Consider the following 114,582-nt stretch of genomic DNA (forward strand, 5'->3'; position numbering starts at 1 on the left):
CATCGGCTTGTGGTCGAGCCATTTCATCAGCAAAGAACCGGTGGTGGGACGCGCTACGCCATGGCACGAAGACTCCGCCTACTGGAAAGGACGCGTAAGCAGCTTCGATAAAATCGTCACGGTTTGGCTGGCGATTGATCGCAGCATTCAAGAAAACGGCTGCATGCGCGTCATCCCCGGCACTCACAACAACGGGTTTTCCGAATATGAGAAAGTGGATTCGAGCAAAAACTTGTTCCGGTCGCAGATCAAAAATATCGACGACTCGCAAGCGGTCTACTTTGAACTGGAGCGGGGCGAATGCTCGCTGCACGACAGCCGGATCATCCACGGCGCAAAGGCCAATACGAGCCCATACCGCAGATGCGGCTATACGATGCGTTATTTCTCTACGGAAACGCGCGTCATTCCGGAGCGCAATGAGAATCACAAGGTATGGCTTGCCCGAGGACGGGATGTAGCAGGAAGCCGTTTCGAGAACGTATAAAGATGTAAGCGGAAAGGAATTGAACCGATGAAGCGGGAGAACGGGACGTAGCCCAGAGGGCTGTTGAATGAGCAGTATATGGAGCTTAACTGGTCGTTCAACATCTTTGTCCAACAGCTGACGAAGTCGTCTCCCCTTCATTGGCACGAATTTTACGAAATGTGCGTCATCACGGAAGGAACAGGAACGAACGTTTTGAACGGCGTCTCCCATCCGCTGGAGAGAGGCAGTCTTTTCCTGCTAACCCCGGCGGATTTCCACGAAGTTTAACCCGATCCCGATTCCGTCCTGCATATCTTTAACCGAAGGGGCATGGTCCGCACCATCCTAACAGCTGACACTTGATCCATCTTGTATGCTCCAGTTAAAAATACTTTATTCGAGGTTCCTTATGAGGCTGAATATTACTTACGAGAACCATATTCCGATCAATGCCTTCCGCTGGACGCCGAGCCGAGAGCTGCAGCCGCTTCATTATCATTCTAGCTTGGAGATTGGCCTCTGTGTTTCCGGCAGCGGCATTTTTTATTTCGGCGAGAAGCGGTACCGGGTCGCAGTCGGCGATATTTTCATTGTAAATAATAGGGAACTTCATATTGCCCAATCGGATAAAAGTAATCCCAGCACTTATATTTTTATCAATTTCGATCCGCGTTTGTTACTCGATGAGGAAGAATCGTTGCTGCTTCCCTTCGCCTATAGCTCCGATCATTTCGACAATCGCATTACTTCTGCCTCTCCCCTATCCGCACCGATCGGGGCATTAATTGAGAAAATGTGGCGCGAACTCGACGCCAAACAGGACGGCTATTTAAGCATGGCCAAAAGCGCCTTGCTGGAGCTATGTGTGCTGCTGCTTCGCCATTATTCGACCCGTATGTCGAAGCTCGAATGGAAACGGATGAACGATACATTCCGTCGGCTGCGGCCGGCTTTGGCCATCCTTGAAGACCGTTTCCGGGAACCGCTCGAGTTGACGGACATTGCGAATGCTCTCCTGATCAGTCCCTCCAGAGCCAGCCATCTGTTTCAAGAGGAGCTTGGCCGCAGCTTTAAAGATTACTTGCTGCAACTGAGGATTAACGAAGCGAAGCGGCTGTTGATCAGTACGAACCTGAGCGCCGCAGACGTTTGTTTTGAAAGCGGCTTTCAGAGCATCCCTTCCTTCTATCGTCTTTTCAAATCCGCCGTGGGGATTTCTCCGCTGGATTATCGCAGCAAATATTCCGTGCACGCAATTATTGAGAATCCGATTCAATAGCTGAATAGATGACTCGCCCGTACCCAATCTATCATAAACCTACAGTAACTTATTTCAATGGCGTGTTGTACAATAGCGCGTGGGACATCACTTGGGCAGAGGTTTGGAAGAAAACATCGAGATTGTTACTAGTAATGGGAAGCGATCATTCTCTACAAAATGCCGCAGCGGACACTAAGGTTATAGCTTAGTGTCCGCTGCTCTAGTATCAGATTTTCCACTGGCGCACTCCTAACCCCATTGTTAGTGGTAGGTTCCTGTTAAATTGTCCTTAGCATCTATTAATAATTTGGTCAGAATTACAATTTGTCCAGCATGATAACTATAATGCTCGCATACTTGTACCAGCATCGTCTCCAGATCCCTTGAATAATTGGATTCCGTTTCGACATGGGGACGAACCACCATTTTATTCCAATCCTCAATCGAAAAATGTATGGTGATACTTGTATCCAGATCGCTTGCCGTCATGTTCTCCAGTATGCCGGAAGACTGTTGTCTCACATCTTTGAGCAATTTGATTAATTTTTCTCCGGATAATCCGTCGTTTATAGAAAACTCGGCTGATCGGGTTCGATGAAATGCCGCTTTCCCCACACCGCTTACAAAATGTTGATACTCGTTTCCCGCCAAATGCATACATAAGTTGCCGATGCTATTCATGTTCGGTTTCAATCTGTGCCATATTTGTTCCTCTGACAATAGGTTTAAACAGGCTTCTATTCGTGTTAATTGTTTGTTCATTTCATTCAAAACGATTTGGTTTATTTTCAAATAAAACAACCTCCTCCGGATTGAGCAGTTAATATCTACCTCCCAACATATTCCACCAAAAGGACCGGTTATCCTGCTCCAAAAAAAAGGCAAAGGCAGCCTGAATAAGAGCTGCCTTTGCCATACGGGATTACGGGGACTAGAGATTTGCAACACATCAAGGACCGTCTGGATGGTTTCTTTTGGATTTAAGTGCGCTTATCCCAGCTAATCGGGTGAACGTCATACTTGTTGTGCAATTCTAAACCGATGGCCATTAAGCTCGCGAATGGTAAATTCTTTTACTCCCCACGGCTTTTGTTCGATTTCCTGTACAATGTCTACACCCTTGCTTTTGTACACAGCATGAATTTCTTCTACATCCTCAACAAAGAGGTAGGAGTGTGCCCGATATGTCGTAATTGATTCTTGTACATCTAAATGAAATTCAACGCCGCCGCATTTGACAGCTGCATATCCATTGTCATTCCAAACCCATGCCACATCAAAACCGAGTATATCCCTGTAAAATGCAAGTGAATCATCCATACTTAATACTGGCAAAATCGGCACTTGGCATTGAAACCCCATACTAACGTCCAGCACCCCCTTCCGCTCACGATTCACTATGTAGAAACCAGGTTTGTTCTGCGGGCGGGTTCCTATCTATCCACACGGAGCTTTCGCGTGAAAGATAGCCTCGCTTATTGGGCGGCGATCATCCGCCCGGAAGTTTATTTCGACCGCTCGGCGACAAAATCGGCCAGAAGACGCGCTCCGTAGCCCGTCGGACCTTCTACGACGTAGCCGCTCGTGGAGCCGGCATCCATCGGTCCGGCCATGTCGATGTGCGCCCATTTTGTTCCGGCCTCAACAAACCGTTGGAGGAACAATGCAGCCGTAATCGCGCCGGCATATGCGACGCCGGTAATGTTGCAGAGATCCGCGTACTGGCTCTTCAGTAGATCGTCGTATTCGTCCTCCAGCGGCATCGGCCATACGCGTTCGCCGCTTCTCAAGCCGAGCTTCTGCAAAACTTCGGCCATATCGTCAGTCCCCCAAACGCCGGCCATTTTATTGCCGAGCGCGGAAACGCATGCTCCCGTCAACGTAGCGATATCGACGATTTGCTCGGCGCCGTGCTTGCATGCGCGAATCAAGGCATCCGCGAGCACGAGCCTCCCTTCCGCGTCCGTATTGCCTACTTGAACCGTCAGCCCGTTAGCGTAGCGTATCACCTCTCCTGGCAGCATGGACGCGCCATCCGGCATGTTCTCCGCAGTCGCTACGAAAACTACGACGTTCGCCTGCAGTTGGCTGCTCACAATAATGTCCAGCGCGCCGATCACTGCAGCCGATCCGCCCATGTCGATGCGCATGTCGCTAAGATTGCGGCCCGATTTTAGGCTAATCCCACCGGTATCGAACGTGATGCCCTTGCCGACGAGCGCGATAAGCGGCTTCGAAGGGTCGGTGCAATATCGCATCTCGATAAGCGCAGGCGGGTATTTGCTGCCTTTGCCTACGGCGATCAAACCGTTCATTTGATGCTCCTCAAGCTGCTCTCCCATAAATACTTCCACTTGCACCGGCGTATCCTTGAAACGCTCGATTACCCGTTCCACCACATCTCCGGGGCGAAGGAAGTTTGGGGGCTCGTTGCCGAGGTCTCGGGCAAGCTTCGTACCTTCAGCCCGTATCTTGCCAAGACGCAGCGCCTCTTCCAGCTCCTTCGAAACCGTCAGCAGAAGCTCGACGTTTTCGGTATGGCTCTGTTTTTTCTTCGACTTGTATTTATCGAACGCGTATGTCCCCAGCAGCCAGCCCTCTACCCAGGCGGATGCAGCTTCCGCCTCGCTGATCTTGCCGCCGATCACACCTGAAAGCATGCTGAAATCGACCGCCGCCGATGCCGCCTGCTCCTTCTCGACTGCGCGCCCCGCAACGCCTGCTGCTGCGCGGATTTGGTCGAGGCCGATCTTCGTTTCATCTCCTAGCCCAACCAGCAGTTTATGAGATTCGGACTCGCGCCCATACAGCCACGTCACTGCGCCTTTGTCACCCGCATACTCCTTCAGCTCGTAACCGCCCAATTGCTTAACCGGCAAATTTCCTTTGCTTACCACATATACCGTCAATTTCGCAGCCGATGTTGAAGTTAACGTAAATTTCATTTGGTCTCATTCCTTTTAGTCAAAATAAAGTCATATCAGTTCCCTTTAATCCTACCATATTGCGGTCTAAAATTTCATTCCATCTGTCTAGAGAAAATAAAGTACTAGACTGGATGTATTGCATCCGAACGGTTTTTCGACAAACCTTCACATTCCGACCCCTAATAACTGAAAGGCAGTAGCCCCTATTCTCTCTTTAATCGGCTAAACAGAGCAAGCCGTTATGATAGACCTGTGCGTCCTCCAGCCGGTCGAACTGAATCGCCTGCCAGTCGGCTATCCGTACGACGGAAGAGTTCGTCCCCGCAGAGAACGTCAGCACGATCTGGTTGCTACCCCTCGCCACCACTTGCGCCAGCGTCGATATACAGCGCCATCGCGCTTAAATATAGCTGGATAAAAAACAGTCCGTCTCTTTAGGAGAACGGACCACAGACGAGTCTCGGACTGGAATTGAACAATCAACCATTACTTTTCATCATACAGGTTTACTCCAACGAATACGGATTGGCCGGCCCAGGTTCACGACTGATCCATTTGCCCTTCGTAAAATCGGGGAAAGGAACCGGCTGCCCTCCCATTGAAACGGACTGTTCCGACAATATCGAAACTGCCGTCCACGCGGCCGTATCATAGACATCGATTGGCGTCGCAATTTGTTTCGCAATGCTGTCGATAAAAGCTCTCAGACATAAATAATCCATACCGCCATGACCGCCGCGAACACCCATATCGAGAAATTGTTTCCAGAGCGGATGTTCATATTCCTCCCGGTAAGAATCAAACGATTCCCAGGCATGCTCAGGACTTCTCCCTTCGATATGAATGGAATTGTTGTCCTCCATCCATATTCCTTTCGTCCCTTGCACTCTTCCCGCTCTTGAATACGGACGAGGAAGCGTCGTATCCAATGTCAATAAAATCGTTTCGCCGCCTGCGCACTTGATAATCGTGTTGACGATATCTCCTTGAGCGACATCAACGCGAGTCATCGGGTGATCTCCGCCAAGATTGTCCACGGCCCATTCGCGGAGCCCCCTTGCTTTGGACGACATGGAGGTGAGGGTCAAAAACTGATTACCACGGTTAATGTTCAAGCATTTCGCCGCCGGTCCTAGCCCGTGCGTCGGATAATTATCGCCATTTCGCTTTAAGTAGTGATGGACCCGATAATGCCGCTTGTCGATATCCATCGCGAGTCCCTTCCGCAGATCGTGTTCATAGCCGCACTGACAGTGAATGAGCTCGCCGAACAGCCCTTTCTTCACCATGTTCAATACAGCCAGTTCATCGCGGCCATAGTTGCAGTTTTCCAGAAGCATGCAAGGGACTCCGGTCTGCTCCGATGTGCGTACCAACTCCCAGCATTCTTCCAGAGAAGCGACTGCTCCAACTTCACTCCCGGCATATTTACCGGCTCTCATCGACGCAATCGCAATTTCAAAATGGCTGGTCCAGGAAGTCGAAATAATGACTCCTTCAATATCTTCCCGGCCAAGCAGTTCGTTGTAATCTTTATAACTTTCCGCTTTAGCTCGGCCAGCCGCTTCGACCTGATCAAGCCCCAACTGCAGCTTATCATCGTTCAGATCGCATAGTGCCGGTACATCCACATCTTCCATAGCCAGTAGTGTGTCGAGAAGCCCTCTTCCCCGAACGCCCAGACCGACTATACCTAATTTCACTCTCCGATTTCCGATTTCAGCCACTCTGCAGTCCCTCCCGATCGTTTCGCTTCTGCGCATTCTAATCGTCCATCATTTGCCTTTTTCCGTCTTAATGAGCAGTTTGATTTGATCCTCCGCATCCCGCAAAGCGGAGTTAATATCTTTGTTATTCGATACGACGTTCACAAATTCGTCAGAAACGAACTTGCTCGCCTTGTAATAATAAATGGAGTTGACCGGTGCAGGCGCGGAGTTACTTTTGAACACGCCAGCGATGTTTTTCCCCTTTAATTCGGGCAAATCTTGCGCAAACATTTGTTTAAACTTTGGATCTTTCATGACCGGCTGTTTAGCCGACTTCCGCGACATGATCATCTGTACTTCATCCGAAAACAGCACTTCCATTACACGCATCTGGTCTTCCCTTTTTTTACTATAAGCCATCGGAGCTACGATATGGAGGTCGTACTGTCCATACGTGTTCGGCCTCTCCTTGTAGCTAGGATATTGAGCGACATCCCAGTTCAAATCCGGCACTTCCCTTAATCGCAAAAACAGATTAATGGTAGCAAGCATTGCTATATTCCGGTCTTTCAAAAAACGAGTAATCGTGTCGCCCGCTTTGTTGTATTCGTTTCCGGGTATCGTATAGATTTGCCGGCCGATCTCCATCACCCTTTTGTATGGATCGCTGTTAACGATCACTTCATCTGTTTTCGCATTGATATGGTTAAGAGAGAGCGGAAACAAATAACGGCCGAGTCCATCCGTATCGAGACCACGGTACTGAATCGAATCCTCCATTCTAGTTACTTTTTTGGCCAGCTCAATCGCATCTTCCCAGAACATCCCGTCTTTCGGATAAGGAACGCCAAATTTATCGAATAAATCTTTATTGTAGTAAAGGGCGTTAAGGTTGTTGGCATACGGAAGGGCGATCAGCTCTTTATTGTCGGGTATTGCGGTTATTGCATCTAGTGCTCCCGGTTCGAAACGGCTCAAATCGAATTTGTACTGTTTAGCCAACGGGGCGATATCGAGATAAACGCCCATATCCAAATAACTAGTTAACTGACCGTGGTACGTAACGAGAAAATCAATCGTTGTATCTCCCTTGGCCAGATGCTCCGTCAAATCTACAGTCGATTTGTCCATTTCGGCGGTAATATGCGAGTATTTTTTCTTAACCGGTTGTACGATCAGCTCATCGAAATCTTGTTCCGTGAAGTAGCCTCCATGCTGGTGAAATCGAATGGTTACAGGAGTTAGAGGTTTTTCTTCAATTGTAAGGATTTCCGTTTCTCCGCCTTTGGTGCAGCCTGCGAAAGCGATTACAGTTGTTCCGAGAAGCAACGAAGATAATGCTCGATTCATGAGATAACCCCCAAGTTAATAATAGGTTAAGAAACTCATCTGTGCTTCAAAGCAGCTTTCGCTTGCATTGTACAGCTGAACAGCATTTCGTCAGGTATTCCCAGCTGGATTGGATCTGATCCGTGCTATATTTCTCGATTTAAATTGAAATAAATGAATTGTTATATAATATTTAATTTATTATATATAATAATTATTGCAAATATACGAATGCATGAATAATGCATTCGCAGAACTTGGTTTAAGCATCCGGATGCCGCTCAAAATCCAGCGTCATCAAATGCTCGCTGTATACAGTTATAAATCCCGCTTCATGCAAAGCCATCAGCGCTTCCCCATTGCTCTCCCGCAAATAGTGGAAGCTGCGAAAAGACAATTCCGTAAGCGGCGAGAAAATATCGGCAAGCATGAAACGAATAACATCCCGTCCGTCGCCGCGCTGCGGGTCCGCCTCGCATTGCGTCAACTGAATGCTATCCAGCCTGCCGGTACTGTCCAGACTCCTTCTGTATATAGCGTATCCTGCCGCCTCCCCGTAATGGTCCAGGGCGATGATCGCTTCGCTGTCCTCCGTCATAAACCATTCGACCGTCCATGAATTTTTCGCAAGCGGATAAAAGGGAAGCAGGCCCGCCCGGCACGGCGCAACCGGAACGGTCCGGTAATCGGAACTGCGGGATCGCGCGAAGGGAAGGTCTGCGAATCCCCCCTCCTTCCGCATAACATGTACCTGATCTCGAATCTCGAAGCCGCAGCTCAAATAGGAGCGGATCGCACGGTCATTCTCGATGCGCGTCTCTAACGACAGCGAATGTGCGCCCGCCGATTGTGTTCTGCGAATCGCCTCCCGCAACAGCAGCTTGCTCAGCGAATGTCCGCGGAATGACGGATTCACTCCCGTGCCGCCGTTCCAGGCGAGCTTCCGGCCGTTCGCCTCGGCCAGGCCGATCATGACGAATCCGGCCGGTACTCCTTCGACAAAGGCGGCTACCGACAAATCGGGATGTATATTCAGTCGTCCAAGTCTCCCGGTTGTCTGGACGATCGACATGCCGATAGAGTCGCTCCCTAAATATTGTTGGAAGCCGGTATTCCATTGTTCGGTAATCTCGCGAATTGTACAATCGCCAAGTGAGCGTATTTCCAACTTATTCAGCTTATCCTCCACCAATATACACTTCCTCCGTATGCTTGCGCCTTCCGTAACCGCTGCCATTAACGGTTTTGGTTAGGCCCGTATGGTTTGGATTTCCCGGATCAGGCTCGTACAGCCGGTTTCTTGCTGCCTATCCTCTAGCCGACAGGTTCAACGGCCTGACCGTCCCTGAGGGAAAACAAAACGGAAAAAGAATCCCTGACCTATCTACCGCCTCCTGCTTCAATCTCCCATAAGCCGTACAAGTTGTTCTGTAACGAGATCCGCGATAGCTTGACCTCCTTCCGAACCGATCGGGTTGCTCGCCGGAACAGAGCCGTATCCCCCGCCGGCAAGAGACCTCGGACTAGGCAAATATGTACCTGCTCCCGCCAATTGGACGATTATCGTCTGCTTAGCCTTGCTGCGAACTTTCATCTGACTACCAAAATCCATATATAACTCATAGGGAACGGTAACAAGAGCAACTTCCCCCAACTGCACTACGTTGATTTCGGCGGACAGCGTGAGGCTTCTCTTTTGGCGTTCGTAACGCCGCAACACGTTGATGTGCCATTCGGCAATCCGGTACGCTTTGCTCGCCGCTACATACCAGCGTTCCTTGGTACGCAGCTCAGGCCGCTCCTCCAGCTTGCGCCGTTCATCCCCGAGTACATCCATCCATCGATTCGCCTCTTGCTCGGCGTGTTGCGCATCCCGTTCAGTCAGTCGATTGACCGGCAGTTCCAACTGAAGCGATCGCAGCTTCACGGCCATATCGCTCCGGCGAGTGTCGTGTATATACGGTACGATATCGTCAATCGCGCTGACGAGCCGGGAGGCGATCTCTTCACGTGCCGTCCGATTTTTGAGTCGCAGCATCCGTTCGTATGGTTCACGGTCGAGCATCGGATGCGGTGATAAGTCACCCGCGGCGCTGCACTGGGGTAGAATAAACAGCCCAGGTCCATATTTTTGCCGCAGCAACTGCCGTGTTTCATGCCACCAATCCGCGCTGATGACAAATAAATGCTCGCTTTTTTGAGACGGGCACGGCACGTTTACAACTAAGCCGCGCAAATCCCCTTCTGGGCCGTACGCCGCGATCACGTTCAAGCTGTGATCTTCGCTGCCCTCCATATGGCGAAAACGACTTGTCGGAGAAAGCGGCAAGTCGTACATCGTCGCCTGACCCGAATCGTTCACCCAGCGCCGGTTATGACTTATAACCGAATTCCCCCATCCATAGGCGACAGCACCAGGCTGGAGGTTCGACCAAGCCTCGCAAACAGCATCGGCAATCCGTTCGACGGCAAAATCCAAATAGGCCTGAACCGGCATCGCTTCAAGAATCGGCATTCCGGCTACTTCGCTTGAAGCATGACCGTCAGGCGATGGTGACGGAACCCTCACCTCCGGCCCGGTATGCGTATGCGTGGCATTCAGAATAACGTTACGAGGGTTGAGACCGGCTGGCCGGCGCAGCTCAAGCAAGCGTCTTACCGCATCTCGCATGTCGTCGGGAATCGCGATCAGATCGCAGCTCGCGAAGACTACATGCTCTTCGCCGGTTTGCACCGCCCAGACGGTCGCGGTCAGCGGGTCCATGACGCCTTCGGACAGCCTCGCATGAAACTGCCCGGCAATGAAAACCGGCTGCAGAGGGGTAATATCGGTCTGTGCCCATCCATGCTTTAATGTCACATGTTCTCGATCGCTTTTGCTCGGATTCAAAACGTCGCCTCCTTTTTTCCAATCGCTGATCCTGACTCCATCTTAATACATTCTGCAGCGGAAACAATGGCGAAATCGTCTCATTTATTCCCATAAACGGCTATTTGATCTAAACGTATCGAATGGCGGTTTCCCCCAAAGATACCATTCGCTACACAAACTCAAAGTTGCGGAATGTGAGATATCCAGCGCTTTTTCCAGCAAAAAGCCAATTGTACTTTCCTCATGCCGACATATATGCCAATGAACTCTAAAAGGCCACCGATCTTCACCGGCAGCCTCCGTCTCTAACCTTGGCGTATTCCGCACCGCTTACTTGCTCAACTGCTGCTGGATCGCCTGACTCATTTTCTCGTCGGCTTCGCGCAGAGCCGTATTTACGTCTTTCCCTCCGTACAGCATCGCATCGAACGACTGGTTGATAATCGTCGCGGCCGGCAAATTTTTGAAGGTTTGCAAAATGGCCAGCTTCGGCTTCGTAAACGCCACGACGTTTTTCGACTGGTAACCGGGCACGTTGCCGCCGAAATCGTTCTGGATCGAGGTATTCTTCAACACCGACAACCGGCCGTCTCGCGACATAAGCCGCTGCACTTCATCCGACAAGATGACGGAGATGACCTGGAATGCGGCATCCTTTTGTTTGCTTTGGGCGGTTATCGCCAGCGTGAACGAATCGACCCGCTGCCCGACGCCCGGAGCTTTCGGATTTTGCGGATACGTGACGACGTCCCAGTTCAGATCTTTTACGGTCAGCATGTTTTTCAGCGTCGACGTCGAACCGCTCATCATCGCAAGCCGGCCTTCATTGAATTCCTTCGTATAGTTCGTGCCTTTCGGCGCGTAACCCGGAATTTTGTATAAGTCGTACCACATCGCGAACAAATCTTTCCATCCCTGCGTCTGGAACACGGGCTTATTGGCGGGAAAGTCGGCCCACGGCAAGCTCACCTGATACGCTCCCCGATATACGCCGTCCGGCCACAGCCCCCAATATTGGACACCGCCTTCGTTTCTCGTCATTTTGACGGCGATATCGCGCACCTGCTCCCAAGTCATGCCGTCCTTCGGAAACGGCGTTGCCATTCGCCCGAACAAATCCTTATTGTAAAACAAAGCAAAAGACTGGTTGAACATCGGCAAACCTGTCAAATAGTCGAGGCTGCTGCCAATTTTGATCGATTCGACGAACTCGGGCTGAATCCGGTTCAAATCGAACTTGTATTTCTTGATCATTTCATCCATATTGTAGGCGAGTCCGAGCTGGACGTAATCGTTCAGATTAAGCGGGAAATTGGCGTAGATGTCCGGGATGTCTTTCGCCGCCACAAGCTCCGGGAGCGTTTTCCCTTTTTCCGCAATGTCGACGAGCTGCACCGTAATATGCGGATACTGTTTGGCGACCGGATCGGTGATATATTTTTTAATTTCGTCCTGGGTCAATACCGAATTGTGCGCAGCCATCTTGATCGTGACCGGCTCCGGTTTGGCGATTTCCGGTTTTGCAGCATCCGGCTTCGCCTCCGAAGGGGAAGCCCCCTTGCCGCCGGAGCAGCCGGCCAGCGCGAGCCCCGCCGACAACAGCACGATGAATCCCTTCCATGAACGTTTTCGCATCTCGACACCCCTTTTCGTTAGGCCGGTTACGATTCCAGATTGCCTGGAGCGCACCGGTGCGCCGTCGCCCGCTTCCAGTAATCGTCGAGCGGAGTCAGGCCGAATTCGCGGATAATGTCCTTCACGGTAAACTCATCGGTTTCGCTCGAAAGGAGCACGGAGCCGAGCAGACCCGGATCGTGAATGGTCACTTTCGTACCGTATTTGTTTTTGATTTTGCGGAAATGGGCTTCATTATAATCGATATGAATCACTTCACAGTCGAGGTTGACCGTTCGCGTCACATAATGATAGTAGTTCGTACTCGTGGCGATGACCTCGCCGACCGGTGAAATGATCGAGCTCGTCGCGTGCGTATAAATCGATCCGGCGAAATGGGCGCGGCAGCTGTATGCCCAATATTGCTGCATCAGCCCGCCGTGGTATGCGGACGAGAACAAGATCAGATCGGGCTTACTGTGCACGTACTTCAAGCGCAGCTCGTCAAAATTCAGATCGAAGCATATCGCACAGGCGACTCGTCCGAATTCGGTTTCGAACACAGGGGCGTCTTTGCCGTACAGCATGCCGCCGTTCGTCCGCTCGCCTTCAACGAGATGGTTTTTGTTGTAGGTACCGGCGACGGTGCCGGTCCGGTCGAGGAGCTGCGTCGAATTGCGGAACGTGCCGTCCTCCAGCTCGCGTACTGCGGAATAAGCGATCCAGCAGTTCCGTTCCGCGGCGACGCGGGCGAAAAAATCGCGAATCCGGTTGCCGCGGTACCGGTAATATTCCTTCATCCGTTCGGGAGTATATCCGGCTTTCTCGGGCCGGTCACAGCATTCCGGGAGCACGATCAGATCGGGCCGGTCCGGGAGCACCTGCTCCAGCTGGCGTTCCCAATAAGCGATCATGCGGACCACCGTCTCCTCCAAGTCCGTTTCCGGCGGCACCCGCAGCTGCGGAGCCGATAAACAACTGATTTTCACATAACGCGCCAAAGTCTTTTCCTCCCCATTATCCATAAGTGAGCGGGTGTTACGTCATCTGGAGCCCGCCCATCGGTTCACTTCCGCAGTAATGTCGCCGCCGCCCAGCCTCTTCCAATCTTCCGCGAACGAATCGAACTCGTCGAGCGGCGCGCCGAGGATGATCCGCTTCATCACATCCTCCTCCAGTTTCATTAAGCTCGCCAGCTTCAGCACCATCGTTTTGGTCGGCAATCCGTAGAACCGGTCGGCCAGCAGCTGGCCGTTCTTGACGTAATCCAAAATGACGGTTCCGCCGCCATGCAAACCGTTGCGCGCGATGACGGACCAATCCGCGGATCTGCCGGTCAAGTACTCCTGAATCAGCACAAGCTTCTCCCGCTCCTCCGGTGTAAGACTGGACTTCTCAGCGAAGGTCGGCAGTTTGACGCCGGTCAGAAACGGTTCGAGATGAGCGGACATTTCGGCGTTTTTGTACGACTTGTACAGCTTGACGGGCGCTTGGTGCCAGATCGACATTTTTTGCTCGATATCGTAGTTGAATTGCCTGTATATGTTGTCGTCCGTGTTCAGGTAAAATTTTTTGACGAATTCGTCGGCCATGCGCAATACCGCTTCCGGATGCGGCGTTCCTTTCTTGACGACCCAGAAGCCCATGTGCAAATTAAGCCCGTGCTGCACCCGCGTCTTCCCGCCGTCCGCCGAAGGGGCCGGGTAGGCGAACCAGCGGCTGTCCGGCGTTTGCGTATACAGCGTACTCGCCGATATCGAACCGTACGCCATGCCGATTTTCCCTGCGCCGATCGAATCGTACACTTTCCCTCCTTCCTTCATCCCGAAATCGGGATCGATCAGACCGGACCGGTACATCTCCCGCAGCTTGCCGAGCGCCTGCTTCATTTCCGGCCGGATGCTGCCGTACGCGAGCCGACCGTCGGGCTCCTCGATCCAGATGCCTTTGTACGCGTGATAGCCGTTCAGCAGTCCGATTGCCATCGACAGCGATTTGTCCAGCGCCAGCCCGAATGTATCGTGCAGGCCGTTGCCGTCCGGGTCCCGGTTCGCAAACGCTTCGGCGATGGCGATCACATCGTCCATCGTTGCCGGCTGCGGCAAGTTCAGCTGGGTCCGCCAATCTTCCCTGATCCAAAGGACCGGCACCGACTCTTTGGCCACGCCTGTGAACGGAATGCCCATCAGTTTGCCTTCGATTTTCGCAGCCTCCAGCACTTCGGGACCGGCTTCCTCGATGACGCTGCGTACGTTCGCAGAAGCGTGCCGCGAGTATACTTGCGACAGATCCTCGATCAAGTCCGCCCGTTCCAGCTGGACGAGCTGCATCGGCGTGGCGATGAAGAAATTCGGGATGTTTCCGGAGGCAATCATCAGATTCGTCTTTTGCTCCAATTGCCCGGGGGACGTCTCCCACCATTTTTGGACGATAATGCCGAGATTGTCTCTCAGATGACGCGTCCAGGCGTTGTTGTTCATGTCGTCGCCCTGCGAATAAACCTGTACAGGCAGCGTCATCCCGACCGTCGACAGCTCGACCGGCGGATTGTAGAGAAAGATACTTTCTCCTGTCGTTCCGGCATACGCAGCGGGAGGCTCCGACCGCGTCACCCGGCTTCCCGGCGTTTCCATGCAGCCAGCCATCAGCATAACAACGGCCGCCGCCGCGATGCTCACACTTCCCCGCCTATAGCCGAGTCGCATGTGATCCCCCTTTCTCCCGAAACGCCTACCGTTTCCCTTTCGGCTTCGAATGCGGCGGAAACCGCTTTCAAGATTAACCATACATTCGCCGCCCCCTTCGCGCCAGTATCTATTTTTGCAATCGTATACGTACGTTGCGGCATATCAAAACATGCGAATTACTATAAAATATGTAAACCGTACGGCTATTGACTTGGAACGTTGTTCGTAATACCCTTATTTAGTCAAGGCGGCATTCTTATTCCCGATTGTGGCATCGCCGCGAATAGAAAGCGTTTCCATATGGAGGGGACGGCTTTGAAAACGAACTCGTTATTCGTCAAAATCCTTTCCGGGTTCATCGCGGTCATCGTTCTCTTGCTGACGTTCAACCTTGTCTCATACACCTTCTTTCACCGGAACATTCGCGAAGAGATTACGACGAGCAGCCAACAAAATTTGTCCCATATGGCCGACCGGTACGAGAATCATATCCAGTCCGTACAGCTTTCGCTCGTCGGGCTGTTCTTCAACAACCAGCTCTCCTACTTGTTCGACGCCGACCGTTCTGCCGCGATCGACGCCGTCAATCAGCTCGTCAAGCGAATCCGCGATATCCGCGAGAACGACATGTTGTTCCTGCAGGACGTTATCGTCCAATTCAAGATGAACTCGTTCGTCGTGCATCAAGGCGGTCCCGACCGGCTAGAATCGCTGTACGCGAGCACGTATCGAAGCGCCCCGTACGGAGTCGACTTCTGGCGGCATCAGTTCGACGCCGGATTCAAGCTGCGTCTGTACCCGCAGGCGGAATTTACGAATTCGCAGCAAATGAGTCACGGCGACTTATTCCCGCTCGTGCTGAAATCGACGACCGATCCAAATATGTATATCACTGCTCTGCTCGACGCCGAAAGTTTGTTCCGCACGTTCGACAGCCGGACCGCCGGCTATTTCTACATCCTGGACGAGAGCGGACGCACTTTGTTCAGCTCCGACCGGAGCCGTCCTTTCGCGCTCTCCTTCGATCGGCTCGACCAAACGAAGGACGATGTGAAGGCGGATAACAACTACTTTTTTTTCCGCAAAGGCGATGTCACCGGACTGACGTACACGCTCGTCATCCCGAATGAGAAAATCGCCAATCAGATGTCGCGCATCAATGTCGTGCTGCTCCTTCTGCTCGTCCTGGCGCTCGTCATCAGCGGGGCGTTGTCCGTCTTCGTCAGCATCCGTTTCTACACGCCGATTCAGAACATTATCGAGACGATTCAACGATACGGTCCGCAGGTACAGTCTCCCTCCCCGAAGCGAATCGACGAACTGGGGTTTATCGACGCGAATGTGAAGCAATTTTTGCAGACGAATACAGACATCAGCCGCGACCTGCGCAACCAGCAATCGCACCTGACGCACCTGGGCTACATCCGCAAGCTGAAAAACATCTACACCCGGCCTAACGAGCTGCCGATCGCGGAAAAGCCGTTTTATCTCATCGTGTTCCAGCTGTCGATGACCGGACGGTTCCGCGAGCTTCCGGCGGCGGAACAGGAACGCGCGATGTTTTTCATCAAAGAATTCATCGGCATTTCGCTTTCCGAGAAATATCCGGAATCGGTAACGCTGCAGACCGAGAAAAATCAGGTGCTGTCGCTGCTCTTCACAGACGGCGAGGCGAAAGGCGTATTCGAAGCGCTGGAACGATTCAAGTCGGTGTTCGACCGTGACAAGCAGTACGGCTATTTGACCGTAGCGTTTAAGCCCGAGCTCGTACAGCCGGGAAGCATAACGGAATCGTATGAGGATACGCTCGAAATGGTCGGGCGGCGCAAGCTGCTGTCGGAAACGCAACTGTTGAGCTCGCTCGAGCCGGAGCCGCTTTATGTCGGATTCTCCCCCGCGCAAGAGCAGGAACTGTATGCCAACCTGCAGACCGGTCAAGCGGAGAATGTCATGCTGCTCATCGAACGGGCCCTGCGCCGTATGATAAAGGACGGTGCGACCGAGGAGCAGTTCCGCTCATTCGCCAAAGAAATCGTCGCCAAAACGATTAAAGCGATGGTCGCTGCCAATGTGGACATCGATTCCGTGCTGGACCGGCAGTCCCCGTACCAGGAAATAAAGCTTTGCGCCTCCGTGGACGAATACCGGCAGCTGTTCGAACGGTTTCTCTCGCAGGCGTCAAGCCGGATCGCTGAACGGAAAGAGAAAAAAGACCCTGTCGTCGAATTCGTACTGGACAGTATTCACAGCAAATACCATGAAGATTTGTCGCTGGATCGCGTTGCGGGCGGCCTCGGACTGACGCCGAGCTACGTGTCGCGGTATGTGAAGGAAAAAACGGGCAGCAATTTTTCCGACTATTTGAACGAAGTGCGCATCGGCAAAGCGAAGGAGCTGCTCGCCAAGTCGAGCACCCCGATCCGCGACGTCTCGGCCCGGGTCGGTTACGTGAACGTCACATCGTTTATCCGTATGTTCAAAAAAGTGACCGGCATGACACCCAGCGACTATCGGCGTTCGGAAAACGGCCCTTAACACGGAAAAGCCCGGCTGAAACCGGGCTTTTTTCGGTATAAGAACCGGAAATGTCCCGGTTCCCGGCCGCTGCCTTACTGCCGGGAAACTCTGCGGATAAGACCGGATCTGCGGATCACGAGAACATTACTCCGTTGTTCCCTTTCTCACCCGGTACGGCCCTTCGTGCAAGGGCAAGATTAGACTTGCTCCCCGGACGTCTGCAGACGGACCAACAGCTTGGCCAGCAACGCGGCCCGAACGGGCAGATGAGCCAGCTCCACATGCTCGTATTCGGCATGAGGGCCTTCGCCGACTGCGCCCAGACCGTCCAGAGTCGGAATCCCGAGAGCCGCGGCAAAGTTTCCGTCGCTGCCGCCCCCGGCCGCGCTCTCCTGCAACGCCAGACCGAGCTCCGCACCGCACTCGGAAGCGAGCCGGAACAGCCTTTGCGTCTGATCGCTCCGCACCATCGGCGGGCGGGAGACGCCCCCCTCGACCGTCAGGGTAATCCCCGGCAAGAACGGCTGCAATCCGGTGATCCGTTGATGGATGCGCTCGGATTCTTCCAGATTGACGGTACGGACGTCAACCTGGAGCTCCGCGTATTCGGCCACCACATTGGCCCGATTTCCGCCGCCCGCAGCGCCGACATTCACCGTCGTTCCTTTGGCATAGTCGGTTAAGGCGTGCAGCTCGATGATCTGACGCGCCATTTCCTCCACCGCGCTGATTCCGTCCTCGTGATGATTGCCCGCATGAGCGGCTTTGCCCCGGATTTGAATCCGGTATTTGCCGACGCTTTTGCGCGACGTTTTGAGCGCTCCCGTCCGGGCGATCGGCGGTTCGAGAACGAGAACGGCTTTGCTTTTACCGGCCTCTTCCTCGATGAGGGCGCGCGAAGTGCCGCTGCCGATCTCCTCGTCGCTTGTGCACAGGAACACGATTTTATGCCGGGACTTCCAGCCGGATTCCTTTAGCGCTTTCACGGCCCATAGCGACTGCACGATCCCGCCCTTCATGTCCAGAATACCCGGGCCGTACGCTTTGCCGCCCTCTACCCGGTACGACAAGCGCCCGGCCTCCCACACAGTATCGAAATGCAGTAAAATCAAAATTTGCGACTCGCCTTCACCGTAAGTAAACCGCATATGATCGCCGACAGCCGTCTGAGGATAAAGCTCCGCATCGATGCCAAGATGATGCACGAACATCGTCCGGAGTTGTTCCCCGCACCGGTCTGTCAACGTTTTGTCCAGCGAGGGGGATTCCGCTTTTACGAGCCGTTCGAGATCCTCTGCGATTTCTCCTTGTCTGGCTATTAAGTACTCATAGATCCGCTCCATAGTTGAACTCCTGATTCATTCATTTTTAGAGGTTGTTCAAAAAGTCCACTTTTGATCACGAAGAAGATCAGGAAGCCTACTCGACATCGAATATGGCATTCAGCCGGAACTTCCGGTGCTCACGTAGCTCCACTACGCTCCGCTCCTCATTTCCTTGCTTCATCCCATCTTCTCGGTGCTGAAAACCGGACTTTTTGAACTCGCACTTTTAGAAAAGCAAAGACAGGATCTGCCATCCCCATGTATTCGCGTTCACCGGCCGGATTTCCTGCCGTCCCGATCATGCATACCGCTGATGCGGTTCCCCCCTCCTGCCGGCCGAAGCCGGTATCCTGAAAATCAAGACGGTCAGCCGCCCCCAGAGCTGGCCGGTAAAGCGCAAATAGAGGGGGCTATGCAGGCTGACTCCCCTGCACAACTCCCCCGTCAGTCAAACGCGTATTTTTGAACCTGCTCCTTCTCCCGCTAGGCCCCCCACTTTTGAAAATGTTATTAATGCTGCACGGAGTGCGGGGCTTTACCGGCTTGCTGATGGACCGGCTCCAACTCCTGCTCCGGCGAACGGCTGTCATAAACGTTGATACTGTCAAACGTAAAGGTATGCGCACCGTTCCAGCGTTTGGCCGGGTAATAGCTCATGCTCGACGTACCATCCGGACGAATATCGAAGCCCGGATCATATTCATCAAATACGATAACGGTGGAGCCCGAATCGCCGATCGTCTCTTTGATCCGGTATCCTCTCGTCGATTCGTCGGGATGAGTCACGACGACGTAGGCTCCACGCATTGCGTCCGCCGCGTCGGCGCCGATTGGCGTACGAGTGACGATGCCGTTGTACGGATCACCGTTCGCCTTCCGTTTCGTCGACGCAATCTCGCCCTGAATCGTGCCCGTCCCCGTAAACGTTACGCCGCCTGCCGACAGCAGCGTGCCGCCGATCAAATACATCGACCGAACGACGCCGTCTTCGGTCCGGACAAAACCCATTTTCCCGCGCATCGTCACCCCGTCCGCGACAATCGTCTGATCCGGATGCCCGGTCGAGCTGATCAGCAGATCCGTAATGCCGCCGTAAGTTACCCGGATCGCCAAAGCCCCCTCCGGCCCTTCGCTAAGCTGCAGCCGCTCGATCGTCTTGATGCGCGGCCCCGCCGCTCCCGCATAAGGCTCCATCACCGTAACAAACGTGCTTTGCAGCCGGGTGCCGTCGCGTCTGAGCACCAGCTTCGGCATATCGTACTTTGACGCTTCGTCGTTCGTATCTGCGCTCTTGCCTGACAGCCGCGTCGAACGGATCGACGGCGAGCGCGCCAAGTATAGCTCATTGCCGCCCGGCTCCAGCAAGCCGGTTATGTTCATTTTCGCTTTCTCCGCCCCGTTCTCGCTCGTTACCAGCGTAACCTCGTAGCGGTCGCCCGACAATCGCGCCCGCTTGACGTTCCGGATGGAGATGTAGCCGTAATAATGGCCTTCGGCGCTTCCCCGTTCGTTAAACTGCTCCGCCTCCTTCACCTTCGTACCCGGAGGCAGCAGATGCGGACCGTACCCGCCCAGCTCCAGAGCGGTTTCGAACCAGGCGTCGCGGTTCGCGTCTCCCTGCAGCGTATACTCGTGGCGGCTGCCGCCCGATACGCGGAACAGATCGACCAGGTAGCCTTCGCCCTCCTCCGCGCCCGGAAACAAGATGAGCCAGGGCTCCCGGCTGTACTGCTCCACGCCTTCGTAAGCTTCCTTCTGATCCGCCCGCATCGCTTGGACGTCTCCGATCGGCGCGAACAGACCGATGCGGCCGCCGTGCTTCGAGACATCGTCGATTTTCATATCTTTGCCGTCCACGACGACCGTGTTGTGCCCGATCGCCGACAACGTGAACGCCCGGTCCTTCGTATACGTGTAGCCGAGATCGGGAAGCAGCTCCTGCCCTGCCGCATACAGATTCAGCTGCAGCGGCCCGTAATGGTTATGACCGTATTTCGGCTCGAACTGCAGCCATACCTGCGTCTGATCGGCTCCCGTCCCCCCCGCAAGCCGTGCGATTCCCGCCGCAGGCATCAGCAGCGGGCCGGCATCCAGGAGCGGCGATCCGGCCATGTCGGATGCCCACGCATCCTGAAGCGGCAGCAGCTTCCCGTCGGGGTATACAAGCAGATTGTTGTTGCGGACCGACATTCCGATCGCCGGGTACACAGTCCTCATATCCAGATTGTCAAACCGTCTGCCGGTACGCGGCGATACGTAACCATCCGGGTCGCTGTAGCCGGACAACGCGTCCGCAGCCTGGGCCAGACCGTTCGTCGACTGCACGTGATACGACGGCGCGACTTCCCTCCAGTAGCCGTCGGACAGAAACTGAGTCTCCACATAATCCTCCATCCATTGGAAGGCGTTGTGGATATAATCCGGTTCGTTCAGCGTTTTGCCGGCTTCGATCAATCCGAGCCATTGCGTAAAATTCATATTTCCGAGCACGTACGGATAAGCGAGCGCATATTGGATCGACGGAATGAACATGTCCCGAACAATCTTCCGCTCCACATCTTCCCCGACTTCCTCGCTTAACACGTCGAAGGCGTTCGTCTGCTTGACCCGATCGTAAGCGCGCAGCAGCGGACGCAGGCTGTTCAGCTCGGCCACCGACCAGCGGCACCACATGCCGCCCCAATAATTAAACGGCGGGCCGGACGTTATGCTGATCGGGTAGTTGTGCCAGATGTAGTCGGTCGTCGGCACATAACCTTCGTATACTTCGGCGAACCGGTACAGCAGCCTCGCCGCGCCAAGCGCATCCGACCCGGCGATCGTTTCCGTTTCCGCAACGGTGTAGTGCCTTTGCAAATACCAGAGTCGGGCGGACAAAAAGTAACGTTTGCCTGTTTCGTCCTCGTAATACGGGTAGTCCACCGCTTCGCCCTTCCGGTTGATCGCCGTCACGACCTTCGTTTCCGGATATAGGGCGTTAGGATATACGCTTCCCGTCTTGATCGAGACGAGGCTTCTACGGTCGTCCGACAGCTTGAACAGCTGGTCCGGATGCAGCTCGGGCATTTCCGGCAGACCGGTAAAAATAAATCCGCTTTTGTCCGGAATCAGCTCCAGCGTAAGCAACACATGGCGGGACGCGGGCTTAGGCTGCACGCGTACCGGACTCTCGGCCGAATCAGCCTTGGCCGACACAGCAAGCCCCGCTTCGATCCATTCGTCCCGGTCGAACGAAAGGATCGCAAATAATCCGTCATCGGGACAATCCCCGCGATAAACATACACCTGAAGCTCGATCAGTCCGCGAGCGGAAACGGGAGGATGCTCGAACGTTAACACGCGGCGCGTTCCGTCCGCACCGCTGATTATCCGGGGCAGCGGCATCCAATCGCCTGCAGGAGATTTCCATTTCAGCGAAAACTCCGATTGCTGCGAACCTGTGATCCCGTCCTCCTTAAACGATACCTCCTTATGCGTGAAATCGACGTAACGGAGTCCCGCTTCTTGCGGGACCCATCTCCGACCGGCCGGCGTCTTGGCGAAAAACAGACTCCCCAGCCGGCCTTCATCGATTACATTGCCATTCACCATAACGATGCTGCTGCCCGTGTCCCAAAACCTGGAGGTTCGCACCGGAACCCAGCTGATCAACGGTTTCGAGCCCAGATGATGGACGTGTACGACATTCATACGCCAGTGCGTTCCGGGTGACGGCGGCACGGAGCCGAGCGAAGACCAGGAAACCTTGGCCTCCACAACCGTCCGGTCTCCGACATCCCTCAGGGAGCAATCCTTTACTTGCACGTTGATTGGCTGTAAATCCGCCTCCCCCCAGCCCGTCTTGATCGTTTTAGCAGCAGGCGTAACCGGGATGGAGACGATATAATGCGGTTCTCCGGGCTTCATCGTACTGACGATCAGCTCGATTTTGTCCAATACCGGCCGATCCACCGACGCAAACGTGCCCGCTATATACAAATGGGTTGAATCATAGGCCAGCTTGTAGCGGGGACCGTCTGCCACCCGTTCGTTGAGGTAAGCCGTCCGGAAGTCATCCAATAAGGCAGCTTCGCTCCATTCCTGCTCCGCTAGCCCGCCATCGGCGGCGGGGGTTAACGGCATTTCCGCCAATACCGCCCATTTGTTCGTATTCATCGTCCTTCACGCCCTCGCTTCTGTTTGGCGTTCTAAACCTATACCGTCATTTTCGGTTAGCCCGAAGCAGCTCCTGGATCTGGCTGACCTGCTGCTCCGTCCCGGTTTCGTGGGAACGGTACGCCGCCTCGACGACGGCGACGACGGACTGGCCGTAAGCGCCGGAGATGGAGAGCGGCTTTCCGTATTGCACCGTATCCAGCACGCTCTCCAACTGGGCGACGAACGCATCGGCCGACGGCGGAACGGTAACCGGCATATAGGTGCCGTCGGTTCCGATCGACAATCCTCTCCGGATGCCGATCCGCAAAGCGCCGCCGGTGAACAGCAGCTCCGTCTCGTTGGCGGGAACGCCTTTGTAGCCGGACAGCGAGACCGTAACCGGTACGCCGGACGTCGTCTCCATGAACAAGGCGGCGCTTCCCTCCACGTCGGTTGAGCTCCGATAAGTCATGCTCGCTCTTACTGCGGCGATCCAGCTATCGGTCAGCCATTGAATCCGGTCGATCGAATGACTGCCCAGATTGATGACCACGCCGCCGCCCGACTTCGCCTTTTCCAGAAACCATGCCGGACGGCTCGCCTGGAAATAGTTCCCCCACCGTTTATCGTTCACCATCACCAGCTCGCCGAGCTGCCCCGATGCGATAATCGACTTCGCCGCGATATGCTCGGCGAAAAATTGCTGCATATGACCGACGGCCACAACCACCTGGTTGCGCTCAGCGGCGGCGTTGATCTCCATACATTCGGCGACGTTTAACGCCATCGGTTTTTCGAGCAACATGTGGCACCCTTGTTCGGCGCACCAGACCGCGGCTTCTTTGTGCAAAAAATGCGGCAGCGTGATGATCACCAGATCCGGCTTTTGTTCCAGCACCATCTGTTTGTAGTCCGTATAAGCTGTCAAGCCATACTCCGAACCGAGCTGCTGCGCCCGTTCTTCGAGCACATCGGCGATCGCGACAGGGCGGGCTCTTTCCGAGCTTTGCAGCGCCCTCAGATGGGTATGCGCGATTTGACCGGCTCCGATTACAGCTATTGAATACGTTGTTGTCATGTTTGCCTCACCTTGAGTTCGCATCGATCACTTTCTGAGCTTCTTCCTCCGCCATGCGAAGCGCGGTATTCATATCGGTAGTGCCCTTGATGATCGACTCGATATATTTGGTATGAATCGCCGAGATGGCTGCATCGCTCTTATTCGTAATCGGGAACGGTGCGTACTTGTTGTAGATGACCGCTTTCCAGTTTTTCCCCGCCGGTTTTGCTTCGGACGCGAAGTTTTTGATGAACGGCTCGGTGATTTTGGGAACGAGGTACCCTTTCTTCGCGAGCGGCAGCAAGTTTTCGTCCGATACCAGATAGGAGAGCACTTCCATCGCCGCTTTTTTGTTGCGCGTCTGCTTCGTCAATCCCCAGATCGTCGAGTTCATCGGGCTCCCCGTATTCGGAGCTTCTTTGAACGACGGCAGCGACACCATATCCCAGTTGATCGTCTCCTCCTGCATTTCCTTCGTGACGAGGGCGATACCGGCATTAAACAGCAAAATCCCCGTTTTGCCTTCGATCAGTCTGGTCGTGCTGCCGGAAAACGCCCGGTTGTCTCTGCGGTACGCTTCATTCAGCGCCGGATTGCCGTAGACGGTCTGGAAATACGATTTCCAGCGTTCATCCGTATTGATCGTCGGTTTATTCGTTTTCGGATCGACGAGCGAGATGCCGAGCTGATTCCAGGACGTCATAACGCCGAGATGTCCGGTAAAGCCGTAGTAATTCACTCCGCTCTCGGTTCTTGTCAGCTTGGCGGCCACCTCCATCACTTCGGTCCACGTCATGCCGTCCTTCAAATAAGGCACCCCGAACTTGTCGAATATCGATTTGTTGTAAAACAGCAAGTGGTTGATCGCCGATCCGCCGGGAATCCCGTACATGCCGCCGTTCGAAATAGTCCGGATGTACTGGATCAGCTGCGGCTCGAATTCGTTCAAGTTGATGTTGTACTCTTTAATATAAGGGCTCATGTCCACTTCAAGCTTCATATTCACGACATCGCTGTAGAACCCGGTGCCTGCCCGGCCGACGATATCGATCGGGACGCCTGTCGTGATGAGATCTTCAATCGTCTTGCCTTTTTGCGATTGGTCGATGTGGTTGATCGTATAGTTCGGAAACTTCTTCCGCAATCCCTCCAAATATTCGGCGGTTATCGTAGCGTCAGGCGTGACCAAGTTGATTTCTGCCGGACCGCTCGGTTCCGGTTCCACCGGTTTTGCCGCTTCCCTCGGCTCCGGGTTATTCGAAGACGAGCAACCGGCCAGCATAGCCGCAATCGAAAGAGACGCAACTGCCAAATGCAATTTCCTGTTCATGTGAACACGACCTCCGCTTTTTGTTTTCAGTTCGAAAAATACCCGCTAATTGAAACGCTTTCAAAACTGCACCTCCAACCTCCGCCCCCGTTCTGGTTTCCATAATCGCAATCTTTTTTTGTTGTAATTTTTATAATCACTAATTTAAAAACTACACAAGATCGTTATATCACTGGATTTAAGACTGTGTCAACGATTATAAAAAAACTACGAACCCAATAATTTCGTTTAAATAAAAACCAGAGCATGCATGGCCGCTCCCGGCAAACCGGCATGGTCAGGGCTTCTTTCAAAATCTGATTCTGATGGTATGCGCACCTGGACGAATTCGCGGCAAAAAAAAGCCCAACCCCACCCGATGATGTGGAGTTGAGCCTTTTGATCCGTATAATACCGGAATCTGACCGCACCTTTTTCTATGGAGCCTCGTCCGGGAAAAGAAAACGTCATTCTCTCGACAATACGCGGGCGATCTCCTCGCATAATTCGTCCTCGTTGATCATGTTGGCGAAGTACTGCTTTAACTGCCGGAACACGAGCGCCAGCTCCCGGCTGTTCAAATTCAAATCCATATGCGTTCGGAGAGAGAACATCATCTCCCGGTATAACCCGTACCGGGCCGGACGCCGCACCGCGCTGCCCGCATCGGTCGGCGACAGCGAACGCAGCCCCGGTATGCTCGTCGTATGCTGCTGAATCGTCTTCTGCCCCAGCTCCCCCGTCAGAAAATCAACGAACAGCCCGGCTTCCTCCATATGCGGGGAAGCGGCGTTGATGCCGACCGCCGACGAGATGATCAGTGAACACGGCTCATGGATGTAAGGAACGGGAGCGATGTCCAGATCAACGTCCGATTGAACGAACAGATTCAGACCCATATAACTGACCAAAGTCATAGACAAGCGGCCTTCCAAAAACGGCTTGACGAAATCCTGGTTGCTTTCGGATAAAAAGGACGGGAACAGCTTCTTGTTTTGCATAAGCTGTTTCATCAGCTTGATGCTTTCGAGCAGCCCGGTTCCTTTAATCGATTTGAGCCGTGTACCTTCCCACTCGAACCGTTCTCCGCTTTGCAGCAAAAACATAGGCCAGCGGTTAATGTCCGGTACATGAAAGCAAAATCCGTAACGGCCTTCCACCTCGGATAATTTCTCGCCTGCGCGGATGAGATCGTCCCACGTCCAGCTTCCATCCGGCTCCGCCAATCCGGATTCGCGAAAATGAGCTTTGTTGTACATTAGGACAATTGGCGAGTAAACGACCGGCTTGAAAAAGAGCTGACCGTCATGCACAAATTGTTTCGTCAACAGCGGATGCACGTCTTCGTTAGGAGTCAGCGGCTTGAAATAACGGAGAAGTTCCTTCTCCACGATTTGTCTGAAATGCAGCTCGCCGATCACGAAGATATCGGTCTTGGGCAGAGCATTGCCTGCGGGATACTCCGTCACCTCTACGGTGATCCATGGATATTTCTGCTGGAACATGTCGAGCAGCCGCTGCAGGTCGCAATTTCGCCAGGTGACGTGAATGCACGCGAGCCGAAGCGTTACCCGCCGGGAATGAACCGACTTCACGCGATTGCCGACCTTCGGAATCTTTTCGATGAGCCCTTCCTCGACGAGCAGCTCCAGCCCTTTGCGCACCGAGATATTACCAAACTGAAACCGCGAAGCGAGCATTTTCTCGGAGGGCAAAAAGTCGCCGACCTGGTAGTGCCCTCCGGTAATTTCGCTTCGTAACGTCTGAACCATATTTTCCAGCTGTATGCGGAATTGTTCGTTGGATGTTCTGCCTCGCATCGTCCCACACCTCATTACGAATGACACTAGCTATGGGCATCATTGTAGCATAACGGCATCGGAATATCATCAAATACTAAACTAGTACCTATACAGCTCTAGTTTTTTCTGCTATTTTTAAGTAAATAAAAATCACTTAAACATTAGTTGACGCCCCAACCAGCTTTCTACAGTATCGACCCGTTTCTCCACAGCGCGCCGGACTTCCGGCGAAGCGCCCTGCCCCCTGTCTTCGGCTTGGTATATGGGCTTCTAATAAATTGCTGCCGCCTTCGGCCGGACGTTATGCCGCTTGAACCGGACCGTTCGAACTTGTTCCGGCTTTTTGTAAAAGCGCATACATTTTGTAATTTATTAGTAGTTTATATAAATCTTATACTAGCGAGGTGATCGCACAGCAAATCCGCAAATGAAGCAGCCGATCCAGCCGGATGTATCGACAGCAGCTTTATCTACGACTCTAATGAAGGAGGAACGCATGTGACACGCAAAGGCAGTTTGATCGCTCTGGCTTTCCTTATGCTCTGGCCGCTTGCCCTGTACAGCCCGTCGCCGGCATCCGCAGACGGCAGCGGCTCTGCGCCCATCTCGTCTTATTCGCACAAATGGCTCGTCGTGCCGTACGGCGGCGCTCCCGCGATAGACGGATCATTATCGCCGGGAGAATGGGACTCGTTTCCGATTAACGATTTTTCCACCGTATTCGAACAGAAGCCGTCGGCCTCGGACAGCTCGTTTGCCGTCTCCTACGACGCTAACTATCTGTACATCGGGGGATCGTTCGACAAAGTTGTGAAAGCGATTACAGAAAGGCTCGAAATTGTCCTTGCCAAAGGCTCGGACGGTGAAGCGCACTATGTGCTGCCTGTGCCGATTACACCGACCACCCCCATCACGGTAACCGACTGGAACATGGGACGCCAGCTGTCAAAGACGACTCCTCAGCGTTTTACGGTTGGCAATGCCACATCCTCGGTTAACGATACGGCTACGCGCACCGTAGTCGAGATTGCTGTGCCCTGGAGCTCGCTTGCCTCCTCCATGCCGGCCGGCGGCGAGGAGTGGCGCTTGAACATCGTCCATATCTACCACCTCGGAACGTCGCCGTTAGCCGCATGGGCGCCGCTCGAGACGTCCAATTTCATCGACCAGGGCGGCACGAAAACAGTCAAAGCCAACCTCGTCGACGAAGGACGCTTCGGCTCGCTGTACTTCGGTCAAGTGCCGGCCGGCACAGCGGAGCAAGGAAGCGGCGTCCAACTGGATTATGTATCGCCGACGCGCAAACGTCTTTCCTTCGACCGCATCGACTCGTCGCTCAGCGAGCTGCAGCTCGAATGGAAGGGCCCGGCCGGAAGCTGGAAGCCGCTGGCGATCGACTCGCACAGCTACGCCGGCGGACGCGATACACTCGTATTCGACCATCCCGACACCGACGCTTTCGGCCAGTACCAGTTGCGCCTGCACCGTTACGAACCGGGCCAGCCGGGCGGCGGCAAGCTCTCCCACATCGTCACCGACCGGGACAGCATCATTCGCGCCGGCATCCAAGCCCAGCTGGACTTGTATCCGACACCGACGGTGCAGTCTGTCACCTATGCCCCCCCTTCCCAACAAGTGCTCGATTTGATCGACCTCATCCCGCCGAGCAACGGCTTCCGCTTTACCGGATTGCCGGAAATGCCCGAACTGCACCCTGACGCGTTATACACCTTGTCTGCCGATAAAAAAAGCTTGATCTCGACCAAAACGTCGACCGTCTATCCGAACCCCTCCTATCCGGAAACCGGTTCGATTACCGTGTCCACCCGCAGCGGCGGTACCGTTACCTACCCGTATTATGAGGACAGCAGCGGCAAACGGTACTTCTTAACGGCTCACCTCTGGTATTTGCAGAAAGCGTACGTCCTCGGCCAGCTCCAGCAGCTGTCCAAAACCGACCCGATGGGCGCTGCGCACGTGCTGAACGCGCTCCTGCAAGCGTTCGATCAATATGTGCCGACGACCGACTATATATGGGAAAACTACCCGATCAACCTGACGTCGGGCCCTCCGTTCAACTACTGGGGCGGTTTGTGGGGCAGATGGTCCGTATCCGATCTGAGCAGCCTGAGCCCGGTCAGCGTCGCGTTCGGCAATGTCCGGAAAACGGATGCGCTGGCGCAGCTTAGCTCGATCCACGGCTATGATCTGGAGCAGCGTTTGCTGGACGAGCTGTTCATCCCGTCGATCGATTTCGTGCTCAGTTTTCCGAAGGCGCTTGGCAATATGAACTACACGCAATGGCTCGGTCTGATCGATGCGGGCAAAGCGCTGAACGAACCGGACTATTTGCATATGGCGTTCGAATGGATGCAGGCTTACACCGAGATGGAGTTTTTATCCGACGGCTTCTGGAAAGAGGTTACCGTGTCGTACCACAAGCAGTCGATCGACGGTCTGGACCGGGCGGTCGACGCCTTGAACGGCCACAGCGATCCGGACGGTTATTTGTCGCCGCGCACGGGACGCCGTTTCGATCAATTAAACATGGCCGACGATTACCCGATTATCGACAAGGCGCTGCGCAACAACGACCTGCTCGTCTATCCGAACGGCCACGTGCTGCCGGTAATGGATACGTGGGCCAACGAAAAATCGGCCAAGCCGATAACGGGCGAAGGCTCCTTCCTGATGCCAACGACCAAAATCGCCCGTACCGCGTCGGGAAGCGGCGCCGGCCAGACGCAAGCATGGCTGCAATTTGTGCCGAAGTACGGGCACAATCATTACGATCCGTTGAACCTAAACTATTATGCGCTCGGTCAGGAGTTATTGCCGGACTTGGGCTATACGTACACGAAAGACCGCTATTTTACGTTATCGACCATCGGACACAATACCGTCGTCGTCAACAGCTCGAATATGGCGATCAATAACAATTCGCGGAACGGGGGCAATATCGAGCTGTTCGCGCCGCTGGGCGACGCACAGGTTGTACGCGCCGAGCAAAGCGCGGGTTATAACGCCGCGTCCGAGTACCGCCGCGAGCCGTGGCATATTACGTTCCCCGGCGCGCCGAACGGCGAAGGCTACTTGCTCGACCTGTTCCGCGTAGAGGGCGGCACCCGCCACGAATATACGCTGAACGGCGATGCGAACCGCGATGCGTTGTTCGTCACCGATCTGGAGCTCGAACCTTACGGTGACTATCTGCTGCCGCCTGGCGTTACCGTAGTCGAGCCAACCGGCTTCAATGAGAGCGGCAGCGCTCAAGGCCATTACTACGGTTATATCTCGATAAACGATGTCGAAAAAGCCGTATTGCCGGAAAACGCCGACACGTTCCGGGTTACGCTGCAAACGTCGGAGAACGGTACGGATAAGGCGCGGATGAACATCATCGGCGTGCTCGACGACGGCAGCAACGAGCTGTATTTGGCCCGCTCCCCGTCGATTCGCTCCACCCGTCTGTCGGGCAAGGCGCTCGATACGAACGACGAAGCTGTCAAGTACGACATGCCGAAGCTCGTACTGCGCCGTGACGGCACTCAGCTGCAAAGCACCTTTATTACGGCGATGGAGCCTTATGCGGCTTCGGCGGCGCCGAAAATCCGGACCGTCGACCGGCTGCAGCTGGATTCCGCGCCGAACGGCGCCGTTGCCGTACAAGTGACCTACGACAACGTGACCGACATTATCATCAGCAACACCGGCTCTCCGGATACGCCAATCGTATTCGACGATATCGTGATGAAAGGGAAAACCAGCTTCATCCGGATGATCGATCAGCAGGTGACACAAATGGTTGTCGTCGGCGGCACTGCGCTGACGAAAGGCTCGATTACCGTAAATGGTGACGGAACCGTACAGGGCGCGATCACCGCGACGAAGCGCAAGGCGGCGGGCGACGGCTTCGACGGCCTCGTGACGTCAACCGTCATTCCGGCCGGCGTTGCCGCTTCCCTGTCCGGCAAGTACGTCGTGGTGAAGCATCCCGACCAATCGACCGAGTCGTTCCTGATTCGCGAAGTGACGACAGGCTCCGGCGGCTCGACGATCGTGTTCGAAGAGCACGATCCCGGCTTTACGATTGCGGGCGACGGCAGCTCGCGCCAGCTGTTCATCCCTCATGCAAGCTGGACGGGTACGCATACGTTCCAGATCGATACGGTTGCGGGTTATGAGGCTGATCCGGTATCGGCCGTTACGCTGACTTCGGACAAAACCTACTACTTGCCCGGCGAACCGGTGCAGCTTGCCATTGCCGGCACAACCCGCAGCGGCAGTCCGTTCGGCGGCGTCTTCCATGAGGTTCGTTACAAGAGCAGCGACGAATCGGTATTTGCCGTCGGCTCGGACGGAACGGTGTCCGCCGTCGGAAGCGGCATAGCGGATATTACCGCCGTCGTCGACTGGAACGGCCGCACGTATACCGACCGGATCACGCTCGTGTCCCAGTCGAGCGGTTCCGAAACGTTCTCGTTCAACAACTTGCCGATCACGTCGCAAACGGTGCCGACGCTGTATGTAGCCGGCTCGGATACGGTCCAGCTGGAGGCGAATACTCCTGGCGAATCGATTACGTTCGCCTTTGACGCGGCGAAAAGCGATACGTACGACATCCGATTCACCCCGTTCGTCGCGCGCAGCTACGGACAGTACGATGTGGCCGTAGACGGCAGCCCGCTCGGCTCGTACGAGTTTTACGCTTCCACCGGCGCGGCGATCAGCACGTTCGAACTGCTGGGCACCCGCTATCTTACCGAGGGCACGCATACGATTACGTTTACGAATACCGGCAAGCATGCCAGCTCGACCAATTACAAGATGGGCGTCCGCCAGCTTAAGCTGCAGGAAAGCAGACTGCAGCCGCCGGCATTAACGGCTCCCGGCACCCCGCTGCGGATCGGCGATGCCGTAACCTTTACGTTTGCGGATTCGCCCGCCTGGCGCAGCGAAGTGGACGGTGTATACGTTGGCGATACGCTGCTGACGCCGGGTCAGTACACGTTATCGGCAGGCAGCCTGACGCTTGCTCCGTCCGCTTTTGACGAGCCGGGATCGAAGCTTGTGCGCGTTATCGCTGGCGGCTATCGCGAGGCGCTTGGAATGGTCAAGCTGTACGACGGGACAGATTTGGCCGGATTGTCGCTGGACACCGCACCGCTCGTCCCGGCCTTCCGTCCGGACCGCTACCGGTATGAAGCGGGTGTCGGCAGCTCGTCCGCGAGCGCTTCCGTGACAGCGGCGGCGATCGACGGCAGCTCGACGATCACCTCGGGCAGCTTGTCCGCAACCAGCACGCTGACCGTGCCTCTGGCACTTGCAGCAGGCGCCAACGCCGTCACGCTGCAAAATGCGAAGGGCGGCTCGGCCAGCGCGTATGCCGTCGACGTCTTCCGCGCTTACGAGCCTGACGCTTTGCCGTTTACGGTGACGGGCGTCGTGTACGAGCAGCGGACGATTCCGGTCGCGGGCGCCATTGTCACGATTCCGGGCACGTCCTTGACGGCAACGACCGACGTGTACGGGCAATTCCAGCTGTATGGCGTCGGACCCGGTCAGCGCCGTCTGGCGGTCAGCCACCCGGCGAAAGGCTCCGCATTGTCTCCGCTTGCGCAGATCGAGAGCCAAACGAACACTGTGACGGCAAACGTGTATTATCCGTTTGTGGATATCGTCCCGCCGACCGTTAGCCTGACCGGCCCGGCGTTGCTTACCGTCGGTTCGTCGGTTTACGCCCAAGCGGATGAACCGGCCGCGCTGTACATCGTGCCGGAGACGACGCCCGCCACGGCAGAGGCGATCCGCGGGGCGGTTACAAGCGGTGCCGGCAAGCAGGCGAACGCCGCCGAGAACGTATCGACAGAACTGTCGACGCTCGGACTCGAATACGGCCGCTACCGGGTATATGCGATCGACGAAGGCCACAATGTAAGCACGAACAGCTATGCCGTCACGCTGCTTCCGGTCATGTCGGGTTATATCGACCATACCAACAGCCTGTTTACGTATCATGGAACTTGGACATCGTACTCCTCCTCCAGCTATCATGGAGGTACGATGGTGCTCAACCGTATCGCCGGCAGTTATGCGGAAATTCCGTTCTACGGCTCCCGGGCGACCTGGATCGGCTCGCGCAATGCGGCGTATGGACTTGCCGACGTGTATATGGACGATGTCTTTCAGGAGACGGTGAATTTGTACAATCCGACCTTGATCTCCAAACAAACACTGTACGACACCGGCGTTCTTACACCGGGCATTCACACGATGAAAATCGTCGTAAAAGGCCAGCGGATCAGTCCGGCCACCAACGACCACGTCTCTGTGGACGCACTGCACATGATTGATCCGGGTCATTCGGCGCCGGTCGTCAGCGGCGTATCCGCCGCCAGCCTGCAAGCGGGCACCGGCCTGACGGCGACGAGTTCGGACAACGGCACGCTTTATTTGGTTCCAAGTTCGACGCAAGCCACTTGGGCGAAAATCGATCAAGCGACGCAGCGGACCGGACTGAACAAGTACGGCGTCAAGGTAGCGGCGCAAGCCAACGTTCCGGCTACGCTGGACACGACGAATCTGGCGCAGGACCGCTATGTCGTCTATGCCGTCTCGGACATCGGCATCGTGTCCGCAGCTTCCGCGGCCATCGACATCGTGGCGACGACGTCCACGCTCATTGACGATACCAATCCGCTTATCACGTATTATGGCAACATAACGGCCAATTCCAGCTCCAGCTACTACGGAGGAACAGAGCGGATCGGGCGGGAAGCCGGCGCTTATTTCGAAACCGAATTTTACGGCAACCGGGCGATCGTGTACGGCACGCTCGCCTCGAACGGCGGCTTGGTCGACGTTTATTTGGATGATCAATATGTGATGACGTACGACTACTACCGAGCCGGCACCGGCGTGACCCAGTCGCAGATTTGGGATACTGGTACGCTGACGCCCGGACTTCATAAAGTGAAGTTCGTCGTCACCGGCAACAAGCATCCGTCGTCTCAGAACATCTGGCTGCGCTTTGACTATATGCGCACCTACACGCCGTAACTGCAATTGAATCAGGAAGGCAACGCAAAAACCTGCGAGACCGCTTAGGCGGAACCGCAGGTTTTTGGCATTCGATCACTCTTCTGCTGTCGACTTGCGAATAACATCAATTAATCGTGCTGCCAGTTCCTCCACGGTTCGTTCATCCGCGGCGACCGTGTAGTCCGCATACTTGCGGTACAACCGATCTCTCTCCTCGTACAGCTCCAGCAACTTTTTTTCGTTATGCATGACGACTCCGCGTTTCTGGATGTCCAGATGGGCAAGTCGTTTCGCAACAGCCGGGTAGGAAATTTCCATAAATACGATATCTGCTATCGATTTTAAAAATTCCATTGCCTTCTCGGAGTAAACGACGCTTCCTCCGGTCGCAATGACGGAGTTTGCACACGACAGGGAACAAACCGCGTCCGATTCTAACATCAAGAATTGTTCCCTGCCTTCGTCTTCAAGGAGCCGCCATAACGGCTTCCCGTTAATCTCTTGAATAATCGAATCCGTGTCGATAAAAGGCCTATTCAGCGCTTCTGCAACAATGACGCCAATTGTACTTTTCCCGCATGCCGGCATACCTATGAGGGCGATATTGCTTTTGTTGCGAATTCCACTCATTCGATCACCTTCCCAATGGTTGAAACGGTACATTCTCGATGAGTATCATTTCGCTACCCCCTTTTGAAACTCCTGTTTTTGGGAGAAGTCACTCGCCCGATATCAGCAGCTGTCCTTCAGCTTCAGCCATACATATGCAAATCCTGCAAGCGAATCAGCACTTTGCCGTAACGGCCGCTCTGACGCACGGTCACTTGGCCGGACGGATACGTGCGCTCCAAATAGTCGGCCGCCGTTTTCCGGTTCTGCTCGTCGGCAGGCACGCCGTGACTGCGAAGCAGATTCATTATTTCCTGCAGCGCCGCTTCTGCGGGGACTTCCGTCGTTTTCGTTTCCCGTGTAATCAGCGACTCATAGGCATAACCTTTGAGATAGAGCAGATGCAGCAAATACCCCAGCTCCGTATACTTCGCCCCAAAAGGCTTGCCGGTGATCAGCGGCCAGATTTCATTCACCAGACTATGCTCGGTGGAACCCGCCGGCATGCTGATGTAACAAAACTTTCGCGCGCATTGAAGCACCTTTTCCACGCTTTCCCAATCGTGGAGGACCGGACACATCGAGACAAAAACGAGATCGAATGCATCGCTCCAGCCTCTCGCCTGCACGTGAATCTCTTCGAACGGCTCGGGTACGATCCGCACCTGATCTTTGGGGAAACCGGCGATATTTTCTTTCAGCAGCTCGACCAGTGGAAGCGATGACTCGACGGCGGTTACCCGGGCCCCCCGCTCCGCAAACGGTACTGTAAACACGCCCGAAGCGGCGCCTATGTCCAGCACCGGGACATTTTCGAAACGAACCCCTTGCCCTTCAAGCCAGCCGATAATTCTGGCGGTCCGCTTTCTTCCCTCCGCGTCAAACGATTGCTCGTTGAAAGACTTCGCCTTCTGATCAAACGCCCGGGCCGGTTCGATCCCCGCCTTTTTCATCCTTGTTATGACAGTATCCCCGCGGTCCTTCCATGCTTTTTCCCATATCGCTTCCTGGTAGAAGTCGTTCATATCCGTCCCTCTCTCCTATGCCAAAATTAAAATCTGCGATGTGCAACCTATTCATCCGTTACGCCGCCAAGCCTCCGTGTTCAGCTCGTTGTTCATCGCCCCGGCGGCAGCTGCGCCCATAGCGGCGGCGGCTATCGCCTGATGCATGCGGGATACCGCATCTCCGGCGCCGTAGACACCCGGAACGCTCGTTCTCCCCATCTCGTCAACCGCAACTGTACCCGTTTCAGTCATGCGGCACCCGATCGCCCGCGGCAAGTCCGATCCAGCAACCAGATCCGGTTTAAAAAAGATTCCTCTGCACGGAATCGCCGTCCCGTCTTCAAGATTAACTTGTCGTACGATACCGTCGCTGGAATCGATATGCCGGATCGGCGAATCGAACAAGGGGACCTGGTGCCGCCGAAGCTCCTCGCACTGTTCATTCGTCAATTGATCGGGGCCGTTCGTGCAAATCGTAAACCGGTTCGTCCATCCGGATATCAACGGAGCGAAATGCATAAGCTCAGCTCCCTTGTTAATGACAACAAGCGGCTCGTCCCTTAACTCCCAGCCGTCGCAGTACGGGCAGACGAAAGCGCTTTTCCCGTAAATGTCCGCCAGCCCAGGGATATCCAGCGGACGATCCTTCATTCCGATTGCAAACAGCAGCTTTTTGCTTGTATAGGGGTTTCCTTCCGCAGTCGCAATTTGAAAATGGCCGTCCGTTCCCGTAACCGACACAACCATATCCGCCGCGAAAGATACGGAGGGATAGGCGCCGATCTCTTCCTTCGCCAATCGCCGAAATTCGCCCGGACTCACCCCGTCGCGGGTAAGAAACCCGTGAGTTTCGCGGGTCACGGCATTGCGGGGACGACTGTCGTCGAACACGGCCACCCGTTTTCTCGCTCTCCCCAGCACGAGGGACGCGCTCAACCCGGCTGGTCCTCCGCCAATAATCGCTACGTCAAGAAGTTCTGCTTTTTTCACCATTAGACACCTCCATGGATCTACAATATCCATAATTAAATTGCAAGAAGCGCATCACTTCTTGACCGTGATCACTTCTTGTTTCCTTCCAAGTTGAAATGTCTCTTGAACGCCTCATCCAATAGCGACTGAATCGTATGCTCCTGCAAGTATTGGTGCAGATGCTGCTGCGCTCCCAGCATGACCTTCTCCACCAAACATTCGCCGTTGCCCCGGCGTTCCCGAACCGGCTCGTCCGCCCCGTCATCGGCTAGCAACTGATGCTGCTGCGATTTCGAATTCGAACATTCGAACAGCTGCTCTCTGCCTTCCATCACTTGAATCACATCGAGAAACGTAATCCGGCCGGCCGGCCGCGCAAGCTCGTATCCGCCGTTCACTCCCGGTACTGCGCGTACGATGCCATCCTGTCTCAGCTTGGACATAATTTTGGATAGATAGCTTTCCGATACGCCGAGTGTCGCGGACAATTCCTTGATTCCGACATTGGCATGACGTTCCGGGTGACCCAGATGAAGCAGGGCGTGCAAGGCGTAATCGGTGCTTTTCGAGTACTGCATGTTTCGGACCTCCTTCCCCCTATCCATCCTATTGTGGACCTGTGATATCCATAATAAACAATCGGACTCGGAATTGCAACTGATTTCGATTCAGCGGACGCTCATGGGGGCAGACTAATCTTTAAATATTACACCCGGCACACGACCATAATGCGTTCCATTAGTAAAGCGGGTCCCGTTTAGAAACGGAACCCGCCTGAAAGACTGCTTCGAAGGCCAGCGTTTGAGCGGCTTAATTTCATCATTCGACTCGGAACTTATGACTTCGCGTTTACTCCATTCGAGAACGCGGACGGTCCATTCGTACAGGTATCAAAAGTTACGGGACTCTTCGAACCAAATGTCCGCACGTCTGACGAGGGTAATGATTTTTCTCCCTGCCGTCGAATCCCCTGTTACATTGACGCCTCCCTTTAAGCGGATTTTGCTGTCGTTGTTCACCAAGCTAGCCCCAACATACAAGCGAACCGAGATTCGCTGCCCGCTGCCGCCGTCCAGAAAATCCGTAATCGCAACCGCTTCCCCAATCGCCAAATTCGGACCGCGCAACACCGAAGGAGTCGGACCCATAATGACGACTTCGCCGGTTCCGTCCTCCAAACCTGCCGCATCCGCCACTCGCCCGAAGGCCGAGCGACCTATATTGGAATAATAGCCGCTGCCGGACGGTACAGAGCCTCCGATTCCGCTTATATCGATCGAGCGAGGAATAAGCGCTGCCGAATCGGCATACACGTACAGCACGTGTGACCTTGCCGTGCCCCTTACGGTTTCCCCGGATATCGTTATTTCTTTTAGTGTTTTGTCGCCAAAGGCTGCTATGGAGATTGCGGCTGCAGTCCCTCCATGAACATTACCGGTAATGGACCCGGCGTACGTTCCGCTGGCCGCGGCCACTGCGCTGCGGCTTTTGGAATAGATCGCCAAAGGCGGAGGTGCTACAGCAAAATCTGTTTCGATGCCGATATTGGCCAGCGAGCCTCCGTCAATAAAAGTGTTGCCCGTAATTGTGAAATGTTTAACCTGGGACAGGAAAACGCCGTATTTCCAGTCGCCGGAGATATTATTATTCGCAATCGTAATGCCTGTTCCGTCTTTGTAGGCTTGAATCGCGGCATCATCGGTATTTTCCGCTGAAGAAACGTAAGAGGAGATGACGTTCCCTTCTACAACAATGCGCTCGCATCCCCATGCGATATTGACGCCGCTGGATCGTGCGTCATGCAGTTGATTGCCGTAAATATTAATTTGCCTGCATGCCGGACTCAGGTTGATGTTGCGATGAGAGGAACCGATCACCGTATTGCCGCTGATTTCACCTCGCAGCAAGCCTCTGACGTGAATGCCGTGCGTTCCGTCATAAATCCGGTTGCCGCAGCAACGAATATCCGTCGTCGTAACAGTTGCGTAGACGGGCAAACCTCCGGCATCGATCCCGCCGTAATCAGATGCGATCTCCGCCGTTATTAGGATGCCGTTTAAGGTGACATAGGTGCCGACCGGAATATCCCGGCTCATCCGAATCGTATTGTCTTGGATGTCGATTCGGCTGCAGTCTGTCGCAACGCGTATTCCGTTTCCACCCGATACGGCAAGACCATAAATCGTGCACGCGGATATGGACGAATCCGATACGCCGTTGAGCAGGAGGCCCTGTCGGGCTTTACCGGCGCAATTTATGTTCAAATCGAAAAAGTCGCATCGAAAACCGGCCGTACCGCCAAATACCGGGCCTTTCGTATATAACAGTTGGTCGACGACCGATTCCGCCCGGATTTCCCCAGAACCGTACACTTTCCGGACACCTAGAGGGACGTACAGACTGGTCACTCGGTACACGAATCCGTCAGAAAACCGCAACGAGCGGCTGGCGGACACCGAGGCTGCCATCAGCGCCGCTTGACAAGCGGACTGACACAGTTCTCCATTACGGGCTCCGAACATTTCGGGCGTAAGGGGCTCCGTATTGTTCCGCTTCCAGCGCGTGCCATCCGAAGACACGATGACGGTACCGCCGTTATCGAGCGATACGGTATCGGACGGGTCCGACCGAAAAGCTCCGCCCCCGGTTCCGGGCGTATCTTCATAATAACCGGCTACCCACACGGTTTCGCCGCTGACAGAAGAGGTAACGGCGCGAAGCTGATCGATGGAGCTGATCATGCGCAGTCCACAGCACGCGGACGGTCCGTCTTGACCGTACACGGCGGACGTGACGGAACTTCGCTCTCCATTCGCGATCGTTCCCAGTAAGCTAAGCGAAGCTCCAGCCATTCCCATTGCGGCAAGCATTTTACGCCGACTCATTCGATTCCGGTTGTCCTTCATGCACGTCTCTTCCCTTCTATCCTGGATTGGTGCGCCGGTGCGGTCACTTCATTTTGCTTTTGTAATCGGCGATCGTCTTTTTGGCTTCCTCTTCGGCCGACCGCAATGCCGTATTCAAGTCCATTTTACCGATCTGTGCCTGCTGGGCATATTTCAGATAGACGGAAACCAATTGCGCATCATATAAAGCTTTGGGCGGAATTGGCGCGAACTTGTTAAAAAACATAGCTGAAAAGTTTTTGGCTTTAAAAGGGGATTCTTGGCCCAACTGCTTTTGCAGATCTGCATTTTGCAGAGCGGGCATGATTCCTTTTTTGGCGAGCTGGCTCTGAAACTCTTCGGATACCATATACTTCAGCACTTCCATCGCCGCATCTTTGTTTTTGGCCATATTGGTTATTCCGAAATAGCTCGGGTACGATTGCGAGCCGATTCCCGGCTGCAAACTCGGAAGCGAAACCATATCCCAATCCAGCCCTTTGAGCTGCTCCTGCCCTACATACACGTAGCTGGCCAGGTAAGGGAATAAGGCGACGTTCTGGTTGACGGCGAAGTCCTCCAGTCCGAGTATTTTGCCGGTTTTGTTCATATAATCCATGGTCAGAGCGTCCTGAGAAGGAGCGACCAGACTGTTCATAAACGTCTTCCAGCGCTCATCGGTATTGATCGTGGGCGTATCGGTGTTCAGATCGGCCATCGGGATCGACAGCGCATTCATCCGGATCAGATGGTCCGGAGAACGGGCATACCCGTAGAACGTTTTGCCTCCGTCGTTCCGGCTCATTTTTTTGGACAGCTCGGTCAATTGATCCCAGGTCATGCCGTCCTTCGGATATTCCACTCCGAATTTATCAAACAACGTTTTGTTATAATAAAGCACCAAGTTGTTCGTGAACACGGGAAGCCCGTACAGTTTTCCGCCGGAAGCTTGTCGGACGGATTCGATGATGGACGGCTCGAACTTGCCGAGATCGACCTTATGCCGGTTCAATAATTCGGTCATGTCGTACTGGATTCCGTTTGGAAACGCATTTCCTTCAAAATTGCCGATCGACTGGAAGAAGATATCGAACCGGGTTCCTGAAGCGATCATTTCCGGCAAGGTGAATCCTTTCTGGCTTTGAATGTACCTGATCGTATAATTCGGAAATTTTTTACGAAGCGCGTCCCCGAAACGATTGTCGAAGCTTTCCACCGTATCGTTGTTGTTGGAATAAAAGATAACCTCGGCCGGTTCTTTGCCGGCCTCAGAGACAGCCGGATTAACGGATTCCGGATTCGTGGCCGTTCCCGGATTCGACTCCGTGCCGCCGTTCGAGCAAGCACCGAGCATAATGGCGAGGCTGCACGCGGCAGCCGTTCGTTTGAACGTAAGGTTCATCGGTTTTACATCCCCTTTGGTCTCTCATCTTTTGCTAGCAGGCAGTAATCGCTTTCCCTATCGAGGGCGCCTCCCGATAGATTGAAAGCCTTTGCATGGAAAAGTATAAGGGATGGGAACAACCCGGGACAATTGGCGATGCAGACATCTAAATTGTCATTAGGGACGGAAGCTTTCGTCCTATCTATTTCCGGGCCGTTATTCTGTACTTGCCGGGAGGGCAGTTCACTTCGCGGGCAAACAGTCTGCTGAAAGAAGCCGGATCTTCGTAGCCGATCATTCTTGCCACAACGGCGACAATTTCGTCTGTTTCGACGAGCAGTTTTTTGGCATGTTCCATCCGAATCAAGTGCAAATATTCGATTACGGTTTTCCCGATATATTTTTTGAACTGTCTGTTTAACTGGCGTGTTCCGATGTGAAAAAGCTCCGACAAAAGCGGGAGAGAGATTTTATGGTTGAAGTGTCTTTCGATATATCCGCGAACACGCTGCACCAAAAGCTCGCCGGAAGAACAAGCGTCGTTGATTTTATCGTTTTTTTTCTGGTAGTGCCGGGATAGCAGCAAGAAAAGCTCGGCCAGCTTCAACTGGATGACCGTTCGGAAACCGTAGTCCCGACGCCGCATTTCCCGTTCCATTCCGTCTAACAGCTCCAGCGCCTCGCGCGACGCTTCCCCTTGCAAAACTAATTTCGAATGGAATGAGGATTCCTTGTTCAAAAACGGATGTACATAATAAAAATCGAAAGAATCGGACGCATCGATCTCTCGCAAGAGAGCATGCGAAATAAGCCCCGGGTCGAACATGCAGTTAAAAATTTCGATGTGCTGCCGCTCTTCTAGAACATACTCGTGCATTTCTCCCGGATTAATGACATATACGTCGCCGACTCTCAGATCGTAGGAAGCATCCTGTATCATATGAGTCGCTTGTCCGTCCATCACGAAGATGAGCTCCACGAACTCGTGAATATGCCATCCCGGCGTATCGACGCTGCTATGACGGTTACGCTGAATCCAGAACGGAAAGTCGTACGGATGCGGATAGTGTCTCATCAATTTCGTTTCCAAACTACGCACCTCGTTCTTGAAATGCTATCCAATCTTTGTCGCCGTCCGGGGGAGCCATAACCCTGACTGTAAAGATCAAATAACCGTTACGCCCGGCGGCGCTTCGATCTCTGTCGCAATCGTGCCGTCGCTCCGCTTCTCATGCTTGACCCGGATCGTACCGTGTGGGGTAGGAAAGCTGCCCTCGGCCCAATCCAAATCGCCAAGCATGGGCCTCACCTCGATAACTTGGCAGCCCGCTTCCTTAACGCGAATGCCGAGCACATATTCGGACAGCCATGCTGTCGGTCCCGCCGCCCAGCCATGGCACAGACTGTGCCGATACCCTTTGTAGCAGTAATCGCCGAAGAGGCCGTGTACGTCGTTTCGGCCGGGCGGCGTCAATTCGTCGATACGGGCGGCGTTATCCAGCCAATCGAGGTTGAAATCTTCCCAGAACGTCGTCGCTCCGAGGGAAAGCATGCCTCCCCAATATTCACGGATGCAATCCAGGCTGCCGCTTATGTCGCCGGCTTCCGCCCGCGCCTTCAGCACATAATATCCGAGGAAGGTGGAAATCCCGCGCGCTCCTCCCGCAGCCAACACGTCGCGGTTGACCGCATCCGCATCGAGCAGGCCGGCAAGAGCCAGAAGCGCCGCCGCTTGTTTGCTTCCCCCGTGTTCCGGCAATCGCTTCCGCAGCCTTCGTTCCATAGACCGGCATCGCCGCTCCGCATCGGGCTCATCCAGCAGTGCGCACAGCTCCGCAGCTGCTGCCACGGCGGCAATTAGCAAAGCGTGTACGCCGGCTTCCACCCCGGATCGGTTCGGCGATGTCGGCCAATCGAGGAACGGTCTCGGATCGTTAAAACGGCCCTCTCTGTCGATACTTTCGTCAAACTGTCCAATCAGTCCGAGCAGGTACGCCCTCTGCTCCCGCAAGTACGCTATATCCCCGTTAAGCTTGTACCAGTCATGCTGAATCCAGATCCACCATGCGGAATAGCTGGCGATCCTGTTCATCCAGCCTGGGAGAGGCGTATTGTCGCGGACCAGGTCCAAGCTTTTCGGCACGACCTCGTTATAGCCGAATACGGCTCCAATCGCAGCTATCTCGGGATGCATGTCGCCGATCCAGACGAGCCGGTCGCGCTTGACGCCATCCCACAAGTACTCCTGCATGTTCAAATGAACCGTGTAAGCCCCGGTTTGCCATATCCGGTCCAGCAGCGGATCGCTGCAGCGGAAGCTGCCCTTGTAGGGGATGTCGCGCAACAGACAGACGCCGCGTACGCTTTTCAGCTCCATCTCGCATTCCGTCTCCAGCAAATCGATCCGGACAAAACGATAACCTGTATTGCCGACCTCCGTCGTGCCGAGAAAGCTGCTTACTTCCACAACTTGATCGCGAACCGCGTGATCGTTGCCCGCATTGCCTTCCCCGCCAAGCTCGCTCATTGCCTCCATCGCCGATTCGCCGAACCGGACTCGCAGCTTTACCGATTTTCTGTTCTCATTCGCGGACCAGACACACAGCTGGATGCCGCCTTGCAGTTCCAACCCGAAATCGATCAGCAAGCCGGCACGGTTTTCCGCCCCGCTGCGCAGGATACAGCCGTTCTTCCGGGTTAACGTCGCTTGACCGTCTCCCCCTGTCAACAGCAGTTCGGCTCGCTGAACGACCGCATCAGTTCCTTCGCTTCTCCATACGATGCGGCGCGGGTCGACGTAATAACGGGTGCGAGGGTCTTTGCCCCCCGATTGTGCAAATGGATATTCCATACCGTTTCCCTGTCCTCTCTATCTGCAGATTCCTGGTCGAAATGGTTGCAAGCGGCCGCACGTCTGGCGCCGCTACTTAAAAGCGTAACTTGGGGAGCGGCATCCGAACAGGTCTGATCCAACTATGAAAGTGTGGCGATCGCACTTTTCCGCATATTGCGATTATGGTAAGGTAAAAAAATGAACGATTCGGAGGTGTTCGCAGATGGAACGGGTGGACAAGCTGAGGGCGGACGATTTTTTCGCAGAGGGACTGCCGTTATGCGTCAATCATTATGCTTATGACCCGCATGAGCGAATCCGGATGCACAGCCATGAGTTTATCGAGATCGCTTACGTCTGCAAAGGAAAAGGAATCCATGTCGTAGGCGGCCGGGAACAGCCGGTATCGATGGGGGACCTGTTCATCATCCAGTTCGATACGCCACACAGCTTCTTCCCGCTGGACCCGGACAACACCGGACGGCTAGAAGTGTACAACTGCATGTTTATGCCCGAAATCGTCGGCTCCTTGCCCTTGGAGCTGCCGGTATTGCAGGAGATCACATCCATCCTGCTGCTGAGCGGCCTATACCCGGGAGAGCAGACGTACCAGCCCGACCTAAAGCTGTCGGATTCGCACGATCGCAACTTCCTATCCATCTTTACCGCTCTGCACGAGGAATATAGCGCCAATCGGGAAGGACGGACGGAGCTGCTGAAGCTCAAGTTGTGCGAACTGCTCATCCAAATTTACCGTGCTTACGGGAACCGGAACAAGTCACTCCAGCCGAACTCAGACACATACAAGCTGGAGCTGATCCAAAAAGCGGTCGCTTACCTGCGGGAGCATTACGCCTCCCCGGTCCAGCTTAACGACATATCCCGCCATGCGCTGCTGAGCAAAAGCTATTTTTCCGCTCTGTTCAAAAAAACGACCGGCATGAGCGTCTTCGATTATTTGCAAAGGCTGCGGATCGAAGAAGCTTGCCGGCTGCTGGAGGAAGGAACGGCTACGGTTACGGAAATCGCAGCACGCGTAGGGTATAACGACTACCGGTTTTTTAACAAAACGTTCCGCAAAGTGACCGGCAAAACGGCCAGGGAATACCGCAATCGCGCCGTATCGATGAAATCGCTGCCGGAGGACGATGAGGCCGCATCGCAGTTGGACATCCAAGGGCGCTTTTCCCCTTAGCCTCCCGCAAAGTCCGGGGATGTTCAGCGCCGGATCACCTCCCGTCAAAGTTTCTAAGGACATACACGCCGATAACGGGAAGTCCCGCCTAAACAGGACGGTCAGCTGGCCACGATGGTGAATCTTGTGCTTGATAAACGGATCGAGTGTAAAGCCGTCGCTCCTTGCACCGTCAAACGCTACACCAGTTCGGTTCGCAATGTTCCGTCATTGTTGATCGACAGCCTGTATGTTTTGCTGCCATCCGGTGTCATCATGACGATCCCTTCCGTTACATGGAGCTGCTTCCACCGTTGTGCAGCCTCCCCAAGCGAAGCGGTTCCGTCCTGCTTGGGCAGCACATTTGCACTCAACACCGCATCCCCAGTCGCGGCTAGCCGCAGCTTTACATCGCCCTGGACCCGCAGCTCATGTCCATTCTTACTCTCAAGCACCATCGGCCCGCTTACCTGGTTAATTGCACCGAATATTTCGACGTTCGCACCCGGCGTCACGGCCAGCGCATCTTTCCCTTCGCCGTTTTGCAGCTTCGTCCGCGCGGAGAGCGGCGCTTTGAGCAAGAAATCCGTTTCGCTCGTCTGGGGCATCGTCTCGTAACTGTCAAACATATATCTCGGGTTAAAAAAGCCTGTATCCGTGTAACGTACCGACGATTGCCGCTTGAATTTGGGCGCTTTGTCGACACTGCTGCATTCGGTCGCCAAAAAGTATACATTATTCGTCTGTCCGCTCGGGTATGGACCGCGCGCCTGAGTGGTATTGCGCCACGGCGCTGCGATCATCCGACCGCCGCCGAGCTTGCCATCGTAACGTGCGCCAGACTCGAAGTAGCTCCCGATAAACTGGATATCGAACGCTTCGTGCAGATGGAGCAGCACATCTTCATGCCCTTGAATCGTGCAGCTAATAAATTTGAACCCGCGCAGGGACGTCCCGCTCATCTCGATGTTTTTGGATACGCCGAGCCCGATCGCGTTATGGCTAGCCGCGCGCTTGGACGCATGCTCCAGTCCCGCGATATAACAGTTGATATACGTGGAGCCAGCGTATCCGGTACTATATGGCGAGATGCGCACCTCATCCCCCACTTTGCCTAGTAGTGCCGGATCGATCGTCAAACCGTAAAGCGTCATCCGGTCGCCGGACACACTCGTGCTCGTGTAATCCAACGTTTTACTGCCGAATTTGATCCGTCCCGCGGCACCGAGCGGGCTGCTGCTCCACCACGGAATATCCAGCGTGTAGTTCCCAGCAGTCCCGCCAAAGGCAAGCGAGCGGTACAAGTCGCCTCCGCGTACACAGACGCCTGTCAATCCTTGGAACACGCAGTCGTAAAACCGGTTCCGCTCCGCTCCCGCGTTGTTGTATTCCGTTCCCAAACCGCCCGCGCCAATCAGGTTCGCTGCGATGCGCCAATACCCGACCACCTGCACGTTGTGAACGGCGATATCCTGAGCATTGTCTAGATACAGACCGACATCCCATTCATCGCCAAGCGTAAACGTCGTTTTGTTGTTGTAGCCGTTCAAGCCGTCGAAATTTGGTACGATGCGCAAATGGCGGATGGCCGCGAATTGGCTTCCTTTCGGCACGTATACCGCGACCGAGAACGGCCGCACTGTTGCCGCTTGCCCTGGCGACGCATCCCCCAGACGGAAATTGGTCAAGCTGTACACCGCATCTTGATGGTCGGGAAGTGTGTCTGTATGGGTCAGTACACCACCGGAAGGAAACAAATCGGTCGCATACGTCAGCGAGTACGTCTTTGCCCCCGTGCCGGTAAACCGCAGTTCCGATGCCGCAGGCAGCTTCGTCCGGTTCGGAAACGGAATGTCCCAGGCGCCAACGCCCGCTCCTTCCAACGTGACACTCGTATGAAGCACAAGCGTGTCTGTCACCTTGTACACGCCTGGAGGAAGGTAGACGATACCGCCTCCCGCAGAGGCGCATTGATCGATCGCGGACTGGATCGCCGCCGTATCGTCGTGCACGTCGTCCCCATGCGCGCCTTGCTCCCGGACGTTCCATATACCGTGCTCCACTCCCGTGCTCCCGTCGCCTCCGCCTCCATACACAGATGCGGTTACAGTCCCAACAGCAGCGGAAACGGGCAGTGCGCTTGTCCGCCCGATTCCGCCTGCCGCCAACACAACGCCAGCAGCCCCAATTGAAGCAAGCAATCCTCTGCGGCTTATTTTGTGGCTCGTGCCCTTCAGCAACGGCTCCTCGATTGCCCTCGTTTCCGTCTCCTTACGGTGTTCGCTCATGGCCGTTCGCTCCCTTCGACTATATTCTCGATCCCAAACTACACCATTCCTTTTCGATCAGTTATAGGCAAGCCCGTTACTTGCCGATGGCGGACAACTGCTTGGCAATGTCCAAATGAATTTGTTCCTCTGCTTCGCGCAGCGCGGAGTTGACGTCTTTGCCGTTAAAAAACTCTTCGAACTTTTTGCGCAAAATAACGTTGCTGCTCGTGTTGAATGGCGAGTACTGCTTCGGCTGCGCCGGCTGGCTCAGTAAAAACGCTTTCATATTCTTGTCTTTCAAATAGTCGACGTCCTGTCCCAACTGCTGCTGCAGTTGCTTGTCCGCAAGCGGCGTCATCCGTCCCTGTTCACGCACGATTTTGCGCTGTACTTCTAGTGAAGTCACTACATCAAGCACCTGCATCGCCGACTCCTTGTGCTTGCTCGTCTTCGTAATCAAGAACACCGATGGGGTGAGCGCTCCGGATACGTTCGGCTGCCCGGTAAAGCTCGGGTACTGGACCAGATCCCAGTTCAAGCCGTTTTTCGGGTGAAAATATTGCGCAGACGTATACAAAATGTTGTTCGTCGGGTCCATGGCCAGCGTCTTGTCCACAAGGAACGACCGTTGTCCGGTATCGTTCAATTTATCCGGCGCATTATTCGGCAGCGACCAGATCGTCTTCGCCGTCTCGAACGCTCGCTTCCAGCCGTCCGTCTGCACCGACGCTTTGTTCGTCCTGCCGTCTACCGGCAGCTGCGACAGCGACATCGCCATCCGGTCCACAACATCGGCGCTGAGTCCGCGATATACTTTTCCATCTTCTGTACGCGATACTTTCTTCGCAATTTCAATCATTTCGTCCCACGTCATCCCGTCCTTCGGGTACGCAACCCCGAACTTGTCGAACAAATCTTTGTTGTAGAACGTTGCCATCCCGCCGCTCTCAAACGGTAGTCCATACAGCTCCGTTCCGCCGGTTGTGGCGCGAATCGCTTCTAACGGCGCCGGATCAAAACGGCCAAGGTCAAAACGCAGCGTCTTAGCAAGCGGCTCAAGATCAAACAGCAGCTCCTTGTCCGCATACGACAGCATCTCACCGTTCCAATTGTAAATGATGTCCGGTGTACGCCCTTGCGCCATCAGATCTTCCAAATACGACCCCTTCGCGCGTTTGATAATGTCCAGTGTAATGTGCGGATACTTTGCCTTTAACGGGTCGAGAATAAAGTTCTGCTGGTTGTCTTCCGGTCCGAAGGTCATATCGAAAAAAAGCGTCAGCTTGACCGGTGTCGTATCGACAATAAAGCCGCCTGCCTGCTGCTCGGTTCCGTTCGGTTGCCCTCCTGCTTCCCCAGGCTGCGGATCTGCTTGCTTCGCACTGCACCCTGCCAGCGCAATCGCAGCGCCAATGGCGCACAACGCTTGTTTGTTCCATGTACCCATCTGTAAAAAACCCCCTTATTATCATGTTGTTTCCACCTGCTGCACCTGCCGTTATACAAGGCGCAGCAATGCATCATACGCGTCTTCGGTCAAACGATACAGCTCCGTACTACACTTTCGCGCGTTAGGATCAAGCTCGCACGGATCGGCAAATAACATCACATGATCGACCGCCTGCTGCACGTCGCTTCCGCGTCCGGCCGCTTTTAACAGCTGCATCAGCTCATAGTCCCGGATCCCGCGCTGCAGCCACTTGTACCGAAGCGACAGCTGTGGCTTGCCCGCTGCACCGGGATAGACGAAATTGGCGTCTCCTGCCTTCCAGATCGGTGAGCGGTACGACAACTTCCGCAATGGATCGTCAACCCACGCCGTGTAGTTCCAGCGCAAGAAGCCATCAAGCCCCAGCTTCTCGACGAGCCAAGGGATAAGGCGGGATTCCAGCGCAGGCGAGCGCAAAAACGTATTCGGAATATCCGGGTTGCATGCCAAGTAGTATAGCGTCCTGCTGCCGGGCTTCGCTTGATGGCGGACGAGCTTCTCCCGTGCTGCACCAATACTGGATAACACCGGAACGTAGTCGTTCACCTCCGATGTCAACTGCTCCATAATCGATGTACTGTGTATCGCGATTTTGTAGCGAAATGCAGGCGCAATATGCCGCAGCCTTTCCAGGCGCTTCTGAAACAACGGGACATCTCCCGGCTCATCCGCAAGCACACGGACACGGTCGATCCAGCCGTGAGAAGCGAGATGTGCCTCCAACGCACGAATGTAATGTTCCAATTGCTCCTGCTGACGCATAAAGCGGTACGTTCCGGTCGCTGCATCGTAATACCGAACGCGAATGCCGTCCGGATATCCTTCGACAATTGCACCGTAACCTGCATCGATATCCTGCCAAATGTTCAGCAGCCCGAACAGCTCAATCTCGGCACGGATGCCATGCGTCTCTCCCAGCGCCACATACCGGTTGAGCGCTGTGTAATCGTAATGAAAAGTCCCGCTTCGATCCCTTTTCACGCCAACGATGCTGTACTCAAACAGATTGGACGGTTCTCGGTCCCGATGGGAAAATTGCCCCGACCACGGAATTTCAGATACGACGACAGACAACGCTTTTTGTCCCAGTTGCCCCATGCTTGCCAAATAAGCATCCAGTACGGCGAAATGATCCTCCGACCACAATGTCGTACCGGACTTACGTGCAATGTTCGCGTTGTGCTGCCACAAATCGAGATAGAACGAGTAATGCTCAGGTTCGGGCAGTACCGCTTCCTTGACGTTCAACACGAAGGTGCACGCGCCTAGCAATTGCTCATCCTCAAACATCGTATGGGAATACAGTCGCACAGTTCCCATATAAGTTCCGCTCGGTGTATCCGCGGATGCCGTACACTCGATCCAAACCGGCTGTAGCGTACGTTCTTCCACAAACAACTCCGGTGCATCCAACAGCACGTCCGCTTTCTGTGTCCGGTCGTCATCTTCGACAAAGCCGATCAGGCGCACATCTACGGTAAGCGGTTCATCGATATCCACTTCCACGCGGACGATCGGCAGTGGACCTCCTTTCCAGAACAGCGGATCGGTATGCGTCGTCAGCAAAAAAGGTTCTTGTGACGCGACGACGCACTGCACCGCTGTGCTGTCCCTCCTGCAGCACATCACCTCCAGTTGTTTCGTTTGTGTTTGTTTCACCAACTGCGACCATGGCTGATACCCTTTAATTGCTTTGTAAAACATGGACTGTAGTCCGTAATACATCGGTTCATCCCCTATTCATTGCGAAGCACCAATCCATTCCCCTGCCTCGCGTTTGTTCTGCTATTCGCGCGCTTCTCTAGGCAGGTTTTCAAAAGGACTGTATACTTAAAGTACCATTTGGGCATAGACGGGGGAATGGAAATGGCGGCCAAATACATGGATTATAGGATTAGTTCGAAACCGCTGCAAATTATCGGGCTGAAGGTCGAGAAGAGCATGCTGGAAATGAAGTCATTGACAATTCTCGATGTCGGTTTTTTGCCAGGCCGGACATCGTTTCGAAGAGATGCGGTTTTTATGAATAAATGGGCGGTCATCTTTATTGCAGGCGGAGCGGGGACGTACCAGGTTAACGATGGTGAAAAGCAGCAAGTAAAAGCTAACAGCCTTTTTATGTTTTATCCGGGGGCCGTTTTTCACTATGGGCCAGATCCGGGGGGCTTTTGGGACGAGTATTATTTTACAATTGAAGGGCCGCGCATACAGGAGTGGCTCGATTCATGGTTGTTTGAATCAGGGACGGTTCAGCCGGTTCAGAGCGATGAAGACCAGCAGAACAAGATCGAGCGGATCTTTATGCTAATGGATAGCGGAGTGCCGATCAATGTCGATCGCGCGGCGATGCTGCTGGAGTCGCTGCTGTTTGAATTTATGATGCACGCCCGGTCGGCGCCGCAAACGCACAAAAACGAAGATACGCTCTCCCTGCTTGACGACATCGCCAAAACGCTGTATCGCCCGTTTCAACCCGAGCAGTTGTGCGCCCGCCACCACATATCGATCTCCACTTTGAAACGAACGTTGAAAAAGGTGACCGGCTACCCGTTGCACGAATATGTTCACCGGCTCAAAGTGGCAGAAGCGAAAAAGCTGCTGATCAGCACTGAGCGTACATTTAAGGTGATCGCTACGGCGCTCGGATATCGCGACGTCTTCTATTTCTCCCGTTTGTTCAAAAAGTACGCCGGCATGTCGCCGCGCCACTACAAGATGACGAACGGCAGTTAGCGTGTCTGGAATGAGATAGCCTTTGCTGTAGCGGATGAATTGGCGGATTTTCCGGAAGGCGGCTGGAATTACCCCCAGTCAATACCGGCTGAAGTTTCAAACCATCGATGCTCGCGGCAGACCAAAAAGCCCGAAGATCCCACAGGCTCGATCTTCAGGCAAAAGCTTGGTCCGATCCGTACCGGCGGCGGTTCACTTCTCCCCCGATTAATCGCGAAACGCTACAAACAATCCGACATCCTTTGTAATCGATATGGCCCCGTTCGCCCGGATCGACTCGTTCAGCATCGCCTCCAGCTTGGACAAGCGGCTGTCCGTAAAATTTTCCCGGCCTTCGGGAGTGGTCCGGATGTAGTCGATCAGCGGCTTCGCATCCGTGACCTGCAAACCGTCCTCGTAACGCAACAAACGGATTCGGACGAAACCTGCAGCGTCCAGTTGGTCTTCTCCATTGTCCAATCCAAACTCGCAGGCAAAATCTTGACGTCCGAAATCATAGCTCGGATTCAATTGACTTAGGAATCCTTCGACTTCGTTCATGTGACGCTTTCCCATCGTCGAGGCGAACAGCATGCCCCCGGGCTTCAGCACGCGCCGGATTTCTTTCAACGATTGGTGGCGTTCGCTCACATGATAGAGCATATGGTTGGCCAGCACGGCATCGAAGCTGTTGTCCGGAAACGGGATCGAGCGGGCGTCAGCCGGCATCAAGCGGAATCGGTCGGCGTTATTTTTCAGCCCCTCCCTGGCGTCGTTCAGCATTCCCTCGGACAGGTCGGTCAGCGTAATGTCCCAGTCTTCCGGAATCCGGTCCATATTGCGCTGCCACAACGTTCCGTCCCCGCAGCCCAACTCCAGGACGGCCCCGCGTTCCGGGATTTTCAATTGGTCGAACAGCCAGTGGTGCCATTTGTACGGATTGACGCAGAAGTCGTCATGCAATCGAATCCTCGTCTGCAGGTTGAAGGCGTTCTCGTATTCCTGGTTCACCACCCGGATGATCGAGGCGAACAGCTCCCAGGCGGGACTGCTTTCCTCGGTCCCTGCAGCGGGTTCCTCACCTTCCCGCTTCGCATAATCCAGCCCTTCCAGCAGCGACAGCGTCTCCTTGATCGTTTTCTGGACGAGGCGGAGATGCTCCATCTTTTGGCCGATAATCGTACTTTGAACCCGCAACGATTCCTTGAGATCCTCCTCGTGCCCTTCGCTCCGAACGATGGCCCTGATCTCGTCGATGGTCAACCCGATATACTTCAGCGTTAATATGCGTTGAAGCCGTGCCAAATCCAGCTTCGAATAGTAGCGGTGCCCCGAACCGGTTCGGTGGCTCGGATGCAGCAGCCCTACTTTATCGTAAAATCGGATCGTGCGGACCGTCACGCCTGCCTTGTCCGCGAATTGTCCAGCGGTCATCCATTCTTCTCGCAGCTCCATATACGCCCCCTGCCGGTCTCCTGTAAGACTTTACTATACAACACTCGTCAGCTCCATGAACAGCCCTGCCAATGGCAGGATATCAGGACGTCGCCGAGTCGACTAAGCCTGAAACTGCGCGGGAAGCCCGGGAACGAATCCGAAATGGCGGGCAACGATCTGCACGATGCGCCTCGAAGCCCTTCCGTCACCAAACGGATTGTGGGCGCTCGCCATCGAAGCGTAATAATCCGTATCCGTAAGAAGTCTGCTCGCCGCCGCATGGATGGCCTCCTCATCCGTCCCGGCAAGATGCACAGCGTTAGCCGCAACCGCTTCGGGCCGCTCCGTCGTATCCCGCATCAGCACAAGCGGCTTGTGGAAGACGACCGCTTCTTCCTGGAGGCCTCCGGAATCGCTGAGCACCAGATCCGAGCGGGACAGCAGATTCATCATATCGGGATAATCGATCGGTTCCAGCAAATGAATGCGTTCATGCCCCGCCAGGATAGGATACGCGACTTCCCGGACGGCCGGGCTTAAATGAACGGGGTAAATGACCGACAGATCCGGATACTCGTCGGCAATCCGCCGCACAGCGTGAAACATTTGGCGCATCGGCGATCCATAGTTTTCCTTGCGGTGGGCCGTCATCGTCAGCACTTTACCCGGTTGACGGAGCAGACGATTGAGCCGGTCTTCATGAAATACATAATCGGAGCGGCACGTTTTCATGGCGGCATCCACGCCTGTTTGTCCCGTCACATAAATATGTTGCTCCGGATAACCTTCCCGGATCAGATTGTGTCTGCTCCCGGCAGTAGGTGCGAATAACAGATCAGCCACAACGTCAATAATTTTACGGTTCACCTCTTCGGGCCAAGGGGAGTACTTGTGGTGAGAACGCAGTCCCGCTTCCACATGTCCGACCGGGATCTTGTGGAAAAAAGCGGCCATCCCGCCGCACACGGCCGTTTGGGTATCTCCGTGAACCAGGACGAGATCCGGCCTTTCTGCGGAGATGACTTGATCCAATCCGGTTACGGCTGCGGATGTAACATAGGCGAGCGACTGGTTTTCCCTCATGAGCGCCAAGTCGACATCGGGACGAATCCCGAAATGAGAGAGCGCCTGCTCCAACTGCTCCCGATGCTGCCCCGTTACCACCACTTTCGTTTCGAACCACTCCGGATGTTTGTTGAATTCCTGAATCACCGGGCCCATCTTCGTCGCTTCCGGACGCGTACCGAAAATCACCATTACTTTTTTACGCGTGGTCATGGAACCTTCCCCCTTTGAATTGGTGCTGTAACCAAGCGTAAAGGGTGACCATACGTCACATGCAAGGAAAAAATAAAAAAGCTTTTCAGTGGCAAAGCGACGTGTTTGTCGCCAGAGGTGTACAAAAGAAAAAGCCTGGAGATAAGGTTGATCTTATCTTCAAGCTTCATTCGGCTTCACACTGTTTTTCTGTTTCTATTTCAGTTAAATCTTCTTTTTAACGTCACTTATTTTTTACCGAGTTGTTCCGCCAAGCCGATTAGAATTCCTTCCTTTCCACGAATGTAGCAGAGCCGATACGAGTTCTCGTACTGAACCACTTCGCCAACGAGCTGAGCACCATGCTTAGTGAGTCTGGATACCATTTCGTCAATGTCTTCAACGGCGAACATGACGCGCAGATAACCGAGAGCATTTACGGGAGCCGTTCGGTGATCCGATACAACAGGCGGGGTAAGAAATTGCGAAAGTTCAAGTCGGCTGTGGCCATCCGGGGTAACCATCATAGCAATCTCTACACACTGGGAACCCAGCCCGGTTACGCGACCCGCCCATTCCCCTTCGATAGTAGCTCGCCCTTCGAGCTTCAAGCCAATCTCCTCGAAGAAAGAGATTGCGTTATCAAGGGATTCTACAACGATGCCAACATTGTCCATTCTTAGTAATTTGTTAGTTGCCATTGTTTGATCTCCTTATGTATACAAAATTTATTAGCTGATCATCTTCATACGTATTCTATCAACAATTACTATTTTCTCCAAAAAAACAGACACGAAATCATTCACACGATATATGCGGGTCCGTTACGCTGTATGATCTTATCCCCCAACTGCTATAACGCAAACTAAAGGGATCGGCTTCTGATCCCCTATTTTTATTTGTTTAACGGTAAAACCTGCATCCGTCAGATTTTGACCGGTGCTATCGGCAATACTCTGCAGCTTGCCCGCTGAAGGCGGTTGATTGAATAAATATAAGGTGCCTCCCGGCAGCAAAAGTTCCCGGATCCACTCCAGCTCGCGCGCGGCCTTCATCCAGAACAAGTTCACGTTTACGGCAAAAATTTTGTTAAACCGGCTGTGACCCAAATCGGCCTCGTGAAGCGGTGCGGCAAGAAATATCGCTTTCCCTGCCGACACAAAAGGAGCATTTAACTTCTCCGCTGCACGTATCATTTTTTCGGATTGGTCAATTGCCGTGATCTTCCCGTCGACCAAGCGCCCGCAAATCAAGGAAGCCGCTGCTCCGTATCCGCAACCGATCTCCAGGATGCGATCTGATGGGTCGACTTCCAATATTTCAAATGCATAGGTAAGCCGATCGGCGATCGATTTCGTCATACGATCCCCTCCTAGATGTGCTCGGGTAACCTGTCTACAAAATCCATTATATCATACCGATTATTCCAATAAGCGCCTCGTCTGGCCATTCACCCTGTAGTCGCAAAAAAAGTTCTTGTCCACTTTCGGACAAGAACTTTTTCCCTTTATTGCAAATTCCTTGCGGACCCGTTCCAGCCAATCAGTCAGATGCAGCCTGCCAAAGCATCGCCGGCCCCGTAATTCCGCCTGTTCCCAATTCATCCAGTATCCTATTGCCTACATCGACAACGATTAGATTGGACTGTCCGAACCGGATGGCGTTAGTCGCGTCAAACTCCCACGGCGACGTTAACCCGCTGCCCTTTTTCACCAGCGGCAGCTCTTGCCCGTTCATCCAAACCTTTGCGGTCTCATCGATGCTGCTGAACCAAAGGCGAATCGGATTGCCGTTGTCGAACTTTTTGTCGACCTTTACTTCTGTCCGATACCAGACATGCCCTTTATAATAGCGAAGTCCTTGGCTGGACCATGTCTCGGAATAAGTCTTCAGCTTCATCCACGACTTCGTTCCCAAACCGGGTTTCCACAGACCTAACAAATCTCCGTTCTCGTGCGGGAACAGCATGGCATTCCATTCGTCCGGCATTTGAGCGACAACCCGGTTTCCTCCGGTAACGCGCTGTTCGCCTTCCGTCACCATCTTCTTCCAAAAGATATCGGTAAACACAAACGATCCATACGGATTTAAGATGACGGGCGAATGGAGCACGGCTTCATTCCGTAGAGCGTATATTCGGTCAAACTGTTCTTTGGCCTTCACAAAATCAAGACGATTCATGGATTCCATCATACCAAGAAATTGGTCGCCGAAGTGATAAGCAAGCCGCACCATCGCAACACGCTTGCCATAAACCGGATCGTTCGATTTGTTCGCTTCCTTCTCGGCTTTGCTCAGCGTTTTCTCCATTTCCTTCCAAACCTTGTCCGTCAAAATATGCGGGAAATCATAAATGTTTCCGGCAAAATAATCGGCATCGGCAAAAGCCTGCTCCAACATTTCAAAATGCTCCCGCATCGGCTTGGCCGCCGGACCGTAAAACTTCGAATAGTAATCGTCCAGCAAGTCCTCAACATCCAGATCCGGATTCCACATCATTTTTGCCGCCAAATAAAGTCCCGGACCCTGATACCCCCAAGAGGGCAAGTTTTCGGCGCGAATGCCGGTAATCCCGTTCTGCTTGTAATACTTCAACTCGCTGGACACTTGATTGACGGGCGAAAACGGAAGGCCCGGATCGGCAAGATTGTACAGATACTGGTAAATGTGAGGCTGAACCCCAAGATTCCGCCAGCCTTCGATGATCTCTTTCAGGTGACCGCGTTCCCAGGAAAGAGGATTGTCCAGGGCATGGAAGCGGTCTACCGTAATCGAAGCGATGACCGGGATGAGTCTGGGATGCGGCGTCCAGCGTACCGGCGGTTGGTAATACGTGTCATAGGCGTAAAACGAGATGCTGACATCCGGATATCCGGCCAACTCCAGCTGTTCCAACACTAGATTGTAAAATTTCACGTAACGATCCGTTAACGACAAAGTGTCGTGCGTTGCGTCCAAATCATTTCCATCCCAGTCCGGGTGAGGTTGAAGCACCTTCACAAGACCGTCATTCGGCCCCATTCTCAGGTCTTTCAGATTAGGATCCTGCTGCAATTTGTTCAGCGAGCCCTGTACGACACAGGCCAAAACGTCAGGCTTCGTAACGTCCAATTGGGTCGTCGGTAGTCCGTTCTCGTTCGGCAGGTACAGATCGGGCCGGTCCTTTGCGCTGAGGGTGCACGGAAGACCATGATTGCCGTAGTACTTTTGATTCAGTCTCATATATTCAACCCAAATCTTGCCCTCGTTCAAATTGACGCCGTTCGGAAGTCCGGAAGGTTTCTGATAACCTTCGGTTGCTTGCATCGCCCTGGCCGAAAAGCCGGGATGCTGGATCGTATCTTGAATTGGAAGCGTTATCGTTTTTCTCGACGGAATTACCGTCCCGATGTCTCCGGGCATGAACCAACGTACGCCCAACTGCTCCAGAAGCTCGAAAGCCGCATATAACGTGCCTTGATCCGAGAGCCCGTACAGTTGGACGGAGTCCGCCGTCGCCGCTAGACGGAAAGAGGCGGGATCTTCTCCGCCTTGACGGATTGCATCCAGGTCGATATGGGGGGACGCTCCTCCGATAAAGATTTTCGTTCCGGTTGCTTCTCCCACGTTCGTTACAATAGGAAGCTCCGCCCCGGATATGCTTTTTATGTAATTCACCAGTTCAGTTGCCGCCTTCTTCTCCAATACCGAAGCATACACCGTCGTTACAACGGTTGCCGAAGGTTTGCCGTCGCTCACAAGCACAACGCCTTGTTCTGCACCTTGATGCTTCCGGCCTGCTTCGTCCGCCAGGCCCCTTTCATTTGCACTCGCTTGCCCGGCCGCCATCAGCAGCGGGGCAACAGCCCATACCAAAATCAACAGCCAAACGAACCGTTTTCCTTTCCTCATCCTCAACTTAGCGCCTCCTTTTGTTGAAGCCTCCCGGAATGATCATTCCGGGGGCTTGGGCCTGATGGCCGGGAATTCTATTGTTACACCCCAAAGCGGGAGTGCGAACAATCCTTCTCCTTATTTCTTGCTTTCCATTTGACCGATGTAATCGTTCATCTCCTTCAAATACGTTTTGCCGAATTTCGTATGCCACTCCTGCAGCACTTTTTTGTACTCGGAAGGATCGGCGTCGCCAATAATGACTTTCGTCGTAACCTCGCTGAACTTTTTGTTGAAATCCAGATAAGGCGGCGTTTTCGCAATGGCCGGCGTGAACTCGCGGTCTTTAGACAGCACGATTCTTTTCACAGCTTTTTCGATGTTCGGCACGAGCTTTTGCTTCATCTCCTCCGGCATCCCCGGATTAATGAAGAACATGTAGTCGTTGGCGCGGCGAACGATATTTTTGCGGACAAAGGTTTCCAGCGGCGGGTCCACGAAGACGCGCTTGTTGGCTTCCACCTTGAAATCATGCCCTTCCACGCCGTTATAGATCGAATCCCAGCCTTTGTCCGACAGCATGTAATCGAATACGTCGACAACTCGCTGCGGGTCCTTCGCATTGCGGGTTACCGCCCAAAAGCCCCACATGCCCGTTCCGAGCCCGAGCCCTTTCATCTCGCCTTGTTGATTTTTCACGTATACGTAAGCAAGCTCGTAGTTCGGATTAATGGTTTTGCCGGCTTTGAGGAACGTTTCGTAATGGCCTGCGAACCCTTCCAATATGCCGGTTTTGCCGCTTTGAAACCGCTCTAAAGCTTTGGTGGCGTCGAGCGACGGCGAATCCGGATCGATCAGCCCTTCCTTGAACAGCTTGGCCGTTAACTCCAAAGCCTTCGAATATGGATCGGCGTTCATATCGTATTGGGGGTTCATAAACTTATACTCGCCACCGCCGGACTCCTGCCAGCCGTATAAACCAAGCTCGTTCTGGAAAATCGGCTTGAGTGATTTATCGCCGCCCGCAGCCGTCCCATATCCGTACGTATCGTGTTTTCCGTTGCCGTCGGGGTCTTCCTTCGAAAATTTCCGCATAATCTCGATCATTTGATCCAGCGTAATTTCGTTATTGTCCGGGAGCTTGATATTTAATTTATCGAGCCAGTCTTTCCGAAGCCAGTACCCGTCGGAGCGGATCACGGTCGTCCGCGGTATCCCGTAAATTTTGCCGTCGTTGTTGACCCGCAACGAGTCCCAGGAAATATCGTACGAATATTTTTTAACGTTGTCGGCGCTTTTCAAATATTCATCGATCGGCACGATCACGCCGTCCTTAACCGCTTTCAAAAACGCGGCATCGCTGGTACTCGGAAAATAAACGACATCGGGATAGTCTCCGGTCGTCAGCGATAATTGAAGACGCTCGCTGTAGCCGGTCGACGGCGGGATATCGAATTTGATCGACGTATTCGTTGCTTTCTCGATTGATTGAACGAGCAGCTTGTCCGTTTCCGATAAGTTGGATGATGCAAATTGCCCCATGATTTTCATGCTTACTAGTGCATTTCCCGCCCCGGCCGGCTTCTTGTCGCCCGTCTCGGCCGTATTGGTATTGCTTCCGCATGCGGTCGCCCCGGCGAGCAGCACCGTTACGCCCACTCCAGCCATTACTTTTTTGAACATGTGTTCAGCCTCCCTTTTATATTTGCTTTATATGTCAAGGGTCTTTCTGTTCATCCTTTTATCGACCCCAGCATAATCCCTTTGACAAAAAATCGTTGAAGAAACGGGTACACCGACAAAATCGGCAGCATGACGATCATAATCGTCGCGTATTTCAGCTTCTCCGGCATGACGTTCATATTGCCGATCTCGGCGCTGTTGCCCCCCGCCGATATTTGCAGCATATGAGCGCCTTCGATAACCTCCCGCAAAAACAGCATCAACGGCCAGTTTTCCACGCTTCGGATGTAAATGATCGCCGAAAAAAAGCTGTTCCAATAACCGACCGCCGCAAACAGCGTTAATGTGGCGATTATCGGCATGGAGAGCGGAACGACGATTTTGAACAAAATGTAGGGCTCGGACGCTCCGTCCATTTTCGCGGCTTCCTCCAGCTCCTCCGGAATGTTCTGCATGAAATTCACCATCAGGATTAAGCTGAATGCGGAGAATAAGCCGGGAAATACGAGCGCGGCCAACGTGTCCAGCATGCCGAGAGAACGAATCAGGTAAAAGTTCGGAATGAGTCCGCCGTTGAACAGCATCGTGAAGATGACCAGATTGATCAGGAGCGCTCTGCCTTTCAGATGCGTTTTGGAGAGCGGATACGCCGTGATTATATACAGAAAGATGCCCAATGCTACGCCGCTGACCGTAACGATCAGCGTATTGAGGTAGCTTCTCGCAAGCACCGGATGAGAAAGAATTTCCTTGTAGGCATCAAACGAGATTTGGCTGGGCCATATGCGCATCGGGTTTTGCAGATAAGCGCTGTGCGAGCTGATCGAAACCGCCGCGACGTTCAGAAGGGGATACAGCATGACCGCGCAAATCAAAGAGACGATGAGATAGATGGCGATGTCAAAAAGCTCGATTTTTTTGTGCATGTTCCTCTTTACCTCCTACCACAGTGACTTTCCGAATAAGCGCGCGATCCGGTTGGCCAAAACGATCATAACCAGCCCGACTACCGATTTGAACAAGCCGACGGCAGCCGTAAAAGAGAGTCTTCCTTCCAATAAGCCGACCCGGTACGTGTAGGTTTCAAACACGTCAGCCACCTCGTAAGTAGCCGGATTATACAGCAGGAAGATCTGCTCGAAGCCGATATCCAATACGCTTCCGACCCGCAGGACCAAAATAATGACGATCGTGGTCGCAATGCTGGGAAGCGAAATGTACCATATTTTCTGCAGCCGGTTGGCCCCGTCGATCGTGGCCGATTCGTAAAGGGACGGGTCCACGGACGTAAGCGCAGCCAAGTAAATGATCGTCCCCCAGCCGAGCTCCTTCCAAATTTCCGCGGAAACCAGAATCGTCCGGAAAAACTCGGGCTTCAGCAGAAAATGTATCGGCTCTCCGCCGAAATCGACGATCAGCCGGTTGACCCAGCCGGACGACGGCGACAGCATATTGATAATGATGCCAGATATGACGACCCACGATATGAAATGCGGCAAATACAGCACCGTTTGGGCGACTCTTTTGAAAAGAAGGTTCCTGATTTCGTTCAGCATAATAGCCAGTACGATCGGTGCCGGAAATCCGAATAAAACTTGATAAAAGCTAATAATTAGCGAATTCCTTAAAATCTTGAAAAAATCGTCCGATTGAAACAGATAGCGGAAATGCTCGAAGCCGACCCAGTCGCTTCCCCAGATGCCTTTGGTCAAATTGAAATCCTGGAACGCAATGACAATGCCGAACATCGGGATATATTTGAAAATAAGCAGATAGATAAACCCGGGTAAAAGCAAAACATACAGCCACTTGTTTTTTCGTGCATACAACCAGGCAGGACTGACTTTGCTGTTATTCATCCCATTCTCCTCCCGAAGACGCTTCCGTACGCGGCGTTACTCGCAGACGAGCTCAACCACCCGCGCATGGTCCAAGCCGTTCGTGGCGATAACCTCCAAGCGGAGCTTCTTCAGATTTTTCAAAGTTACGGGCAATTGGATCATTCGTTGGTAGTTGTCCCTGATATGGGCGATTTCCGTCTCCCCTCGTTCGTCATAAGCGATCAGCTTAAACTCCTTCAGCGTTTCGGCTTGCGGGCGCCCCCACTGCATATAATTCTGAACTACGTCCAAATGACATAACATCAATAAACGGTGAAGCCCGGTATCCAGAACGATCGTAATCCGGGAAACCGATACCGGCTCCTCCCACTCCAGTTCCAGCCATGGACGGCCGTCTCCCGGCTCCGACATCCAGCGATGCGTGCCGCCTGTAGTCAAGTCGGGCCGTACCCCCTTCTCCCCGTGAACGGCGCGGGTATGTCCGTCCACAACGTTCCCGCAATATCCGTGTGTTTGTTCGGACGATGCGGAGATCCGGGCCAGTTTGGCGAGGTTTCCATCCAGCATTTTACCGGGTAAAAACGCTCCCTGCCGAAGCAATTGCTGCTGGGCCTCCTTCACTACATCGCTTTCGCGCCGCGCTTGTTCCAGCGGAAGCCTGCGCTTCACCGCCGTTGCCGCGAACGTTCCGAGCCCTTCCCCCATGACCGCGCATGTCGCCATAACCCGGGTGCTGGAGAATGCGATGTGGGTAGCCGATAAATTGCGTCCGGCGAACATCAGATTCGATACGTTCCTGCTTATCATCGAGCGAAGCGGAATGCCGTACAGATAAGGCGTGAACGGCTGATTGCACGGCTTCTCGTCTTTCGCATCGATGCCTTGGGGAGGATGGGTATCCATCGACCAGCCGCCGTAAGCGATTACATCATCGAAGTCGATAGCCTGCTGAATGTCGTTTTGGGTCAGTACGTGCAAACCGATAAATCGTCTGGACTCTCTTTTTCCCGGAAGAAAGCCGAACCAATCCAGCGCCCAGTTTACGGAATCGGGGTGATTGCCGCTATTCTTGATGTGATCCCATACCCCCAGCATGATTGCAAGCAGCTCGTCGCGGATCTGCTCGTTATCCTTGATCGTATCCAGCGTACCGCCGAATTCCACCCACCAATAGCCGAACTCCCAGGAGTCGTGGCTTCTGAATTTCAGATCTTCTTCTGTAAACTTGCGGGCCCATTCCGGCGCGGTAAAAGGCATCGGACGCCCCATATCCTTCGATGTAAACAAAAGCGAAGATCCGAGACGGTAAGCGTCTCTGTTCAGGCTCGCGCCGGACTCGTTATATTCCTCTACCGCTTCACGGCCCGTCGTAAAATCGGCCCCGGCTTCAAACCCGAGCCGGCCGTCGCCCGTGCAGTCCACGAAAATATCAGAGTGAATCGTGAAGCTCTCCTCCGTGCTTTCTCTCACCGCGTAAGCGGAACGAATACGGGAGCCTTCGACTTCAGCGCCGACAACCGCCGTGTTCAGCATCAGGGTCAGATTCGGTTCGGCACGGCATTTCTCATATAAAATCAAGTCCAGCATACTCGCGCTTCGCTGCGGATTGCGCACCGCGCACTCCAGCATGATTTCTTCGATAATGCCGGTTTCTCTGCGCTCCGTCTCCAATTCCTTGCCGATCGTGGATGCGCCGGATATGTTCATGCGAATTTCCGACGATGCATTTCCGCCGAGAACTGAACGCTCCTGGCATACAATCACCCGGGCTCCGTTACGCGCCGCGGCAATAGCAGCCGCCACCCCCGTCATCCCTCCGCCGGCGATCAAAATGTCCGTGCTTAACAGTTTCGTATCTGGCTTACCCATGCTGCATTGACTCCTTTGTTTTCTATGATATCTTTAATTACATATTAAGATCTTTCGTTGACTAATTGGAATTCATAGAATTACCTCTTCATATCCAAAATTACAAAACAATCGAACGAGGTGAGGAGAACTGTACGCAGGCTTGCCCGATATTTTTTACCATGTATACTGGAGCAAAAAAGAACAGTTTTTATACGAGACGGATACGTATGTCACTTGGGTTTTATTTGGAGTAGAGGAAGGCATGTTCGAATACCGGATCGGAGAAGATTACGGTGTGGCCGAATTCGGCGATGTGGTCGTGTGCCCGCCCCAGGTCGCCTTTTACCGGAACGTGCTGACACCCTTGAGCTTCAGCTTCCACTCCATTACGTTCACATTGCCAGACGGCGAACCTCAACAGCTCATGCCTCTTCTGGCTCAGCGGAAAATCCGGCTGCCGCAATTCAGGCGGTTGTCCGAAAACTACAGCAGCTTAAGACAGGCGGATCAGCAGCTTCCCTTCAACCCGGAAAATCAGATGCCGAAGCAGCACTATTTGTCGGATATCTGGCTGATGATTACCCAGCAGGCGCTGGAATCCCCCGACTCCGTCTCCTTGTTGAACGAAGACGGATTCATTCGCGATGTCGCCGCCTATTTCAAGGACCATGCACATGAATCGGTCGAAGTCCGGGATGTCGCCGTTTTGTTCGGATTGACGCCTGTGCAGCTGATTCGGAAATTCAAAAGCGCCTACGGCGTAAACCCTTTGCAATACTTAACCTCGATTCGGGTAAAGATGGCCTGCAGACTGCTGCTCGTTACGGAATGGACGCTGGATGTCATAGCGGGGAAATGCGGATATGAGAACGGCTTTTATCTCAGCCGGGTATTCCGCAAGACGATGGGCGTAAGCCCTTCCGAGTTCCGCAAGCAAAACCGGTACTAGGCTGCGGACGGCCGTTTCTTGTCTGACCAACTAAAAAAGAAGCCTGAACTGCAGGCTTCTTCCGGCTTACTTCAATATCAGATTCGTCAGCATCTCCATCTGTGATTCCAGCTCCTCATAGATCTCGTAGATCAACTGGTAATCCCACTATGCCGTTATTCCGATGACGCGCTACAAGCTCCCCTGAATCGGGATCGGTTTAAACCAAGCTATCCTTGTCCTGCTGTCGGCCGTTTACAGGAAGCCAGCCCGTCACCAGAGCGCCTCCCTCCGGATGGTTGCTTACGGCAAGGCCGCCTCCGTGACGCTTCATGATCGTATGCGAGATTGCAAGCCCTAACCCGCTCCCCCCGGAACAGAGGTTCAAACGCACGCTGCAGTTCTTCCGATGAGAAGCCCGGCCCCGTATCGCGGATTGTAAACTTCACCTGGCCATTCTCCGTGTAACCTTGCACGACGATTTCGCCAAACTCGGGGGTGTGCCTGACGGCATTACCAAGCAGGTTGTTGAGGGAACGCTCCAATAAGTGCAAGTCGCCGCTGAGCAAGCAGCCGTCAGTGGTTCCAGCCTGGTAAAGGTAAACAAATCTTCGACCAGCCGATCGAGCTGTGCCGACTTTTCTTTGCAAACCGCCACATATTTCGCCGTTTTCTCCGGAGACTGCGCGACCCCTTGCTCCAGACCTTCCAGATAACCGCGCAAGGCGAACAGCGGGGTTCGCAAATCGTGCGCGACAGCGGCGATCACAAACCGGCGTCCCTCTTCCAGCTCCGTTTGTTTTTGGAAAGCTTGGCGCAGCCCGCTTACCATCCGTTCGAAGCCGTCGCGCACTTCAGCTATTTCGGTTATTGCGGAGCGGGGCAGCTTCGCCTCCCAATCGCCTGCCGTGATTTGCCGGGCTGCCAAGCTTATCGTCTCCAGAGGTTTCAGCACTATTTGGCGCATGCCCATGCCGATGATTAGGAAAGCCAGCAACAGTCCGGCTGCCATCGCAATGACCGGAACCCACCCCGTCCCAAAACTTTGCCAAAATCTGTGCATACGTAAAAACATGTCTCGGGTGTTCGACGAATAATCGCAGCAACTCATACTCTTTCGGCGTGAGCATGACGTTTCTCCCATCCACGCTCACTTCTCTGGACGACACGTTCAGCTGAAGACGGCCAAAATCCAATATTTTTTGCCCCATTCGCTGCGGGGCGGCGGAACGCCGCAACACCGCTTTGACTCTGGTCTGGCTATAATTTCGCCCGGTGAAGCGGTTTTGACGATATAATCGTCGCCGCCAAGCGTCAGCCCGCGAATTTTGTCCACATCGTCGCCGCGCGCGCTCAAGAACAAGATCGGAACGCCGCTCTCCGCCCGAATCCGGCGGCACAGCTCAAATCCGTTCTGTCCCGGCATCATAATGTCCAGAACGATGCCATGTACCGGGTTGTTCTGGAACGCGGACCAAGCCTGCTCGGCGTCACAGGCAGTAATTACGTGAAAATTATCGTATTCCAGGAAGTCTCTCAACAGGTCGGCAATACTCGGATCATCGTCTACAACCAGTATCGTATTGGGTTCGCTCATCGTATCCCACCTTTGCATACCAGTTTATCATGTTTCCCGGAACAAACCGACGCAGCCGTCTAATTTGTTACGATTCGTTATCGTTTTGTGACCTTTTTGCAGCTTTGTTTGGTATATTCGTTTGCTACAATGCTTGTTGCGGACATGGAACGGTCCCTGCCGCAGCCAACGGATCGTTGGTAGAGGGCGTTTGGGCCGATAATCGAGAAGGATGTGAGGAATTTGACGGTAAACGTCCAAATTGTGCTTTTTGACGGGTTTGATCTTCTGGACAGGCTGAATCCGGAATGTGCGGGAATCATTCTCGTGCCGGGCGCGTCGGGCGACGTCGAAGGAGAAGGCGATAATTCGGTCCTACTGGGGCGGGCGCTGAATACGGAATTGACCGGTCTGGTCGGGCAGGCGCTCGGGCGCCAGGACATCGTAATCGCCACCGTATGCGGCGGCTCCCTGCTGCTGGCTATGGGAGGATTGCTGGAAGGCAGACCGGCTGTAACCCATCATCTGGGCATGACTGCTCTTGGAGTAACCGGGGCGATTCCGGTCGCGGCACGCGTTGTGGACGACGGCAACCTGGTTACTAGCGGCGGCGTCACTTCGGGGCTTGATTTAGCGCTGCATCTGGTGGAACGTGAGCTGGGTCCGCGGATCGCACATGCGGTCCTATCCCTTCTGAAACGGACGGCACACACGGTCCCGACGGTTCGCATTCCTCCTCGTTCGAGGGGACTTGGGATACGACTATCGCGACGCCAGTCGGGAATATGCAGGCCCGGCTCTTCATCTCGACAAAGGATGGCGAGATCGAGGGTAACGCGACTCAAGGGAACGAGACGATACCGTTTATGAATCCAGCAATCATGGACGGCCGCCTTACCTGGCAGCTGCGAATTACCAAACCGCTTCGCTTGAATTTGAAATTCGAAGTATCCGTCGACGGAGACCGCATGACCGGAACGGCCAAAGCCGGCATGCTTCCGGCATCGAAAGTAACGGGCAAGCGGGTGGTCTGAACCCGAATGTTAGCCGGATGCTCATTCCGGAACCTGAATATGGAGCCAAGGAGGCTGACATCGCTTGAACAAACAGAACCGGTGGTTCGTCCTGTTAGCTGTGATCGGCATTGGATTTATTCTGTACGCCTTGATATACAACTATATGATCGATCCGCGGGCGGAGCAGTTTCTAAGTTATAAAACCGGGCTTAAGCGTGAGCTGCATCTCCCGGTCTGGTTAAACGTGATGTACGTTCATGTCGCATTTGCCTGCATCGCCATGGCGTCCGGGCTGCTTAACTTCTCGAATCGATTGCTGGAAAAGAAACGCAACCTCCACCGTATGAACGGCTACGTGTACGTCCTGTCCGTATTTCTCGTCGTGCTGACTTCCGGATATATGGTGCCTTACGCCACCGGCGGAAAATTAAGCAGTATGGGGTTTAACGAGCTCAATATCATTTGGCCGCTGATCACCATTACGGCGCTCGTTCACATCCGGAAGAAACGGATCGTCCGGCACCGGAACTGGATGATCCGAAGCTACGCCTTTTGCTTTACGAACCTGGCAATCCATCTCCTTACGTTCGTAGGTCAACAAGGCTTCGGTCTCGATTACGTTACCAGCTATACGTGTGGCGTATACGGCTCGATTGTGCTGCTGCTGCTAATTCCGGAGCTCATCATCCGGGCCAGCTCCGCTCCCAAAGATGCGCAAAGACGCTTTCGGAATCTCTGAAAGCGTCTTGCCGACTGCAGGAATAGGAATGGGTCTGATTCCCGATCCTCACGGGAACATGCCAAAAATCATTTGCGTTTTTTGAGGCCCTGCTTCAACCGATGTTCTTTGAGAAAAAGAACCTCAGCCTCCACGTGGCCGTGGAATTTGAGGTTCTTTCGTGTTGTTGATATTGGGGCGGCCCCTCTCCTGCGAACGCTTATGGGACAGCCCCGCTGCTATGTTGATCTTACTCGCCCCGTTAAAACTGAAGCCTTATCCCGGAGTGTTTAATGCGACCGTCCATGCAGCTCGTTCAGCAGCTCCAGGGCGGCGCCGACGAACAAACCTCCCGCCTCTTCGGCGAATTTCGTTCCTGTGGGCTCATAGCCGCCCCGATCGTAAGCCTCCGGCGTGCAAACATAACCGTTGCCCGAGCCGTTGGACAATTCGTTGATGATCGTATACGGATACGGGGACTTCTCCTTAATTTCCAGCCCGAACTCGACGAATATTTCGGCCGGCAGCGCCACGACCGCGAGATCGCCGATCGCAGCGACCTGAATTTCATAATCCCGGGAGCCGAGCGGCTGCCGGATCGACTCCAATCGCTGCTCGGCCCGAGCTTTTTCCATCGCTTGTCTGCCGCTCAGCTCGTCGTCCGGCACGTCCCGCAGAGCTGCCAACGTGCTGTGCGCCCACTCGACCTCATGCTCTCTCAGCGCCCGCTCGGATACGCTTACAAACCGGCTGGCGGCGGATAGGACAACCTCGCTCGAATCGGAACTCGTCTTGTCCCGCACCTTGGCGATTTCCCTGCCAAGGATGTTCCCCATCCGAACCCGATGGGGGATTATCTTGGGGTCGTGGCGGCCCAACACGTCGATATGGTTAATATTGCCGCACGCCCCTTGGAAAAACAGACTGACGACCGACTCACCGTAAAGTTGCTTGATCGTCCGACTGATGAACGCTGGGTAATCGCCGCTGTACTCCGTCCCTCCCACGCAATCGGTATGCACCGCGTAGTTGCTGACGATGCCAAGCGGCTCTCCCTGTGCGTTATCGATGCGGACGACGAGCACCTCCGGATCGATCGGGCCTTCCGGCCTGTCGATATTCGGGTTCAGAACGCCCGGATTCGTCAGGAGCCCACCGTTCTTCATAAAGAAGCGGCGGTTGAAGGCAACGCTGTCCTCGTTCCCCCGGCCGCAGCCGATCTTCGCTTCTTCCCGTTTGCCATAAGCCAGAATCGCCGCATCCGCCGATTTCTCCTCCAGCGTCGGGTAGTAGGCCAGCGCCGCTTCATCCAGCGGGCGCGGCGGGCCTGTGTGCGTATGCGTGCAGGAGACCATCACCTGCTCGGCCGGAATCCCGGTATAGGCATGTACCCGGTTGCGGATGCGATCCGACGAATCCAGCTCGAGCGACAGAATGTCGATAACGATAAAAGCAAGAACAGCTTCCCCCGACTCGATCACCATCGCTTTGGCGAAGAGTTCGTCCTTGACCCCCGTCGCATGCCGTGATTTGGGACCGTAACCCGGTATTTGCATCCCGAGCGGCGGCGTCACATTCACTTCGGCCAGTCCGATCTTCATGACAACCTCTCCTATTAGATATCGATTTCTCTCAACTGACAAATGAATCCATTAAATTATCGCACACCGCCCGGTCTGCAATCAATCGGTAATCTTGAAAAAATGGAACTTTAAGCACCGGTCAGCACGGATTGGCCGAATCGAACCGGATCATCCATTTGCAATTGCCTATGCTGAGTCTAAACGGATCTATACCGTTACCTACGACTGAACGATATGAAGATTAATGCAAACCAAGGGAACCTGATGATTGTGCAGGAAATTTACATAGGGACCTTTTTCGAAAACCTGGAATCCACCCTGGCCTTGATCTTGTTAGTTGTCATTTTTATTAAGCTGAGCGTGACCTACTATTGTGCGGTCTCCGGACTTTGTCAATTGTTTCGGGTGAATAATCGGACATGGATTGCCCTTTCTCTAATTTTATTAATTTCCGGTCTCTCTCTGGGGTTCGACAACGTTTTGGAAAATATCACCTTTAACAAAAGATATTATCCTGAATTTCTATAAATATGAGGGTAATGATTTAAAGTATCGACATTAGTAATCTCTGTATGGATAACCTCTTGCTCTTCCCCATTATGAAAAGCGATTGCTTCAGTTGTCTTTACCTTTTCTAAGTTTTAGAGAAACTTAACGTTGTAATAATGTAGTTTTGATGATTCCCAAATAAATAATGGACTTTCGACAAGTATCCCGGTTTATCTTGAATCATTGATACGTAGTTCCCCCCCACTTCCTAATGAAAGTATATTTTATCCAATGGATTTGTCTGATCATTTATCTTGTTTCGACTTTACCTTCACCGTAAAAATACTGAGAACAATCGTAAGTAACACGTATGTCCAGAACCCATGAATCTCAAAACCGCTAAGGTATTTATCAAGCAGCCAGAGTTTTATTGGCGTCAGTACTATTGAGGCGAGAATTAATGCCGGTGTTGTTAGGCAGCCAACCCCCACCACTATCAGCATCACTGACAACGCCATGGCCAAACTGAACAAAAAACGAATCGCAAACATTAGAACAGATGCAATTACTAAAGTCTTAACATCCGCAACGGATAGATACTCATTAAAATACTGATTGCCTACCCAGAACACAATAAGTGTAACAAGTAAATTTAAAATATTCCTCATGAATTCCTCCCAATAAAGTTACCTTTTCATTTCGTATTCCTCTAATACTTTCAAATCCTTGTCTTCAATATTCCATTCGTCACCCTCTGGTGATGGAATATTCCAAAGCTTCATTAACGTTACTGACAGTGATATGAATAAAATTAACTTCCTGTACAATCGAGTCATCCTAAATCTGATTCATGAATGAAATCCTCCCATCTTCGTACTAAGATCAGTTGCCGAGCAAAAAATTTTTGTTTCTTCAAACGTTTAAGCCATTCCTATCAGGTTCCTAGTTTACGCATTTCAATTATTTTACAATAGAAACCCGATTTAAAATACAGATAAATTACCGTCGATTCCAAGATAACGACTATTAGGGAAACAAAGACGGCCGTTCCTGCCCTGCGATCTCGGATTAGCCTGGATGCCGCTTCGGCCGAAAAACCAAAAGAAAACGACAGGGTCGGATAAGTAACACTCATCCAACTCTGCCGTTGCTCCCGGCACGACGTGCCCGTCTACGTGAACTAGCTCCGAATGAACTTAAAATTGGACGTTCAACCGCTCACTCGTACGTCGGTTCCATTCCCTGCGCTGATGCCGTTCGCTGCATTCCGTATCCTACAGATCGGCGGTCATGCCTCCGTCCGCCACCAGCACGGCTCCGGTCATGAACGAATTGTCCGGACTTGCCGCGAACAGAACGACCGAAGCGATCTCTTTCGGCTGTCCGACCCGGCCGATCGGCTGCGCCTCGTTCCACTGCCGCATGATGTCTTCGCGCGGAGTGTCCAGGCGGCTCACGCTTGCTTCCAGCATCGGGGTCCATACGGCGCCGGGCAATACGGCGTTGACGCGTATGTTCGTTTTCGCATAGTCTAGCGCAACTGCTTTCGTCAGCGCTACGATCCCCGCTTTGGACGCGGCATAAGCCGAGTAGCCTTCCAACGTGGCCAGGGCGTGCACCGAGCTGACGTTTACGATCGTTCCGCCTCCGGTCTTCAGCATGAAAGGAATCACTTCCCGGCACATTAGAAAGACAGAGGTCAGATTGCTCGTCATCACCTCGTTCCACTGGGCAAGCGACAGATCGGTCAGCCGCGCTTGCGGACAGACAGCGGCATTGTTGACCAGCACGTCGATCCGGCTGTAAGCCTCCAGCGTATCGCCGACCATTTTCCGTACATCGGCTTCGGAAGATACGTCTGCCGCTAGGGCCATCGCCCGGCCCCCGGCTGTCCGTATCTGTGCGGCGACCCGCTCGGCTTTGGCGCCGTCCAGGTCTGCGACGATAACCGCCGCACCGCCGCTGGCAAACCGGGCCGACACGGCTTCCCCGATTCCGCCGCCCCCGCCCGTTACGATTACGACTTTGCCCGACCACGGTAACTTCATCCCGTCTTCCTCCATCCTCGGCGCATTGTACCTCCACAGAACATCCAGGCGGTTACCGGCTCTCGACCTGCAGCAAATATTTGGCGATCTTCCCCGGTCCACCGATCAGCCTCTCAAAGCATTCCGCCCCGTTCTCAAGCGGTCTCGTCACCGTCCATGGCGACAAATTCACTTTGCCTTGACCGATCCAGGCCAGAGCGGCGGCGAAATCTTCAGCCGAATAGGCGAACGCTCCGATCGTCATGATTTCTTCCCGGATCATGTCGTTGATCGGCAGCACGCTGTCTGGCTCGTGCAGACCGGTGAAGACGACCCGGCCGTCCCTCCGGACAGCCTTGACGCACGCCTGCCGGGTGACACCCGCTCCCACCGCATCAATGGCCGCATCGAAGCCGCTCCCCAGCTGCGGTCCGAGCTGTTCAAGCTCCGTTACGCCGATCCCGCCCAGTTCCCGGGCGATTTCCAGCCGCGCTTCGTTCCGGTCGACGATCACGACATCGCCCGCGCCGAATACGTGTGCAGCCTGCATAGCCAGCAAGCCGATCGGACCGGCACCGTAGATGATCAGCCGATCGGACGGGTGCAGCGCAAGCAGCCGGACGATATGCACCGCGCAGGCGAACGGCTCGGTATAGGCGGCTTCCCCGAAGGAGACGGCATCCGGCAGCAGATAGACGTTGCTGCCCGGTACCGCCACGAATTCGGCGAAAGCGCCGGGCCGATGCGCGCCGAGCAGACTGCGATCCGCGCACAGCTGGGAGCGGCCGCTCGCGCAGTACGAGCATTCGCCGCAAGTTACGAGCGGATTGACGGTTACGCGGTCGCCCGCCCGAAATAACGACTCCCCGGGTGTGCACCGCTCGATGACACCCGCGAATTCGTGCCCCATAATGAGCGGCGGCTTGCGCAGCGAGTTGTGCCCGAGATAACCGCTCAATTCGGAGCCGCATATGCCCGCCAGCGCCACACGGACGAGCACTTCGCCGTCCTGCAGCCCGGGAAGCGGCACGTCCCGGATATTCAGCAGCTTCGGCCCTTCGTACACAAGCGCTTTCATGGTCGGCGGCGTTTGCGTATGCAGCTTCCGGTTGTCCGCCGTCGTCATGTTACCGACTCCCTTCTCTCCCAGCCTTGACGGAACAGCGGTAGCCAGTTGCCGACCTTATAAGGATGCTTGCCGACTTCCTCCATATTCAGCGTGACCCCGAGGCCCGGTCCTTCCGGCGGCTGCAAATACCCATTCTCCACCTTCAGGGCAGGCGTCAGTACGTGCTCTTCCCAAGGCTCGTTGAATTCGTCGAAGATTTCGTGCAAATAAAAGTTCGGCGTCGCCATATTCAGATGGCTGCAGACGACCGAGCATACCGGCCCTTGCGCGCTATGCGGCGCGATCACTCCGTTATGGGCGTGCACCATACCGGCGATCTGCTTCGATGCCGAGATCCCGAGAAATTGCGGCTCCAGTTGGACGATATGCACCGCGTCGTGCTTCAATAGCTCGGCGAACTGTTCCCGGCAGTAGTAATCTTCCCCGCAGGCGATCGGCACCGGACTGCGCTTGGCTACCTCGACCATCGAGGAGATTCGGTGCGGCGGTGTCGGCGCCTCGAACCAGGTCGGCTTGTACGGCAGCATCGCTTCCGCGAACTGCAGCGCCGTATGGACCGAGAAGCGGTTATGCCCTTCGATTAAAATGTCGATAAAAGGTCCGACCGCCTCGCGAACGGCTGCGATATTTTCAAGCGCCAGCTCGAAATCTTGTCGCTCCACCGTCCGCCAGGCCGCTCCGAACGGGTCGAACTTCAGCGCTGTATATCCTTTGGCGACGACCAGCTTTGCTTTTTCATGAAAGCTCTCGGGCGTTCCCGGGCCACGGTACCAGCCGTTCGCATAACAGCGCAGCTTATCGTGGCATCGTCCTCCCAGCAGCTTGTACAGAGGCTGGCCCAGCGCCTTGCCCATAATGTCCCAGCACGCCGTCTCGATGGCGGCCAGCGCCGACCCTTGAATCTGCCCGCCGTCCGAATATACGTCGCGGAACAGCTTCAGGCTGATCGCTTCCACATCGAACGGACTCATCCCGACGACGAGATGCTTTAATTCGTGAACCGCCGCTTCGACCGTCTTGGCGAAGCCGTTCAGCGTGCCTTCTCCCAGACCCGTTATGCCTTCATCCGTATCGACGAGCAAGAACAGCCAGTTTTTCCACGGATTTCCCAGTATAGCTGTACGAATTCCGGTTATTTTCATTCCCGTACGCCCTCCCGCATGAGTGAATTACGTCCGTCTCAACCGTATCACAGCATTTGGAAAACGCACAATATGCATAACTTGTATACATCAGAGCATAATCGTTTTCACATATTCGATATGCCGTTCGACCAGCCGTTCCGTCAGGTGCGGATCGGTGCCGGCCAGCGCTTCGCGGATTTGCCGGTGCTCCTTGATACTCCCCCACAATCTCTCTTTATTTTTGACGAACGTCGTTCGCACCGCCATTAAGAACTTGTCCTGAATGCGCGCCATAGTTTCCGTATACTCCATATTGTCAAGCCCTGAGACGATGCGCTCGTGAAAATCCCGGTCCAGCCGGACGTAAGCCGCAATATCGCCCGCTTGAATCATCCTTTCCTGCCGCTTCAAATTATCGTCCAGCTCGTCGAAAAAAGTCCGGTCCATTCTGCCGGTCAGCTTTCTGGCCGCGTAGGTCTCCAACACGAGCCGGAGCTCGTAAAGGTCCAGTATGTTTTTCAGCGAGATTTCCTGCACGATCGCCCCTTGATTCGGCGACTGCTTCACGAGCCCCATCATCTCGAGCCGATCCAACGCCGCACGAATCGGCGTATTGCTCATCTGCAGCAGATCCTTCAGCATTCGTTCCGGTATAAACGTCCCGCCCGGCCATTCCCCGCTGACGATGCGTTCGCGGATCGTCTCGAAAGCCCGTTCCTTCAACGTTTGTTGCGCTTGCTGAATCGGCATTCCGTTTCCTCCTGTACGTCCGGTTACCTTATGATGGTATAATGAATCCGAATCGCGTACAAGAGGGGGTGGCCGACAGATGAAATCGCTGTCGCTCCGAGAAACCGCTTACGAAACCATACTCGAATGGATCGTCTCCGGCCGGCTCCCGGAAGGCTCCGTCACTTCCGAGATCGCGCTGACCGGTGTGCTCGACATGAGCCGGACGCCGGTTCGGGCAGCGCTGCAGCAGTTGGAAACCGAAGGATACGTCCGCATTGCGCCCAAGCATGGGGTCCATATCGTTCCGTCCTCCGCCTGGCGGGTCGGCGACCTGCTGGAGACGTGGATCGCGCTCATACAGTTCGTATACGGGCTGCACCATAGATCGAGGAAGGCGGAGTTCGCCGAAGCCGCCTCGTTCTTGCTGCGGACGCTCGAGGAAGATACGCCGGGAACGCCTGATGCCATCAACCGCTTGGAGGGGGACATATGGCGGCAGTGGGTGGCGCTCGGTCAAAATCGGGAAATGATACGTTTGCACGATATGACAGCAGCCAAACTTCGCTGGCACCGCAACGACCGGCGATGGAGAGCGCCCCATCGGACGGAAACGGAACCGTGTCTCCGCAATCTGCTTAGAGCCGTCATCTCCTCGCCTGAGGACAGCGGTCCGGATTTTTTCGCTTATTTGCATATTCTGAAAAAAACATGGCACTGACGCTGCGAACAACAGATGAAACATTGACTCGGCAGCTTACAGGAAAACGCTAGGTCGTCCCGGCTCTTATCTGCGGCAACGGAACACAAAAAACAGTCGTTATTAAGTACACACACCAAACAACGTCTGTATTTATTGCCGCCAAGGCGGCAGGCGACGATTGAGTTCATCCGTTCTTCCATCTCCGCCAGCCGCCGATAACTGCTTCTTGATTTGTCCGAATCAAGTTTCAGATATATAGGCTCGCGGCTTTTATACAACATGCAGTGTCTGGAGACCAATCTTATGCAGGTAGATCAGCCGTGTCTCCACCTCTTCAATGATTTCACTACATCTTTCCCGTTCAAAAATATCCAGAGATAGAGGCAAATTTTTAATGAACAGAAGCAGGTCCGGGATTGGTAATCTCGAAACCTCCGAAACGGATCGTCCGCCAATGGTTATCGAAATACGCTCGGAGCTCGTTTCGCTTCCGCTACACATCGGGCATGGTTCTTGCCGGGAGAAAAAACGGATGGCTCTCAGATTCCCTCTGCTGATCGTGCCTGCATCACGCATGTATCGCAAGTCGTGAACACATCCGCGATAAAATCCTTTTAACTGCTTCTTATTGTGAACATACGGAACGGGTTCTTTTTCGTATCCGTAAAGCAGTATATCGGTAAAACGGTTATCCTGGCCGGCGAGCGGCTTCCCAAAGTCCATCCCAAGCATCTTGGCCAATTGTTTGATCATGACAACAGGACCGCAATTCGTACCCGCCCATAACAGCACGGCTCCATGCTTCAGTGACAGTTCGGTTGCGATCATACGGCTTGGATCGATTTCCCCAATGACGGCTCCTGTCCCGTCGCAAGTAAGGCAAGCCACATGCCTGCCGCTTTCTGAAGGATCCTGAAAGGGACTAGCCCCGCCAGGTAACCGGCTCTTCCCGATCTCTGCATAAAGCAATCTCATATACTCCAATACTTCCGTTATTGTACCGATCAAGGCACCAGGTCTTTTTAAGTTAAATCTTTTCATGGGGAACAGCGTACGATCCAAATGGATAACCCCTTTCAGGATTGCTTTTCAAGGATTATTACTAGGTTACATATTCCCGGTTAAATAAGTTCGTCAAACTTTGATCGTCTTCCACTTCCCCCGCCTGAAACGCACTGCAAACAAACTTGACCGAAAGCGAAGGATCGTCTCGGACACTACCGTGAACACGATCGTCATTGGCAGCATGATGAGTAAGTTCAGGTTAAAGGAGACTTGCCCCCCCCGGTTCGCTTCGTCGGAATAACCGCCGCCTATAGCCCGGGAAACAATAACTGTCGCTCCGACGTTCAAGGTTACAAACAACGCCAGAGCGAAGACTACGGGCTGGTTGGTCAAAGCAACCGCAGCGACGGCGTCCGGACTGACTCGGCTTACCATGATCATATTAAGCATGCCGATTTGGGTTGAGCAATACCATTTCTGTAAACGCCGGCCAAGCAAGGTCCCTAATCCTTCTTCCCGTTTCCTTTTTTCGGAATGGACAACTCTGTATCTTTTCCAAGTTCCGATTGTGATTCGGTGTGCGTTTTATCCACTCTCCCCGAAACCGGTTGGGCTCATGCCGGATCGTGAAGATCCGGTTGCTCCCGCGAACTTTAATGAGGCTCGCCGACTGAAGGGAACTCGAGACAGAACGAATAATATCCGTTCCGGTGGTACAAATATATGCGGCCCCCGTGTAACTCCATAATGGTCCGGTTGATCGATAATCCGAGCCCCGCCCCTGCAGCGATGCCGCTGTTGGTTCTCGACGGCTCTGCTTTATAGAAGCGGTCGAAAAGCAGTTCTTCCTGCTCGGCCGTTATCGGATCCCCCCAATTGTCCACAGCAATGATTATCCGATCTTCGCGTTGTGTCAACCGGGTTATGATTTCACCGGGTTTGATTGAGAACTTTAAAGCGTTCATAAGCAAATTATCGACAGCTCGTACCAGCATCTTCGCATCTACATGGGCCATCGCGATGTCGATCGCTTTTTCAAGCTTCACCTTTAACCCGTGCTCGCCTGCAATCGGCTCGAACTCGGTTACGACCTGTTCGATCAGCGCCCCCAGATCGATCACCGATATTTGGGGCATCAGGCCGCCGCTCGTAAACCGTGTGTATTCGAACAAATCATCAATCAGCTTTTTAAGCTGCTGCGATTTGTTAAGCGCGTTCCGTATATACCGTTTATGCTCGGACAGATCGCCGTAATCGTCCTGATGCAGTAAATTCAAATAGCCGATCACGCTCGTAAGCGGTGTCCGCAAATCATGCGAGACGTTTGTAATAAGCTCCATTTTCGATTCCTCAAGCTTGCGCTGCTTAGCGATCGTTTCCTGCAATTGCTCAGCCATATAGTTGATGTTGCGTGCCACGATACCGAGTTCATCCTGCCTCGACTCAGGCATACGGAAATCGAGATCGCCGTTGGCGATCGACATTAATCCGTCGGCCAACGTGCGCATATTATGTACGATGCTGCGCATGAACATGAAAAATAAAAATAAAAAGCTGCAAACGAAAAACGCCAGAAACAATAAATCCCCAACTGTCTCCGATAAAAATGACATATAGTATCCGATTACCGAAGTGACCCGGGTTAAATACGTTTGAATAGCCGCAGTAATTACCACCGTCAACGCAAAGCTGAGCAGAATCGCCCCGAACATTTTCAAGCGTATGCTTCTTCTCCAACTGAGGGCCGACAGCCACCTGCTACTCAATTTTGTACCCCACTCCCCATACGGTCTTGATATACCTTGGCTCACGCGGATTCATCTCGATTTTCTCGCGGATATTCCGCACATGGACCATAACCGTGTTGTCAGACGAATATTTGTCTTCCTTCCATACGTTTCGGTAGATCTGCTCAACGCTAAACACGTGTCCCCGGTGACCTGCGAGCAGCTCCAGAATCGAAAACTCAATAGGAGTAAGCGCTATTTCTTTGCTGGAGACGGTTATCCGGTGACCCATGCTATCGATGACCAGCTCGTCGATCTCGATAACCGAACAGCCGCCAGACGGTCCCGTTTCCTTTTCCGAGTACGATTGTCTTCGAAACTGGGCTTTTACGCGCGCAACCAACTCGAGCGGATTAAACGGCTTGGTGATGTAATCATCGGCGCCGGTCGTTAGTCCGGTTATTTTATCGATATCCTCGCCTTTGGCGGACAAAATGATGATCGGCACTCGCGACTTTTCCCTAATTTTGAGACAAGCTTTGATCCCGTCCATGCGCGGCATCATTACATCGAGAACGATCAGGTCAACCGATTCCCGGCCGACGATGTCAACCGCCTCCTGTCCGTCTTTCGCTTCGCAGATCCGATAACCTTCGTTTTGCAAATAAATGCGGATGACGTCGCGAATTTCCGGATCGTCATCGGTCACGAGCACCTGTTTTGGCATCCTGTCATTTCTCCTTTATAGGGAACATCCAATTGTTCGGCAGCGGTCAAGCATTTCCGTGTGCATGCATCTACGCTCTTTCCCCAATACTACAATACAAATTAAGGGAAATCTATTGGTTAACACCGCCCGTCTTTTTTAGTCCCGGTTTTCGCTTTGTCCCCTTGACCGGCGGGGATCGTGATGATGGATCGTCCTCTCCCCATTTTCTCTCTACGCGATCTCCATAAATTTTCCAACCCGCAGCGCAATGAATACGTGGTCCCAGCATCCCCCGCACCCGGTTATCGTTATGCTGAAAGGCCTGATGTAACGCGGCGGCCTCTTCGAAAGCTCTATTGAAATGGATCGTCACATCCTTCTTCCTTTCCGCTCGCTCTATGTATAAATCCTATTACTACCGAACGGATAAACGTATGGAAGCGAGAGGCCTCCGCAAAATACGGCTATTTAGCTTTTTAGCTTCTTAGCCTATACCGGTTATAAGAATCAATCCCTTTTTTAACTTTGTATCCTTCGTTTCTTCGTTGTAAGGTTGAAGCAAGGAGTGGGTACCGATGTTCCAAAGATTATGGGGAAAATTGATGTGGAGAAAACTGCGAAATCGGGTTTGGTAAAAACGGCTGCTGGAACAATGAGAGACAATAAAATCGAGCACTTCCGGCTTGCGGTCGTTGACCAGCACGGAGCTGATCTGTCGGACAAGATCCGCTTCATCCTGTGAATGAAACGGATAGTTTTAGACCGCTTGCAGACGTGAAGTTACGATTGCTTGTGTATGGTCGTGCCATTCCTGTTTTTCGTCCATCACATTGAATGACGGATGACAACCCGATCAAGGGACCATTACGGACCGATTCATGTTACAACCTCTTTCCGTGTTCTATAATCGGTTGTAATTGTTTCCTGTATCGGAAGAAGCAATGCAAGGAATATGTAAAATTGAAGATGAAATACTACTTAAAAACGAATGAAAAGGCGTAGTAAAGCACGAATCCGTTGCAGTCATGATGGCATCCGCCCAGGCAGGCTCGCCGTCTGCATCTCGCATATGGGGCCGGGTCTGACCAATCTGATTACAGGCTTGGCGATGCCTACCTGGACAAAGCGCCGGTACATGCGATAAAGGGATGCGCTGGATCTGTTGCGTTCGGCTAAACGACCTTTCCTGCTCGTGGGGAGCCGGGCTCGTTCGGCACATGAGCCTATCCGAATGTTCGCCGAAGTATGGAGATGCGGCATTGCGAACAGTTCCGGAGCCGTCGGAATCGTTCCGGATTCCCATCCGCTCATGCTAAGCGGCTTTGGCGAAGGCTGCAATCCTTTTAGCGGAATTGCTCGAAAAGGCCGATGTCGTGCTGGCTATAGAGACTTCCTTGCCGTTCTCGGCAACGTAAATTCTATCCTTTCGAATTGGATCGATGGTTTCAGTGAATACGATCGATCCGGGCTGAGAACGGCAAGTTCAGGAATGCAAACAAGGGTGGGCCGCACATAACAAAAAAGAGCGGAATGGGGCAGTTGGTGTGCTATGAATCCAACGTATAACGACAAATTCAAACCCTTTTTTTCACTGCGCCTCTTTGCGTTCGTTTGGCTGGTGGGGAGCTTGGCTTGCTTCGGGTGGACTCCATCCGCTTCGGCCGATCCGTCGCCGCCGATCGTCGCCGCTCAAGGAGAATATGCAATCGAGGTTTATCCTCAGCAGCATCGCCTTCATGTGTTAAAACATGGGAAGATCATGAAATCGTACCGGGTTGCCGTCGGGAATCCGGCGACCCCCACTCCGATCGGGGAATACAAGATCGTGTACAAAGGGGAAAATTGGGGACCTTCCTTCGGGCCGCGCTGGCTCGGACTGAATGTTCCATGGGGGCATTACGGCATACACGGGACGAACAAGCCCTTTTCGATCGGGCAGCATCAGAGTCACGGATGCATCCGGATGCTCAACCGGGATGTAATCGAGCTCTATCAGATGATTCCCCTTGGTACAAAAGTGTCGATTTACGGACACGTACTGGGCGATCTGAATCACGGACCCAGGGATTTGGCCGAAGGGGACGTTGGGGGAGACGTTCAACTGATCCAGTCCCGACTAAAGAGCGCCGGATACTTCAACGGGACATGCAACGGCAAGTTTCGCTCCGATACGACCGTTGCTCTAAAAAAGTATCAGCGGGATCACCGTTTACCTCCAAACGGAGTTGTATCGTTTCAAGTATACAGGGAAATGTGGCTGGTGGAGTAACGGGCCGCCCATTCCTCTTTTCTCCTTATGAATACAAGGATAAGTCACTAAGGATCGTCCAAAAAAACTTATAGGACGGTCCTTGGCATACAAGTCAAGACTGGGAAGCTAACCCGCATGATAGCGCCGAAAGCACGTAAGGCTGGCGGGCCCATGACGGGAGGCTGGAACGAAACGTTTAGTTCCTCTGTGGCAGCCGCGCCGATATGCTGAAATACGACCGTGCCGTCCGCTTCCTTCGTTAGCTTGATGTCCGCCATTTTCCCGGCAAAATGCCATCTTGCGGCTTGAGCACCTCCTTGATGCTGCCGGTCGCCAGATCCGGATAATAGGAATCAACCCGGTCTCTTAACGAGTCCGGGCACTTTTTGTGAGAACTTTCTCCTACTTCGCCCTCGGCTCACTCTTGAAACTGATCGACGTATGCGTGCCGTCGCAGAACGGTTTGTTGCCAGATCCTCCGCATCTGCACAGCGAGAACGATTCTTTGTGCTCGAACGGGATTCCTTCCGCGTCCACCAGCTCGACCGACCCCGTCACCCGAAGAGATCCGTTATCGTTCACCTTAATCGTCACTTTGTTTTGGTCCGCCATTCGTTTGCCTCCTAAGTTCGATTCTTACTTTAAGTATATCCGGGTTCCTGCGGAAAAAGACGAGCTGTTATCGCACTTGAATACCTGACATATACATTTACTTATCTCCATTAACTATAAACCCTATTAACTGTGTAATTTTGCACTCAAAGGACAAATGCGATGCCAGCTCGTCATCTCCTGCTATGGTGTTCTAAACAACGAAAAAACCGCCCGGTAACCAGACGGTTTGATCAATACTACCCACCTATCGTACCCGGTTTTACGCATATCCGGTCAGCGCATTCTGCTCGTCCAGTCTGCGTTTCAGATCGCCGACTTCCGCCCCTGACAGATCGAGCTGGGGCGCTCTCATGTAGCCCGCGTCGATGCCTCTGAGCTTGAGCGCTTCTTTGAAGTAGGACATGTTGCTGCCGCTCTTGAGGGTTTCGCAGTACCGGTTCGCAATCCGCTGCAGCTTTCTCGCCTGATCCAGATCGCTTGCGAGAAAAGCTTCGTATACCGCGACGAACGGTTCGGGATAGACGCACGAAACGCCGGAGATAACTCCTTTGCATCCCATCGCCAGAGCGGGCAAAAACAAACGGTCCGCCCCTTGCATGACGGAGAAATTCCCCTCTTTGATATTCATATACTCGTTCGTCCGCAAAAAGTCCGGATAGCTGTATTTGATGCCGATTACATTCGCGCATCGTGCCGCCACCTTCTCGGCGACATCGGTTTTCAAATCGTTGGCCGCACATTGTGGAATGTTGTACAAGTACACCGGGAAGCTGTCGGGCACACTCGAAGCGACCGTTACGAAATACTGTTCCAGCTCCGCGTCGTTCGCACCGAAAAACGCCGGAGTCACGACTCCGATACCGTCTGCTCCGATCTCGCTCGCATGCTTCGCCAGCTCAACCGTATCGTTCTGGGTCATCGCGCCGACATGGATAAACACCGTAACCCGGCCCGCCGCCTGGCGTACGACCGTTTCGGCGACCGCTTTGCGTTCGGCTACAGTCAATCGCAGCATTTCGCCGGTTGTACCGAGCGGATACAAACAGTGAACTCCTTTCGAAATGAGAAATTCGCTCATCTTCTCCACGCTCTCGAAATCGATCGATCCGTCCTTGCGAAACGGAGTGACCATAGCCGTCGTTACACCGTATAAATGTTTCATCTCTCGTTCTCTCCTCTTCTAAGCCGTACTATTCGTTCGCACTTGCCACAATGCTTCGACCTCTTGCCTCGTCGGCAGCGAGCTTTGGGCGCCATGCCTCGTCACGGTAATGGCGGCGGCAATTTGCGCCTGCCGGATCGCCGTGTCCGCGTCCCGGGAAGCCAAGTATCCGGCTACAAAGCCACCGATGAAGCTGTCCCCGGCCGCCGTCGTATCGACAGCGTTCACTTTACGGGCCGGATACGCTTTGATCTTGCTGCGATCGGCATAACAACAGCCTCTCTCCCCCATCGTGACGATCAAGGCGCCAACGCCCTTCTCCCCGAACAGTCGCGCCGCTCTTTCGATCGATTGCTCGTCGATTTGGTCGAGTTCTGCGATCGTTTGCAGCTCGTGTTCGTTCGGAATGAGGAAATCGACAAATTGCAGCAGCTCGTCATCCAGCTTACGGGCGGGCGCCGGATTCAACACGGTTGTTTTGCCGAGAGCTTTCGCCTTTCGTAAAGCATAAGCGACGGTCTCCAGCGGAACCTCCAGCTGAAGCACGATCATATCGCATTGCTCGATAATATCGGCGCGGCTGTCGATATCGTCCTTGGTCAACTCCCCGTTCGCTCCGGGGACAACGACGATATGGTTCCGCCCCGCCCGGTCGACGGTAACGAGCGCCACGCCGGTCGGCTGCCCGGACGACGTAAGCACGGCGTCCGTATCCACCCCGGACGCCTCGAGCGATTGCAGCAGTGCCGCCCCGTTGCGGTCCGCGCCGACTTTGCCGATCATCCGCACCGGCGTTTGCAGCTTGCCGATCGCCGCCGCCTGATTGGCCCCTTTGCCGCCCGGCGCTTCGACGAGCCCGACCCCCTGCAGCGTTTCTCCTTCCGCAGGCAGCCGCTCGACCGTTACCGCAATATCCATATTCAAACTGCCGATGACGACAGCGCTTCGTTCCATGGCTCCCTTCCTTCCTTGCGGTCACTCTGCTATGTTCCCATCCTTAGGATGACCGATACAGGCAATCGTGTGCCTTAACCGGCAACCGGATTGTCCGGCCGCTTGCCTACGAATACGTCGAGCAGAGCCTGAGCCGTAACAAGCCCGACCTGGCGGTACGTTTCTTCCGTTTCGGCAGCCGTATGAGGCGTCGTGATGATATTGTCCAGTTGAAACAGCGGATTGTCCGACGATACCGGTTCCGTTTCGTACACGTCGATTGCAGCCCCCGATATCGTTCCCGACTTCAGCGCGCGGTACAGCGCCCCTTCGTCGACGAGCGCCCCTCTCGCCGTATTGATGAAATAAGCTCCGCGCTTCATCGCTCCGAACCGTTCGTCATTCATCATATGGCGCGTATCCGGTAGGCTCGGCAAATGCATGCTGACGATGTCCCCGCGCGCCAGCGCCTCCTCTGCGCTGACGAGCTCGACGCCGAGCTCCGCGGATTTCGCAGCAGTCGGGTATTTGTCGTAGGCGATAATCTCGACGTCGAATCCGCTCAGCTTTTTGGCGACCATCTGGGCGATGTTGCCGAAGCCGAGCAGGGCGACCGTTTTGCCCGCAAGCTCCCCGCCGACGTGGCGGTCCCAATACCCCCGCCGGGCCGACTGATGCAGTGCCGGAATGCTGCGGATCAGCGCCAGCAGCAGCCCGACAGTCAGCTCGGCGACGGCGTTCGCATTCCCTCCCGGTACATTCGTCACCTGAACGCCGTATTCGCGCGCTTTGGCCAGATCGATATTGTCGACGCCTACGCCGAACCGGGCGATCGCCTTCAGCTTCGGCGCCAGCTTGAACACCGCTTCGTCCCACGTATCTACACCGGCCACGACGCCGTCGATATCCGCAACAAGCGGAGCGAGCTCCTCGAACGTATGCGGACGTCCGACCTTGTTCTCGATCACTTCGCAGCCGCCCTCCTCGAGTAGCCGCTTCGCTTCCGCGCACAACCGCGAATAATTCGTCGCGGTCACCAGCACTTTTTTCAGTTCGCCCATTATTTGACTCCTCCTACGGTCATGCCGCTAACCATATATTTAGAAGTGAATAGGTACATAATGACAACCGGGATCGAGGCGAGAATCGAACCGCCCATCAGCGGCCCCCAGGCGAAGACGTCCCCGACGATCATATCCGACAGCCCGAGCGTCAGCGTCTTGTCCGAGCCTTTCGTCACTACGACCAGCGCATACAAATATTCACTCCAACAAAGCGTAAACGAAAAGATAAACGTCGCCGCGATTCCGGGAGCGGCCAGCGGGAAAATGATGCTCCACATCGTTCGCACCCGGCTGCATCCGTCGATCATTGCAGCCTCCTCGATTTCGACCGGAATCGATTTGAAATACGAGATCAGCATCCAGGTCGCATACGGAATCGTAATCGTCGGATAAATAATCATCAGCCCGTAGATCGAATTATTAACGCCGATCAGCGAGACGAGCATATACAGCGGGATGAACAATACGGCGCGAGGCATCAAATAAGCGTACAAAATGCCTCGGGAGACGACGCTTCTGCCGCGAAAGCGCAGCTTGGCGATCGCATAAGCGGCCAGCATGCTGATCGCGATCGAACCGAGCGCGACGAAAACGGAAACGATCAGCGAATTTTTCACGTTCAGCAAAAATCCTTTCTCCGTCAACAGCTTCTCGTACGCCGACCAAGTAAACCGTTCCGGCCAAAACGTCGGAGTCATCCGATAAATCTCGGCGTTCGATTTGAACGACGTATTAAACATCCAGTAAAGCGGAAACAAAGCGAAAATTAACATGACGGCCAAGGTAGCGTATACGACTATCCGGTTCGCGATCGATCTATGTTCCATCTGCCATCACCTACTCATTCGATGAAAGCGAACGCTTCGTGACGAAGTTGATCAGCATGATCAGCGGAGGCATCGTCATGATCGCGATTGCGATCGCTTTCCCCAAGCTCATATTCAAAAATCCAATCGTGTAGCTAAGCGTAGACAGCACCTGCGTCCCGTTCGACGGCCCGCCGCGCGTAAGCAGCCAGATGATCTCGAAATCGTTCAGCGTCCAGATCGTCGTCATCACGGCCGCAAGCACCGTCACTTCCTTCACCGAAGGCAGCGTCATGTAGAAAAACCGCTTGATCGCCCCGGCTCCGTCAAGCATCGCCGCTTCGTACATTTCTTTGGACAGTGTCTGCAGTCCAGCCAAGATGGCGATCCCCATAAACGGGATTCCGCGCCAGACGTTGACCAGAATGACCGAAAACATCGCCAGATCGGGACTGGCGAGCCAGCCGACCGGCTGTGAGATCAGGTGCGTCTTGAGCAGCAAATAATTAAGCACGCCGCCCACATCGGAATAGATCCATTGCCAAGTAAATACGGAAACGATCGTCGGAATCGTCCACGGTAAAAACAGCAGTACCCGGAATACGTTACGGAAAACGATTTTTTCGTTCAGTACGAGCGCCATAATCATGCCGAACACCGTCTTGCCGATGACAGCCACCAGGGTAAACACCGCCGTGTTCCAGACCGCTTTCCAAAAGAGCGAGTCTTTGACGAGCTCGATGTAATTGCCGAGTCCGATAAACGTGGCGTTATTGCCGACAACCTTATTCGTAAAGCTGAGGTATAGCGCCCAACCGAACGGAATGACCATCACGGCAAGCAAGTAAATCAATACGGGACTCATCAGTGCATACGCCAGCTTGTTGTCCGTGTTCGTTCTCAAGTGAAATCCCGCCTAACTGTAGACTGCGGACAAACCGCGCAAGATGCCGGTCCGTCCCGCAGTCTGGATTTGGTCGATTACTTTTTGTAAATCTCTTCGATTTTGGTCTGCAAATCTTTGATGGCCGTCTCCGGCGAATAGCTCGGCTCAAGCAGTAGCTTCTGGAACGTATCGTTCACGACGCGCAGGTTGAACGCTTCGCCCGCTTTCGGGTTGTATTCGCCCGGATAACCGAGGAAGGAGAACCCTTTTACCGAATCGACGAACGCTTTATTTCTTTCGTCCTGCCAGATCTGCTCGCCCGTCAGCTTCGTATAAACCGGACCGGTAAGCGGCGCGCCTTTTTCAATCCACGTCTTGTACCAGTCGGTCGCGAGCATATACTCGACGAACTGCTTGGCCAGTTCTTTGTTTTGCGAATCTTTAAAAATGCCGAGGTTGTTGCTGATTCCCGGAATAAATGTCCCTTTCGGCCCGGCCGGGTAAGGTGCGATTCCCGTCTTCTCATACAAGTCAGGGTTGTCCTTTTTGATCGTGCTGAGCAAGCTTCCGACGTTAAATACCATCGCGGCCTGGCCGCTCAAATACGCTTTGTTGTTGCCGCTGTCGTCCCAGCCGATCGCACTTGGAGGCGTGCTTTTGTCGGTCATGAAGATGTCGCGGATGAACTTCGTCGCTTCGATCGTTTCCGGCGAATTCGCGATGACCGTCTTGCCGTCCTTCGTATCGAGCGAGCCGCCGTACGACCAGATGATGCCGCGGGTGAGGAATTCGGCGTCGGAGTTGCCCTTGCCGTAGCCCATGCCGGCGCCGTACACGCCTTTGCCCGGATCGGTCAGCGCCTTGGCCATCTTGCGGAACTCGTCCCATGTTTTGGGAGGAGCGTCGAAGCCGGCGTTTTTCAGCATATCTTTGCGGTAATACAGCACTTGCGATTCGGTCCAAAACGGGATCGCGTATTGCTTCCCTTGGAAGGTGATCGCCTTTTTCATGCTGGCCTGCAGCTCGCCGTTTTTGCTTTCGATCGATTTGACCAGATCGGTCGTATCCTCAAGCACGCCCTTGGCGTAAAATTGGCCGATTTCCTGATAGCCGAAAAACGAGATGTCCGGTACGGTCCTCGATTCGATAGCAGCGGACCATTTCGGGTAAAAGTCTTCATAAGCGATCAATTCGATATTGACGTTGACGTTGTGTTCGGTTCCGAACTGTTTGGCCCGCTCTTGCACAAGCTTGTTTTGGTCCTCGAACAGCTGCTTTTTCATCCAGAATGTAAGCGTCGGCTTGGATTTGTTGTCGGCAGCCGTATCTCCCGCCGTCTGGCCTCCCGTGCTGCATCCTGCAGCCAGCGCCGCAAGCAGCGACACCGCCGCCCCCTTCTTGATCCATCGATTCATTCGTGGTGACCTCCCGTAGTAGCGATCGCCATAAGCGTCGCCTTTATAGTCGGGGCTTCCGATTCTTCCGCCGTCGCGGGCCCGAAAACCTCTTGTCTTCATAGTAAAGCGTTTCCCCTTCGCTTAAAATGACAACTATTTAACCGCGATGATACTAATTTAACGAGATCGCGGCAGTCGGTTCGGGTACGTCAAAAAGCGGCTTCATCCAGTTGAGGACGAGCCGCTTCCCGCTTACAATTCGCCGACCGTTTCAAGCTTCTGGCGAAACTCTTGCGGTGTGACCGAATAATATTTTTTGAACACTTTGATAAAATAGTTTGGGTTCTGGTAACCGAGCCGCAGCGCAACCTCGTAGTTTTTCAGCGCCGGATCGGCAAGCAGCACGGCTGCCTTCTCCATTTTCAGGCGCAGCACGAAATCGCTCAAATTTTCTCCGGTTTCCAGCTTAAAGATTCGCGACACATGAACGGGGTGCATATACATCGAGTCGGCGATCGTCTGCAGCGACACGTCGTCCACCAGATGCTTTTCCACAAAATGCTTGATTTTCCGTACGGCGTTCTCCCGGTCGTTGCGCGTCTCGCTCTCCATGCATTGCTGCAGCAGCTCCAGCGACTGGAACGTCCATTGTTGAAACGATTCCAACGAGCGGATCGGGGTCAAACCCGTCACGTCGGACAGCAAAGGACCGATCATATCGGTCAAATGCCGGCCGTTTTTGTGCGCGAACGAGCTGAATGAGGAATAGATGGAGAAAAACGCCTCTGTCACATGCTCCCTGGAATCGGCCCACTTCGAGCTCAGCTCCTCCCAAGCGCCGGTCAGCTTGTCGCGTGTCCGCTCGAAGTCTCCGGACTCGAGCAGATGAACGAGCATCGGCGGTTCGTTCAGCCGCTGCAGTGCATGGACCGGCATCCGCTCGAGCTCATCCGACACATAGATGAGCAGTCCGCTTTGATGACCGACTTGTCTGCGCATCGACAGCAGGATTTCTTCGTACAAGCGTTGTATATCGAACGGGAACGAACCCCAGCGGCTAATAAGGACGGAGACGCTCCCTTTCAAATACCGCGTCACCCCAAGCTGCAGCTGGGACGCGATCGACTGGAGCCGGCTTTCCGCCGGTTCGGTTGGCCGCTCCGCGGATTGCGTCGGCGGCGCCGGCAGCTCGCTCTGCTCCGGGCTGCTGTCCCGCCGTTCCCGCAGTGTGACCAGAAATACGAGATAACCGTGTATATCCTTGCAGCTCCATAGCCGGAACTCGTCCTCGAACAGCTCTTCCGCCATATTGACGACCGCGTATTCCATCAGCGACAAGCTGTAAAAATCGAGCTCGGTCAGCCGGTCTTCCAGCCTGCACAGCAGCAGCGCGAACCGTTCGTCCGTCGCCATCTCGATTTTGAGCGATTCCAGCTTGTGCCCGAGCTTGTCCGGCGACAGCTTCGTTCCTTGCAGCAGATCGGCGAGAAGATCGCCGCGCAGCTTCGGAAGATGCTCCTGGAACGCTTTGACGACACGCTCGTACGCCCGGTTCTCATCCCGTTCCCTCCGCAGCTCCGCGACCAGCTGGCCGGCCTTGGCCAACACTTCATCGTCGCCGACCGGCTTCAGCAAGTATTCATGGGCGTCGTGCCGGATGGCCTCTTGCGCATAAGAGAATTCCGCATGGCCCGACAGCAGGATGCATTTCACCCATTTCCATTCGCGGCGGACGAGCGCCAGCAGCTCAAGCCCGTTCATGCCCGGCATGCGGATATCAGTCATCATGATATCGATCGTATTCGTCTTCAGCACTTCCAGAGCTTCACTGCCCGAATAAGCTTTAAATACGGCGGAAATGCCGATTTCCCGCCAAGGCAGCGTATCCGCCAAGCTGTCTACCACACTCGCTTCGTCATCGACGATCAACAGTTGAAACATCTGAATCCCTCCTAATCGGCCCATAAGCTCCGGTCACGGCGTATCCTGCCGCTCCTCCCATACCAGCTCCACGCGCAAGCCGCCGGATTCGGAGCGGCCAAAGATCAGCCCCGACCTTCCGCCGTATTTATGCACGAGACGCTGATGCGTGTTCCACAGGCCGAACCCGGTCTCCTCGTCTTGGGGCGACACGACTTTACGCTGCAGCTCCGCAATCTGCTCCATCGACAGGCCGGGACCGTTATCTTCAACGACGATCCATCTCACCTCGTCTTCCTGCATGCCCGTAATCGTAATTAAGCCGAAGCGGGCGCTGTTTTCCACACCGTGTACGATCGCATTTTCCACAAGCGGCTGGACGAGCAGGCGCGGAATGTCCAGGGACAGCATCGGCTCGGGAATGTCGATCTCGTAATGAAACCGCTGCATGCGCATCGTCTGGATCGTCAAATAGTTTTCGATCAGCTTCATTTCTTCGGCCAAAGACGCCGTGGGTTTCTCGAGGCGGGTCGAATAGCGGTAATACTCGCCCAGGTTAAGCGCCATGGCGGAAACCGCATCCTTATCGCCCAAGTTTGACATGTTTTTAATATAAAACAGGCAGTTGTACAAAAAGTGCGGATTAATTTGCGACTGCAGCTGCTTAAGCGTCGCCTCCTTCGAACGGAGCGTCTCCTTGTACACTTTCTCGATCAAATCGCCGATCTGCCTGGCCATCTCGTTGAAGCTGCCGAACAGAAAGTCGAATTCGTTGTTCGGCTGACGTTTCAGCCTGGCCGAATATTGGCCGTCCTTGATCCGCTGCACGCCCTGGATCAGCATCCGGATCGGCCGCTGCACGTTCCGGTACAGTAGCAGCGTCACCAATACGGCGAGCGCCATCAGCAGACATATCGAAGCGTAAAACAAGTTCCGGCTTGTGACGATCGGCGCGAACACGGACTGAAGCGGGACGATATCGACGAGAAACCAGCCAAGACTTTCGGAGCGGATGTAATTCACGATATAGGTGCCATCCTGCAGTCCAACCGTCATGCTGCCTCCATGCGGGGATAACTCCGTCCTGTCCAGCCGCTCCGCGATCCGGTCGATCAGCGTACGATTGGCCGTGTAGCTGATGATCGGCTCCATCCCGGCATGGTACAGGAACGGTTCGTGTTCGCCGCCTTGCTTGAGCAGGTTCAGCATATTCCGCAGATTGTCGTCGGTAAACCGCACCTCAACGAGCAGATTAGGGATATCGCTTTCCTTGATCCGGGAAAAAAACGTTTGCGTAATCCCGAACGTAACCGCGCTCCGGTGCGACCATAGTTTCCATTGCGGGTTACGGATATAGGCCTCGTCGTATTGGACCGAATAATCGGTCGATAATATTTCTTTGGAATCGAGCACATACAAAATAATCTGGTTGTTCCAGGCGCTTGTCGCAATCTGCATATTGAGCATCTCGACGATCCGGTTGCGCCGCTGCATCTGCACGACCCGCGAATCTTCGCTTCTGCCCTCCAAATATTCCTTGATACTGTAATCGCGGCTAGCTGTTACCGAATATTTCGTCAATTGATCGATCATCATTTCCATCTGGCTCATAAAAAAGGCGAGTCGGTTTTTGTTGCCGGCTTCGATCGTGTCGCGTACGACGCTCACACTGACCTGATTGGAGTATCCGTACAGCAGCATGATCGGAATGAGCAGCGAGACGAGCAGCAAAATAATTTTCCCGAACGTATTCATGGGCTTCGCTCCTTGTCGATGAGCGCTTGAAAATCGCGGTTCGCCTTGTCGGCTGCGGCCTGGATATCTTCGTCCAGCAGTCCTTGAACGACGATATCGCCTATCAGATCACGAGCCGCCCCTACATCGACGACCTTCGGGCGGTCATGACCGACACCGATGCGCATCGATTCCGTTACGACGGCAATGTACGATTCCGGAAAACCCGACATGCCATGCGGATCGCTCCAGACGGACTGACGCGCGCCCGGATTTCCCAATTGCTGCGTCTTCATCACAATGTCCTTACTGGTCGCCCAGCGGATAAATTGCCAGGCGGCCTCCTTCCGGTCCGATGCCACGTTCATTCCCAGGCCCCAGGCGGTAATGCTGTACGGTCTTGCGCCTGCCTGACCGGCCGGGAACGTGGCGAAACCGACCTTGTCCTTGATGGATGATTGCTCGGAGCCGATCGCGATCGAATAGATCGCGCTTGCGTCCGTGTAAAACGCCGCTTTTCCCTGCGAGAACAAACCTGCTGCTTGCTGCCAGCCCATGTTGAAAACGCCGGAAGGACCGTATCGCTTGAGCATCGTAACGTAACGGCCGATCCCTCTGACCGCTTCGGGGGTATTAATCGCTGCCATGCCGTTTTGCTGAAAATCGCCTCCCTCCGAATAAAGGAAGGAAGACAATTGGGTTACAAGCGCGTTCCGCTGTCCGCGGGCTACGAAACCGTATACGCCTCCTGCCGGATCGTGCAGCGCCCTGGCGGCCGCCTCCAGCTCATCGAGCGTGCGCGGAACGGACAATCCGGCTTCCTCAAGCAAATCTTTGCGGTAGTACAAAATCTGCTGTTCCGTCGACAACGGCATAGCCGCAATCGAACCGTCCAAGGTGACGGATTCGATGGCGACCTGCGAAAAATCGGCGAAGTCGTATCCCGCGTCACCATTGACAAACCGGTTTAGCGGCTCCAGCGTACCGCTTACGCCGAACGATCTCAGCTCTTCCAGCGGCCGCAGCATAAAGACGTCCGGGTTGGCGCTGCCCGCCGCAAATTGGACGGACAGCCTCTGGCTGAGCTGCTCGTTCGTAAAGCTCGTTAAGTCGACCTTAAGTCCGGTTTTGGCCTCGAATTCCGGCAGCAGCGCACGAATCGCATCAGCCGCCGGACTATTGCCCATATATACCGTAATGCTTCTACCAAGAAGCGATTCTCCCAAGCCGTCTGAGCCGGGAAATCCCGGCTGCCCGCCGTCGCCGCGACAGCCGGCCGTCCATGCCGCAAGTAGCGACAAGATCGCGATCGTTAAATAAACCCGGAAGCTGAGTTTGCGAATACGTATCATAAGAAGCGGTCTCCCATTGTTTTTTCCGGATAATCCATTATAAGAATAGCTTGTCCCGGTTTGAAAATGGTATTTATTTAACAACCGCTATACATTTTTAGCGGATTTCTAGATTTTCAGACTACCGCAAAAAGGGCAGCACCGGATCGACACATCCAAGTCTGCCCTGCGATTTGTTTTAGTGGTACCCTTGGCAGGATTCCATAAACGATTACGGAACGTTTAAGGCCACCCCTTTAGCGGAATGGCCCTCTCTCGGTATGTAAAAGTGCAGACTACTTTCCTACATACATCCCGTAATCCAATATCACATTCTCCTGATCGTCCGGAGTCGTAAACCGCGGATGGTTGTATCGCTCAAAAAACCACCACCACTTCTCTTCCGGGCCTTTAAAATCATCACGGAAATGCCCCATTTGGTTTTCCTGCAGTTTGGCCATGCACCGGTTATGAGGCTCCTGCCCGTATAATTCACCGTTATTCGAATTTCCGTAAATCCAGCAAATCCCCACGTCCCCTTCCGGGATATCGATGGAATCGAAATGCTCGGGGACAGCCGTTTGTTCCGGGAAAAAGACGCCGATCCAGTATTGGAAGCTGTTAGCTTTGTCCGAACAACCCATCAAGCCTAAATATCCGTTCTCGATCCCTTGAAGGACACCTAGCTGTTCAAGCTGCTGGAACCAGCCCTTTTGAAACCATTCCCTCCATTTGTGGCCATAACCGCCGTCAGATCCCCGATCCGCATCCGTGTAACATTTGCCTATGAATCGCAGTGAGGGTAAATGTTCTTTGCAAACCTTGATAATCTCGGCTCCCAATGTATAGCCTCCCTTAATCCGCTATCGTTCCCGTTCTATTGTAGCATGTTTTTGCACCGGTAACTTCGTAATCCGCAGGAAACGGCACTGGATCAATAGCTGTATACAAAAAAATAATCCGCGATGTACGCGGACCCATAGTGGTGCAACTTCTGTTTGGTATCGGCAACTCTTCTTAGTAGAGTCATTTAATCCGTTGGTATCCGGAACTGCTAGATCAGCGCCAGCCGCTGCATGCATTCACGCACCTTTTCCTGCTGCTCCGGGCCGATCGGCTGCATGTAATCGGGATGAAACGTCCCTTCGAATCCGAGCAAATTCATCGCATGTGTAAAGGCCGGGAAAACGCCGACTTCGACAAACGTATCCCGCAGCAGCAAAATCCCGTCCAGACACCGAGCCGCCGCTTCGTTGTCCCCGGCCTCGAGCGCCTTATACATGGCAGTGGTTAAAGAGGCGGTACAGCTGAACATGCCGTCCAAATTGTCGCGAATTCCGTAAGTGTACGCCGCATCGAACACATCGAGGCCGCTGAACATGATGCGAAAATCGGGATTGACAGTCGGCTGCAGTCTAGACAACACTCTCGCTGTTGTCAGATCGCCGGTTTTGATGCCGCCGATGTTCGGCACCTTCATCAGCTTTTCCGCCGTTTGAACCGAAATTTTGCTCTGCGTCACAACCGCCAAATCATACAAATAAACCGGATATGGCGAAGAAGCGGCCAACGACGTGAAAAAGTTGACGATATCGGCTTGTGTCAGCGGGTAATAATACGGCGTCGTGGCGACAACTCCATCGATCGCAAGCCCGTCGAGCCGATCCATCCGTTCTTGGACCCGTCCGATCGAATTGTCCATTACGCCGATAAGCACCGGGCAAGCGCCTCTCGCCTCTTCGACGGCGATTCTGGCGATGTCGGCCGTTTCACCGCCGCGGATATAGGGCTGCTGCCCCATCGATCCCATAACGAGCAACCCGGCTGCTCCTGCTTCAATTTGATCCGCGACGTGACGCCGCAAGCTTCCTGCGATCAATCGTCCATTCTCGTCCAGAGGCGTACCCAATGCCGGAAAAAAGCCTTGTTTTCCCATGTATGTTCTCTCCCTATTCGGCTCCAGGCCGTTTGATATCTATGTGCGCCGGTTTATCACCGGACCGCTCACTTTCCTTGCTCGGTCGCGATACGCTTATCTACACGCTCTCCCGCTTCCCTTAATACGGTGTTCACATCTTGACCGGCCAAATGATCCTTGAGCGCAGTCGTCATCTCCGAATTGCCGATGGTCAGATAAGGGGTGATCGTTAACGGAGCATACGTCCGAGGGATTAGCGCCTTCACGTTTTTCCTCTGAAAACCGGGCAAATCGGCGCCGAATGTCTGCATCAGCTTATTCGGGTCTTTCGCCACCGGCAAAATGGCCGTCGTCTTACCTAACCACTCCTGGAATTCATCCGATGCGATAAAGGCCATTTGACCGCCATCGACTTGCACGCTTGATTCGAAGGATCACAAAAAATGGAGTAAACATCTCCTTCCTCAATATATATTATGGTCTGACCAAAAATAGGATAAGATCCGAACGCATTTGCATAAGTTTTATTGCCTGATGGTCATACCATAATATCCTTATTTGCATTTAGCATACAAGGTCTATCCCGGATCGTCAACAAGTTTTTATCTCTTAAGTTTCTAACTCTTCAGTTGCCTGGCCTTCCACATTCAGACCGGTTCCTTTATACGGGCCTGCTACGATTCTGCATATAACAACAAAATCAATCCCTTCCCGGTCAAAACGGGCGAGTGGGATTGATTTTGTTACTCTACATGGCCCGGATGTCCGGCCAACTCAGTTCAACTCCCGCTTTCGTCAAGAGTTGCTGGAAATCTTTAAGCGCGTCGGAATGATTTCGAACTGCGCTGGGTTGTAGTTGCTTGTCGATGCAATAACTTGCCAAATATCCGACAGCTTCCCCAATGTTCCATTCGACGGGATGCAACCGGTAGCATCCGTTCGTAATATGGGTGACGCCGAGATTTTTGCAGGCGGGAAGCAAATTTTGCATACGAACCGGAATTAGCGCCCCTAGCGGGATTTGAAACGGTAAGCACGAAATATCGATATAATGCCTGTTTCCCGTGCTCGGATGGAGGTCGATGCGGTAACAACCGATCCCTACAGAATCATGAAAATGTTCCGCGCGTCCGTCTTTTCTCTCGTCCGGGCTAATATGCTGCTCCAGTACGGTATATTCAGCCTTGATACGCCTGGATTCCCGAATATACGGATACATCGCAAGCCCATCCTCCGTACCGACCACATCTTTGCGCAGTCTCAAGCCGGGGTAACCGATCTTGCCATCGGGGCGCGGAGCTTCCGTCTGCATCCAGTACAGAAGAGACAGACTTAGCTGTTTGGCGCTTTCCAAATGTTTGTTGCGCTCCTCTTCCGGTACGTCGATAATCGGACCGAGCCAGTAGTCGTTCTGCTGCCAATTCACAATGGTGATGTCGCTGGAATAAGCTCCTTCCGTAAAATTCGTCTTATCGAGAATCCTGCGGTAACGCCATAAATCCGCTGTATGGGTAAATATGCCAAACTCGCGCGGTTGAAGCGTCCGGGGGAGAACACCGGTCCAACTACGCAATTTACCGGGCCAAAAATCGGCTTCATACGACCGCCAAAACGAATAATCTCTCGGCCGCTCGATCGTATGGTTTTCCCCCTCGAAGTGATCCATAGCGAAGCAATACGTGAACGCCTGCATATCCATCGGCAGCGGATCGCCATCCACGGCATGCGGCTCTCCCGTCTGGCTGATGGATTCCGCTCCCGTTACATACTCCGTTCCGGTCATCGGCAGCAAATCCCCGCATTCGGTCGCGTCCAGGAAAAACGCGGCGACAATGGTCTCCTCCCGACCACTCTCCGTATGGCGTACCGTAACCGCTTGAACTGAGTCCCCTATGGCTTCCGCCCGGATCGGAACACGTCGCATGAGCAGTTTTAGCTTCCCGCTGTGCACATAAGGGGCAAGCATCTCATGAAGCACGGCAAGCGCTACGCGAGGTTCGTGGCACAGCCTGCTTACCGATCCGTTGCCCGGATTCAGGTTCGGTTTGCGGGTCGCCTCGATCGTCAAAGGGAAAGTTCGCCGATAATAGCTGCGAATCCCTTCACGTAAATTTCTGTAGCTGCGTGTACAGCCGAACTGCTCGATCCACCTGTGCTCGTCCGGCGGGACCGCCTGGCTTGTCAATTGCCCTCCGAGCCAATCCGTCTCTTCCGTTATCACTACCGTTTTTCCGGCTGCCGCAGCAGCCAGCGCAGCGGCGCAACCGCCGAGACCGCCTCCGATGACCGCAACATCCGCATGAATTTCCAGACCCGGACGGTTTGCCGTATATCGTCGCTCTTCCACTTCGTTTCCCTCATTTCTCCTATTGATCCTATGATACATCGCTTCGTACCGTGACCCTGCCTTCGAACAAACCGTCTCAGCTGATACGTTGTATGGAACTTGTGCTTCCAAACCCAATTATAGGGATAACCGCATGGGCCGTCTGTTCAAATATTGACCGAATATCCATCAATTATTGATCTGAGAGATCGCACTCGTTAAGCGGATAGCTAGTGGAGACACGTCCGTCAAACCCGTCTCGACCTAATCGAGCCCCGAATTAATCTTTCCGGAAGAGACAAAAGCAGTCGCTCCCTTGTGTCGACTGCCTTCTCCACTCGTATCGCCTCGTCCAAACGTCTAATCGCGCGGGTTCTATCCAACATAAGAGTCTTTTGCACATTCTATTTTCAGCCTTTACCCCAAACAAAGACGAATAGAAGCGGTTTGCACCTTTTATTACAGCCCACTCACCGCGTCTGCACTCTTTTCGCCGTTTTTAACAGTCTCAAACCGCTCGTATTTTCTCCATCCACACGGGTTCGTACAAAATAAAGGTTCCAAACCGCTCTTATGCGGCTCCTTCCCCGCTTTAAGCGAAAGGGCAGAAGACCTAACCGCCTGACGCCCCCCCACGAGATGCAATTTCCATCCCCTGTTGGCTCGACAAGGATGCAGCCCCTTGTCCGCGTAGTTTGAACATGCTTTATCTATCAAAAAAAGCCGCAATAACCGCGGCTTTTTCGCTATTGACTTATAAATGAGACCCTCCGCTGGCATCGAGCAATTGACCGGTTACCCAGCGGCTGTCCGGCGAGGCGAGAAAAGCGGCGATATCGGCCACATCTTCGGGCTCTCCCCATCGGTTGAAGGCGGAAAGTCCAGCCGCATATGCTTGACCCTGCGGATTTTGCAGCGTCTCGGCATTCATCTCCGTGTTGATAATGCCGGGCTGGATCGCATTCACCGTAATATGGCGGCTTGCCAATTGTTTGGCCAGAAGAAGCGTAAACGTGTCGATCGCCCCTTTCGACATGCTGTAGGCGAACACAGTTGGCGAGGCGACCCGCGTCACAAAAGAGGAGAGATTGATGATCCGCCCTCCCTCCTTCAGCCGTGGCAGAGCTTGCTGGGTTACGAACAGCGGCGCCTTGACGTTAAGCCGCATGACCTCGTCAAACGATTGTTCCGTCGTCTCTTCCAGACCGACGATTTGACCGATTCCGGCATTGTTGACCAGAATATCGAGTCCACTGCTGCCCGTATGTTCCCGTACGATTTCATCCAATGCCGCAAATAATTCATCAATGCCGCCAAGCGTGTTCAAATCGGCGCCAATCGCGTGCGCCCGGCCTCCCTCTTCCCCAATCTGCCGGACGACCGCCTCCGCTTCATCCCATCTTCGCCCGTAGTGCACGAGGACATAGGCTCCCTCTTGCGCCAGGCGCAAAGCAATACTTCGTCCAATTCCCCGGCTGGCTCCGGTTACTAATGCAATTTTACCTTCCAGTCTGCTCATGTGCTTCATCTCCCTTGTCGAATTCATACTAGTTGTAACATGGGAGAGCTTTTGAAATGTTGCTCTTTCATTTGCAAGCGAAAAAGCCGCCATTTGGCGGCTTTTCTGAACGAATAAACTTCCATCTCTGCCTGTTAGTCAGTTACACACCTGAATCCGATGATCAGACTTCATTGCTTGGGCCGATTTCATCCGTTCAAGGCGCTTCGTATCGATTCAAATACGCAACTGTACGATCGGCCCACATCGTCGCCTCCGACGCCTTGACGATATCGTCCTGGGACAGGATGCTCTCCTCTCCGCCGATCCGCCGCATGAAATCTTCCGTAATCGTCCATGGGGGCTGCAGAGCGGGCAGCGATTCGACGGACTCGCCGTTCGTCGAGCGGATAACAACCGGATCGGCTCCGACCAGAGGATCACCCTGCAGCCGGAGCTCCACGAAGCTTTCCGTCCCGGTCACGAATATCCGGCCGTCTCCCCACGTCCAGCTTCCGACCGGCGAATGCCAATCAGCGTATAGCTGGGCAATCACGCTATCTTGCATCAACACCTGCACGCTGGCCGAGTTGTAGAAGGTCGGATGTTCGGGCATCATCGTTTTTCCGACGTATCCTCCGACCGATTCGATTTCCTTGCCTGTCAGCCATCGCAACAGGTCGAAATCGTGCACGAGCAGATCGATCAAAATACCGCCTGACTGTGCTTTGGAGAAAAACCATGCCGGACGGGAGGCCGCATCGAGACGGTGCGGTTTACGCATGCCGATGGTGATGATGTCGCCCAGGGCGCCCCGCTCGATCTGTTTCTTCAACGTATAGATCGCCGGATGAAACCGCTCGGTCAGCAGCATGCCGATCTGGATACGTCCTCTCCGGACAACCGCCTTTAACCGCTGCAGCCCTTCCGCGCTGACGACTGCGGGTTTGTCGACCATAACGTGCTTGCCCCGGCTCTCGCAGCGTTCGATCACGTCGATCTTCTCGTCGTTCATCGCCGCGCAGCCGACAACGGCGACGGAGTCGCCGAGCAGCTCTTCTATGTCGCGCTCCAGCGGTACGCCGAATTGATTGGACAACGAGCGGGCGAGCCCGTCCGGCTCTTCCTCATAGATTCCAGCGCAGCTGTAGCCCAGCTCCAGCATTTCACTGATAAAGATGCCGATATGCGCATGCTGACAGCCAATAACGGAAAACTGGCGCTTGTTCATGCCGGAGTAATCCCCTTTCCCGCTTGCGCTCTTAATTGTTTTTCTCGAAAATTTTGTCGGCTTCCTTGCGGAATTCGGCGACGACATCGTCGATCGAAGCTTTGCCGAACTGCAGCTTCTGCACCGTTTGTTCGAACAGTTTCGTTACTTCACCCGCGCCTTTTGGCCCTCCGTCGTACATGCCGGGCTTATTGCCTGTGACATGCTCAAGCATGTTCATCATTTTTTTGTCGCGGTCGTTAAATCGCGGAGTCAAATATTCCAATATTTTTTTGTTTTCCGGCAGTCCTCGTTCGATCTCAAGCACATCGGCGGCTTCTTTGGAGTTGAGGAAAAAGTCCAAAAACATCGCCGCTTCCTTCGGGTGTTTCGATTTGGCCGACATGGACAAGAACATTGCCGGCAGCAGCACGCTTCCTGTATGCTTGTCCTTCGGATAGGAGACCATATCGATCTTATCCTTCATGACGTTTTCGTAAGCCGGGAACGTCGCCGTAAATTGAGGGCCGATAATCGGGACGATCCCCTTCATCAGCGCGTCCTTGTTCGGGTCGAAGTTGCCCAGCGGCAAAAACGAAGCGGTCATCGCAGCTGTCGGCACGATCCCTTCCTTCCGGGCGTCATCCCACATCTTCAGCCAGTTTCGGAACGTCTGATCGCTGTAGCCGAGCCGGTTGCCCTTGTACATCACATCCCCAACGGAAAACGCGTAGTACATAAACGCTTCCAGCGAAGCCGACATGTCGAACGCGCCGTACACTTTTTCACCGAGCTTGGACTTGATCTCGCGCGCTTTGGCGAAATATTCGTCCCACGTCATATCCAGCTTCGGCGGCTCTACGCCTGCCTGCTGATACATGTCTTTATTGTAGATCAGGACGGACGCGTTGTCGGACACCGGCAGGCCGGTAAATTTGCCTCCGACGGTTCCCTGATTCGCGATCACGTCCTTGTTCAGGTCGGCGACCTGAATCTCCTTGTTCGCATACGGAGTCAGATCGGCGAGCACGCCGCGGTCGGTATACTCCTTAATATACAACACGCTCATCTGCATCAGATCCGGCGCATTGTTCCCTGCGACTTGCGTAGACAGCTTCTCCCAGTAACCGTCGAAGCTCGTGTACTCCGGCTTGATTTTAATGTTCGGATGCAGCTGCTGAAATTTCTCGATCGCTTTCAGCGTTCGGTCGTGCCTGCCTTGACTTCCCCACCAGGCAAACCGCAGCTCCACATTTTGAAGCGCTTCCGTTTTGTTCGTGCCCGTATCCGGCTGGTCGCCGCTTTTCTTCTCCGTCGGCACACAGCCTGCCAGCGTACCGCCTAACAGCGTCAATGCCAACAAGGAACCGAGTACCCGTCTTTCCGGTCTGTTCCGCCACTTCATCGCGCATGCACCCCTTGATCGTTATCTGTCGTACAATTCGATTATAAAATGTTGAGTTTTTATTAAAAATTAGAGAAATCTACAATTACTACTACGAATATACGGAATTGGGACAGATGCCGAATCATACGTTTCTTGCCGTTATAACGGGGATCGTCTGTAAGAACGCCCCCGTCTCTCCTCCCCGGCTGCCAGCCTTATTTATTCAGCTCGGACGGATAATATCCGGTATGCTTTTTGAACAGCTGGCTGAAGTACGCGTTGTTTTTGTAACCGACGATTTGCGCGATTTCGAAAACTTTATAGTTTCCGGTTAGCAGCAATTCCTTCGCTTTTTCCATCCGCACGCGCGTCAAGTAACTGTTGTAATTTTCGCCGGTTTCCTGCTTGAAGATTTGGCTTAAATAGTTACGGGTCAGATACACCTTCTCGGCAATCACGTCAAGCGTTACATCCTCCGCATAATGCTGCAGTACGTACCGTTTGATGAAATCGATCGTTTTCCGGTGTTTTTGCGAGCTGCGCTCGTCCATCGCCCGGCAGATCGGAAACACCAGATCGCGGAGCCAGCCGGCGAAATCGGCAATGCCGTAGATCAGCTCCAGCTCCTTGTACATCGTAAAATCGGCGCGGAAATATTCGATCTGCAATCCGTGTTCGTGCAAAGCCAGCGTCACAATGCCGACGATATCGATCGCGAACTCCCGCAAATCGCCGATGCTCGGAGCGTCTCCTTCCCGAAGCGCACATGTCAGCTCGACGATTCTGGCCTCGACAAGCTCCTCCTGCCCGAGCATCATGGCGTCGACGACCGCCTGATAACTTTCGATCGGGCGCCGCGATACGGGCTTCGCCAGCTCCCGGACGTCCTCCTTCAGCAGCAGCTGTTTATCCGACATCCGCTCGCGTCTGGCCAGCAGATCGACCGCCGCCGCGTAAGAACGGGGGATGTCTCGGACGTCCTGCGCCACTGAACCGACCGCCGCCCACACTTGCAGCTTCAGGCAGTCCCGGACATGATCCAGCAGCTCCTGCGCCACCTGAATCCCCTGCCGCCTGGCCCGCTCCTGGCTCGCACACGAAGGAACCGCTACGACGACAGACAGCAGGTTGCGCTGTAAATCGGCGACATGGACGCCGTCCCGATGACCCGCGAGCTCGTCCACTATATTTTGGACCGCATAGGCGAACAGGGACAGATCGTTCGGTCGGTACGTTTGACGCTCCCGATTGATAAAAAACTCGATCAGGACGACGGTTACATAGTGGCCGGAGAAGTCCAGCTTCAAATAATCGGACACTTTGCGGTAGAAGCCGGTTTGGCAAAATCCCGGCTCAAGCAGCCCCTTCAACAGCTGGCGGCGCGTCGTCGGCAAATTGTAGGCAAGCAGCTCCCGGAGCTCTTTCTCTTCCTTTTCCTCCGAATCCCGCTTGGATATATGGTCGGCAACGTCCTTCAGCACCCGCTCGATTTCATCCAGCGTCGCCGGCTTTGACATATAATCGTGAACACGCAGCTTGACCGCGGATTGGGCGTACTTGAAATCTTCATATCCGCTTAAAATGATCACTTCCGCCGTGTTGCCCGCCTCCCGCAGCGCCTTCAGCATATCGATCCCGTTCAAAACCGGCATGAATATATCCGTTAAAATAAGGTCCGGCTGGTGAGCCTCGATCTGCTCCAGCCCCTCCTTCCCGTTCATCGCCGTTCCGACTACCCGGATGCCGAATCGCTCCCACCGGACCGAGCGGGTGAGTCCTTGAACGGTTGTCATATCGTCGTCGATAATGACGGCTTTGATCATGCTGTCTCCCCCCTGATGTTCGGTGCCGGCTCCTCCGTCAGCTTGGGCACACGAAGCGTTACGCTTGTTCCATGACCGGGTACGCTGCGCAATTCCACCCCATAACGCTCACCGAAATACAGCTGAATGCGATCGTTCACATTCCGAATCCCGCCCCGCTCCCGTCCGGGCGCGGATTGGACGGCCTCCATTCCTCGTCCGTTATCTTCGATCCGGAAATAGACGCCCTGATCGTCCTCCCCGGCGGTAATCAACACCGTACCGCCCGTGTGCTGCCCGTGCAGCCCGTGAAGGAGACTGTTCTCTACGAACGGCTGGAGAATCAGTTTCGGAATATAGCAGTGCTTTAGCTCATCCGGCACAGAGAGCTCGAAGCGGATCGTCTGCTTATAGCGGATCGTTTGCAGCTCCACATAACAGCCCAGATGCTCCATTTCCTGTCGAACGCTAATAAACGTTGCGCCGCTTGACAGTCCGATCCGCAGCATTTTGCCGAGCAAGGCCAGCATATGGCTAATGTCGTGCGAGCCGGATTCGATCGCGTGCCAGTTCATCATATCGAGCGTATTGTACAGGAAATGAGGGTTGATCTGCTCTTGCAGCACTTGAATTTCCGCTTCGCGCTGCCGCCGGTTTTGCTCCGTGACTTGCCGGATTAGCGTCTCGATCCGTTCGGCCATCTCGTTGAAATGATCGTTGAGATGACCGAATTCGTTCCGGTAATCGTTATCGATCCTCTCGTTCAGCTTCCCGACCTTCATCGCATTCATCGCGCGGATCAGTCTGCGAATCGGAGCAGCGAACTGGACGGACAACAAAAACGCCATCGCAGCCGTCAGCAGGATGCATAAAACGACTACGACCAAGATTACGCTCGCAATACGCCGGCTTCCTTTCGTAATCGTCTCCCAAGGAATGACGTCCATCGTCACCCATGACGTTCGGGTCTGCTTGTTCCAAATGATCAGCGATTTCATATCGAGCGGAGCTATCGCATAGTGGTCAGAAGCGGATTTGTCCATAATCGCGGCAATATCCCCGCTGGATCTGTCGTAGGAAACCGGCTGGACCGGGCCGCCGTGAAATTGCGCGATCAGCCGACCGTTCGTATCGAGTATAAACCGGCTCGCATCCGTCTTGCTGCCGAACGCGAGCTTCTCGATATAGGACAGCTTCACATTTACGACGAGGACGCCGGCTTCTTGGCCCGCCGCGGACAGCACTTTTCTCGCAAAGGTGACGACCTGCCGGTCACCCTCCGGATAATCGCCTACCTCGACCGGATGAGCGCCGACCCAGCAGTAATCGGCATCCTTGATCTGGTCATACCAGGAAACCCGCTCCAGAAGATCGTAGCCGTACACCCCGCTCCCGGCAATATGGCTGCTGCCTGTCGTATGCTTCGCATACAGCTGCAAGGACAAGATGCCATCCTTCACATAACTCGGCCGGCTGAGCAGATCGATCATTTCCGACGTTTGACCGAGGCGCTCGAACGGATCTTCGTTAGTTTGCAAATAATGGATCAGCTTCGGGTTGCTCGCCAGCGCGAGCGAGTCGTATTCGACGGATTGGAGCTGCATGTCCAGCTGCTTGTTGATCTCGTCCAGAAGCAGCTTCCTTGAGGATATCGTCTGCCCTACTACTTCCTGATTCGTAATGTAATAACTCGTCCAACCGAGAAGCAGGATCAGAAGGGCGGAAATTGCTAGGAAAGAAACGTAGAAAGTCGCCTGAAACGAAAACGTCTTGAAAGGATTTCTCATGCGCCACCATCACCTGTCGTCTTAGCTGTTATACATACAGGATAAGGCCTACACGCGCCTGCCGTAAACATCTATCCCTTAATCCCCGTTGTTGCAATTCCTTCCACAAAGTATTTCTGTGCGACCAGAAAAATAACGAAACAGGGGATGACCGACAACAGCGCCATCGCATACATCGGTCCCCATGTGACCGCCGACGTGTTGTCGAGGAACAGCCGGAGCGCCAGCGGCACCGTATATTTAGCCGTATCGGTCAAGTAGATCATCTGCCCGAGAAAATCGTCCCATGTCCAGATAAAGCTGAAGATCGCCGTTGTGATAAAAGCCGGCGTGCATAACGGCAGCACAATTCGGAACGCGATCCCGATGGTCGAGCATCCGTCGATTTTGGCAGATTCGTCCAAATCTTTAGGAATACCGCGGATGAACTGGACGATCAGAAAAACGAAGAACGGGCTGACCGCCAAAAAGTGCGGAACGATCAGCGGCAGCGTCGTCCCTACCCAATCGAACGATTTGAACAAAATATACTGCGGCACCAAAGTAACCTGGGCAGGCAGCATCAGCGTCATCATCAAAATGCCGAACCATAGTTTTTGCAGCGGAAAGCGCAGCCGTGCGAAGCCATAGGCGACCAATGCGCTCGATACCAGCGTTCCGGCAACGGAAAGCGTCGCGATAAAAAACGAATTGTAGAAAAAATGAGCGAAGCTGAAGCCAGGAATGGCCGTCCAGCCTTCGGAAAAGTTGCTCCACTGAAACTCGCTCGGAAACAGCTGCGGCTTCGGAATGTCCTCGTTCGATTTCAGCGAATTGCCGACCAGCCACAAGATCGGATAAATCATAACCAGGCTTGCCAGAATCAGTACGGTATAACGATATAAAACAGCTTGTTTCATCCGGGTCTCCTCCTTGGCGTCGATCGGTTATGTTTCATAATGCACCCATCGTCTGGACGACCAGAAAATCAGAGCCGTACAGATGGCGATAATGACGAGCAAGATCCAGGCAAGCGCGCTGGCATAGCCCATATTGAAATACGCGAAAGCTTTCTGGTACAAATAAAGCGCGTAGACGAGCGTCGAATTGATCGGTCCGCCCTTGGTAACGATAAACGCTTGGGTGAACATCTGGAAGCTCCCGATAATTTGCATGACCAGGTTGAATAAAATGATCGGCGTCAGCATCGGCAGCGTAATCGCAAAAAAAGTACGAATCTTCGAGGCGCCGTCCACCGAGGCGGATTCGTACAGATCCCGCGGAATCTGCTTCAGTCCCGCCAAAAAGATAACCATGGACGAACCGAACTGCCATACCGCCAGCAGCACGAGTGTGTACAGCGCCGTACCCGGATTGTTGATCCAGTCCATGCCTTGGAATCCGAACCAGCCGACGATCCGGTTCAAAATGCCGTCCATGCCGAACAAGTTGCGCCAGATGGCGGACAGCGCGACGCTCCCCCCGATCAAGGAAGGCAAGTAAAACACCGCCCTGAACAGCGACATGCCCCGGAGCGCGCGGAATAACAGCAAAGCGACCAGCAGCGCGAAAATTAATTTCAGTGGCACGGACAGCGCTACATACGTCAGCGTCACTTGCAGCGACTTCCTGAATTCGCCGTCCTCCGTTAAAATCTCTTTGTAATTGTCCAGTCCGATCCAATTCGGCAGCTCCAGCAAGTTGTACTCGGTAAGCGATAAATAAAACGATTGCGACAGCGGTCCGATCGTCAGTACGAAAAAGCCGATCAGCCAAGGCGATATAAACGCATACCCCCATAACGGCTCCGACCACCTGCTCCATTTGCCCCCACCGGATTTCGTTATCCGACGTATGTGCTCCATCTGCGTCACTCCCAGCTCGGTAATAGCTTGATTCGCTTTGTACTCAACATGTTACCGTTTGGGAGCAGCGCTTGAAATGAGAGAAATCTATAAATAATAATACAAACCTACACGGTTTACCGGTTTCGCTCAGGACGTTTCAGGCTTTTTGGGGATCGATCGGACAACCGTCTCCAAAGCGCTGTCCCCCCATCCCAAAGTGTCTCAGGAACTCGTCGAAAGGTAGAAATCATCCAACAAGCTTCAGGGCCATCCATACGGATGGCCTCTTCTGGTTGAGCAGCAAGTAGCCGGAGCGTGGGCGAATGCATACTTTTTATGCCGCGGCCGCATACTAACCACAAAAACTGGAAAGGAAATCCTGTATGGAAGACCGGAATTTGCCCGTAACTTCCGATCTGGTTTCAATTCGTCTGACGGATAACCGGCAACGGATCGAGGAGTTGTTCCAGCATTGTCACGATCTGAAGCTGCAACCTTGGAACTATGGTTCCGGGCTGGAGCACTCGGCCTTTTCAGTTTATTTGGATACGTTAACGGACAGCGGACAAGAAAGCTATATGAAGGCTACCTTCCGCGATTTGTCCCCGTTATTGGCCGGACTTGACGCCAGGCTGACACCCGAAGAGGTGAGCCGCTACTTTGAAGGCCGGGGAATTACGACACACCCGCCGTCGGTATTGAACAGCTTCGAGCGTGCCGTCAAGCAAATTTTGCGGGGTGGCATTGTTATTTTTATCGATGGCTGGGATCATGTGATCTGCTATGAGATGCCGGGAATTCAGACGAGAGCGGTCTCCGAGCCTGTGACCGAATCCGTCGTCTTCGGCCCGCATAACAGCACGATTGAAGATCTGCATACGAATATCGGTCTGCTTCGCAACTTGCTGCGGACGACCAGACTGAAGTTCGAATCGTTCTACAGCGGGGCGGAGAGCGACCGGCAAATCGTCTACGGCTACTTGGAAGGCGCAGTCGATCCGCAAACGCTGGCCGATTTCAAAACGAAAATTTCCCGGATCGATAAGCTGGAAATATTGGATACGAGCTATCTGGAGGAATGGCTGGAAGAGTCGACGTTCTCCCCGTTTCCCCAGGTCCGCTACACCGAACGGCCGGATGTTGCGAACGCCGCTCTTCTCGAAGGGAAAATTATCGTACTCGTTCAAGGAACGCCCAGCATTCTGATCTGCCCCGGCTTGTTCGTGGAGTTTTTTACAGCAAGCGAGGATTATTATCAGCGGACGATTTATGCTTCGCTGGTTCGCTGGCTTCGCATTGCGGCTTTTGTAATAGCGCTTACGCTGCCCAGCCTGTACATTGCCCTTTCTACGTTTCATCCGGAGCTAATTCCAACCGTGTTGCTGCTCGCCATCCTGGATACGAGGGAAAAAATCCCGTTTCCGGCGTTCGTCGAGGCTCTTATTATGGAGTTTTTTTTCGAGCTGCTGCGGGAGGCGGGCATTCGGTTGCCCAGGCCGATCGGCTCGGCCGTCAGTATCGTCGGCGCGCTCGTAGTGGGCCAAGCGGCGATCCAGGCCAAAATTTCCTCGCCGATCATGGTCATTGTAGTCGCCCTGACCGGTATCGCTTCGTTTGCCTTGCCGCAGTACAACCTGGGGATCGCCTTGCGGATTCTTCGCTTTCCGCTTATGCTGCTGGCGGCGACGCTGGGCGGCTTCGGGCTTATGATCGGATATTTTTGGATTTTGCTGCACGTCAGCAAGCTGCGCGTTCTCGGAGTGCCGTATTTGTCGTCTCTCATGCCGTTGCAGCCCGGCCAGCTCGTGCGCGACTTTATATTTCGGGCTCCCGTGAAGCTGCTGATGCGCTCTCCCCGAAAACGTCCGTACCACGAGTAGCCGAAGCTCGAATCCCGGCCGAAAGGAAAGTGACCCATGAAGCGCCCTTTCGTATTCGCCCTATGCATATGCTGCCTCTTTTCTTTATCCGGCTGCTGGAATAAGTTCGAATTAACCGATTGGGCTTTTGTGCAAGCCATCGCCATGGACGGCTCTCCGGACGGCAAGGTGCAGTTGACCACTCATTTTTACAAACCGGGTGGGGGCGGTTCGTTAGAGGGAGGACAGCAAGGGCCGTCCGCCTTTAATATTACGACCAAAGCGGATACGGTGTTCGAAGCGATCCGCGACATCCCGCTGCGGCTTGGCCGCAAAGCGCAGTGGAGTCATATGCGGATCATTCTCATTAGCGATCAACTGGGAAAGACGCGGAATATTAAGGAGCTGACCGACTTTTTTATGCGCGATCATGAGCCCCGGGATACGGTTACGGTAGTGATAGCGAAAGGAACGGCCAAAGACTATTTAACCGAGAAGCCGTTCATCGAAAGCACGATCGGTCAGCAACTGCGGGAGATGTCGCGCTCCGCCGCCAGACTGTCCAGCAAAACGAAAGACGTCGATATGCTAAATCTGGCTATCCAGTTCAAAAGCCAAACGGGGATTGCCATGCTCCCTTATCTGTACAGCAACGGATTCCCGGGAGAAGCACTGTCCAAATTAGCCGTATTGAAGGACGGCAAGCTGGTAAACGATTTTATGAACTCGGCCAACGTGGAAAGCCTCGTCATTTTGCGGGATGAATTCGACTTCGGTATTCTTGAAATTCCTTGCAGCGGCGATTCCGGCAAAAAAGAAACGATCGAGGTCACCTCGCTGCATACGAAAAAACGCGTCACAACGGATGCGGAGTCGGTCTCCGTCCGGTTCGACACGAAAATAAAAGGCAGCTTCAGCGAGATCCGCTGCACCTCCGCCCTGAATACAGATGCCGAGAATCAGGTGGTGGAACGGATTCGCGTTTATTTGGAGAAGGAATTGCGCAAGACGATCCGCCTGTCCCAGCAAAAAAAACTGGATCTCCTCGGAATCGGGGACTGGCTGTACCGGCATCGCCCCGAGTTGTGGAAAAAATGGAAGCCCGGCTGGGACAACCGTTATGCAAAGGCCGATTTCGACCTGCATATCGACGTGGAGGTGGTGAATTCCGGCGTGCTTATATCGAAGCCTTATTACGAATAAACGGAGGGGTCAAGGCATGGGAGAAAAAGTGATCGTGTTCACGCTGGCGGTGGCGGCCGCTCTAATCGCCGGTGTGAAAGATTGGAAGCTGGCCTCCGGCAAAAACCGGGTCGTCTATGTCCTGGTTTTCCTTTTTGCCGCTTATACGGGATACGGATACGTGACGGACAAGCCGCTGCCTAACCTGCATAGCGCCGTCTCCCTTTTGTTCGATCAGACGGCTAACCGCCTCGACACATATTTAAAGCCGCAAAAAGAGCCGGAAGCCCCCGTGCCCGAAGGGGAGAACGAGGATGAATAATCACGAATCCGTCAGCTCCTGGCAAATGGCCGCCCTGCTGTTCGTCTTCACAACCGGCTCCACGATCTTATACATTCCGAATCCGCTGCTGGCGGCGGCGGGCGGCGGCGCATGGCTGTCCTGGTTTTTATCCGGACTCTTCGGACTCCTTCTGCTGTCGTGCATGCTGTTCCTGGCCCGGCAATTTCCCGGACAATCGCTGGTGGATTACAGTACGCAGACGATCGGCTACGGGTTGACGGTCGTCCTCCTGCTCCCTTATTTGGTATTTGCGCTGCTGCTGTCCTCGTATATTTATTTCTCTGTCGGCTTCTTTTTTACGACTACCATGATGAAAGAAACGCCGATGTATGTGTTCAACGGATTCATCGCCCTCGTATCTGCCATGACCGTAAGGGCGGGGATCGAAGTGATGGCGCGTATGTTTACGCTGCTGCTGCTGGTGTTGGCCGGCTCGATTACACTGGTGCTGCTGCTGGGAATTCCGAACTACCATCCGGAGTACCTGCTCCCGGTCATGCCGGACGGATTTAAACCTCAACTGCACGGCGTATATTTGGTATCCGGTTTTCTTTATGGGGATTTCGTCGTATTTGCCATGTTGTTCTCGTATATTCGCGTCCAGAACAACCGCATCCGGCTTAAACCGATTTTTATCGCCTATCTGTGCAATTGGTCCGTTCTGCTGCTGGTTACGCTGTGCACGCTGATGGCGCTCGGGCCGATGACGAACGAATTCCGGTATCCGATCTATATTGTCGCCCGATTGATCAGTATCCAGGAAATCGTGGAACGGGGCGAGTCCGTCATCGGCATCTCGCTGCTTGCCGGCTCCTACATGAAATCGGCGCTTGCTTTGTACGCGCTCAACCTAACGGTCGTGAAGCTGATCAAAGCGCGGGATCAGCTGCTGCCGGTCGCCCCTCTAGCCCTGCTCGGGTTTTTATTGTCGCTTGTGACCGTCAAGCAGGAAGCGGCCTTTAATGAAGTGCTGCTGTCCTGGCCGTTCGTCACCTTCTCGGCAAGCTTGCCGGTATATGTGTTGTGCATCTTCACGATCGTGAAGAAGCTGCTCCCGGGCCAGCGGCAGACAAGGCGTTAATCCGTCAGTCCCGGAGCGCCGGCAGAATCTGTTCCTTGATCAATGTCCACCGGTCGCGCGGATTCATGACGAATGCCGAGGCCATTGCTACGACCAGATCTTGATCCGGCATGCAGCAAATCATATTCCCGCCGTCGCCCACCGCGGAATATGCGAACATGCCGTCTTCTTGCCGCAGCCACCATAAGTAACCGTAATGATTGGGGTTCATCGCTATCGATTCGTTTATCCAGCTCGCGGGAATAACCGGCTCATTGTCCCACATGCCGCCATTCAGATACAGAAATCCAAACCTCGCCATATCGCGAGGCGTTAGCGTCAGTCCCCATCCTCCTGTCGAGTTGCCATTCGGGTCTTTTACCCACCCTCTCACCTCGCTGCCGAATAATTGTTCGAAGCCGAACGCGCTCATCTCATAATCCGGGATCGCCTTCATACCGATCGGCTTAAATAACCGTTCGTTGGCAAACTCCCGGGCCGTCGTTCCCGTACAGCGGGTGAGGATCGCGGATAGCAGGTGCGCCCCTGCCGTAGAATATTTAAAATCGCCGACCCTTCCTTGTTGACCGAGCATGTCCAAGGCATACTTCGTCCAGTCGGGCTGCATACACATCCGATCCAGCGGTTCGCGCCAATCCTCGAACGGATAGGGGGCCGTCATTGTGAGCAGATGGCGTAACGTAATATCCCGTTTCTGCGGATCGGCGGGATCGGCTGCGTATTCGGGGAAAAAATCAAGCACCTTCTGGTCGATGCTCCGAATATATCCCGCATCTACGGCAATGCCGACAAGGGCCGACAGGACACTCTTCGTAACAGACGCCACATGGTGAGCATCGTCCGGACCGCAGCCGTTCAAGTAATTTTCATAGGCGACTAATCCGCTCTTCACCACGAGGATACCGCTGATGTTGCTGTATTCGGACTTGAGGACTCGTTCAAGATCCGCAAGCCGTCCCGCATCCATACTCAAGTCCGCCGGGTCGGCGGCTTGCCACTCCATAGTCGGCCAGTAGCTTCTCATGACCGTTCTGTTTGTTCTCACAGTCGATCCCCCGCCCCTTCACGATTTGTGTTCAATCGCTGCTTTTTCGCAACAGGAAAATATACCTCAGTCACCAGTTCCCCGGGAGCTGCAGCCCGATCAGGAGCGGTTAGGTAAATCTCATAAGGGGAGCTCGCCAATACATATCCTTCTTGGTCCATCCATCCCCTCAGCTTCGCGTAAACCGACGTTAATTCCGAATAGGAGCCGTTCAGGACAGCCTTCGCACATGGGCCGCCATTCAGTTCTCTCGTTCCTTCCCCGGTCTCCCGGACCGGAATCGCAAATTCCGTATCGTTGCCGGTTGGATCGTACTCGGGGCTGTGGTAAATCGCAATCGGCGTGCCCAGCAAGGTGAGCTTCTCCGCGGCGATCTTTTCATACAGCCTGCTGAAATACGGATCGTATCCGGCCGCGAAGTCGTCGCTGCTCATCATCCGGCGCATAGAAAAAATATTGATCGACCGGGTCTCGACGAGCTGCACTTCGATCCGATCCAGGTAGGACATGATCGGGATACCCGCCTCCAAATTGAAAATATCGATGTTCAATTGGTTTAGCGACAATTCAATTGCGTTTCGTTTCTCTTGCAATTCGCTTCTCTTACGATTCAGGATGGAGTGAAGCTTCTCCTCGGCAAGATCCTCTTCCAGCTCCAGCACGGCTTTGATTTCTTCCAAAGAAAACTGATACGATTTCAACCGATTAATCAAAAGCATCTTGTTTAACTGACCGACTGCATAATACCGGTACCCGTTATCCGAATGAATCTCATCCGGTTTGATTAATCCGATCTCATCATAATACCGGAGCGTTTTGGTAGATACTCCGCAAATCTTCGAGAACTCTCCGATCGACAGCACACGGTCACCCCCGTTCTCATCAATTGCACCCTGCGTCGTTATGTTTTACCGGGTACAACTTCACCTTACACCTTCCCCTTAGGGCAAAGTCAACTGTTTGGGCTCTTTGGGGAGTCTCGTTAAGTAAGAAATTCAGCAAATATTCCACCTAGACCACAAAAAAGCAGTTCGGGATTTAATCCAAACTGCTTTCCGCTAACTGCCTCTATACGCTCGCGTATATTTCTTTTAATAACGCCAAAGCTTCCGTCTCTAATTGATACAATTTATTCACGATAGAATTACATAAATCTTTCTGTTTGAGATGCATCAAGCCCGCTAACCTTGTAGTTTTCTAATTGAACCATCCTGCATCCCTCTCGATTTTCACCCCTTATTTCAACCATCTGACCATGTGTGCACCCTTTTCGCGGATTTTAGTAGCTGCAAACCGCTCTTATTTCACATTCGGGGCGGAATTTGGACAAAATAAGAGGTACGAGCCGCTCTTAACTGTTGCATAGTGACGGTCAACCAGCTGCCGTCCTGCTTATCATGTACGGTCTGCGACACACTTTCGGCATTATTACGAGCTTCTATACGAAGCCTGTTCCGCAATGTGCGGCTTCTGCGAAACCGGCAGCTTTTCTTTGTCTAGAATGATTTACACATTCCACTTAAAGAGGCTTAGGTTCGAGCGAATCGCCAAGGTGTTCTCACTTTGAAGTCCGACCTGCCGAATTAGCTCCGTTTAAATGCTTGTCAAACCATTCTTTACATTTTTGTAACATACCGATTGTTATCTGATGATTCACTCCAGCATATTCCACTAATTCTAAATTGCCGGCATACTTTTTGGACATAACACTCATAAAGTGTCGCTGGCTATCTATTGGAATTGTCATATCATCCTTGCCATGCAGCAAGAGGAGGGCTTTATTATCCTTAATTTTTAGGTGTGATACAGGATCGTGAGTTTCTACTAGCAGCCGTTTTTGAGGACACATCGGATCTATCCCTTTTTTTTCGCGATATAAATCCTCAAACTTGGTCCAGGCGCAAGAGCCATTAATCACGACAGCTGTTGCAATTCTGGAGAAGTTGGAAAAAGCGCCTGCAGCAATAAAGCCGCCGCACGAGTGACCTACAATCCCTATATGATCTTGTGTTGTTGATATTTCACTTGTGATTACTCCAATTTCCTGTATCCCTTGTAACACAACTTCCCAGAAGTAGTCTTCCAATACCGTATCGTCAAAATAATTAAGTTCTCCTCGTTCTCCATGATACGGCAATTCAGGAACTATGATTCGGTAACCCCAACTAGCAACCAAAGAGCCGAAAAAGCTGTAATTTTCGATATTCGAGGCCCAGCCGTGGTACAACAGGATGGTGCCTTTGGACGGAGAGGTTGGCGTAAATTCTAGGCAAGGTATGCCTCGGACGTGAAATTTTATATGTGTGCTCACAATTCCTCCCGATGTATTCCGTAGCCTCTCGGCATTCGCCGAGGCAGATGGGGCAAGGGATTCCCTATACCCTCCGGCGTATCCATCCTCCTACTTGCGTAGGGGGATT

General features: G+C 53.7%; 88 protein-coding genes and 3 pseudogenes. 19 read left to right on the top strand and 72 right to left on the bottom strand.

Annotated elements, in window-relative coordinates; genetic code table 11:
• From IDH45_RS22150 to IDH45_RS22160, 3 genes are all read left to right on the top strand, one after another.
• On the top strand, positions 1–487 hold a 487-nt coding region (locus tag IDH45_RS22150), incomplete at its 5' end, for a phytanoyl-CoA dioxygenase family protein (protein WP_190930316.1).
• Positions 488–550: 63 nt separating this feature from the next.
• Positions 551–757 (top strand): AraC family ligand binding domain-containing protein, encoded by a 207-nt coding sequence (locus tag IDH45_RS22155; protein WP_190930317.1) that lies wholly within the window; start codon positions 551–553, stop codon positions 755–757.
• Between the two features lie 121 nt (positions 758–878).
• A complete protein-coding gene (locus IDH45_RS22160; protein WP_190930318.1) occupies positions 879–1,748 on the top strand; it encodes a helix-turn-helix domain-containing protein in 870 nt (289 codons plus the stop codon).
• Positions 1,749–1,991: 243 nt separating this feature from the next.
• Here IDH45_RS22160 and IDH45_RS22165 read toward each other — a convergent pair whose 3' ends face one another.
• From IDH45_RS22165 to IDH45_RS22210, 11 genes are all read right to left on the bottom strand, one after another.
• Positions 1,992–2,522: a DinB family protein gene (locus IDH45_RS22165; protein ID WP_190930319.1), complete on the bottom strand. Its 531-nt coding sequence runs from the start codon at positions 2,520–2,522 to the stop codon at positions 1,992–1,994.
• Positions 2,523–2,744: 222 nt separating this feature from the next.
• The gene (locus tag IDH45_RS22170; protein WP_190930320.1) at positions 2,745–3,092 is read right to left on the bottom strand and encodes a bleomycin resistance protein; all 348 of its coding nucleotides are present in this window, start codon (positions 3,090–3,092) and stop codon (positions 2,745–2,747) included.
• A gap of 143 nt (positions 3,093–3,235) precedes the next feature.
• Complete coding sequence (locus IDH45_RS22175) at positions 3,236–4,675, bottom strand: leucyl aminopeptidase (RefSeq protein ID WP_190930321.1); 1,440 nt, start codon at positions 4,673–4,675, stop codon at positions 3,236–3,238.
• A gap of 196 nt (positions 4,676–4,871) precedes the next feature.
• Positions 4,872–4,997 carry a hypothetical protein gene (locus IDH45_RS34745; RefSeq protein ID WP_263364854.1) on the bottom strand — a complete coding sequence of 42 codons (126 nt, stop codon included), beginning with the start codon at positions 4,995–4,997 and terminating at the stop codon, positions 4,872–4,874.
• Between the two features lie 166 nt (positions 4,998–5,163).
• Positions 5,164–6,384 (bottom strand): Gfo/Idh/MocA family protein, encoded by a 1,221-nt coding sequence (locus tag IDH45_RS22180; protein WP_317891261.1) that lies wholly within the window; start codon positions 6,382–6,384, stop codon positions 5,164–5,166.
• A 48-nt stretch (positions 6,385–6,432) separates the two neighbouring features.
• Positions 6,433–7,716, bottom strand: a complete 1,284-nt coding sequence (locus tag IDH45_RS22185) for an ABC transporter substrate-binding protein (RefSeq protein ID WP_190930323.1) — start codon at positions 7,714–7,716, stop codon at positions 6,433–6,435.
• 241 nt (positions 7,717–7,957) lie between these two features.
• The gene (locus tag IDH45_RS22190; RefSeq protein ID WP_190930324.1) at positions 7,958–8,884 is read right to left on the bottom strand and encodes a GNAT family N-acetyltransferase; all 927 of its coding nucleotides are present in this window, start codon (positions 8,882–8,884) and stop codon (positions 7,958–7,960) included.
• 210 nt (positions 8,885–9,094) lie between these two features.
• Entirely contained in the window at positions 9,095–10,585 is a 1,491-nt protein-coding gene (locus IDH45_RS22195) for a hypothetical protein (RefSeq protein ID WP_190930325.1), read from the bottom strand.
• Positions 10,586–10,897: 312 nt separating this feature from the next.
• Entirely contained in the window at positions 10,898–12,202 is a 1,305-nt protein-coding gene (locus tag IDH45_RS22200; protein WP_190930326.1) for an ABC transporter substrate-binding protein, read from the bottom strand.
• Between the two features lie 26 nt (positions 12,203–12,228).
• Complete coding sequence (locus IDH45_RS22205; RefSeq protein WP_190930327.1) at positions 12,229–13,182, bottom strand: carbon-nitrogen hydrolase family protein; 954 nt, start codon at positions 13,180–13,182, stop codon at positions 12,229–12,231.
• Between the two features lie 42 nt (positions 13,183–13,224).
• The gene (locus IDH45_RS22210) at positions 13,225–14,859 is read right to left on the bottom strand and encodes an extracellular solute-binding protein (RefSeq protein WP_190930328.1); all 1,635 of its coding nucleotides are present in this window, start codon (positions 14,857–14,859) and stop codon (positions 13,225–13,227) included.
• Between the two features lie 324 nt (positions 14,860–15,183).
• Here IDH45_RS22210 and IDH45_RS22215 point away from each other — a divergent pair, with 324 nt between their 5' ends.
• Positions 15,184–17,403 carry a helix-turn-helix domain-containing protein gene (locus IDH45_RS22215; protein WP_190930329.1) on the top strand — a complete coding sequence of 740 codons (2,220 nt, stop codon included), beginning with the start codon at positions 15,184–15,186 and terminating at the stop codon, positions 17,401–17,403.
• A gap of 179 nt (positions 17,404–17,582) precedes the next feature.
• On the opposite strand, the gene IDH45_RS22220 is transcribed toward IDH45_RS22215, so the two are convergent.
• From IDH45_RS22220 to IDH45_RS22240, 5 genes are all read right to left on the bottom strand, one after another.
• Positions 17,583–18,728: a M20 family metallopeptidase gene (locus IDH45_RS22220; RefSeq protein WP_190930330.1), complete on the bottom strand. Its 1,146-nt coding sequence runs from the start codon at positions 18,726–18,728 to the stop codon at positions 17,583–17,585.
• Positions 18,729–19,220: 492 nt separating this feature from the next.
• A complete protein-coding gene (locus tag IDH45_RS22225; RefSeq protein ID WP_190930331.1) occupies positions 19,221–22,865 on the bottom strand; it encodes a heparinase II/III domain-containing protein in 3,645 nt (1,214 codons plus the stop codon).
• Between the two features lie 46 nt (positions 22,866–22,911).
• Positions 22,912–23,925 carry a Gfo/Idh/MocA family protein gene (locus IDH45_RS22230; RefSeq protein WP_190930332.1) on the bottom strand — a complete coding sequence of 338 codons (1,014 nt, stop codon included), beginning with the start codon at positions 23,923–23,925 and terminating at the stop codon, positions 22,912–22,914.
• 7 nt (positions 23,926–23,932) lie between these two features.
• On the bottom strand, positions 23,933–25,237 hold the full coding sequence (locus tag IDH45_RS22235; protein ID WP_190930333.1) for an ABC transporter substrate-binding protein: 1,305 nt from the start codon (positions 25,235–25,237) through the stop codon (positions 23,933–23,935).
• A gap of 446 nt (positions 25,238–25,683) precedes the next feature.
• Positions 25,684–27,036 carry an extracellular solute-binding protein gene (locus IDH45_RS22240; RefSeq protein ID WP_190930334.1) on the bottom strand — a complete coding sequence of 451 codons (1,353 nt, stop codon included), beginning with the start codon at positions 27,034–27,036 and terminating at the stop codon, positions 25,684–25,686.
• Positions 27,037–27,516: 480 nt separating this feature from the next.
• On the opposite strand from IDH45_RS22240, the gene IDH45_RS22245 reads away from it, so the two are divergent.
• The gene (locus IDH45_RS22245; protein ID WP_190930335.1) at positions 27,517–34,077 is read left to right on the top strand and encodes a hemoblobin-interacting domain-containing protein; all 6,561 of its coding nucleotides are present in this window, start codon (positions 27,517–27,519) and stop codon (positions 34,075–34,077) included.
• A 75-nt stretch (positions 34,078–34,152) separates the two neighbouring features.
• Here IDH45_RS22245 and IDH45_RS22250 read toward each other — a convergent pair whose 3' ends face one another.
• From IDH45_RS22250 to IDH45_RS22285, 8 genes are all read right to left on the bottom strand, one after another.
• Entirely contained in the window at positions 34,153–34,689 is a 537-nt protein-coding gene (locus IDH45_RS22250) for a shikimate kinase (protein WP_190930336.1), read from the bottom strand.
• A gap of 122 nt (positions 34,690–34,811) precedes the next feature.
• Positions 34,812–35,693, bottom strand: coding sequence for a class I SAM-dependent methyltransferase (locus IDH45_RS22255; protein WP_190930337.1), 882 nt, complete (start codon positions 35,691–35,693; stop codon positions 34,812–34,814).
• A 51-nt stretch (positions 35,694–35,744) separates the two neighbouring features.
• Positions 35,745–36,668 carry an NAD(P)/FAD-dependent oxidoreductase gene (locus tag IDH45_RS22260; RefSeq protein WP_190930338.1) on the bottom strand — a complete coding sequence of 308 codons (924 nt, stop codon included), beginning with the start codon at positions 36,666–36,668 and terminating at the stop codon, positions 35,745–35,747.
• 68 nt (positions 36,669–36,736) lie between these two features.
• Positions 36,737–37,225 (bottom strand): RrF2 family transcriptional regulator, encoded by a 489-nt coding sequence (locus IDH45_RS22265; RefSeq protein ID WP_190930339.1) that lies wholly within the window; start codon positions 37,223–37,225, stop codon positions 36,737–36,739.
• Positions 37,226–37,537: 312 nt separating this feature from the next.
• Complete coding sequence (locus IDH45_RS22270; RefSeq protein ID WP_190930340.1) at positions 37,538–39,553, bottom strand: right-handed parallel beta-helix repeat-containing protein; 2,016 nt, start codon at positions 39,551–39,553, stop codon at positions 37,538–37,540.
• A 43-nt stretch (positions 39,554–39,596) separates the two neighbouring features.
• Positions 39,597–40,934, bottom strand: a complete 1,338-nt coding sequence (locus tag IDH45_RS22275) for an ABC transporter substrate-binding protein (protein WP_190930341.1) — start codon at positions 40,932–40,934, stop codon at positions 39,597–39,599.
• 184 nt (positions 40,935–41,118) lie between these two features.
• Entirely contained in the window at positions 41,119–42,006 is an 888-nt protein-coding gene (locus IDH45_RS22280; protein ID WP_190930342.1) for an AraC family transcriptional regulator, read from the bottom strand.
• A gap of 75 nt (positions 42,007–42,081) precedes the next feature.
• Positions 42,082–43,767, bottom strand: a complete 1,686-nt coding sequence (locus tag IDH45_RS22285; RefSeq protein WP_190930343.1) for an alpha-L-rhamnosidase-related protein — start codon at positions 43,765–43,767, stop codon at positions 42,082–42,084.
• A gap of 205 nt (positions 43,768–43,972) precedes the next feature.
• On the opposite strand from IDH45_RS22285, the gene IDH45_RS22290 reads away from it, so the two are divergent.
• A complete protein-coding gene (locus IDH45_RS22290) occupies positions 43,973–44,944 on the top strand; it encodes an AraC family transcriptional regulator (RefSeq protein ID WP_190930344.1) in 972 nt (323 codons plus the stop codon).
• A gap of 179 nt (positions 44,945–45,123) precedes the next feature.
• Here IDH45_RS22290 and IDH45_RS22295 read toward each other — a convergent pair whose 3' ends face one another.
• The 3 genes from IDH45_RS22295 to IDH45_RS22305 form a co-directional block, all read right to left on the bottom strand.
• A complete protein-coding gene (locus IDH45_RS22295) occupies positions 45,124–47,211 on the bottom strand; it encodes a glycosyl hydrolase family 28-related protein (protein WP_190930345.1) in 2,088 nt (695 codons plus the stop codon).
• Positions 47,212–47,287: 76 nt separating this feature from the next.
• Positions 47,288–48,640, bottom strand: a complete 1,353-nt coding sequence (locus IDH45_RS22300) for an ABC transporter substrate-binding protein (RefSeq protein ID WP_190930346.1) — start codon at positions 48,638–48,640, stop codon at positions 47,288–47,290.
• A gap of 51 nt (positions 48,641–48,691) precedes the next feature.
• Positions 48,692–50,407: a DUF4091 domain-containing protein gene (locus IDH45_RS22305; RefSeq protein ID WP_190930347.1), complete on the bottom strand. Its 1,716-nt coding sequence runs from the start codon at positions 50,405–50,407 to the stop codon at positions 48,692–48,694.
• 156 nt (positions 50,408–50,563) lie between these two features.
• Here IDH45_RS22305 and IDH45_RS22310 point away from each other — a divergent pair, with 156 nt between their 5' ends.
• The gene (locus IDH45_RS22310) at positions 50,564–51,415 is read left to right on the top strand and encodes an AraC family transcriptional regulator (RefSeq protein ID WP_190930348.1); all 852 of its coding nucleotides are present in this window, start codon (positions 50,564–50,566) and stop codon (positions 51,413–51,415) included.
• Positions 51,416–51,622: 207 nt separating this feature from the next.
• Here the strand turns inward: IDH45_RS22310 and IDH45_RS22315 are convergent, their stop codons facing one another.
• From IDH45_RS22315 to IDH45_RS22355, 9 genes are all read right to left on the bottom strand, one after another.
• On the bottom strand, positions 51,623–52,849 hold the full coding sequence (locus IDH45_RS22315) for a MerR family transcriptional regulator (protein WP_190930349.1): 1,227 nt from the start codon (positions 52,847–52,849) through the stop codon (positions 51,623–51,625).
• Positions 52,850–52,951: 102 nt separating this feature from the next.
• Positions 52,952–54,109, bottom strand: coding sequence for a non-hydrolyzing UDP-N-acetylglucosamine 2-epimerase (gene wecB, locus IDH45_RS22320; RefSeq protein WP_190930350.1), 1,158 nt, complete (start codon positions 54,107–54,109; stop codon positions 52,952–52,954).
• Between the two features lie 227 nt (positions 54,110–54,336).
• On the bottom strand, positions 54,337–54,789 hold the full coding sequence (locus IDH45_RS22325; protein WP_190930351.1) for a VOC family protein: 453 nt from the start codon (positions 54,787–54,789) through the stop codon (positions 54,337–54,339).
• A gap of 138 nt (positions 54,790–54,927) precedes the next feature.
• Positions 54,928–55,449, bottom strand: coding sequence for a class I SAM-dependent methyltransferase (locus IDH45_RS22330; protein ID WP_190930352.1), 522 nt, complete (start codon positions 55,447–55,449; stop codon positions 54,928–54,930).
• A gap of 181 nt (positions 55,450–55,630) precedes the next feature.
• Positions 55,631–57,979, bottom strand: coding sequence for a DUF4838 domain-containing protein (locus IDH45_RS22335; protein WP_190930353.1), 2,349 nt, complete (start codon positions 57,977–57,979; stop codon positions 55,631–55,633).
• 120 nt (positions 57,980–58,099) lie between these two features.
• Entirely contained in the window at positions 58,100–59,644 is a 1,545-nt protein-coding gene (locus IDH45_RS22340) for an extracellular solute-binding protein (protein WP_190930354.1), read from the bottom strand.
• Between the two features lie 50 nt (positions 59,645–59,694).
• A complete protein-coding gene (locus IDH45_RS22345; RefSeq protein WP_190930355.1) occupies positions 59,695–60,570 on the bottom strand; it encodes a carbohydrate ABC transporter permease in 876 nt (291 codons plus the stop codon).
• Positions 60,571–60,585: 15 nt separating this feature from the next.
• Positions 60,586–61,503, bottom strand: coding sequence for an ABC transporter permease (locus tag IDH45_RS22350; protein WP_190930356.1), 918 nt, complete (start codon positions 61,501–61,503; stop codon positions 60,586–60,588).
• Between the two features lie 36 nt (positions 61,504–61,539).
• Complete coding sequence (locus tag IDH45_RS22355; protein ID WP_190930357.1) at positions 61,540–63,354, bottom strand: FAD-dependent oxidoreductase; 1,815 nt, start codon at positions 63,352–63,354, stop codon at positions 61,540–61,542.
• A gap of 142 nt (positions 63,355–63,496) precedes the next feature.
• On the opposite strand from IDH45_RS22355, the gene IDH45_RS22360 reads away from it, so the two are divergent.
• On the top strand, positions 63,497–64,285 hold the full coding sequence (locus tag IDH45_RS22360; RefSeq protein WP_190930358.1) for an AraC family transcriptional regulator: 789 nt from the start codon (positions 63,497–63,499) through the stop codon (positions 64,283–64,285).
• A 199-nt stretch (positions 64,286–64,484) separates the two neighbouring features.
• Here the strand turns inward: IDH45_RS22360 and IDH45_RS34230 are convergent.
• Positions 64,485–65,291: pseudogene (locus tag IDH45_RS34230) on the bottom strand (HAMP domain-containing sensor histidine kinase); the annotation flags it as partial.
• Positions 65,281–65,861, bottom strand: a pseudogene (locus tag IDH45_RS22375) (response regulator transcription factor); the annotation flags it as partial. The pseudogenes IDH45_RS22375 and IDH45_RS34230, both read right to left, overlap by 11 nt.
• Before the next feature lie 222 nt (positions 65,862–66,083).
• Here IDH45_RS22375 and IDH45_RS22380 point away from each other — a divergent pair.
• Together IDH45_RS22380 and IDH45_RS22385 are read left to right on the top strand one after the other, a co-directional pair.
• Positions 66,084–66,874 (top strand): annotated as a pseudogene (locus IDH45_RS22380) (DJ-1/PfpI family protein).
• 64 nt (positions 66,875–66,938) lie between these two features.
• Complete coding sequence (locus IDH45_RS22385; protein ID WP_223836878.1) at positions 66,939–67,595, top strand: DUF2306 domain-containing protein; 657 nt, start codon at positions 66,939–66,941, stop codon at positions 67,593–67,595.
• A gap of 269 nt (positions 67,596–67,864) precedes the next feature.
• Here IDH45_RS22385 and IDH45_RS22390 read toward each other — a convergent pair whose 3' ends face one another.
• The gene (locus IDH45_RS22390; RefSeq protein WP_190930361.1) at positions 67,865–69,175 is read right to left on the bottom strand and encodes a neutral/alkaline non-lysosomal ceramidase N-terminal domain-containing protein; all 1,311 of its coding nucleotides are present in this window, start codon (positions 69,173–69,175) and stop codon (positions 67,865–67,867) included.
• A gap of 246 nt (positions 69,176–69,421) precedes the next feature.
• On the opposite strand from IDH45_RS22390, the gene IDH45_RS35315 reads away from it, so the two are divergent.
• The gene (locus IDH45_RS35315; protein ID WP_223836886.1) at positions 69,422–69,685 is read left to right on the top strand and encodes a GerAB/ArcD/ProY family transporter; all 264 of its coding nucleotides are present in this window, start codon (positions 69,422–69,424) and stop codon (positions 69,683–69,685) included.
• Between the two features lie 266 nt (positions 69,686–69,951).
• Here IDH45_RS35315 and IDH45_RS22400 read toward each other — a convergent pair whose 3' ends face one another.
• The 5 genes from IDH45_RS22400 to IDH45_RS22420 all read right to left on the bottom strand — a co-directional run bounded on the left by IDH45_RS22400 (position 69,952) and on the right by IDH45_RS22420 (position 74,676).
• A complete protein-coding gene (locus IDH45_RS22400) occupies positions 69,952–70,314 on the bottom strand; it encodes a phage holin family protein (protein ID WP_190930363.1) in 363 nt (120 codons plus the stop codon).
• A gap of 606 nt (positions 70,315–70,920) precedes the next feature.
• Positions 70,921–71,694 carry an SDR family NAD(P)-dependent oxidoreductase gene (locus IDH45_RS22405; RefSeq protein WP_190930364.1) on the bottom strand — a complete coding sequence of 258 codons (774 nt, stop codon included), beginning with the start codon at positions 71,692–71,694 and terminating at the stop codon, positions 70,921–70,923.
• Between the two features lie 52 nt (positions 71,695–71,746).
• Positions 71,747–72,799, bottom strand: a complete 1,053-nt coding sequence (locus IDH45_RS22410) for an alcohol dehydrogenase catalytic domain-containing protein (protein ID WP_223836879.1) — start codon at positions 72,797–72,799, stop codon at positions 71,747–71,749.
• The gene (locus IDH45_RS22415; protein WP_190930365.1) at positions 72,796–73,944 is read right to left on the bottom strand and encodes a mandelate racemase/muconate lactonizing enzyme family protein; all 1,149 of its coding nucleotides are present in this window, start codon (positions 73,942–73,944) and stop codon (positions 72,796–72,798) included. The genes IDH45_RS22410 and IDH45_RS22415 overlap by 4 nt, the downstream gene beginning before the upstream one ends.
• Before the next feature lie 90 nt (positions 73,945–74,034).
• The gene (locus IDH45_RS22420) at positions 74,035–74,676 is read right to left on the bottom strand and encodes a GntR family transcriptional regulator (RefSeq protein WP_190930366.1); all 642 of its coding nucleotides are present in this window, start codon (positions 74,674–74,676) and stop codon (positions 74,035–74,037) included.
• Between the two features lie 79 nt (positions 74,677–74,755).
• Here IDH45_RS22420 and IDH45_RS22425 point away from each other — a divergent pair, with 79 nt between their 5' ends.
• The gene (locus IDH45_RS22425; RefSeq protein WP_190930367.1) at positions 74,756–75,376 is read left to right on the top strand and encodes a GntR family transcriptional regulator; all 621 of its coding nucleotides are present in this window, start codon (positions 74,756–74,758) and stop codon (positions 75,374–75,376) included.
• A 252-nt stretch (positions 75,377–75,628) separates the two neighbouring features.
• On the opposite strand, the gene IDH45_RS22430 is transcribed toward IDH45_RS22425, so the two are convergent.
• The 4 genes from IDH45_RS22430 to IDH45_RS22445 all read right to left on the bottom strand — a co-directional run bounded on the left by IDH45_RS22430 (position 75,629) and on the right by IDH45_RS22445 (position 78,817).
• Positions 75,629–76,420 (bottom strand): excinuclease ABC subunit UvrA, encoded by a 792-nt coding sequence (locus tag IDH45_RS22430; protein WP_190930368.1) that lies wholly within the window; start codon positions 76,418–76,420, stop codon positions 75,629–75,631.
• A gap of 72 nt (positions 76,421–76,492) precedes the next feature.
• The gene (locus IDH45_RS22435; RefSeq protein ID WP_223836887.1) at positions 76,493–76,813 is read right to left on the bottom strand and encodes an MATE family efflux transporter; all 321 of its coding nucleotides are present in this window, start codon (positions 76,811–76,813) and stop codon (positions 76,493–76,495) included.
• A gap of 203 nt (positions 76,814–77,016) precedes the next feature.
• Positions 77,017–78,129, bottom strand: a complete 1,113-nt coding sequence (locus IDH45_RS22440) for a HAMP domain-containing sensor histidine kinase (RefSeq protein WP_190930370.1) — start codon at positions 78,127–78,129, stop codon at positions 77,017–77,019.
• On the bottom strand, positions 78,122–78,817 hold the full coding sequence (locus IDH45_RS22445; protein WP_190930371.1) for a response regulator transcription factor: 696 nt from the start codon (positions 78,815–78,817) through the stop codon (positions 78,122–78,124). The genes IDH45_RS22440 and IDH45_RS22445 overlap by 8 nt, the downstream gene beginning before the upstream one ends.
• A 547-nt stretch (positions 78,818–79,364) precedes the next feature.
• Between IDH45_RS22445 and IDH45_RS22450 the strand changes: the two genes are divergently transcribed.
• The 3 genes from IDH45_RS22450 (at position 79,365) to IDH45_RS22460 (ending at position 81,068) form a co-directional block, all read left to right on the top strand.
• Positions 79,365–79,541, top strand: coding sequence for a hypothetical protein (locus tag IDH45_RS22450; RefSeq protein WP_190930372.1), 177 nt, complete (start codon positions 79,365–79,367; stop codon positions 79,539–79,541).
• Positions 79,542–79,991: 450 nt separating this feature from the next.
• Complete coding sequence (locus IDH45_RS35320; RefSeq protein WP_397327101.1) at positions 79,992–80,315, top strand: hypothetical protein; 324 nt, start codon at positions 79,992–79,994, stop codon at positions 80,313–80,315.
• Positions 80,316–80,348: 33 nt separating this feature from the next.
• Complete coding sequence (locus tag IDH45_RS22460) at positions 80,349–81,068, top strand: L,D-transpeptidase family protein (RefSeq protein WP_190930374.1); 720 nt, start codon at positions 80,349–80,351, stop codon at positions 81,066–81,068.
• A 384-nt stretch (positions 81,069–81,452) separates the two neighbouring features.
• On the opposite strand, the gene IDH45_RS22465 is transcribed toward IDH45_RS22460, so the two are convergent.
• From IDH45_RS22465 to IDH45_RS22565, 21 genes are all read right to left on the bottom strand, one after another.
• On the bottom strand, positions 81,453–81,662 hold the full coding sequence (locus IDH45_RS22465; RefSeq protein ID WP_190930375.1) for a CDGSH iron-sulfur domain-containing protein: 210 nt from the start codon (positions 81,660–81,662) through the stop codon (positions 81,453–81,455).
• 262 nt (positions 81,663–81,924) lie between these two features.
• Positions 81,925–82,827, bottom strand: coding sequence for a dihydrodipicolinate synthase family protein (locus IDH45_RS22470; protein ID WP_190930376.1), 903 nt, complete (start codon positions 82,825–82,827; stop codon positions 81,925–81,927).
• Between the two features lie 18 nt (positions 82,828–82,845).
• Entirely contained in the window at positions 82,846–83,781 is a 936-nt protein-coding gene (rbsK, locus tag IDH45_RS22475) for a ribokinase (protein WP_190930377.1), read from the bottom strand.
• Positions 83,782–83,855: 74 nt separating this feature from the next.
• Entirely contained in the window at positions 83,856–84,821 is a 966-nt protein-coding gene (locus IDH45_RS22480; RefSeq protein ID WP_190930378.1) for a phosphoglycerate dehydrogenase, read from the bottom strand.
• Entirely contained in the window at positions 84,821–85,651 is an 831-nt protein-coding gene (locus IDH45_RS22485; protein WP_190930379.1) for a carbohydrate ABC transporter permease, read from the bottom strand. The genes IDH45_RS22480 and IDH45_RS22485 overlap by 1 nt, the downstream gene beginning before the upstream one ends.
• Before the next feature lie 10 nt (positions 85,652–85,661).
• Positions 85,662–86,534: a carbohydrate ABC transporter permease gene (locus IDH45_RS22490; protein WP_223836880.1), complete on the bottom strand. Its 873-nt coding sequence runs from the start codon at positions 86,532–86,534 to the stop codon at positions 85,662–85,664.
• Between the two features lie 77 nt (positions 86,535–86,611).
• Entirely contained in the window at positions 86,612–87,931 is a 1,320-nt protein-coding gene (locus IDH45_RS22495) for an ABC transporter substrate-binding protein (protein WP_190930380.1), read from the bottom strand.
• Between the two features lie 234 nt (positions 87,932–88,165).
• On the bottom strand, positions 88,166–89,854 hold the full coding sequence (locus tag IDH45_RS22500) for a response regulator transcription factor (protein WP_190930381.1): 1,689 nt from the start codon (positions 89,852–89,854) through the stop codon (positions 88,166–88,168).
• A gap of 33 nt (positions 89,855–89,887) precedes the next feature.
• Positions 89,888–91,588, bottom strand: a complete 1,701-nt coding sequence (locus tag IDH45_RS22505; protein ID WP_190930382.1) for a sensor histidine kinase — start codon at positions 91,586–91,588, stop codon at positions 89,888–89,890.
• Positions 91,585–92,919: an ABC transporter substrate-binding protein gene (locus IDH45_RS22510; protein WP_223836881.1), complete on the bottom strand. Its 1,335-nt coding sequence runs from the start codon at positions 92,917–92,919 to the stop codon at positions 91,585–91,587. Before IDH45_RS22510 ends, IDH45_RS22505 begins: the two co-directional genes overlap by 4 nt.
• Positions 92,920–93,194: 275 nt before the next feature.
• The gene (locus IDH45_RS22515; RefSeq protein ID WP_190930383.1) at positions 93,195–93,740 is read right to left on the bottom strand and encodes a hypothetical protein; all 546 of its coding nucleotides are present in this window, start codon (positions 93,738–93,740) and stop codon (positions 93,195–93,197) included.
• Between the two features lie 212 nt (positions 93,741–93,952).
• Complete coding sequence (locus tag IDH45_RS22520) at positions 93,953–94,834, bottom strand: dihydrodipicolinate synthase family protein (RefSeq protein WP_190930384.1); 882 nt, start codon at positions 94,832–94,834, stop codon at positions 93,953–93,955.
• 68 nt (positions 94,835–94,902) lie between these two features.
• Entirely contained in the window at positions 94,903–95,214 is a 312-nt protein-coding gene (locus IDH45_RS22525) for a hypothetical protein (protein ID WP_190930385.1), read from the bottom strand.
• A gap of 350 nt (positions 95,215–95,564) precedes the next feature.
• Positions 95,565–97,202, bottom strand: a complete 1,638-nt coding sequence (locus IDH45_RS22530; RefSeq protein WP_190930386.1) for an FAD-dependent oxidoreductase — start codon at positions 97,200–97,202, stop codon at positions 95,565–95,567.
• A gap of 694 nt (positions 97,203–97,896) precedes the next feature.
• On the bottom strand, positions 97,897–98,661 hold the full coding sequence (locus IDH45_RS22535; protein ID WP_190930387.1) for an SDR family oxidoreductase: 765 nt from the start codon (positions 98,659–98,661) through the stop codon (positions 97,897–97,899).
• A gap of 196 nt (positions 98,662–98,857) precedes the next feature.
• Positions 98,858–99,871, bottom strand: coding sequence for a Gfo/Idh/MocA family protein (locus tag IDH45_RS22540; protein ID WP_190930388.1), 1,014 nt, complete (start codon positions 99,869–99,871; stop codon positions 98,858–98,860).
• 31 nt (positions 99,872–99,902) lie between these two features.
• Positions 99,903–101,255 (bottom strand): ABC transporter substrate-binding protein, encoded by a 1,353-nt coding sequence (locus IDH45_RS22545; RefSeq protein WP_190930389.1) that lies wholly within the window; start codon positions 101,253–101,255, stop codon positions 99,903–99,905.
• Between the two features lie 197 nt (positions 101,256–101,452).
• Positions 101,453–103,060 (bottom strand): response regulator, encoded by a 1,608-nt coding sequence (locus IDH45_RS22550; protein WP_190930390.1) that lies wholly within the window; start codon positions 103,058–103,060, stop codon positions 101,453–101,455.
• The gene (locus IDH45_RS22555) at positions 103,057–104,826 is read right to left on the bottom strand and encodes a cache domain-containing sensor histidine kinase (RefSeq protein WP_190930391.1); all 1,770 of its coding nucleotides are present in this window, start codon (positions 104,824–104,826) and stop codon (positions 103,057–103,059) included. Before IDH45_RS22555 ends, IDH45_RS22550 begins: the two co-directional genes overlap by 4 nt.
• A 71-nt stretch (positions 104,827–104,897) precedes the next feature.
• Entirely contained in the window at positions 104,898–105,725 is an 828-nt protein-coding gene (locus IDH45_RS22560) for a carbohydrate ABC transporter permease (RefSeq protein WP_190930392.1), read from the bottom strand.
• 27 nt (positions 105,726–105,752) lie between these two features.
• Positions 105,753–106,670, bottom strand: coding sequence for a carbohydrate ABC transporter permease (locus IDH45_RS22565; RefSeq protein ID WP_190930393.1), 918 nt, complete (start codon positions 106,668–106,670; stop codon positions 105,753–105,755).
• A 365-nt stretch (positions 106,671–107,035) separates the two neighbouring features.
• Here IDH45_RS22565 and IDH45_RS22570 point away from each other — a divergent pair, with 365 nt between their 5' ends.
• The 4 genes from IDH45_RS22570 to IDH45_RS22585 are packed head-to-tail and all read left to right on the top strand — an operon-like array spanning position 107,036 to position 111,117.
• Positions 107,036–108,532: a spore germination protein gene (locus IDH45_RS22570; protein WP_190930394.1), complete on the top strand. Its 1,497-nt coding sequence runs from the start codon at positions 107,036–107,038 to the stop codon at positions 108,530–108,532.
• Between the two features lie 36 nt (positions 108,533–108,568).
• Positions 108,569–109,714, top strand: a complete 1,146-nt coding sequence (locus IDH45_RS22575) for a Ger(x)C family spore germination protein (protein ID WP_190930395.1) — start codon at positions 108,569–108,571, stop codon at positions 109,712–109,714.
• Between the two features lie 16 nt (positions 109,715–109,730).
• Positions 109,731–110,015 carry a hypothetical protein gene (locus IDH45_RS22580; RefSeq protein WP_190930396.1) on the top strand — a complete coding sequence of 95 codons (285 nt, stop codon included), beginning with the start codon at positions 109,731–109,733 and terminating at the stop codon, positions 110,013–110,015.
• Complete coding sequence (locus IDH45_RS22585; RefSeq protein ID WP_190930397.1) at positions 110,008–111,117, top strand: GerAB/ArcD/ProY family transporter; 1,110 nt, start codon at positions 110,008–110,010, stop codon at positions 111,115–111,117. The genes IDH45_RS22580 and IDH45_RS22585 overlap by 8 nt, the downstream gene beginning before the upstream one ends.
• Before the next feature lie 4 nt (positions 111,118–111,121).
• Here IDH45_RS22585 and IDH45_RS22590 read toward each other — a convergent pair whose 3' ends face one another.
• The 3 genes from IDH45_RS22590 to IDH45_RS22600 form a co-directional block, all read right to left on the bottom strand.
• Positions 111,122–112,141: a serine hydrolase domain-containing protein gene (locus IDH45_RS22590; protein WP_190930404.1), complete on the bottom strand. Its 1,020-nt coding sequence runs from the start codon at positions 112,139–112,141 to the stop codon at positions 111,122–111,124.
• A gap of 17 nt (positions 112,142–112,158) precedes the next feature.
• Entirely contained in the window at positions 112,159–113,025 is an 867-nt protein-coding gene (locus tag IDH45_RS22595) for a MerR family transcriptional regulator (RefSeq protein ID WP_190930398.1), read from the bottom strand.
• 695 nt (positions 113,026–113,720) lie between these two features.
• Positions 113,721–114,473, bottom strand: coding sequence for an alpha/beta fold hydrolase (locus IDH45_RS22600; protein ID WP_190930399.1), 753 nt, complete (start codon positions 114,471–114,473; stop codon positions 113,721–113,723).
• Positions 114,474–114,582 lie beyond the last annotated feature (109 nt).

The organism is Paenibacillus oceani, assembly GCF_014705615.1.
Classification (GTDB): domain Bacteria; phylum Bacillota; class Bacilli; order Paenibacillales; family NBRC-103111; genus Paenibacillus_AB; species Paenibacillus_AB oceani.

What these genes read in the sequence shown, in the direction of transcription:
- IDH45_RS22435 (WP_223836887.1), bottom strand. Translation starts at nt 76,813, where the DNA reads ATGCTTAATATGATCATGGTAAGCCGAGTCAGTCCGGACGCCGTCGCT.
- IDH45_RS22310 (WP_190930348.1), top strand. Translation starts at nt 50,564, where the DNA reads ATGGATTATAGGATTAGTTCGAAACCGCTGCAAATTATCGGGCTGAAG.
- IDH45_RS22560 (WP_190930392.1), bottom strand. Translation starts at nt 105,725, where the DNA reads ATGAAACAAGCTGTTTTATATCGTTATACCGTACTGATTCTGGCAAGC.
- IDH45_RS22480 (WP_190930378.1), bottom strand. Translation starts at nt 84,821, where the DNA reads ATGGGCGAACTGAAAAAAGTGCTGGTGACCGCGACGAATTATTCGCGG.
- IDH45_RS22335 (WP_190930353.1), bottom strand. Translation starts at nt 57,979, where the DNA reads ATGAGGAAAGGAAAACGGTTCGTTTGGCTGTTGATTTTGGTATGGGCT.
- IDH45_RS22330 (WP_190930352.1), bottom strand. Translation starts at nt 55,449, where the DNA reads ATGACGAAATCGATCGCCGATCGGCTTACCTATGCATTTGAAATATTG.
- IDH45_RS22325 (WP_190930351.1), bottom strand. Translation starts at nt 54,789, where the DNA reads ATGGCAACTAACAAATTACTAAGAATGGACAATGTTGGCATCGTTGTA.
- IDH45_RS22185 (WP_190930323.1), bottom strand. Translation starts at nt 7,716, where the DNA reads ATGAATCGAGCATTATCTTCGTTGCTTCTCGGAACAACTGTAATCGCT.
- IDH45_RS22530 (WP_190930386.1), bottom strand. Translation starts at nt 97,202, where the DNA reads ATGTATCATAGGATCAATAGGAGAAATGAGGGAAACGAAGTGGAAGAG.
- IDH45_RS22315 (WP_190930349.1), bottom strand. Translation starts at nt 52,849, where the DNA reads ATGGAGCTGCGAGAAGAATGGATGACCGCTGGACAATTCGCGGACAAG.
- IDH45_RS22415 (WP_190930365.1), bottom strand. Translation starts at nt 73,944, where the DNA reads ATGAAAATAACCGGAATTCGTACAGCTATACTGGGAAATCCGTGGAAA.
- IDH45_RS22350 (WP_190930356.1), bottom strand. Translation starts at nt 61,503, where the DNA reads ATGAATAACAGCAAAGTCAGTCCTGCCTGGTTGTATGCACGAAAAAAC.
- IDH45_RS22265 (WP_190930339.1), bottom strand. Translation starts at nt 37,225, where the DNA reads ATGCAGTACTCGAAAAGCACCGATTACGCCTTGCACGCCCTGCTTCAT.
- IDH45_RS22340 (WP_190930354.1), bottom strand. Translation starts at nt 59,644, where the DNA reads ATGTTCAAAAAAGTAATGGCTGGAGTGGGCGTAACGGTGCTGCTCGCC.
- IDH45_RS22255 (WP_190930337.1), bottom strand. Translation starts at nt 35,693, where the DNA reads ATGAACGACTTCTACCAGGAAGCGATATGGGAAAAAGCATGGAAGGAC.
- IDH45_RS22225 (WP_190930331.1), bottom strand. Translation starts at nt 22,865, where the DNA reads ATGAATACGAACAAATGGGCGGTATTGGCGGAAATGCCGTTAACCCCC.
- IDH45_RS22240 (WP_190930334.1), bottom strand. Translation starts at nt 27,036, where the DNA reads ATGCGAGGCAGAACATCCAACGAACAATTCCGCATACAGCTGGAAAAT.
- IDH45_RS22425 (WP_190930367.1), top strand. Translation starts at nt 74,756, where the DNA reads ATGAAATCGCTGTCGCTCCGAGAAACCGCTTACGAAACCATACTCGAA.
- IDH45_RS22570 (WP_190930394.1), top strand. Translation starts at nt 107,036, where the DNA reads ATGGAAGACCGGAATTTGCCCGTAACTTCCGATCTGGTTTCAATTCGT.
- IDH45_RS22465 (WP_190930375.1), bottom strand. Translation starts at nt 81,662, where the DNA reads ATGGCGGACCAAAACAAAGTGACGATTAAGGTGAACGATAACGGATCT.
- IDH45_RS22290 (WP_190930344.1), top strand. Translation starts at nt 43,973, where the DNA reads ATGGAACGGGTGGACAAGCTGAGGGCGGACGATTTTTTCGCAGAGGGA.
- IDH45_RS22250 (WP_190930336.1), bottom strand. Translation starts at nt 34,689, where the DNA reads ATGAGTGGAATTCGCAACAAAAGCAATATCGCCCTCATAGGTATGCCG.
- IDH45_RS22220 (WP_190930330.1), bottom strand. Translation starts at nt 18,728, where the DNA reads ATGGAGCGGATCTATGAGTACTTAATAGCCAGACAAGGAGAAATCGCA.
- IDH45_RS22200 (WP_190930326.1), bottom strand. Translation starts at nt 12,202, where the DNA reads ATGCGAAAACGTTCATGGAAGGGATTCATCGTGCTGTTGTCGGCGGGG.
- IDH45_RS22270 (WP_190930340.1), bottom strand. Translation starts at nt 39,553, where the DNA reads ATGAAGGACAACCGGAATCGAATGAGTCGGCGTAAAATGCTTGCCGCA.
- IDH45_RS22410 (WP_223836879.1), bottom strand. Translation starts at nt 72,799, where the DNA reads ATGACGACGGCGGACAACCGGAAGCTGCATACGCAAACGCCGCCGACC.
- IDH45_RS22505 (WP_190930382.1), bottom strand. Translation starts at nt 91,588, where the DNA reads ATGAATACGTTCGGGAAAATTATTTTGCTGCTCGTCTCGCTGCTCATT.
- IDH45_RS22420 (WP_190930366.1), bottom strand. Translation starts at nt 74,676, where the DNA reads ATGCCGATTCAGCAAGCGCAACAAACGTTGAAGGAACGGGCTTTCGAG.
- IDH45_RS22540 (WP_190930388.1), bottom strand. Translation starts at nt 99,871, where the DNA reads ATGAACAAGCGCCAGTTTTCCGTTATTGGCTGTCAGCATGCGCATATC.
- IDH45_RS22545 (WP_190930389.1), bottom strand. Translation starts at nt 101,255, where the DNA reads ATGAAGTGGCGGAACAGACCGGAAAGACGGGTACTCGGTTCCTTGTTG.
- IDH45_RS22235 (WP_190930333.1), bottom strand. Translation starts at nt 25,237, where the DNA reads ATGAACAGGAAATTGCATTTGGCAGTTGCGTCTCTTTCGATTGCGGCT.
- IDH45_RS22275 (WP_190930341.1), bottom strand. Translation starts at nt 40,934, where the DNA reads ATGAACCTTACGTTCAAACGAACGGCTGCCGCGTGCAGCCTCGCCATT.
- IDH45_RS22175 (WP_190930321.1), bottom strand. Translation starts at nt 4,675, where the DNA reads ATGAAATTTACGTTAACTTCAACATCGGCTGCGAAATTGACGGTATAT.
- IDH45_RS22555 (WP_190930391.1), bottom strand. Translation starts at nt 104,826, where the DNA reads ATGAGAAATCCTTTCAAGACGTTTTCGTTTCAGGCGACTTTCTACGTT.
- IDH45_RS22295 (WP_190930345.1), bottom strand. Translation starts at nt 47,211, where the DNA reads ATGAGCGAACACCGTAAGGAGACGGAAACGAGGGCAATCGAGGAGCCG.
- IDH45_RS22585 (WP_190930397.1), top strand. Translation starts at nt 110,008, where the DNA reads ATGAATAATCACGAATCCGTCAGCTCCTGGCAAATGGCCGCCCTGCTG.
- IDH45_RS35315 (WP_223836886.1), top strand. Translation starts at nt 69,422, where the DNA reads ATGATTGTGCAGGAAATTTACATAGGGACCTTTTTCGAAAACCTGGAA.
- IDH45_RS22355 (WP_190930357.1), bottom strand. Translation starts at nt 63,354, where the DNA reads ATGGGTAAGCCAGATACGAAACTGTTAAGCACGGACATTTTGATCGCC.
- IDH45_RS22565 (WP_190930393.1), bottom strand. Translation starts at nt 106,670, where the DNA reads ATGGAGCACATACGTCGGATAACGAAATCCGGTGGGGGCAAATGGAGC.
- rbsK (WP_190930377.1), bottom strand. Translation starts at nt 83,781, where the DNA reads ATGGAACGAAGCGCTGTCGTCATCGGCAGTTTGAATATGGATATTGCG.
- IDH45_RS22460 (WP_190930374.1), top strand. Translation starts at nt 80,349, where the DNA reads ATGAATCCAACGTATAACGACAAATTCAAACCCTTTTTTTCACTGCGC.
- IDH45_RS22550 (WP_190930390.1), bottom strand. Translation starts at nt 103,060, where the DNA reads ATGATCAAAGCCGTCATTATCGACGACGATATGACAACCGTTCAAGGA.
- IDH45_RS22285 (WP_190930343.1), bottom strand. Translation starts at nt 43,767, where the DNA reads ATGGAATATCCATTTGCACAATCGGGGGGCAAAGACCCTCGCACCCGT.
- IDH45_RS22470 (WP_190930376.1), bottom strand. Translation starts at nt 82,827, where the DNA reads ATGAAACATTTATACGGTGTAACGACGGCTATGGTCACTCCGTTTCGC.
- IDH45_RS22575 (WP_190930395.1), top strand. Translation starts at nt 108,569, where the DNA reads ATGAAGCGCCCTTTCGTATTCGCCCTATGCATATGCTGCCTCTTTTCT.
- IDH45_RS22170 (WP_190930320.1), bottom strand. Translation starts at nt 3,092, where the DNA reads ATGGGGTTTCAATGCCAAGTGCCGATTTTGCCAGTATTAAGTATGGAT.
- IDH45_RS22260 (WP_190930338.1), bottom strand. Translation starts at nt 36,668, where the DNA reads ATGGTGAAAAAAGCAGAACTTCTTGACGTAGCGATTATTGGCGGAGGA.
- IDH45_RS22230 (WP_190930332.1), bottom strand. Translation starts at nt 23,925, where the DNA reads ATGACAACAACGTATTCAATAGCTGTAATCGGAGCCGGTCAAATCGCG.
- IDH45_RS22500 (WP_190930381.1), bottom strand. Translation starts at nt 89,854, where the DNA reads ATGTTTCAACTGTTGATCGTCGATGACGAAGCGAGTGTGGTAGACAGC.
- wecB (WP_190930350.1), bottom strand. Translation starts at nt 54,109, where the DNA reads ATGACCACGCGTAAAAAAGTAATGGTGATTTTCGGTACGCGTCCGGAA.
- IDH45_RS22495 (WP_190930380.1), bottom strand. Translation starts at nt 87,931, where the DNA reads ATGAATCGATGGATCAAGAAGGGGGCGGCGGTGTCGCTGCTTGCGGCG.
- IDH45_RS22520 (WP_190930384.1), bottom strand. Translation starts at nt 94,834, where the DNA reads ATGGGAAAACAAGGCTTTTTTCCGGCATTGGGTACGCCTCTGGACGAG.
- IDH45_RS22300 (WP_190930346.1), bottom strand. Translation starts at nt 48,640, where the DNA reads ATGGGTACATGGAACAAACAAGCGTTGTGCGCCATTGGCGCTGCGATT.
- IDH45_RS22580 (WP_190930396.1), top strand. Translation starts at nt 109,731, where the DNA reads ATGGGAGAAAAAGTGATCGTGTTCACGCTGGCGGTGGCGGCCGCTCTA.
- IDH45_RS22345 (WP_190930355.1), bottom strand. Translation starts at nt 60,570, where the DNA reads ATGCACAAAAAAATCGAGCTTTTTGACATCGCCATCTATCTCATCGTC.
- IDH45_RS22590 (WP_190930404.1), bottom strand. Translation starts at nt 112,141, where the DNA reads ATGAGAAGCTACTGGCCGACTATGGAGTGGCAAGCCGCCGACCCGGCG.
- IDH45_RS22510 (WP_223836881.1), bottom strand. Translation starts at nt 92,919, where the DNA reads ATGATACGTATTCGCAAACTCAGCTTCCGGGTTTATTTAACGATCGCG.
- IDH45_RS22390 (WP_190930361.1), bottom strand. Translation starts at nt 69,175, where the DNA reads ATGAAGATCGGACTGGCCGAAGTGAATGTGACGCCGCCGCTCGGGATG.
- IDH45_RS22160 (WP_190930318.1), top strand. Translation starts at nt 879, where the DNA reads ATGAGGCTGAATATTACTTACGAGAACCATATTCCGATCAATGCCTTC.
- IDH45_RS22400 (WP_190930363.1), bottom strand. Translation starts at nt 70,314, where the DNA reads ATGAGGAATATTTTAAATTTACTTGTTACACTTATTGTGTTCTGGGTA.
- IDH45_RS22405 (WP_190930364.1), bottom strand. Translation starts at nt 71,694, where the DNA reads ATGAAGTTACCGTGGTCGGGCAAAGTCGTAATCGTAACGGGCGGGGGC.
- IDH45_RS22535 (WP_190930387.1), bottom strand. Translation starts at nt 98,661, where the DNA reads ATGAGCAGACTGGAAGGTAAAATTGCATTAGTAACCGGAGCCAGCCGG.
- IDH45_RS22445 (WP_190930371.1), bottom strand. Translation starts at nt 78,817, where the DNA reads ATGCCAAAACAGGTGCTCGTGACCGATGACGATCCGGAAATTCGCGAC.
- IDH45_RS22305 (WP_190930347.1), bottom strand. Translation starts at nt 50,407, where the DNA reads ATGTATTACGGACTACAGTCCATGTTTTACAAAGCAATTAAAGGGTAT.
- IDH45_RS22525 (WP_190930385.1), bottom strand. Translation starts at nt 95,214, where the DNA reads ATGGCCTTTATCGCATCGGATGAATTCCAGGAGTGGTTAGGTAAGACG.
- IDH45_RS22485 (WP_190930379.1), bottom strand. Translation starts at nt 85,651, where the DNA reads ATGGAACATAGATCGATCGCGAACCGGATAGTCGTATACGCTACCTTG.